The sequence below is a fragment of the Nevskia ramosa DSM 11499 genome (assembly GCF_000420645.1).
GTDB classification, from domain to species: Bacteria; Pseudomonadota; Gammaproteobacteria; order Nevskiales; family Nevskiaceae; genus Nevskia; species Nevskia ramosa.
The window spans coordinates 847578-962920 of sequence record NZ_ATVI01000006.1 but is presented as its reverse complement, the minus strand read 5'-3'; the positions used below and the strand labels follow the sequence as shown (position 1 = coordinate 962920).

The following is a 115343-nucleotide window of genomic DNA, read 5'->3' as shown; positions in this document are numbered from 1 at the left end:
CAGCGACATCTGCTGCGTCTTGGCCGGCGTCTCACCACTATCGTGCGCCAATCGTCCGTTAATGGCGGCGCCCGGTTCCATCTGCAAGACCTTGTAATAAACGTTTCCGGTCACTCGAGCCCTGGCAGTCAACACCAGCTTCTCACTCGCTCGGACATCACCGACGATCGAACCGTTCAGCATGACCGTCGGAACGCGCACATTGCCTTCGACGACGCCTGACTCGCTGATCGACAGTATGGCCGCTTCGTCGCCTGATGCCTGAACCGCGCCCTTGACCCGGCCATCAATGTGGATGCCACCCACGAAGCGCACGTCGCCGATGATTTCGGTTTGTCGTCCGATCAGGGTTTCGACGGTGGCAGCCTTGCTGCCAGAGCTTGATCCAGCGCCGAGAAATCCCTTCATGGTTCAGCGTTCTCCTGAACAATCTTCGCCCACTCGTACTCGTCTTCGATCGCCGCCTGCCCACCACCCGGCTGCAGCGACACCGTTACCCGTAGCGGCCGAAAATCCTCTGGAAGCTTCAGCTGGCCGCTGAACTCCTCGAAATACTTGAATGAAAATAACAGATTTCGGGCGCCGTCCACGGCGACATCATCGAGCTTCAAGGTTCGTTTCTTGCCGCTCTTCAAACCTTCGATCGACAACTCAACCTGACCGCCAACCCGCTTGTCGCTGCGAACGGGCTGGATCAGCACCAGATCGTAGCGATACTGGTTCGGCGAAGTCTTCATCGTACTGACGCGGAACTCGTATACCCGAACGCCGGCCTGTGATTCCTGCGGCGAAACGATACCGCGATAGAACGCGAGCTGTTCGCGCAAGTCCGACGACTCCGCCTGCAACTGACCCAGCGACTGCTTCACGTCCTGACAGGCGCCGGTGTCGATCTCCTGGGAACGGCTCAGATAGGCAACCTGATCGCGCAGAGTTTCGGCTTCGGTCTTGGCAACCCGCAGCTCGCGCGTCAGCTGCCGCCGTTCATCAAGAAGGCGATCGCGCTCGCTGGTCGCGGCGGCGAAATCAGAAACGGCACTGGCGCGAGTCAGGCGATACAGCGCAAATGCCGAAAGCAGCACCACGACCACCACCAGCATCACAACCCACCGCCGGCGCGTCGGTCGGTCGGTGGTGATGACAACACGGGGCCGCCAATCAGCCATTCGATCAGGGCGCGAGCGGCGCGGCGTCGAGCGCCATGCGTTCGTCGAAACCGAACATCAGGTTGAAGCACTGCACGGCCTGGCCAGCTGCGCCCTTGACCAGATTGTCGATCGCAGACAGCACCACCACCGTATCGCCATCACCCGGCCGATGCACGGCAATCCGGCACAGATTCGAGCCGCGCACCGAGCGCGTTTCGGGATGCGAGCCCTTCGGCATCACATCGACGAACGGCTCATCGCGATAACGGGCTTCATACAAGGCTTGCAGGTCGGTGTCGGTCTTCAGCAGGGTCGCGTAGAGCGTTGCGTGGATGCCCCGGATCATCGGCGTGAGATGCGGCACGAAGGTCAGCTTGACCGGGCCATTCGCAGCGCGCGTCAGTCCCTGCTCGATTTCCGGCAGATGACGATGACCGGCGACGCCGTAAGCCATCATCGAATCGGCTGCTTCGGCGAACAGCGAACCGACTTTCGCTTCCCGGCCGGCGCCACTGACGCCGGACTTGCAGTCGGCGATCAGCCGGCTGGCATCGACCAGCCCCGCTTCGATCAACGGCAGAAAGCCGAGCTGGGTCGCCGTCGGATAGCAGCCGGCAGCCGCAACCAACCGCGCGCCGCGGATCGCCTCACGATTGACTTCCGGCAGGCCGTAGACGGCTTCGGCCAGCAGTTCCGGGCTGGCGTGGTCGTGCGCGTACCAGCGCTTGAACACATGGGCATCGCGAATGCGGTAGTCGGCCGACAGATCAACGACACGAACACCGCGCTTGATCAGCGCCGGCGCCAGCTTCATCGAAGTCGCATGCGGCGTTGCGAAGAACACAGCCTGGCAAGCGGCGAGCGCGTCGTCATCGGGCGCAGTGAAGCTCAGATCGCAACGGCCGCGCAGATGCGGGAACCAGACGTCGGCGCGCTTGCCAGCCTCGGCACGGGAGGTCAGCACGCGCACGCGCACGCCCGGGTGCGCCGACAACAGCCTGAGCAATTCGGCGCCGGTGTATCCGGTGCCGCCGACAATTCCGACTTCGATCACGTCCTTCCAGCCTCATGCCCATCCAGGGGGCGACGATGATACCTTGCGCACCTGCCCGCGTTACTGGATGCCCGATGCTCTGGATCAAGGCGTTTCATGTGATTTTCATGGTGTCCTGGTTTGCCGGGCTGTTCTATCTGCCGCGGCTGTTCGTCTATCACTGCGACGTCAGCGACGAAGCCGGCCACGCACGCTTCCTGATCATGGAACGAAAGCTGTACGGAATCACGACGATCGGCATGATCGGCACCTGGGTCTTCGCGCTGACCCTGCTGGTGATGAATCCGGCCTACCTGCATTCCGGCGGCTGGCTGCATCTGAAGATCGCGCTGGCGGTGGTCTTGTCCGGCTATCACGGCTGGCTGAAAACGGTGATCCGGAAGTTTGCCGCCAACGCCAACACGCGCAGCCACAAGTTCTACCGGCTGATCAACGAAGTGCCGGCCGTCCTGCTGATCGCGATCGTGATCCTGGTCGTCGTCAAGCCGTTCTGATCGGCATGCAGCCAACAAAAAGCCCGCATCGAGTGCGGGCTTTTTGTTGGGCGCTACCGCAAGCGGATCAGCTTTCGCCGATCTCGCCCATCGCCGACTGCATGTAGTTCTGGACGCCGATCTTCTCGATCAGGCCAAGTTGTTCCTCGATCCAGTCGATGTGGTGCTCCTCGCTTTCCTGGATCTCGACCAGCAACTCGCGCGTCACGTAATCCTTGACCAGTTCGCACTGGGCAATACCGTCGCGATACAGCGGATGCGCCTCGTATTCCAGCTTGAGATCGCATTCGAGGATTTCCTTCACGTCCTCGCCGATGTACAGCTTGCCGAGGTCCTGCAGGTTCGGCAGGCCATTCAAGAACAGGATGCGCTTGATCAGCTTGTCGGCATGCTTCATCTCGTCGATGGATTCGCCAAACTCGTATTTTTCGAGCTTCTTGAGGCCCCAATTGCCGAAGATGCGGGCATGCAGAAAATACTGATTGACGGCCGTGAGCTCGTTCTTCAGGGCTTGATTCAGGAATTCGAGAACTTTGGCGTCGCCGCGCATGGTGATGATCCGATTGAAGTGCGGGCGGATTATAGCCAGGGACCGCCACTCAAGACAAGTCCAAGCCATTGATTTATTTGTTCTTTTGAACGATTTTGCGTGTGATTCTCAGTTCATGGCTATTGAAGTAGCGCAGATCTGGCTCGCCCAAGGAAGCGAACGGCGCTTACAGGAGCGCCGAGAACAAGCAGAAACGGAGAAAGGTAAAAGGGCTGGAAACTCCGGCAGCTGCCGGAATTCAGCAGGCAGCTTGGGCCGAAAGCTCTTGGCTGCCAAGGACCGATGACGAACGCGGCAGCGCGGACAAAGCCTGCGCAAGCGTCGAACGAGCCGCCGGCACGCATTTGCCGCAGCAAGTGCCAAGGCCGGTTTCGCGGGTCAGATCACGCAACGAGATCGCATCGCCACGCTCCACCGTGCGGCGAATGGTCTTGTCGGAGACGGCTTTGCAGACGCAAATGATCATGTCCGCAGCTTAAAACTTAATGAGAATGATTGTCAATCGATGGGAAATTTAAACCACCGATCCGTCGTTCTCACTGGTTAGCGGCACCGTTAACGTCGCGCTGAAGCAGGCTAAGGGCGCGCCTGATCCGGCTGCGGTTTCGACGCGGATGCTGCCAGCGGCTGGCTTGGCGCTCCGATCAGTGGTGCCAGTTCACGCAGCGCGCCGCTGTAGACCTCACGCTTGAACGACACCACTTCGCTCAAGGGATGCCAGTAATCGACCCAGCGCCAATGGTCGAACTCCGGCCGGTCGCATTTATCGAAGCAGACCATCGATTCGCAGCTGGTCAGCCGGAGCAGAAACCACTTCTGCTTCTGGCCGATGCACACCGGCCGCCGTCCGCGTCGCACCAGCCGTGATGGCAGGCGATAACTGAGCCAGCCGGAGGTCACGCCCAGACATTCGACGTGCTCGGCCTTCAGGCCCAGCTCCTCTTCCAGCTCGCGATAGAGCGCGGCCTCTGGTGTCTCGCCGAACTTGATGCCGCCCTGCGGAAACTGCCAGGCATCCTGGCCAATCCGCTTCGCCCACAGCACGCGGCCGTCGACGTGCGTCAGGATGATCCCGACGTTGGGTCGAAAGCCATCGGCGTCAATCACTTGGGCGCACTTTGCAAGGAAAGATTCACGATCGATTCTTTCATAGCCGCGTCGCCTGCGGCAAACTTCCGCCTGCATGGCGTCCTGCCAAGACCGAGGCTTCCTGCTTCGGCCTATTCAATGAAAATCCAATGAATCTCGCCGTCTTCGATCTTGACCACACGCTCCTCAACGGCGACAGCGACTACCTCTGGGGCCAGTTCCTGGTTGCGAACCGTCTAGTCGATGCCGACTACTACGCTCGCGAGAATCAGCGCTTCTATGACGAATACGCAGCTGGAACGCTCGACATCCACGAGTTCGCGGCGTTTTCGCTGCGGCCGCTGATGGCGCTACCGCTGGCTCAGCTCGAAGGTCTGCGCGAGCGCTTCGTCGCCGAACAGATCGTGCCGGTGATCTCGGCACACGCGCCGGCGCTGCTCGAACGGCACCGTCGGGCCGGCGACGAATTGCTGATCACCACCGCCACCAACCGCTTCATCGTCGAGCCGATCGCCGCCCATCTCGGCGTCGAGCATCTGCTGGCGACCGAGCCGGAGCGCGACGGCGTTGCCTTCACCGGCCGCATCGCCCGCTCGAATTTCCGCAACGCCAAGGTGACCAATCTCAAGGCCTGGCTGGCCGCGCATCCAGTGAAGTTCGAAGCTTTAAGCGGCTATAGCGATTCGCAGAACGATCTGCCGCTGCTCGAATTCGTCGACCACCCGCATGCCGTCGATGCCGATCCAGTGCTGCGCGCCGCCGCCGAGGCGCGCGGCTGGCCGGTGATCTCGCTGCGCTGAGCTAAGGGCGAACGAAGGGGCTCAGCAGCGCCCGATGCTCGGGATGGTCATCAAACAGGCGCTGATCGGCAAAAACGTGATCGGCGTAGTCGAAACCCGGTACCACGGCTTCCGAGACCAGCGCGTGGCTGGCGCCATCGATCAGTTGCGACGCTTTCCAGACGCCGCCCGGCACGTGCAGGAATAGCGCCTGGTCCGGCGCGCTGCCGAGCACCACACGGCGCAATTCGCCTGAGTCTTCGAGCAGCAGGTATTCAACTGGCCCGCCGCCTTGCAGGTAATGGAGGATGTCCGAGCGGTTGCGGTGCAGGCGTCCACGCGGCTCGTCGACCGTCAGCAGGTAGTGGATCGAGGTGACGAGCGCCCGCGAGCCCTGTGCAGTTTCGACGACGGCGTCCGAGGTGTGGATGCGCTTGAACCAGCCGCCTTCCGGATGTCGTTCCAGGCCAAGCCTTGCGATCAGCGCCGTTCCTGATTCTTCGCTCACGGCTCCAGCCGCTCCAGGCGCCAGACGCCGTCTACTTGCCGGTAGACAAGCCGGTCATGCACGCGATTGGCGCGGCCCTGCCAGAACTCGATGGCATCGGGACACAGCCGATAACCGCCCCAATCGCTCGGGAACGGCACGTTGCCGCGACCGTACTTCTGCTCGTTCTCGGCAAATCGTGCATCCAGCGATTCGCGTGACTCGACCATCCGGCTCTGCCGCGAGGTCAGCGCGCCGATCTGCGAACCCAGCGGCCGCGAACGGAAATAGGTTTCGGACTGCACCGGCGTCAGCTTTTCGACCCGGCCTTCCACCCGGACGCTGCGCTCCAGCCGATCCCACCAGAACGTCGCAGCTGCATGGGGATGAGCCGCCAGCGCGCGGGCTTTCCGCGAGTCGTAATGGGTATAAAAGGCGAGGCCGGCGGCATCGAGACCTTTCAGCAGCACCACGCGGGCAGACGGACGGCCATCGGCATCGACCGTCGCCAGGGTCATCGCCGTTGGCTCGATCATGCCGATGGCGACGGCATCATCGAGCCAGCGCTGGAACTGCTGCAGCGGATCGGCGGCGACGTCGGCTTCGAGCAGCGGCGGATTGCGGGTGTACTGATTGGCCATCGGGATCGGTATCGGGGTGGGGCCGGGGCGGGACTCGGGTTCGCCATCGGGTCGGTTAGCGTTCGAAGTCGGGCAAAATAGGAACTCGACCCATTCTGCCGGAATCCCCGATGACCTCCCCCGCCACGGAAGTACCTGCAACCTTCAAGGCGCTGCGCATCCATCAGGTCGACAAGAAGACCGAGGCGCGTCTCGAAGCGATCACGCTCGCAGATCTCAGCGCCGGCCAAGTCGTCATCCGGGTCGCCTATTCGTCGATCAACTACAAGGACGCCCTGGCAGTGACCGGCAAGGGCCGGATCATGCGCGGCTATCCGAAGGTCGCCGGCATCGATCTGTCCGGCATCGTGGTGTCCAGCGAAGTGCCGGACTACAAGCCGGGCGACAAGGTGGTGGTCACCGGCGGCAATGTCGGCGAGCAGTTCGATGGCGGTTTCGCCGAATACGCCCGCGTGCCAGCCGAAGCCGTGGTGCGTCTGCCGGCCGGTTTGAGCCTGCATGAAGCGATGGCGCTCGGCACCGCCGGCTACACGGCCGCACTGGCGCTGCGGCGCATGCTCGAAAACCATCAGCGGCCGGATCTCGGCACGATCGCCATCACCGGCCCCACCGGCGGTGTTGGCTCGATCGCCATCAGCCTGTTCAAGCGCGCCGGCTTCACCGTGGCCGCGATCACCGGCAAGCCAGGCGCGGAGAAGTATCTGCGTGATCTCGGCGCCGATGAAATCGTCGATCGCAACACGCTGGATATGGGCTCCAAGCCGCTGGAAGCTGCGCGCTGGGGCGGTGCCGTCGACAATCTGGGCGGCGACACGCTGGCCTATCTGGCCCGCACCGTGAAGCCCTGGGGTTCGATCGGTGCAGTCGGCCTGGCCCAGGCGCCGACGCTGAACACCACGGTGATCCCGTTCATCCTGCGCGGCGTCAGCCTGCTCGGCATCTTCTCGGTGGAATGCCCGCGCAGTTGGCGTCTGGCGATCTGGGAACGTCTGGCCAGCGACTGGAAGCCGGAAGGCCTGCTCAGCCTGATCGCGCCGAAGACCGTGTCGCTGGAAGAAGTGGCAACGGTCGCCGAGGAACTGGTGGCCGGCAAGGCGCAGGGTCGCACCGTCGTCCGCATCGCCGACGATCTCTGATCGACCGCCTGCAAACTCAGCCAGCGACCATGAGCCAGCGCCACGACCAGCATGACCATGATCATGAGCACGATCATGGCCACGACTCGCACGATCACGGCGCGGCGCACAGTCACAAGCCGGCGAAGGCCAAGAGCCATGACCACGATCATCGGCATGGGCATCACCATCACGGCAGCAGCAACGAAACGCGGCTGACCTGGGCGCTGGTGATCACGGCGCTGTTCATGGTCGTCGAGGTTGCTGGCGGCGTGATTTCCGGCTCGCTGGCGCTGATCGCCGACGCCGTGCACATGCTCACCGACTCTGCCTCGCTGCTGCTGGCGCTGATCGCGCTGCGCATCGCCAAACGGCCGGCTGACGCGCTGTTCTCCTACGGCCGCGCCCGTCACGAGGTGCTGGCGGCGTTCGTCAACGGCCTGGCCTTGCTGGGCTTGAGCGTCTGGATCATCTTCGAATCGGTACAGCGCCTGATCACGCCGCATCCGGTGGTCGGCGAGACGATGCTGATCGTTGCAGCACTGGGTTTCGCCGCCAACCTGCTGTCGTTCCTGATCCTGCGTGATGGCGAGGATTCGCTGAACCTCAGAGGCGCGCTGCTGCACGTGCTCAGCGATCTGCTCGGCTCGGCTGCCGCAATGGCCGCCGCCGTGGTGATCATGCTGACCGGCTGGGTGCCGATCGATCCGATCCTGTCGGCGTTCGTGGCGCTGCTGATCGTCCGCAGCGGCTGGCGGGTGACGAAGGAATCCGCCCACATCCTGCTCGAAGGCGCACCGCGCGATCTCGATCCCGACGCTCTGGCGCATGAACTTGCTGATGCCGTGCCCGGCGTCACCGGCATTCACCATCTGCACGCCTGGTCGCTGACCGACAAGCATCCGGTGATGACCCTGCACGCGGTGCTCGCCGAAGGCACCGATCGCGATGCCGCGCTCGGCGCGATCCTGCAGCAGCTCAAGGCGCGGTTCGGTGATGTGCACGCCACGGTGCAGATCGAGCAGGTGGCCTGCGGCGAGCGTTGCGGTGAACCGGCGCCGCTGAAAGCCTAGCGGCTCAAACCCGCCGCCATTTCACCGGCAGGCGCTTCACGCCGCGCTGGAAATTCGAACGCAGGAAGGCCGGCGCACCATCGGCTTCGATGCAGCCCATCCGCGCCAGCACCTCGGCAAACAGCGCGCGCATCTGCATGCGGGCGAGCTGCGCGCCGAGGCAGAAATGCGGCCCGTAGCCGAATACCAGATGCGGGTTCGGCGTGCGCAGCGGATCGGGCCGCGCGGGATCGGCAAACACGGCTTCATCGTGATTGGCCGACAGGAACGACACCACCACCTTGTCGCCGGCGCGGATCGCAGCACCGCCGAGCACGCAGTCTTCGATCGCGGTACGACGAAAAGTCATCACCGGCGTCCACCAGCGCAGCAGCTCGTCGATCGCTTTCGGCAGCAGCGCCGGTTCGGCGCGCAGCCGCGCCTGCAGCTCGGGATGTTCGATCAGGCCGATGCAGGCGCCGGGAATGCCGTTGCGCAGGGTTTCATTGCCGGCGACCGCGAACAGCCAGAACAGGTTCTCGAATTCTTCGAGGCTGAGCTTTGTACCGTCGTCATCGCGTGCCGCCAGCAGCAGCGACATCAGATCGTCGCCCGGCGTGCGCTGCTTGTGCTCGGCCAGCAGGTGCGCGTAGGCGTAGAGATCGGGCAGGCCTTCGCGGGTGCGCGGATCCGGCAGGCGGCCGTCGGCGTCCGGCAAGGGCCGCAGCCGCAGCGCTTCGCGCGCCATCGCCGAACCGCTGGCGAGATCGAAGGCCGAGGAACTGGCGTAGTCCGGGTCCTGATAACCGATCACCCGGTTCGACCAGTCGAACAGCAGCATCCGGTCTTCCGCCGGCATGCCGAGGATGTCGGCCAGCGCCAGCAAAGGCAGATCGGCGCCGATGTCCTTGGCGAAATCGCAGCGGCCATGGTCGGCAGCGCCGACCACCCGCTCGACCAGCATCCGCGCGTGCTCGCGAATGCGGCTGTCCAGCTGGGTCAGCGCTTTCGAGGTGAACGCCCGCGCCAGCAGACGGCGCAGCCGCGTGTGCTGCGGCGGGTCCATGTTCAGCATCATCTGCTGGACGTAGCGCAGCGCTTCCGGTGTCGCTGGATCGCGGATCTGGGTGCCACCGAGTTGCGATGAAAACCGCTGCGGCTGATTCATCACCGCTTCGACATCGGCATGGCGCAGCACCAGCCAGAAACCCGGCCCGCCGGACCAGCCGTGCAGCGGCTTCTCGTCGACCCAGACCACCGGCCGCTCGCGGCGCAGCCGCGCCAGCGCCTCGAACGGTACGCCGTGGACATAGGTTTCCGGATCGAAGACGCGATCGGCGTCAGCGCTCAGCGCGGCTTCGTGGTCCGTGGACGACATGCTCAGCGCTTGCGGTTGCGAATCTCGTCGAGCACACGACTGACCGCGGCCTTCGCACTCGCTGCCGTGCCGCCCGCGCTGAACTCGCGAACGATCACGTCCTCGACCTTGCGAACCACATCGTCAACCGTGACATCGCCGATGTGCGCGCTGGCCCGGCTCGATGAAGGGCCGGTGGCGTGATAGCCGCCGATCGCGCCGTAGATGTTGATCCGTTCTTCGAGATCGCGGGCGACGTCGAGCACCTCGTAGAACGGCGTGCCCAGGCGACCGCCCTTCCTGGTTAGCAGCGAATAAACGGCGGCGATGATCGACACCGGCAGCAACACCACATTCAGCAGGTTGCCGAGCACCAGCTTCAGCTGGAACACCAGCACATCGCGAACGTAGGGCCAGCGGCTGTTGTCGGGGCTAGGAGTGTTCATGGGACGAGTCTAGTGCAGCGACTGCGGCGAGGCGCTAGCGGCTGGCCAGGCACTGCTTCAACTCATCTCGCGCGGCGTGCCCGGAATGCCACTCGATGCTGCCGATAGCCTTGCCCTCCTGCTCGAGATGGAAGTCCAGCTTGTCGTCCATGCCCTGCAGGGCGGCGTCGATGGTCGGCACGGCGAAGGCCAGGATCGGCGTCTGCCACTGGCCGATGTTGAAGTTGAAGACGCGCACCGTCGCCGCCGGATCGCTGCCCTGCTTGAGCGTGACCGGAATGATCGTTGGCTTCGCGGACTTCGGGAATTCGCTGTCGTCGAGCGCCGAGAAGATCATCAGCGCGCCGCGATAATCGCCGCCGGGGCCGAGCACCGTGACGCTCATGCCTTGCCGGGCGAACATCGCCGCGCAGTATTCGCCGGGCTTGGCGCCCGAGAACGCCTGGAAGTGCTGCCAATAGCCATCCTCGTATTTCTTGCGAGCGTCGCTGGACAGCAATTCCTGCTTGCTGGTCTCCACCGCCTGCTTGGCGTTGATCTCTTTTTTCGTCGTATCCATGATGTTGCCGAGCACGTCGAAAGATCCGGCGGCGCTGCTCGCCGAGGCCTGATCGGCAGTGCAGCTCTTGCCGTCGCTGGCCACCGTCATGCCTTTCGGACAAGCGGTTGCGGCCTGCACGGCGGCGGGTAGCAGTGTCGACGCGGCAGCGATGGCGAGTGCTGCGCGGACCGAATGGGATGTCATCGTCTTGAGCCTTCCATTGCGTGAAGAAGCTGAGCCGATCTAGTTCGGCGCCTTGAGCAAGCTGTCGCACCAGGCCCGGCCATTGCCGAGCGCGTTCTGGTCGATCCAGACCCGGACGTCGGCGACCCGCCAGGCGTCCTGCTTGTCGCGCATGGTGATGAATTCGACGTTGCACTCGGAGTAATTGCCTTCCTCCCAGGTGGCACCGCTCTTCATGTCGACGACCTGCGCGGTGTTGTCGAACACCCGCTGGTACTGGAGGAAGCGCTGGTTGCCGGCTTCGTTGAGGCGCGGATTGCCCATCGCCGACACCACTTCGTCTTCGGGGCGGCCGACCCAGGTCGGAATCAGCTTGTCTTCCAGCTTGTTGCGCGGGCGGTTCTTGCGCAGGCTCGCGGCACGGTCCTGGAACTCGAACTCTGCCTGCATGCGGCTCAGGTTCGCCTCCATGCTCTTGCGCGCTTCGGCCAGTGCCGGCTCGGCCTCCTTGCGCAGCGCTTCGAGCCGCTTGATCGCAGCCTCCTTCTCTTCCGGTGTCGGCGCTGTCGACCACTTGCCGCTCGGATCCGGACGCTTGCCATCGAGCACCACCTTCCACCACAGCGAGGTCCAGGCGAAATCGAGGAAGTCGTTGGCCTGGTTGTAGCCGATCAGCATCAGGTCAGACGGCAGATCAAACTTGGCGATGGCCTTGCCGAAACCGGCCTCGTCGAACGCGGCCGGCGGCTTGCGCATCGACTTGCGGATCGCCTGTTCGAACGCGTCAGCATTGCAGGCAATGCGGCCGGCTTTCATCAGCATCGGCGCGTCCGAGGTCTTCCAGTCGCTGGCGGCCATCGGCTCGGGCTTCAGGTCGATGCGTCGCACCAGATAGCTGTTCTCGCCGATGCGGAACTTGACTGGGTCGCCCGCCTTGAGCGGCGTCGGCTTGTTCTTCGGGTCGAGCGCAAGCTCGGCCGGGCACTCGAACTGCAGGTGCATGGTCACCCATTCGGGCTTCGCGGCGCTTTCGTAGACAGCCGTGACGTCGATCTCCTTGACGGCGATCGGGCCAAAGATCTGGTCCATCGGCGTGCGATTCGAGATCACCCGCACATCGGCGAAGAAAGCCTCGCGATCACCTTCGGCACCCTGCAGGTGAACGATGGCCCCGATGGCCAGCGCGTTTCCCGACGACAGCAGGAGCGCAGCCAGCAGCAGGATCGGCATAGCTCGCATGTTCACTTGCATCCCTGACCGTGACAGGTGGCGATAGTCACCCAGGTTCGTGATCGGCGGCAATTCGAGCCAGTGGCTGCTCTGGCGATGCAACCACCGATCACGCCACGAGCCGGCGTCCGCGCAGCAGCAGATACGCGGCCGGCAGCACGAACAACGACAGCAACGGCGCCGAAATCATGCCGCCGACCATCGGCGCCGCGATCCGCCGCATCACTTCCGAACCGGTGCCGCCACCGATCAGGATCGGCAGCAGGCCGGCGACGATCACTGCGACAGTCATCGCTTTCGGCCGCACACGCAGCACTGCGCCTTCCTCGATGGCTTCGATCAGGCTGGCTCGCGTCAACGAGGCACCGCGTCTGGCGATCGCCTGATCGAGGTAGATCAGCATGATCACGCCGAACTCGGCCGCCACACCGGCCAGCGCGATGAAGCCGACGGCGGAGGCGATCGACAGGTTGTAGCCGAGCGCCAGCAGCAGCCAAAGCCCGCCAACCAGCGCGAACGGCAAGGTCGCCATGATCAGCAACGCCGGCACGAAGCTGCGGAAGGTCAGATACAGCAGGATCAGGATGATGAACAAGGTGAACGGCACCACCAGCTGCAGGCGCTTCTCGGCTCGCTCCAGATATTCGAACTGCCCAGACCAGGCCACCGAATAACCAGCCGGCAGCTTCAGCTTCGCGGCGACCAGCGCCTGGGCGTCGTGGACGTAGCCGCCCAGGTCGCGGCCCCCTATGCCAGTTGCAATGTCGACATAGACCCAGCCGTTGAGTCGCGCGTTCTCGCTCTTCAACTGCGGCGGGCCATCGCTGATGGCGATCTCGGCGACTTCGCCGAGCGTGATCGTCGCTCCCGCCTGGGTGACGATCGGCAGCACACGCAAGGCGGCCACCGAATCGCGCAGTTCGCGCGGATAACGGAGGTTGATCGGGAAACGCTGCCGGCCTTCGATGGTCTCGCCGATATTCTCGCCGCCGATCGCCAGGGTCACGACTTGTTGCACATCGGCGATCGACAGGCCCAGCCGCGCCGCCTTCAACCGATCTGGCCGAACGTCGATGTAGCGCCCACCGCGCACTCGTTCGGCATAGACCGAGCGAGTGCCGGGCACGTCCTTCAACAGGGTTTCGATCTGGGTACCGATCTGCTCGATGACCTTCAGATCAGCGCCGGCGATCTTCACGCCGACCGGGCTCTTGATGCCGGTGGACAGCATGTCGATGCGGTTGCGGATCGGCTGCACCCAGAGATTCGCGAGGCCCGGAATCGCCAGTGCGGCGTTCAACTCGTCGATCAGCACGTCCTGCGATTTACCAGCGTCCGGCCAAGCGCTGCGCGGCTTGAAGCGGATCGTCGTCTCGAACATTTCCAGCCCGGCCGGATCGGTGGCCGACTCGGCACGCCCGGCCTTGCCGAATACGCGCTCCACTTCCGGGAATTGCATGATCAGCCGATCGGTCTGCTGCATCAGCTGCGAGGCCTTGTCCGTCGACAGGCCCGGCAAGGCCGACGGCATGTACAGCAGATCGCCCTCGATCAGCGGCGGCATGAATTCGGTGCCGAGCCGCGTGATCGGGATCAATGCCGACAGCATCAGCAGACCCGATGCGACGAAGGTCGCCACCGGATGACGCAGCACGAAAGCGAGTGCCGGCCGGTACACGGCGATCAGCACCCGATTCAGCGGATTGCGCTGTTCGTCCGGAATCCGGCCGCGGATGAACAGCAGCATCAGCACCGGAATCAAGGTCACCGACAAGCCCGCGGCTGCCGCCATCGCATAGGTCTTGGTCAGCGCCAGCGGGCCGAACAGCTTGCCTTCCTGCGCTTCGAGCGTGAACACCGGCACGAAGCTCAGGGTGATGATCAAGAGACAGAAGAACAGCGCCGGGCCGACTTCCACAGCCGACGCGGTGATGATCTTCACCCGCTCCTCGAAGCTCAGCGTCTCGCTGCGGCCAGCGTGCTCGAGATGTTTGTGGGCGTTCTCGATCATCACCACCGCCGCGTCGACCATCGCGCCGATGGCGATGGCGATGCCGCCGAGCGACATGATGTTGGCGTTGAGGCCCTGCGCCTTCATCACCGCGAACGCGGCGAGAATGCCGAGCGGCAGGCTGACGATCGCGACCAGCGCCGAGCGCAGATGAAACAGGAACAGCGCGCAGACCAGGGCGACGACGATCATCTCCTCGATCAGCCGCGTCTGCAGCGTGCCGACCGAGTTCAGGATCAGCTCGGAACGATCATAGGTCGGCACGATCTCGACCCCTGCCGGCAAGCCCGGTTTCAGGCTTTCGAGCTTGGCGCGCACGGCGCGGATGGTCGCCAGCGCGTTCTTGCCGGAACGCATGACGATGATGCCGCCGACCGCTTCGCCCTGGCCGTCCAGCTCGGAAACACCACGCCGCAGCTCGGGGCCGATCTGCACGCGGGCGACATCGCCGAGCAGCACCGGCACACCGGCGGCGCCGAGGCCAACGGGTATCGCGCGGAAGTCGTCGAGCGTCTTCAGATAGCCGCTGGCGCGCACGGCATATTCGACTTCGCCCAGCTCCAGCACCGAGCCGCCGGCTTCGTTGTTGCTGGCGCGCACGGCGTCGATCACGGTGCTGATGGTGGTACTGGTGGCGCGCAGGCGATCCGGATCGAGGACGATCTGGTACTGCTTGACCAGGCCGCCGACGCTGGCCACTTCGGCGACGTTCTCGACGCTCTTCAGCTCGTACTTCAGGAACCAGTCCTGAATCGCGCGCAGCTGCGAGATGTCCAGGCGATTGCTGCGATCGACCAGTGCGTACTCGTAGATCCAGCCGACGCCGGTGGCATCCGGGCCCAGCGTCGGCCGTGCGGCGGCAGGCAGGCGTCCGCTGACCTGATTGAGATATTCCAGCACTCGCGAACGCGCCCAGTAGAGATCGGTGGCGTCATCGAAGATCACGTAGACGAAGGAATCGCCGAACATCGAATAGCCGCGCACCGTACGCGCGCCGGGCACCGACAGCATCGTCGTGGTCAGCGGATAAGTGACCTGATCCTCGACCACCTGCGGCGCCTGTCCGGGCCAGTTGGTGCGGATGATCACCTGGGTGTCGCTGAGGTCTGGAATTGCGTCGAGCGGCGTGGTCAGCGCGGCGCGCGTGCCCCATAGCGCCAGCAGTGCAGTGACCATCAGCACCAGCACGCGGTTGCTGATCGACCAGCGGATGATCGCGGCGATCATGGCTGATGGCCTTGATGGCCTTCGTGGCCGGAGTGCGGATCAAGCATTGGCTGCGGTGACTCGGCAGCAGGTGCCGACAACCGATCCAGCGCCCCGCGCAGACTCGCTTCCGAATCGATCAGGAACTGTCCGCTGGCCACCACCTGCTGCCCTTCGCTCAAGCCTTCGAGCACTTCGATGCGTTCGCCGACCTCGACGCCGGTACGCACGGCCACTGGCCGGAAGCGCGCCTCGTCTTCGGCGATCAGCACGACGCTGCGCGTGCCGGTGCGGATCACCGCTTCGGTTGGCACAGTCAGCGCTTCGGCACGCGCCGCACCTTCAAGCTGCACGGTCGCGTACATGCCGGGCCGCAGACGCGCGCCGGGATTCTGCAGCGCGATGCGCAGCTTCACGGTGCGGGTTGCGCCGCTCAGTTCCGGGTAGACGTATTCGACCTTGCCGGCGAAGGCTTCGCCCGGAACGGCGGCGACGCTGGCGCTGGCCGCATCTCCGGGCTTGATCGCTGCGCCCTGCGCTTCCGGTAGTTCCGCGGCCAGCCAGACGGTGTCCAGACTGGCGATCTGGAACAGGGTGATGCCCGGGCTGAGCATCGCGCCCTGGCGTGCGCCGAGTTCCATCACGTAGCCGTCATTGCTGGCGACGTACTCGACTCGGCGCTCGGCCTGACCGCGCGCGGCGATCCGGCGAATCTGTGCATCGCCGAGTCCGAACAGCGCGAGTCGGGCGCGGGAAGCGTCCTTCAGGCTGGCGTCGCCGCTGCGCTGCGCGAGCAGGAATTCATCCTGCGCGGCGAGCAATTCCGGCGAATAGACCGACGCCAGCAATTGGCCGCGCCGCACCGGATCACCGACCGCGCGCACCGCCAGCTGCTCGACCCAGCCGGCCGCACGAACCTGCACGGCTTCGATGCGGTGCTCGTCGACGGTGATCACGCCGGCTGCAAGCAGCCGCTGCGTCAGCGCCTGCCGCTCGACCGTCGCCAGCCGCACGCCCAGGTTCTGCACCACTCTCGGATCGATGCGGAAGGCGCCGTCAGCGTCCTGCGCCGAACCGGGTTCCGCTGGCGCATCGACGTACTTCGGCACCAGTTGCATGTCCATGAACGGCGATTTGCCAGGTTTGTCGAAATGGCTCTCCGGCACCATCGGGTCATACCAGTAAAGCGGCTGAGGTTCGGTGGCGGTCTGCTCGGCGGGCTCCACTTGTTTGCTTGGTCGGAACAGGAACGCGGCGAAGACAGCGATGACGGCAAGCGCCGCCAGGCCAAGGAGCAAGGAGCGATTCAGGGAACGGTTCATCAGTGGGCTCCTGCGGCGTAGGTGTCGGCAGTGGCGCCGAGGTAGCGCAGCGCCAGCGCGTGGCGGCTGCGGTCGGTTTCGAGATCGAGACGGCTCAGCCGCATGTCGAGCGCCGCGCGACGAGCTTCGAGCACGGCGGCGAGACTGCCGCTGCCGGCCGCCCAGGCGAGACGCGCCGCTTCGATGCGGGCATCGGCTTCGGGCAGGATGGTTTCGTCGTAACGGCTCAGGCGCTGGCCGAGCAGGGTCCAGTCCCAGTGGTTCAGGCGCAGCTCGGCGGCGTGTTCGCGCCAGCTGTCTTCGCGCAGCGCTTCGGCGCGCGCCAGCTCGGCTTGCCGCGCAGCAAGGCCGCGATCCTGGCGATTGGCAGTGAATACCGGCAGATCGATGCCGACCTGCAGGTTGATGTAATCGCTGAATGCGGGCCGATGGCCGTAGCCGACTTCGACGCTGAAATCCGGCCGGTAGGCCTGCTTCGCCAGTGCCACGTCGGCGGCCGCCACTTCCACTTCGGCGGCAGCGATATCGACATGCGGATGGCGGCGCAGCGCTTCCAGCATCGCGCCGAGTGGCGGCGGTTCCGGGAACACAGGCGTGCCAGCCGGCAGCGGCGCGTAAGCCGCCTCGCCGAGCCAGCGGGACAGCGCACCGCGTGCGTGATAACCGTCCTGTTCGAGCTTGGCGATCTGGTCACGCAGCAGTTCCAGCGCGACGGTGGCGGCACGGACATCAGCCTGCGCGCTGCGGCCATTGCGATAGGCGATGCGCAACGCATCAAGCTGCAATTGCGCTTCGCGCTCACTGGCGCGCGCCAGGGTCAGCGCCTGCAGCGGCTTCCAGACATCGAGCCAGGCAAGGCCGACATCGCGCTCGATGCTCAAGCCGTCCTTGCGCAGCTGGCGCTCGGCCAGCCCGGCTTCGGCGTCGATGCGCTCGCCGCGCAGCCGGCGCTTGTCGGCACGCGGAAAGGCCTGCGCAATGCCGACGGTGAACTGGGTGTCGTTTTGCCGGGTGAGGGTGCCGACGTGATCGCCGGTGATGGTCAGATCGCTGACGCCGCCCTTGAGCTGAGGATCAGGCAGCTGCCGCGCGGCGACTGCCGATTCGCGCGCGGCATCGATCGCCAGCGCCTGTGCTTCGAGCATCGGCTGATGATCGACGGCGATGCGTCGCGCGGCATCGAGCGTCAGCACCTCGGCAGGCGGCGGTTCAGAAACTTCGAGCGCAGCGACAGGCAGCGCAGCCAGCCCGAACAGCAGGGTGGCAAGCGTGCACCAGGCACGCGGCAACAGAGGGTGAGACATGGACGGCTCCGCAATCAGCGCAACGCACGCCGGAAGAAATCCGGCGCGGAATCAGCGTCAGACGGCGGTAGCGATCGGAGGTCGGAACGGGTGAGGCGGCGCTGCGTCGGCGATGACCGAGGTCATCGCGGCAGGCAGTGACGCAGGAGCAGGCAACAGGTTCAGCGCGAGTACCGGCATCGGCAGCGCCGCGCTGCCGCAAGCCGCCGCGCACAGGCAGTGAGCGCCGGCATCGCAGCAGGAAGACTTGGCCGGAGCAGGTGTTTCATCGGCAGTAGCCGAGTCCTGCATGCCGGCCATATCGTGGCAGTGCTTCATCGGCGTGGTCTCGTGAACCGAGACCGGCGCCTTTGACGCCATCGCCAGCATCGCCGGCGCCATCGCAGCCGACACCGCACCCTGCCAGAGCAGGGCGAGGATGGTCAGCAGCGAGATGGCGATTCGGCGGTTCATTGGCTCCGGAAAGACTGTGCAGCGGGCGTTTGGTTCAGACCGTCTTCATCAACAGGCTGACGATCTTGCGCATCCTGTCGGTGTACGGCGGGAAGAACATCTTGGCCAGCATGATGCGCGTGCGGATCACGGCGCGTTCGTGCGAGAAATCCTTGAAGCCGTAATGGCCGTGGGCGCGGCCGATGCCGGAGTTGTTGACGCCGCCGAACGGCAGGTTGCCGTGCAGGAAGTGCACCACCGTGTGGTTGATGCAGGTGCCGCCGGCCGAGGTCTTCTTCAGCACTGCGTTGATGGTCGGCTCGTGCTTGCTCCAGACGTACAGCGCCAGCGGCTTCGGATCGGCGTTGATGCGGTCGATCACGTCGTCGATCTGGTTGAACGGGATGATCGGCAGCAGCGGCCCGAAGATTTCCTCGGACATGATCTTGGCGTCGGCCGGGATGTTGTCGATCAGCGTCGGCGCGATGTAGCAGTCGCTTTCGTCGACCTTGCCGCCGGTGAGCACCGTGGCGCCCTTGGCGGTGGCGTCATCGAGCAGGCCGCGGATACGCGCCGTGTGCCGAGTGTTGACGATGCGGGCGAGGAACGGGCTCTGCTGCTGGCTGGCGGCATCGGCGCCGTAGCTGGTTTCGAGCACTGCCTTGCACTGGCGCACGAACTCGTCCTTGACCGAGGCGTGCACGTAGATGTGATCCGGCGCGATGCAGGTCTGGCCGTTGTTGGTGAACTTGCCCCAGAGGATGTTCTGCGCGGCGAGCTTCAGATCCGCCGTGGCGTCGACGATGGTCGGGCTCTTGCCGCCCAGTTCCAGGGTGACGCTGGTCAGATGCTTGGCGGCGGCGGCCATCACCACCTTGCCGATCGCCGGCGAGCCGGTGAAGAAGATGTGGTCGAAGGGCAGCGCCAGCAGCGCGCTGGAGACAGCGGCATCGCCTTCGAAGATCGCCACTTCGTCCGGGCTGAAGTTTTCCTTGACGATCTTGACCATCACCGCCGATAGATGCGGCGTCATTTCCGACGGCTTCAGGATCGCCGTGTTGCCGGCGGCGAGCGCCGAGATCAGCGGGCAGAAGGTCAGGTTCACCGGGTAGTTCCACGGCGAGATGATCAGGGTGCGGCCCTTCGGCTCGTACTGCACCCAGCCACTGAGGCCGAAGGTCATGCGCGATGGCCAGACCGACATCGGCTTCATCCACTTCTTCAGGCCGCGCATCGCGTCATTGGCTTCGGCGACCACTGGCAGCACTTCGGTCAGATCGACTTCGGCTGGCGGCTTCTTGAAGTCGGCAGCACCGGCGGCAATGATTTCCGCGCTGTGCGCGAGCACCGCGTCCTTGAGCTTCTTGATCTTGGCCAGACGCTCGTCGAGCGTCGAGGTGCGCAGCCGCAAGGCGGTGGCGCGCTGGGCCTCGAACACCTGGCGGATCTCGGTCTCGCTGACCTGGGACTGGAACTGCGAGGCGGACGGCGCGGCGTTCGCGGTCGGAAGATAGGAAACGACAGTGCTCATGGACGGAACTCCTCGCGTGGTGCTGCCTGGAAAGCGGATCGTGGCGGCCCTCATTCCGCGCTAGCGCGATGCTTCGGGGCCCAGCGTCCGGCGCTGCTTGTTATTGAATAACTGTTCAAGCTTAAAAAATAAGCGGCTGACGTACCAGCCGCCATTCGTCACCGTATGGCTGGGCCCGACGAACGCAGTCCGGAATCCTCTGCCGATGTCCGTTTCGCACCTTCCCTGTACCGGCCTGCCTCGGCATCATCGCCCGACCATCCGATGCCGCCGGCCAAGACCGCGGCCACCGTTTTTCGAGGAGAAACGCTTGTCCGACGTCAAAGCCGATACCGCCCAGAAAAGTGATTACCTGCCGTTGAGCCTGCTCGCCCACTGGGCGCAGACCACGCCCGAGGCGATCCACCTGAGCCAGCCACTGGCCAATGGCGAGTGCCGCGACTGGACCTGGGCGCAAGCGCAGGCCGAAGCGCAGCGTATGGCTGCGCACCTGCTTGCACAGGCTTGGGAACCGGGTTCGCGCATCGCCTTGCTGTCGAAGAACAGCGCCTGGTGGTTTCTCGCCGATTACGCGATCTGGATGGCCGGCCATGTGTCCGTGCCGATCTACCCATCGCTGACCGGCAGCTCGGTGCGCTACGTGCTCGACCACTCCGAAGCCAAGGCGCTGTTCCTCGGCAAGCTCGATTCCGATGATCGCGACGCCATGTGCGGCGGCATCCCGGACGGCCTGCCGGTCATCCATCTGCCCAACGCGGCACCGCCGATTGCTGGCGCTCCGGTTACCGAATGGGACGCGATCATCGCTGCCACGCCGCCGTTGACCCAGGTAACGCCGCGCCGCATCGACGAACTGGCGACGATCATCTACACCTCCGGCACCACCGGCACCCCGAAAGGCGTGATGCACAGCTTTGCCAGCCTGGTCGCCTCCGCGAAGCTGCTGACCACGGTGTTCGGTACCAGCCGCGACGATCGGCTGATCTCCTACCTGCCGCTGGCCCATGTCGCCGATCGCGTCGCCTCCGAACTGCATTCGCTGGCCAGCGGTTGCCGGGTCTGGTTCTCGCAGGGGCTGGACACTTTCGCCGCCGATCTGCAGCGCGCCCGGCCGACGTTCTTCTTCTCCGTGCCCCGGCTGTGGACCAAGTTTCGCCAAGGCGTCAACGCGAAGATTCCGCAAGCCACCCTCGCCGCGATGCTGGCCGATCCGGTCAAGGGCCCGGCCGTGCGCCAGCAGATCCTCAGCCAGCTCGGCCTCGACGCCGCGCGAGTCGCAATGTCCGGCGCCGCGCCGATTCCACCGGACATGCACCACTGGTATCGCGATCTCGGGCTGGAACTGCTCGAGGTCTACGGCATGACCGAGAACATGGCGATCTCGCACATCACCCGGCGTGGGCGCGCTCGCATCGGCTATGTCGGCCAGCCCGCGGACGAGGTCGAAGTGCGCATCGATCCCGCCAACCGCGAAGTGCTGGTCAAGAGCCCGGGCATGATGCTCGGCTACTTCCGCGAGCCCGCGAAAACCGCCGAAGCCGTCACACCGGACGGCTACCTCCGCACCGGCGATGTCGGCGACATCGACGCTGATGGCTACTTCCGCATCACCGGCCGCGCCAAGGAAGCATTCAAGACCGCCAAGGGCAAGTACGTGGCCCCGGCCGGCATCGAGAACCGACTCGGCGCGCACCCGCACATCGAAGCCGTCTGCGTCGCCGGCCTCGGCTACCCGCAACCGTTCGCATTGCTGATGCTGTCCCCCGCCGTCGCCGACCAGCGCAACGACGAATCCGGCCGCGCCGCGATCACCGCATCGCTGGCCGCACTGCGCGAACAGGTCAACACCCAACTCGATCCCCACGAGCGCCTCGACTGCCTGATCGTCGTGCCAGACGCCTGGACTGTCGACAACGGCCTGGTGACGCCGACGTTCAAGGTCAAGCGGTCGGCGCTGGAGGCACTTTATGGGGCGTCATTCGAGGCTTGGGTGGGGCGGCGGGAGGGGGTGGTTTGGGCTTAGTGGCAGGACGCTAACTGCGGGTCGTCGACTTGCGGAGATTAGTTGCGGACTTGAACGTTTGTTTGCCGGACGGCCAACCGCTACAGCCGACAATTAGCCGCCATCGGGCACGCTCTCACTTCTTGACTTAGTCGTCAGCCGCCCCCCCTCTCCCAACCCTCTCCCGCGAGGGGAGAGGGCTATGGGTTCCGCGCTGGCTGCAGGTCTCCCCTCTCCCCTTGCGGGAGAGGGCCAGAAGCATGCTTCTGGCGGGGAGAGGGGAAACGGTTACCAGACTTACCGCCCCCACCTTCGGCATGATCGCGGCTTCAGCGCTTTTTCAGTTCGCGATCCTTCGGAGCAAGCATGCAAAACCTCGACAGCCTGCCGGTAATCATCGGTGTCGGCGACATCACCGATCGCCCGGAGAAGGGCCAGTCCGGCCATGAGCCGATGCGCCTGATCGAGCAGGCCGCGCGTCTCGCCGATCAAGACGCAGGGGGCGGCTGGCTTGCGAAGGTCGATCAGCTTTACGTGGTGCCGCAGCTGACCTGGCCCTATGAGGATCTGCCCGGTCTGGTCTCCGAAACCCTGGGCATCAAGCCGATGGTGATTCCGACCGAAGGCATCAGCGGCGATTCGCCAGTGCGTTATCTGATGCAGGCCGCGGTCGCGATCGCAAACGGCGCAACCGGCACGGTGATGATCTGCGGTGCCGAGGCTTTCGGCTCGGTGAAGGCGGCGGCGATGCAGCGCAAGCAGCCGGATGGCTGGACCAAGGTTTTGAAAGCGGCGCCGATGCTCGATGGCTCGGCCTATGTCACCAAGCTCGCCGCCCGCTACGGGCTCAAGGACCCGACCGAGGTCTACACGCTGTACGAGAACGCCACTCGTGCCGCCTGGGGCAAGAGCGCTACTGAAGCGCAGAACGAATCCGCCGAGCTGTGGGCGCGTTACGCCGAGGTCGCCGCCGACAATCCGCTGGCCTGGGATCGCAAGGGCCACAGCGCTGCGGAGATCGCGACGCCGACCTCGAAGAACCGGCCGATCTCGTATCCCTATCCAAAGCGCATGGTCGCCCAGCTGTTCGTCAATCAGGGCGCGGCGCTCATCGTCACCTCGCGCGGCGCGGCACTCGCGGCCGGCGTGCCGGAGGACAAGCTGATCTACGTCTGGTCCGGCGCTGGCGCGACCGACATCGACGATTTCCTGTCCCGACCGGACTTCAGCAGCTGCCTGCCGATGGCGACGGCGCTGCAGCGCACCCTGGCCGTCAATGGCTTGCAGGCCAGCGATCTCGATGCGATGGAGATCTACAGCTGCTTCCCCTGCATTCCGAAGCTGGCGCTGCGCGCGCTCGGCCCGGTGCGCAACGAGGTGGCGCCGAGCGTCACCGGCGGCCTGAGTTTCTTCGGCGGCCCGCTCGGCGATTTCATGAGCCACGCGATCACCGCGATGGTTCGCAAGCTGCGTGCTGGCGACGCGAACACCGGCCTGCTCTACGGCAACGGCGGCTATGTCACCAAGCACCACGCCGCCGTATTGGCGACGCGGCCTCCGGCCAAGCCGCCGCAGGATATCGATCTGCAGGCCGAAGTCGATGCCGCGCGCGGGCTCGCGCCGGCGGTGCTGGACAGCTACGAAGGCCCGGCGACGGTCGAGTCCTATCTGGTCAAGTACGACGGCGGCGGCGATCCGCAACTGGCCACCATCGTGGCCCGCACGCCGGACGGCGCGCGCACCGTCGCCGCCATTCCGGCTGGCGATCTGCGCGCCCAGGCCTTGCTGATCGAAGGCTCGCGCGAACCGATCGGCTTGCCGGGCAGCATTGCCTTGGTCGATGGGCAGATGCGCTGGAGCTTCGAGGCTGCCGATCTGCCGCCGGTCGGCGCGCCCGGCAGCCCGGTGCTGCTCGAACGCCGCGATGGCTACGTCGCCGTGGTCACCCTGAACCGGCCGCTGCGGATGAATGCGGTCAATGCTCGCCTGGCGCGCGCGGTGGCCGAGATCATCAAGGTCACCGAGGCCGATCCGGAGATTCGCGTCGTCGTCTTCGCGTCGTCGCGGCCGGAGGTGTTCTGCGCCGGGCTCGATCTGTCGGCGATGTCGAACCCGCGCGCGCTGCAGGAGCTGATGGCCGTCGAAGGTGGCTTTGCCGGCTTCGTCAACGCCGTGCGCCGCAAGCCCTGGATCGCCGCGGTGCGTGGTCAGGCGCTCGGCGGCGGCTTCGAACTGGCGCTGGCCTGCGAGCTGATCGTGGCGGCCGATGACAGCAAGTTCGGCCTGCCCGAGGTCAAGCGCGGCATCATCGCCGCCGCCGGTGGCGTTGCCCGTCTGCCAAGAGTGCTGCCGCGCAATCTCGCGGCCCAGGCGATCCTGACCGGCGAGCCGATGGCCGCCGAACTGCTGCATCGCCATGGCGTGATCAACGCGCTGGCACCGGCGGATGAGGTCATCGAACGCGCCGTCGAACTGGCGCGCTCGATCGCGGTGAACGCGCCGCTGGCGATCGGCGAAAGCATCAAGCTGCTGAAGTCCTGCATCGACGAGAGTGACGCCGAACTGTCGCGGCTGAGCATGGAGGCCGGCGGCCGGCTGATGATGTCCGCCGATGCGCGCGAAGGCGGGCAGGCGTTCATGGAGAAGCGGGCGCCGGTCTGGAAAGGCAAGTAAGGTCCTTCAGCCGCCAACCGGCAGCAGCCTTTCCGAGCGCCCCGAGATGACGATCCTGCGCAGCCCTGACAGCCGCTTTGCCGACCTGCCGGACTACCCCTACACACCCCACTATCAAGTGATCGGCGACGACGGCCTGCGCATGCATTACGTCGACGAAGGCCCGCGCGATGGACAGGTGGTTCTGCTGCTGCACGGCGAACCCACCTGGTCCTATCTGTATCGCAAGATGATTCCGCCGCTGGTCGCGGCCGGCCATCGAGTGATCGCGCCGGACCTGATCGGCTTCGGCAAGTCCGACAAGTTCAGCTCGATCGACGACTACAGTTACCAGCGCCACGTCGACTGGCTGGTCACGTTCATCAGCAGGCTGGACCTCCGCGGCATCACACTGTTCTGCCAGGACTGGGGCTCGCTGCTCGGCCTGCGGATTGCAGCCGAACATGAGGCGCGCTTCGCGAGGATCGTGGTCGGCAACGGCATTCTGCCGACTGCCGACAGCCCGGCACCGTTCGCGTTCAAGCTCTGGCGCGCTTTCGCGGTGCACTCCCCATGGTTTCCGATCGGCAGGATCGTCGCCACCGGATGCAAGACCCCGCTGACGCCGGCCGAGATCGCCGCCTACGACGCGCCGTTTCCGTCCGATGCCTACAAGGCCGGCACGCGTGCCTTTCCGAGACTAGTGCCAACCGAGCCCTCCGATCCCGCCGTGCCGGCCAACCGCGCGGCCTGGGCACAGCTCGGCCACTGGAACAAACCCTTCCTGTGCCTGTTCGGCGCGGGCGACCCGATCCTCGGCCACGCCGACAAGGTCTTGATCCGGCACATTCCGGGCGCCCAGGGGCAGCCACACCAGCGACTGCGGGGCAGCCATTTCATCCAGGAAGACCAGGGCCCGGCGCTGGCGACCGGCATCAACGAGCTGATCCGTCGCTGTCCGGCCTGAGAAGTGCGGCGAATCGCGGCAATATGCCGCCATGTCCTTCAGTGCCATTCCTGCGCCGACCCTCGATCTGCCCGAACGCTGGCGGCTGCTGTGGACGAAGCTTGGCCTGGAGCCGCCGGCGGATGCCGGTGCGGCGCTGATCCAGGCCTGGCGCGAGCCGCATCGGCGCTATCACACGGTGGAGCATCTCGAGGAATGCCTCAGGGCTGGCGATGACGTCGAAACGCTGGCCGAACGGCCCGGCGAGATCGAACTGGCGATCTGGTATCACGACGCCGTCTACGACACCGGCAGCGACAGCAACGAGTTGCGCAGCGCCTACCTCGCCGAGCGGACGATGACCGCCGCCGGCTGTGATCGCGAGGCGATCGGCCGGGTGCGCAGCATGATCCTGGCGACCCGCCACCACGCCCAGCCGCAGAGCACCGATGAAGCGCTGCTGCTTGATATCGATCTGGCCATTCTCGGTAGCGCGCCAGCGCGCTTCGACCGCTACGACGCTGACATCCGCGAGGAGTACCACGCGGTGCCGTTTTCGAAATACGTGGCCGGGCGGCGCCAGGTGCTGCGCGGCTTTCTGGAGAAACCGCGGCTGTACTTCACCGGCCACTTCCATGATCGGCTCGACCAGCCGGCGCGGATCAATCTCAGCCGCGCGCTGAAGCGGCTGCGGCCCACCCGCTGAGCTGCGGCTGCAGCAGTCTGCATATTCCGGAATGAGATAAGCACCGACGGTTCGTTGCCGCAAAGCGGCAGACGCCTTATCGTGCGCGGCCATTCGTTGACTACTGTCCGCGCCACGCCGATGTTCCGCTCACGCACTGCATTGCACTCCTTCGCGCTGTGGCTGGCGCTGAGTGCGGTCGTGCTGCGCAGCCTGATTCCAGTCGGCTTCATGCCCGGCTGGACCGGCACCGGCGAGGAAGGCGGACGTTGGCTGATCATCTGCCCGGCCAGTCCGCTCAGTGCGGCACTGGTGCCGCCAGCCAAGCAGCACGCGGGCCATCACGATCACGCCGCGATGATGGCGGCGATGGCGGCCGCCGATGCGGCCGATCCGCATGCTGCCCATCGCGGCATGGCACATATGGCGGGCGGCATGGCTGGCATGTCCCACGACATGCACGCTGCCGGCATGCACACCGGCCATGATCCGGCGCAGCACGAGGCGCATCGCATTGCCTCGGAGCACCAGAGCTGTCCGTTCGCCGGCGCCGTGGCCCCGGCGCTGCCGGTCACGCTGGCCAGCTTCGCGCTGGCCATTCCTGCGGCGACCCTCGGCCGTCCTGCCTCGGCCGTCAGCACGGCTTCGACCAGCCAGCGCCGGCTGCCGCCGGCCCGCGCACCACCCGCCGTCATCGACACGCACACGGCCTGATCCGGCGCGCCCCAGGGACCAACCCTCCGGGCGCGTTGCAGGGCTGTCGTTTCGTTCGTCGATGCCGGGAAGCGTTCCCGCTGCGCCGTTCCATTCCTTGCTGCTGCCGGCCCTGAACAAGGGCTGCGCGGGCCACTGGCTGGAACCGTCCGCCGCGCAAGCGCCCACCTGCATCTCCTGTCCGCCCTGACCGGGCGAGTTCCGCTGGCGCGCGCCATTCGCGCAGCCGGCTCCTGCGCTGTGGCGCAGGCACTGGAGTGTTTGCATGTTCCGTTTCAAGTACCGCACCGCGGCGCTGTTTGCTGTTCCGTTCCTGGCCTCACCGTTGGCCGTGTCAGCCCAGCAGGACGCCCCCGCCGGCGTCGAAATCGCCGCCAACGACGGCACACCGATCACCGTGCTCGGCGAGGTCAAGGTCCAGGGCGACAGCGTCGGCACCTTGACCGTGCCGTCGATCGCCGAAGCCACAGCCCGCACCAACCAGGTCGCCGGCGGTGCCGCGGTGATCGATGCCGAGAGCTACAAGAACGGCCGCGCCAGCAGCGTGCAGGATGCGCTGGGCTTCGCACCCGGCGTGTTCGTGCAGCCGCGGTTCGGCGCCGAGGAATCGCGCCTGTCGGTGCGCGGCTCGGGCATTCAGCGCACCTTCCACGGCCGCGGCCTGACCCTGCTGCAGGACGGCTCGCCGGTGAATCTGGCCGACGGTGGTTTCGACTTCCAGGCCGTCGAACCCTTGTCGGCGAACTACATCGAGGTCTACCGCGGTGCCAACGCGCTGGAGTTCGGCTCGACCACACTCGGCGGCGCGATCAATTTCATCTCGCCGACCGGCTACAGCGCGCGCGCCGCCTCGGCGCGTCTGGAGATCGGCAGCTTCGAGTACCGCCGCGCCCAGGCCGCGCTGGCCGGCCATACCGGCAATGTCGATGGCTATGTCAGCCTCAGCGCCGTGCATTCGGACGGCTACCGCGACCACGCCGAGCAGAACAACTACCGGCTGTTCTCCAACCTCGGCATCCGGCTGGCGCCGAATCTGGAAAGCCGCCTGTACTTCACCTTCGTCAATACCGAATCGGAACTGCCGGGCAGCCTGACCAAGGCCGAGGCCGAATCGACGCCGAGCCAGGCCAATGCGGCGAACATCAACAGCGACCAGAAGCGCGATTTCCGCCTGATCCGCATCGCCGACAAGACCAGCTGGCAGCTCGACGACACGCAGCGCATCGAAGCCTCCGGTTTCTACGCCGACAAGCGCCTGTTCCACCCGATCTTCCAGGTCATCAACCAGGACAACAACGACCTGGGCCTGAACCTGAAGTACGAGAACACGCGCGAGTTGTTCGGCCATCGCAACCGCGTCGTGATCGGCACGCGCTACGTGTACGGCCAGACCCAGGAAACCGATTTCGCCAACGTCGGTGGCCAGAATGGCGCGCAGACCGATGCCTCGGACCAGAGCGCCCGCTCGGTGCAGCTGTACGCCGAGAACCAGTTCTACGTGCTGCCACAGCTGGCGCTGGCCATCGGTGCCCAGGGCTCGCGGGACCGCCGGGTGCGCGAGGACAATTTCGTGCCGACCGGCAGCACCGACAACAGCTTCAAGAACAGCTATGGCGCGTTCAGCCCGAAGGCCGGCCTGCGCTACGACCTCGACACCGGCAGCCAGGTGTTCGCCAATGTCAGCCGCTCCTACGAACCGCCCAGCCTGTCGGAGTTGACTGGCGGTCAGATCACCACGGTCAATGCCGCACAGCGCGGCACCACGGTGGAAGTGGGCAGCCGCATCGAACGCGAGTGGCTGGCGCTGGACGTGGCGCTGTACCGTGCCTGGCTGCGTGACGAACTGCTCGGCCTCAACGATCCGAACGGCCAGCCGCTGGGCACCATCAATGCGCCGAAGACCCTCCATCAAGGCGTCGAACTGGCCGCGGCGATCAAGCTGCCGTACCAGCTGACCCTGCGTCAGGCCTACCTGCTCAACGACTTCAAGTTCGACAACGATCCCACCTACGGCAACAACCGCCTCGCCGGCCTGCCGCTGAACAGCTATCGCGCCGATCTGAGCTGGAAGGGCGCCTGGTTCAGCGCCGGGCCGAATGTCGAATGGATTCCGCAGGGCACCTGGATCGACCACGCCAACACGTTCTCGTCGGATGGCTACGCGCTGCTCGGCTTCAAGATCGGCGGCGCGATCCAGGACGGCCGCTGGAGCTGGTACGTCGACGGCCGCAACCTGACCGGCACCAGGCACGTCACCACGACCGGCGTCATCGCCAATGCCAACAGCACCGACCAGCGCCAGTTCCTGACCGGCGACGGCCGCGCCGTCTACGCCGGCGTCACCTGGACCGCCGGCAAATGAGCACAACGCGACGCAGCCACCGCGCGCTGGCCTGGATCGCCGCCATCACGGCGGTGGTCTGGGCCAGCAGCGGCGCGATCCATCCACTGATCGTCGCCATCGGCCCGAAGCCGGTGACGTTCCAGCCGCCGCAGGCGAGCTTCGAAGCGGCTGCATTCAAGGCACCGAGTGCGGTGCTTGAAGCCGCCGGCATCAGCGAGGCCAGCCAGCTGCGCTATGTCGCAGTCGATGGTCATGCAGCCTTGCAGGTGCAGCCAGCGGGCAAGGCGGAACGCGTCTACTTCGATGCCGAAACCGGCAGCCCGATCGCCAACGCCGACCGCGCGCGGGCGATCGCACTGGCGCGCCATTACAGCGGCGAGCAGACAGCGGCGGTTCGCGATGCCTGGTTGGTCGAGCACTTCGAGCGCGACTATCCCTGGATCAACCGCCTGCTGCCGGTCTGGGCCGTGGCCTTCGAGGACGACATCGGCACGGTGGTCTATGTCGACACCGGCGGCGATCGCCTCGGCACTTTGAGCGGCAGCAGCAAGCGCTACTGGCAGGGCCTGTTCCAGACCTTGCACACGCTGAGCTTCATCGAAGTGCCTTACCTGCGGCCAGCGGCGATCGGCCTGATGGTCGGCCTGTTCTTCGCCACCACGGTGTTCGGTGCCGCGATGCTGCTGCGTCGTGGTGGAGCGCAGACCAGCCGCCGTTTTCATCGCCGGCTGGCCTGGATCGCGCTGCTGCCGGCGCTGCTGTTTCCAGCCACCGGTTTGTTCAAGCTGCTGACTGATGAGCTGCCGGGACAAGCCGCACCGCTGCCGCCAACGATCAGCACGGCGCAGCTGTCGGCATTGCCGTTCAAGGCTGGCGACGGTGCGCTGAGCGAAGCGATCGCCGTGCCGGTGTTCGGCGGCGCGCCCGTCTGGAAAGTGGTTGCCTTGCGTGACGCCAAGCCGGAAGTTCGGCTGAGCGCTGCCGATGGCAGCGCGATCGATGGTGGTGACGAAGCCCTCGCCCGGCGCCTCGCCAGCGGCGCATTCGGCGCGGAGATCAGCGAAGCACCGGTGTTGGTCAGCAGCTTCGATCGCGACTACGGCTTCGCCAACAAGCGCCTGCCGGTCTGGCGTGCAACAGGGCCTTCCAACCAGACCTGGTACTTCGAGACGCGCAGCGGCCTGGTCGCGGCGCAGCTTGGCGGCCCGTACGGAGAGCTGAAGCAGGCGCAGGCACTGCTGTTCAACCTGCTGCACAAGGGCCATTTCCTCGATCCGCTCGGCCTGACGCCGAACCAGCGCAACCTGCTGATGAGCGGGCTGGCCGCGACCATCGTGCTGATGGCGCTGTTCGGCGTCGCGATCCGGCTGCGTGGCCGGCGCGCAGGCTCGCCGCTGATCACAGCGCAGGCTGCGCCAAGCAGCGCAGGCCAGACCGCCTGAGTTCATGAACGCCCAGCTTCGTCATCGTCTGCATCGCCTCGTCGCCAGCCTGCTGCTGGTGACTGTGGCGTTGCATGCGCTGGTGCCGGCCGGGTTCATGCCGGGCATCGGTGGTGGGCTGGCGATCTGCCCGGCCAGCGCCTTGGCGGAAGCGCTGGCGCGGCATGGCGATGCCGATGCGCCGCCCACCGGGCCGATCTGCCACGGCGGCCGCATCGTCGATGGCGAATCGGCGCTGCTGCCGATCGGCGCACCGGCCGACGACGACAAGACTCACAACCACGACTGCCCGTTCGCGGCCGGCGGCGCTGCGGCGCTGCCCTGTGCGTCAGCCACGGCGACGTTCGCCTTCGATCGCCAGGTAGAAACCGGCGATCGCGTTCGCACCGGCGCAAGCAGCGTCCAGAACCTTCTTTCACTGCCTCGTGGTCCACCCCGCGCTCGAGTCGTCCCGCCGCTGCAAGGCTGATCCGACCCAAGCCGCCGCAGGCACCGCTCAGGTACTGCGAGCGGGTTTCGAGCAAGGGAGTTCCGATGTCCATCTGCGCGCTTTGCGCCTCGGCGCTCCCGACTATTTCCGGAGTGACCCGCATGACCCGTTTTTCGTCCTTCACCCCCGCGGCGTTGTCGCTGCTGCTGGCGTTGAGCACCGCTGTCAACGCGGCTGAAGAAGCCGCACCAGAAATCGCCGACCAGACTGCCGAAGCAGCTGCGGTGAAACTCGACAGCGTCGAAGTCAGCGGCGTGCGCAGCCTGAAGCCGCCGACGGTCAAAGTCGGCAACAAGAGCGGTCTTGCGCTGGAGCGGGTGCCGCAGAGCGTGCAAGTGCTCGATGCCAGCGATCTCGAAGAGCGCGGCGTGCGTTCGATCGGCGATGCGTTGCGTGCCGTGCCTTCGGCCAACGTCGGCAATCCGCGCACCGCGCGCTACCAGAGCTTCAGCCTGAAGATCCGCGGCTTTCTCGCCGATCAGCAGCGCAACGGCTTGCGCCAGCGCTATTTCGAGGATGTCGATCCGTCGGCGCTCTCCAACATCGAGCGCATCGAAGTGCTCAAGGGACCGGGCGGCGTGCTCTACGGCCAGTCTGCAGTCGGTGGCCTGCTGAACATCGTCACCAAGGCGCCGCAGGAAAACTTCGGCGCATCGGCCGACGCCAGTTTCGGCAGCTTCGATCAGAAGACCTTGGCCGTCGACGTCACCGGTCCGATCAGCCGCGAGCATCGGTTGTACGCGAGAGTCACCGGCGAGATCGAGCGCAGCGACACCTATACCGATTTCCAGAAGCTCGATCGCGAAAATGTCGCCCTGAGCCTGTCCTGGCAGCCGCTCGATGCGGTAACCGCGCATCTGAACTCCGAGTGGCATCAGCGCAACACGGCGAACAACCCCGGCCTGCCGGTCACCGGCACCCTGGTCAGCAATGGCGTCACCGAACTGCGTCGCGGCCTGTTTCTGGGCGAGCCGAAGTTCACCACGCTCAACGCCTACGCGCCGCTGGTGCAGGCCTGGGTCGACGTCAAGCTGTCGGACAACTGGACGCTGACGCCGCGCGCCCAGTACTCCGGCTTCAACACCGATCTGCAGCAGATCCGCGTGCTGGCCCCAGTGGCCGACACGCCAACCGTCATCAATCGCAATGGCCGCAACGGCCAGGAGAACGATGGCTACTCGGTGTTCCAGATCGACCTGATCGGCAAGCAGGACACCTTCGGCTACACGCACAACCTGCTGATCGGTGTCGAGCAGAACCTTGAACGCAGCTTGTTCACGCAGTTCAACCTGAACAACGTCGGCAGCATCGACGTGCTGAATCCGGTCTACACCTACGACAGCGTGGCACCCACCGGCACGTTCGCATTCCACTCGGTGCAGAACATCGACACCCTGGCGTTCTACTTCCAGGACGTGCTGGCACTGACCGATCAGTGGGACCTGACCGGTGCCGTGCGCCAGACCCGCCTCCTCGCCACCGGCATCTTCAACGGCGCGACGGACGCTACCGCACAGGCGGCCACCACCTACCAGATCGGCAGCACCTGGCGCTTCAACGACATCTGGTCGGTGTACGCCGGCTACAACACCGGCTTCGATCTGGAAGCCAACGCCGGTTCGCGCACACCGAACGGCGACGTCGCCCAGCCGGAGGAATCGGACCAGGTCGAAGCCGGCGTCCGCTATGCGACCGATACCCTGCGGGCCAGTGCGGCGATCTTCCGCACCCGGCGTACCAACTTCGTGGTGCAGGACCCGGTGGACCCGAACGTGTTCACGCAGGCCGGTGAAGTGCGTGTCGATGGTGTGGAGGTCGAAGGCGCCTGGCAGGCCACGCGCCTCCTCCAGATCAGCGGCGGCTACGCCTATCTCGGCTCGAAGGTGGTCAAGGGTGATGCCGGCGACGATGGCCGCCGGCTCGGCGACACGCCGCTGCATACGGCCAATGCCAGCGTCGAGGCGCGCGCACCCTCGGCCTGGCTCGATCCGAAGTTCGGCACCGTTTCGCTGCGGGCCACCGGCGCCTTCGTCGGCAGCCGCAATCTGACCAACACCAGCGCCGTCGAACTGCCGGACTACGGAACGTTGGACCTCGGCCTGAGCTGGGCCCTGCGCGGCCTGAGCACCGAGCTGTTCCTGCTCAACGCCACCGACAACCGTTATTTCACGGCCACCGGCAACGCCAACTTCGTCTACGCCGGCGATCCGCGCACCGTGTATGCGCGCATCGGCTGGCGCTACTGAGGCGCCCGCAATGACTGTGCAAGATGATTCCGATACCGCCCTGCGCGGCAGCCTCTACGCCCAGGTCTGGCGCTGGCATTTCTACGCCGGCCTGTTTGCCGCACCGTTCCTGCTGATCCTGGCGATCACCGGGGCGATCTATCTGTTCAACGATGAGCTGAACGATCTGATCTACCCGGAGCTGCGTTTCGCCGCCAGTCCAGCGGCCTCGCTGCCGCCGAGCCGACTGGTTGCAGCCGGCAATGCGGCGTTTGTCGGTGGCGAAGTCACGCGCATCGATCTGCCCACCGAACCGGGCCGCACCGCGCAGCTGTTCGTCCGCCTGCCCGTTGGTCAGCCGGCGCGCCGGGTGTTCGTTGATCCGGCTACTGCGCAGGTGCTGGGCAGCTACGTCTACACCGACACCCTGGTCGGCTTCGCCGATGTCGCACATGGCTCGCTGCTGCTGGGTGATGTCGGCGATGCGATCGTCGAACTCGCCTCGTGCTGGGCGGTGGTGCTGATCGGCACCGGTCTGTACCTGTGGTGGCCACGCGGCCGCGAACGCATCGACGGCGTGCTCGTGCCGCGCCTGCGCACCACGGGCCGGCGCTTCTGGCGCGATCTGCACAAGGTCAGCGGCCTGTATGCCTCGGCCCTGATCCTGTTCCTGCTGATCACCGGCCTGCCCTGGGCAACGATCTGGGGCGACCGGTTCCTGCGCCCGATCAGCGATGCGCTGGCGATCGGCTATCCGCGCGGGGATCGCCATAACGGCGGCGCGCGCAGCCACTTGCCTGCGGCGACGATGGGCGCCGTGGCCGGCGAGGTGCCGTGGACCTTGCAGAAGCTGCCGCTGCCAGCGTCACAGGCGCCACACACCGCCGCCGGACACGAGGAGCACATGGCGGCCGCGATCGAGCAGCCAGCCGAAGCCTTGCCGCCGGGCATCGATCTTGATACCGCCGTCGCCATCCTTGCCACGCACGGCTTCGTCGAGGCCTATCGCCTGTCCCTGCCGCAGGGGTTGACCGGCACCTACACGGCTTACACCTATCCCGCCCAGCCCGAAGGCCAGCGCAACCTTCATCTCGATCGCTACAGCGGCGCCGTGCTCGCGGAGGCCGGCTTCGGCGACTACGGGCCGCTGGCGCGGCTCATCGAATGGGGCGTGGCAATCCACCTCGGCAACTACTTCGGCCTGGCCAACCAGCTGCTGATGCTGCTGACCTGCGTGTTCATCGTGCTGCTGGTAGCGACCGGCCTGGTCATGTGGTGGCGACGCCGCCCAGCCGGCGGCCTCGGCGCGCCGCGCGCGCTGGCGCCCCTGCAATTGCGCAATGCGGCGCTGATCACCCTGGGCCTGTCGCTGCTGTTCCCGCTCGCAGGGGCCAGCCTGCTGGGGGTGCTGCTGATCGATGCGCTGCTGCGGCGGATCGCCGCGACGACGACCATATCGGAGGCACTGCCATGAGCCGCAGCCTCTACGAGTTCCAGCTACCGGGGCTGGTCGACGAAAGCGCGCTGCTGCGCCTGCGCGGCGGGCTCGACATGCGCTCGACGATGTCGATCCGCCACTACGACCTGTCGCTGCGAACCGTCCGGGTCAGCGCCCGCGCCGGTCGCCATCAGGAACTGCGCGCCCTGTTCGCAATGCTTGGCTTTCCGCCGGCGGCGGAAGATCCGGCGATCGAACGCCGGCGTCGCCTGAGTCGTCCACGCCGCTGGCGCGAGGGTCTGCGGCAGGCCGCGCGGGTCACGCAGACCACGCTGGATCAGTCGTAAGCTGCGGACATGAGGCCGATGTTCCATCCCCGTTCTCGTCTGCATCTGCTGGCGCTGTGGCTGGCGCTGGCCAGCGTGCTGCTGCGCGGCTTGGTGCCTGTCGGTTTCATGCCGGGCTGGGCGCAGGCGGGCGCAGACGGTCAGCGCAGCTGTCTGACCCTCTGCCCGGCGGGCGATCTGCGAGCGTTGCTGCCGCAGGCCGGCGCGGGCCATCACCATCACGCCGGCATGGTGATGACGGCAGCGGGCGATGCCGAGGAGCATCTCGCGCATCGTCTGGACGAGGCCGATCTGAGCTGTCCGTTCGCGGCGGCCGATGTGCCGGCATTGCCGCCTTCGCTGGCTGCACTGAGCCTGGTAGAAGGGCCGCCGGTCGCCAGCGCCGCGGTACTGCCGCTGCGGCCGAGCGCAGGCTCGATCCAGCGGCTGCCGCCGGTACGCGGTCCCCCATCGCAGGCAGGCATCTAGCCTCGCCGTCATGGATGGCCGCGCAGCTGCGCGGCCACTGCTCGGCAGGGGTGCATTCGCGCCCTTGCCGAATTCCTGCTGATGGCTCGCCGTCGTGCCTGGTCGCAGCTGCTTAAGCAGCGTCGCCAGACGCCGGTGGTGCCTGGAGACTTTCCGATGAACCTTCGTCTTTCCGCCGGCCTCGCCGGCACTTTCACTTTGCTCGCCGCTGCCGCCATTCCCACCGCAGCGATCGCCTGTTCCAGCTGCGGCTGCTCGGTGGCCACCGACTGGACCGGCGCTGGCTATGCCAACAGCAGCGGCCTGCGAATTGATGCCCGCTTCGATTTCATCGACCAGAACCAACTCAGGCTCGGTTCCCACACGTTCGACAAGAACCCGGAGGAACTGCCCACCGAGCACGAATATCAGCAGGGCTCTCTCAGCCGCTTCTACACGCTGGGACTGGACTACAGCATCAACCGCGACTGGGGCATCAACGTTCAGGTGCCTTATCTGGTTCGCGAACATCAGACCATCGGCGAAGAGCAGGACACCGCCGACATCTCACGCTCGGAAACCCAGGGCATCGGCGATGTCCGTTTGATCGCTCGCTGGCAGGGCCTGTTCGAGGACCGCAGCTGGGGCCTGCAGTTCGGCCTGAAGCTGCCGACCGGTTCGCATCAGAAAACCTTCACCGACGGTCCGCTCGCTACCGATGCCGAGATCATCGATCGCGGCCTGCAGAACGGCACCGGCACCACCGACCTGATCCTCGGCGTCTACAACTACGCGGCGATCAGCCGTGACTGGGATCGCTTCGAGCAAGTGCAGCTCAAGCAGGCGCTGGACAAGGCCGATGGCTTTCGCCCGAGCAGCCAGTTCACCGCCAGCGCCGGGCTGCGCTATGTCGGTTTCGGCCGGGTGACGCCGCAGCTGCAGCTCAATGCCCGGGTCGAAGGAAAGGAAGTCGGCAGCAATGCCGATTACGACAACAGCGGCAGCCAGGCGGTCTACGTATCACCGGGCTTGTCCGGCACCCTGGCCGGCACCCTGAACGCCTACGGCTTCGTGCAGTTGCCTGTTTACCAGCACTACACCGGCTACCAGCTGGCACCGCATTACCTGGCGACGGTGGGCCTCAGCTACGGTTTCTAGCGCGGGGCATCGGGCCGCGGCTCGCGGAGCAGCGGCCCGATTTCGTCCAGCAGCGTATGCAGGTCATAGGCCTTGCGTGCGCCGATGCCGCCGTCGACACGGAGCAGGCCCTCGCGATCGATCACGAAGCTGATCGGCAGGCGCCAGATGCGGCCATAGCCGGCGGCTTTCGTATCGCCGGCCATGGCCATCGGGTAGCTGAAGCCTTGCGCAAGCTTCAGCACCCGTTCGCGCAGCTCGGGGTCATCCATGCTGACCGCGACGATCGACAGGCCCTGACCGCGATAAGCCTGCTGCAAGGCTTCGAAGGCCGGCATTTCTTCGCGGCAGGGGGCGCACCAGGTCGCCCAGAAATTGACGATGACCACCTCGCCACGATGCGCGGCGAGATCGAAGCGCGTGCCGTCCAGCAAGGTCGCCGTGAAGCCGGGTGCCGGATGGCCGACCTCGATCGCCTGCACATCGAGCGTGCTCAGCAACAGGCCGGCGAACAGCAGGCTGCTGCGCCATCGGTGGAATCGCCCGGTCATTGCTTGGTCATTGCCTGGTGTTGCCAATCAGATGGACTGGGCCGCCTTGATCGCGCTTTCGCAGGCATCGAAGCAAGCCTTGCAGATGGCGTGATGCTCGATGTGCGGACGGCAGGTATCGAGGCAGGCTTTCATCACCGGCACGGTATCGCGGGCCAGGGCCGGCGCGAAATCCGAGTTCAGGCGCGCGAGTTGGGCGACGGCGGTGCAGGTGGTCTGGCAGGCCAGCGCGGTCTTCAGGCAGTCGCCGAGGCTCTTGTCGCCGGTGGCCAGCACGCTCTGGCAATGGGTGATGCATTCGGTGGCGCGGGCGGCGCAGTCGGCATACACCGTGGCAAGTGCGGCATAGCGACCCGGCGCGGCAGCAGCGGCTGCATGGCCTTGATGGGCGCTGTGGTCGACGGCTGCCGCGGGCTTGGCCTTGGCAGCCGCCACATCGTTGCGCGCGTTGCGGGGATCATCGGCAGCGGCGGTGCCGGCGAATGCGGTGAAGCCGGCCAGGCCGGCAAAGGCTCGTGTGAAATCGCGTCGGTTCATGGTGTTGCTCCTCGGTCTGATGATGGGGCAATGCTGGGGAATGTCTTCGCCCGCCATTGTCCGGGCACCGAGCCGGCCAGGCCAGTACCAAAAGCAACGCCATCGCTCTGACGCTCATGGCATTCCGGAAGCAGGGGCTGCGGCCACTTGAGCGGTGCAGCTGCGCGTCACCGGCCGGCGCGCGACCGGCGATAATCGTCGTCCCTTGCGATCCGTGACGGCCACCAGAGACCACCGTGCAAACCCCTGCTGACACCCGCATCCCGATGGTGCTGCTGACCGGCTTCCTCGGCGCCGGAAAGACCACCTTGCTGAATTTCCTGCTGCGTCATCCGTCGATGACCGGCACAGCGGTGGTGATCAACGAGTACGGCGATGTCGGCCTCGATCATCATCTGGTCGAGCAGGCCGAGCCGGATGAAGTGGAGCTGATCGAAGGCGGCTGCATGTGCTGCACCTCGCGCGGCCGGCTCGCCGAAGCGCTGATGACCCTGTTCACCAAGGCGCAGCGCAAGCAGATTCCGAGCTTGAAGCGCGTCATCATCGAAACCACCGGCCTTGCCGAACCGGGGCCGATCCTCAGCCAGATCCTGCGGGCACCGCAGCTGGCCGAGCGCTTCGTGCTCGACAGCGTGGTGACCCTGGTCGATGCCGCGAATGCCGGTACCACGGTCGAGGAAATCGACATCGCCCAGAAGCAGATCGCCAGCGCCGATACGCTGCTGATCACCAAGAGCGATCTGGTCGACGACGCCGCGCTCACCGCCTTGCGCGAGCAGCTCAAGGGCCTGAATCCGGATGCCGAGGTCTATGTGCCGAAGAAAGGCGCAGCACTTCCGGACTGGCTGTTCACCAACGGCCGGCGGCGGCCGCAGTCCGCCGACTTCGCCTTGAGCCCGCTGATCCTGAAGGCCGACTCGATCCGCCTGCTGCCGGTGACGCCGGGCGCGCCGGACAGCGTCGATCCCTGGGGCGATGGCCCGGACTGGAATGACATCCAGACCTTCAGCCTGATCCTCGACGAGCCGGTGCCAGCCTGGAAGCTGTTCGGCTGGCTGGATTTCCTGCGCTCGCTAACCGGTGCCGATCTGCTGCGCTTCAAGGGCATCGTCAACATCCAGGGCCAGGACAAGCCGACGGTGCTGCACGGCGTGCAGAACCTGCTGCATCCGGCCGAGGAACTGCCGGACTGGCCGAGCGACGATCACCGCACGCGGCTGGTGTTCATCACCCGCGGCTGGGGCCAGGAAACGGTGCGCAACACCCTGGCCTATCTGCAGGACACGCCGAACGAAGATCCCTTGCTGAAGCCGGCCACGCCATGACCATCACCATGAACTTTCGACTGAGCTGCATCGTCACGCTGTCCGCCTTCGCCTTGCTGGTCGCCTGCAAACCGGCCCCGCCGCAGGCTGCCGCTGCCGTCCCCGAAGCAGCGGCAGCCAGTGAAACGAAAATCGGCGATCTGCTGATCCGCTCGGCGCGTTCGCGGGAAACGCCGACGGCGGGCGGCACCGGTGTCGGCTTCATGAGTATCGTCAACAGCGGCAGCCAGGACGATCGCCTGATCGCGATCAGCAGCGAAGCCGCCACCAGCGTCGAGATCCACCAGATGTCGATGGCCGATGGCCAGATGCAGATGCGTGCCGTCAGCGACGGGCTGGCGATTCCGGCCGGCCAGACCGTGGAGCTGGCGCCCGGCGGCTATCACCTGATGCTGATCGGCCTCAGCCAGGCGCTGGTCGCCGGCCAGACGGTGAAGCTGGAACTGCAGTTCGAGAAGGCCGGCAAGGCCAGTGTCGAACTGGCGATCGCAGCGCTCGGCCCCTGAAGCAGTCTCAGTTGTAATCCTCGTTCAGCGCGCGCAGGAACGCCGCGAGATCGCTCTGGTCCTGGGCGTTGATCGCGATGTTGGCGATTCTCGGATCAGCGTTGCGCAGGCTGCCGGCGCGCGCCATCGCCGCTGTCTGCGCGTAGAAGCTGACCGTCGCTTCCAAAGTGTCGAACTGGCCGTCGTGCATGTACGGCTGGGAGTCGCCGAGATCGCGCAGGCTCGGCGTCTTGAAGGTGGCGACCGAGCGCGCGAGCAGCGCTTCGTCCGTGCTCGCGGCACAAGTCTCGCCGCTGACCGCGATGCCGCACAGCAGATTGCGCAGCGCGTGCTGGCTGTTCGGGAAGTCCGTGTTCGCGAACACGTTCCAGGAACCCAGATCGATGCGGCCGGGATCGCTGGCGACCGGAATCGCCCGCATCCGGCCCTGATAGTCGGGATGCACCGTCGTGTGCGGCAGGCTGGCGCGGGCGACGGCCGGGTCTGCGCGTTCGCTCAAGCTCGGCACTGCGAGGCTGGCGAAAGCGCCGCTGCCGTGGATGCCGTCGTACTCCATCTGCGTCACGCCAGTGTTGTGCAAGCCGAAGTCGCTGAACTGCGGCGGTGCGTGGCAGGCCACACAGTTGCCGACGCCGCCGGCCGAGCGCTCCGCTTCGCTGAGACCGGCCGCATCGGCCGGCTCGCGCAGGAACACGCGCAGGCCTCGCAGTTCGGCCTCGTTGAACGCAAACGGCTGCAGATGAAACTGGAAGCGTCGCAGCTGATCGGCGGCGACGAACTGCGGCGCCGCCAGCGCATCGATCTGGGCGCGCAGGCGGCGGCCGTAGTCGAGATCGCTTTCGCCGAACGCCGGCGAGGCAGGCAGATTGTTACGGGCCAGGAACAGATCGAACGGCGAGGACACATTGACGCCATTGGCGTTCTGCACGAACAGCAGGCTTTCGACATAAGCGGCGATCAGACGCGCCACGTCGTCGAGAATCTGCTCGTCACTGGCGGTGCTGACATTGAGCTGGAATTCGGCCGGCAGTTTCAGGCTGGGACTGGTGCCGGACAGCGCCGCGCGATAGCTGCCTCCGCCATCGGCGGCCAGTGCGCCGAGGCCGTCGTCCTCGCGGATCACCCGCGCGATGTGGGCAATGGCCAGTGCGGTCTCGTTCGGCAGCCAGCCGCCCATGCGGCCGGTCAGGGTGGCGCGGGCGAGTTCGGTGGCGCTGGTGAATTCGCCGTCGGAATGGAGGATGAAATCGTTGGCGCGCGGCACCGTCGAATTGACCAGCGCCGGCGAGTTGCGAACGGTCATCGCCGGGCCGTCACCGCGGTCGGTGATCACCGAACGGCGGGCGAAATCCGAATAGGTGCGGTTGCCGCCACCGGCGATGCCGGATTTCTCGTCGACCAGATGGCATTGCCGGCAGTTCATCGCCTGGCCGGCGAACGGGCCGGGCAGGCTGCCGGTGGTGGTCACCAGCGTGGCGACAGCCGGATCGCCGGTGGACAAGGTCTGGTTGACGCTGGCCGGCGAATTGACCGCGTAGAACTGCGAGAAGCGAGTTTCCAGGAACAGGCGTTCGCCGAGCGCGACCTGCGGCGGATCCTCGAACAGTGGCGCCGAGCTGGGCTCCGGTCCTCCGCCACCACAGGCGGACAAGACCAGTGCGGTCAGCAGCAGCAACGGCCGCCACTGTGCAGCGATCGCCGCCGCCATCCCCGCCAAATTCCCTTGCCGCATGGTGCTCGTACTTTCCGGATTTGTTTGCCGCGACGTTAATGTAAACAAATCGCATTTACAAACATTTCACTAATTATTCCGGTCCTGCTGAGATTTTCGGCCCCGGACAGCCGTCAGCGACTGAGATGCGCCAGCGATTCGCCGTGCTGCTCCCAGTTCTGGCCATCGAAGGCGTCGATCTCCACCGACTCGATGCTGCCCGCGTCCAGGCAATTCAGATTCACCGAAAAGCCGTCCGGGTTCGAACGCGGCACATAGAACGATTTGATGCCGCAGACCTTGCAGAACAGGTGCTTGGCGATACCGGTGTTGAAGGTGTACGCGCTGAGCTGGTCCGTACCCTGCAGCAGCCGGAAAGCGCTCGCTGGCACGATCAGATGCAGGTAGCCGCTGGGCCGGCACATCGAGCAGTTGCAGGACTGCACCCGCACCCGCGCTGGGGCATCGACTTCGAACCGGACGGCGCCGCAATGGCAGCCGCCACGATGGATCACCGTTGTGCTCATGCTTCCAGACCTGCGTTTGACGCGGACGCGAAGCTTACGGCGGCAGCTTCAGTCTGCGCAGCGCTGGATCAATAACTGGGCATCGTGCCGTTCGAGCAGCGCTTCGAGCAGCGCCGGCGACGCGAACAGCGCGACCTTGGTCAGCGCATCGGCGGCCAGGCAAGTCGGCGCGATGACGCTGATGCTGTCGGCTCCGGCATACGGGCTGCCGCTGCGCGGATCGATCAGCGCGCTGGGTGACGAGCCGGCCGCGTAGTACGGCGCGCTGGTCGCCAGGGCCTGATCGTCAAGCTCGACGATCTGCGACCACTGCGATGGCGCACGTGGATCACGCAGCGCGATCCGCTGCGAGGCAGGGCCGAACACGCGCAGATCGCCTCCGGCGTTCACCTGCGCTTCGGCGATGCCGGCAGCGCGCAGTTGCTCGATCGCCAGATCGACCGCGTAACCCTTGGCGATGCCGCCGAAATCGAGGCGCAGCGGCTGACGGAAGCGCAGCTGATCGCCGTCGATCAGCACGTCACGCCAGGTGGACTGTGGTGCGGCAGTCACCTCGCAGGCCGGCAGCAGGCCGAGCGCAGTCAGGCGGCCGCCGACCACCGGATCGAAGGCGCCATCGCTGTCTTCGGCGAATGACAGCGCCGCTCGCAGCACCGTCAGCACATCAGCGCTGACCGGCACCGCCGCCAGATGAGCACTGCGATTCAGCCGCGACAGCTCGCTGGCCGGCTCGTGCACGCTCATTGCGACGTGCACGCGAGCGATCGCGGCATAGGCAGCTTCGACGGCCGCCAGCAGCGCCGGCGTATCGAAGTCTGCCGCGAGCGAAATCTCGACCAAGGTCCCGAGCCAGGGCCGTGCGCGGCGAAGCCGATTCATTCGCTGCGCTGGCGGCGGCCGAGGACGATATGGACGACCAGCAACGCCGCCAGCAGCAAGCCCGGCAGCCAGTGCAGCAGGCTGATCGCGGCGCGCAGCTGGTCGCCACCGGCGTAGTACAGGCCGTAACCGCTGAGGGCGAGCAGGCAGTTCACTGCGAGGAGCGCGTAGCCGGTCAGCCGGTTGCGGTGCAGGGTCAGGCCGCGCATCACGTGGACCGGCAGCAGGCTGCCGAGCAGGAACAGGAAGCCCATCGACGCCGCGCCGTGCACGGCAAGCGCCGGGTGCTCCCAATGGCTGGGCGACGGGCCGAATTCGCCCTCGATGGCGCCGTAGTAATGGAGCAGCAACCAGGCTGCGCCGCTGAGCAGCAGCAGTGTGGTCGCCCCATAGACGGCGCGGCGCTGCCAGTCCGGCATCCGGGCCGAGGCGATCGACGCCAGGCGCCGGGCGCGCAGCAGGAACGCCGGCACTGGCGCATCGGAATCGTGGGTGCCTGGTGGATGCCGGTGTTTGGAAGTCATCGCCGCAAGTTTACCGGCGCCGGAACGACAGGCTTCAGGCCAGTGGCTTCAGCACCAGCGCATAAGTCGCCAGCAGACGACGGATGCCATCGGTGACGTGTTCGCAGGACAAGGTTGCGCCGCTGATGCCCTGGATGTCGTCGCCGACGCGCAGTTCGTCGCCCGCCTTCTTGTTGACGAACTGCTTGCGCCAGCCCGGATAGCGGATTTCGCCGCCGTGCGATTCGCGGTATTCGAGCACTTCCACCTGCTTGACCCGGCCGGTGGCATCGAGGCCGATCGCGTAGGTAATCAGCTCGCTCTTGCCGATTACGGCGTCGACCAGAAACCAGCCGCCATCGGCCGCGCGCCAGGCTCGCACCAGGCTGCCGCGCACCGGCACGCCGCTGGCTTTCTCGATCGCGGCCATCTGCGTCGTGTCGAGCGTCAGCGGCTGCGCGGTCATCGCCGAGGCACCGAACATCGCCTGCTGCGCGTCCTCGATCGACAGATAGACCGTCGCCCGCGCCGGCGCGCTGGCCACCAGGGCCACGAGGGGCAACAACACGATCCGCGACGACATGCTCACGTCTGGCCTCAGTCTCGGCTCAATAGAACTGCAGACCGACGCCGAGGTTGAAGCGGTTGTCTTCCTTGGCGCGACGGTACTGCTGGTAATCCGCTTTCAGCACCAGGTTGGGCGTGATGAAGAAGCTGGTGCCGTAGGTGTACGCGGTTTCGGTCGGCCGATCGACGGCGCCGAAGCCGGGCGGCTGGCCGGCGTAGTCGGAACCGGTGTTGAAGCGCTCGTAACGCACGAACGGCGTCAGCGCGTAATCGCCTGCGCGCCAGACCCGATAGGCACCCTGCACCAGCCAGCCGAAATAGGCTTTCGGAATCGGCGTCAGCGCGCCGGCATTGGCCAGGTTCAGCGCGGCGGTGTCGCTGAAACCGCCGTGGGCGTACAGCGTCTGCAACTGCAACGGGCCTTGGGTATAGCGGGCATGGGTTTCCCACAGCGTGAACCGCGGGCTGGCCGTGACGCCGACATTCTGGTTCTGGCCGACTTCGCCGGTGAACACGCTGCCGCCGAAATTGACGCCGGTGATGCCGTCGTAGTTCAGCGACACGTACTGGGCAAGATCGGAGGCGCGGCTATTGGCGAGTTCGCCGTGGATCGAGCCGAGCGGTGAATAGGCGCCTTCCGGCGAGGCGTAATCCCAGTTCGACAGATTGAAGCTGGTGGTCAGGCCGACGTCGTAGCTGAGCCCGAACGGCGTGCGGCCGTACAGCGAGATGCCGCCTTCACGTTCCGTCGACGGGATGATCCGCGTCTCGACATTGTTGCGCTCTACGCCGAAGTAGCGGGTCGGCTCGTGCGCGGTGTTCAGGTAGCCGATCGGGATCAGGATCAGGCCGACTTTGGTGCTGAGGTAATCGTTGAAGCGGTGGTCGATGTAGAACTGCTCGACCTCGAATTCGCCGCCATCCTCGGCCGACACCACGGTGTTCTCGGTCTCGAACTCGGAGACGAAGCTGGTGCTGTCGTTGAAGCGGTAGCCGATGCCGAACACGGCGCGGCGCACGGTGGCTTCGGTGCGGCTGGCGTCATGGTCGTAACGGCTGAAGTTGACCTCGCCATAGCCGGACAGGAAGGCTTCCTTGTGCTCGGCGACAGCGCGGGCGTCCTGACGGGTGGGCTGGGCCGAAGGATCTGATGCTGCGGTCGCGGCTGGGGAGGCAGCGGCCGGCGCAGCTGCCGCTTCAGCTTTCTCGGCCTTCAGCGCTTTCAGTTCCGCTTGCAGCGCTTCCAGCTGCTTGGCCAGCGCATCGACCTTCTGCTCCAGCAGCTCCTGCTGAGTCGCGGCCATCGCTGGCAGGGACAGCGCCGCCAGCATGGCCGCAGAGAAAGCGAGCGTGAATTTCCCGGGCAGTTTCCGGGAAGGCAGCGTCAGCAGGTTCAGCGGCATCGGGAGCAGGGTCCTGAGTGGTTCGGATGCTGGTCACGTTGCCGTGTGGAGGGCGCAGTGAAGTTTTAGTAAATCTGAAGTCAATATTAGATGATAAGAATTCTTGTTATCAAACGACAGTCATTCCGTTCGCCGTCCATCAGGCGGAGCGGCGGCCATAGGTAGAGCTCGACGACGCGCAGCAGAACCGACGTTGTGCACGCTGCGCCATGACAGGGTCGGCCTAAGCCGCTACGCTGGCTGGATGGATTTCGCCCCCGCCCTCCCGCCAGCTACCCCAGGCGCCGTCACCTTCACGAAGATGCATGGCCTGGGGAACGATTTCGTGGTCATCGACGCCACGATCCAGCCGTTCCAGCCGGATGCCGCGCTGCTGCACCGCCTGACCGATCGCCGTTTCGGCATCGGTTGCGATCAGGTGCTAGTGGTCGATCCCGCGCCGTCCGCCGAGGTCGATTTCGGCTATCGCATCTACAACGCCGATGGCTCGCAGGTCGGCCAATGCGGCAACGGCGCGCGCTGCCTGGCCCGCTTCGTCGCCGATCACGGCCTGAGCCAGAAGCACGCGCTGCGCGTGCAGACCACCAGCGCCAGCCTGGAATTGCGCCTGCTCGACAACGGCGAAGTGACCGTCGACATGGGCGCGCCGCGCTTTACACCGTCCGCGATTCCGCTGGCGGCCGATGCCCGCGCCGCGCATTACGAGGCCACGCTCGCCGACGGCAGCCGCGTTCGTTTCGGCGCCGTCGGCATGGGCAATCCGCATGCGGTGATCCGGGTCGATGACGTCGACAGCGCCGAAGTCGAACGGATCGGCCCCTTGCTGCAGGCGCATGCGCTGTTTCCGGAATCGGTCAACGTCGGCTTCCTGCAGGTCATCGATGCGACTCACGCCAGGCTCCGCGTCTACGAACGAGGCTCCGGCGAAACCCTGGCCTGCGGCAGCGGCGCCTGCGCAGCCTTCGCCGTCGCCAGAAGCTGGGGTCTGCTCGACAGCCGCGCCGAACTGTCGCTGCGAGGCGGTCTGCTGAACCTGGAATGGGATGGCCTCGATGCGTCGCCGGTGCTGATGACCGGCCCCGCCGCCACGGTTTTTGAAGGGAGATTCGAGTGGTCGATCTGACCGAAACCAGCGCGCCGACCCCGGGCGAAACCACGGTGACACTGCCGGACGAGGCGCAGGTGATCGCCTATCTGAACCGCGATCCGCTGCTGCTGACCCGCCATCCGCAACTGCTGGAGCAGATCGAGATCACCCACGCGGCCGGTTCGGCGGTGTCGCTGATCGAGCGTCAGGTCGATCTGCTGCGTGGCCGCAACCAGCGGCTGGAAGCGCGGCTGGAGAAGCTGCTGGACAGCGCCAAGGCCAACGAGGCGCGAGCCGACAAGGTGTTGAAGCTCAGTCTGAGCCTGATCCGCGCACCCTCGCTGGCCGCGATCGCCGCGGCGCTGAAGACCTCGATGAAGGACGATTTCGACATCGATGACGTCTTCCTCGGCCTGCATGCGCCGGCCTATCGGCGCCACGACATCGACGGCATCGTGCCGATCGAAGCCAATGGCGCGATCGCTCGCGCCTACGACAACTTCCTGCGTACGCGGCTGATCGACTGCGGGCCGATCGAGCCGGACAAGACCAAGCTGCTGTTCCCGAAAGCCGACGTACTGATCGCCTCGGCGGCCGTGGTGCCGCTGGAGAAGGACAAGCATCTCGGCTTCATCGCACTCGGCTCGCGTGATCTCGAACGCTTCCAGCCGCGGCAGGGCAAGCTGTTCCTGGAAATGACCGCAGAGCTGGTATCCGCCGCCGTCCGCGCACGGATGAATTAGGGCATCGACCTGTCAGCTGCCAGTTCCGAATCGACGGGCGATGCGCTGAGCGACGCGCTCGCCCGTTACCTGCGGCACCTGACCGTGGAGCGGCAATCGCCGAAGACCACCACCAGCGCCGTCGCCCGAGAATGCGGTTTCTTTCTGGCTTATTGCCGCGAATGCGGCATCAGCGAGCCGGCGAAAGTCGATATCCACACGGTGCGCGGCTTTCTGACCCGCAGCCATCGCAAGGGCCTGCAGCCGCCGACCCTGCGCCGCTACCTGTCCTGCGTCCGCGGCCTGTTCCGTTTCCTGATTCGCAGCGGTGAGTTGAGCCACAACCCGGCCACCGGCGTGCGCGGCCCGAAAGGCGCGCGGGTACTGCCGAAAGTGATCCACGCCGAAGACCTCAGCGCTGCACTCGGTGCACCCGCGAGCACGGCGTTCGAGCGCCGCGACCGAGCGATGGTCGAGCTGTTCTACAGCGCCGGTCTGCGCCTCGCCGAACTGCATCAGCTCGATGTGCCGCCGGATGCCGCGAACGGCTTTCCTGACGAACTCCGGGTGATCGGCAAGGGCAATCGCGAACGGATCACGCCGGTCGGCAGCCATGCCCGCGCGGCACTCGATGCCTGGCTGCGCGATCGCGCGACGATCGCTTCCGTCGGCGAACGCGCGCTGTTCACCGGCCCGCGAGGCGGCCGCCTCGGCCGCACCCAGATCGGCACCGCGCTGCATGCCTGGGCACAGCGCACCGGGCTGCCGGCGCATCTGCATCCACACAAGCTGCGTCATTCGTTCGCGACGCATCTGCTCGAAGGCAGCGGTGATCTCAGAGCCGTGCAGGAGCTGCTCGGCCACGCCCGCCTGGCCACCACGCAGATCTACACCCAGCTCGACTGGAAGCGCTTGGCCACCGTTTATGACCAAGCCCATCCGCGCGCGCGCCGGAAACCGGAAGGCGATTAGCACGCCGATCCGACCATCCCGGCGCAAAGCTTGCTGCGCATAGTCGCTTGCCAATACCCTCCCGCCTCCCAGAGTCCGCCATGACCATCGCCCGCATTCCCGCCACACTGATTCCCGGAGACGGCATCGGCCCTGAAATCGTCGATGCCACGCTCGCCGTGCTCGACGCACTGGAAGCGCCGTTCGACTGGGATACCCAGATCGCCGGCCTGGCCGGCGTCACCCTGGAAGGCGATCCGCTGCCGAAGGCCACGCTGGATTCGATCCGCCGCACGCGCCTGGCGCTGAAGGGCCCGCTGGAAACTCCGAGCGGCGGCGGCTATCGCTCATCGAACGTGCGCCTGCGCGAGGAATTCCAGCTCTACGCGAACCTGCGGCCGGCGCTGACGCTGATTCCCGGCAAACGCTACGAGAACATCAATCTGGTGGTGGTGCGCGAGAACATCGAAGGCCTGTACATGGGCTACGAGCACTTCATCCCGATCGGCGGTGATCCGCATGCGGTCGGCATGTCGACCGGCATCAACACCCGCCAGGGCTGCCGGCGCATCCTCGAATACGCCTTCGATTTCGCCATCGCCACCGGCCGCAAGAAGGTCACCGTGGTGCACAAGGCCAACATCATGAAAGCGCTGACCGGCATCTTCCTGGAGACCGCCCGCGATCTGTACATCGAGAAGGGCTATCACGGCAAAGTGCAGATGAGCGAGATCATCGTCGATGCCTGCGCGATGAAGCTGGTGCTCGATCCCTGGCAGTTCGACGTGCTGGTGACCACCAACCTGTTCGGCGACATCCTGAGCGATCTGGTCGCCGGCCTGATCGGCGGCTTAGGGATGGCGCCGGGTGCGAACATCGGTACCGATGCCGCGATCTTCGAAGCCGTGCATGGTTCGGCACCGGACATCGCCGGTCAGCAGAAGGCCAATCCCACGGCACTGCTGCTGGCGGCCGCGATGATGCTCGACCACGTCAAGCTCACCGACAAGGCAACGCGGCTGCGCAAGGCAGTCAACGACACGCTGAACGTCGACAACATCCGTACCGGCGATCTCGGTGGATCGGCGAGCACTTCGGCTTATGCGGCGGCGCTGGTGTCGCGGGTCAAGAACGGCTGAGCGGCACGTCATTCCCGCGCAGGCGGGAATGACGAGTTTTTGCAGACGCTCTAGTAGTTCCACTGCAGCTGCATGCGCAGCAGGCTGCCGTCGACGACGCTGTACGGCGCGGCGGTGACGTTGGTGCGCTCCATGTGCGCATAGGCCATGGTCAGTTCCAGTTCCGGCCAGAACTGCCATTCCAGGCCGGCTTCGATTTCCTCGACATCGAAATGCGGCGCATTGGTGTCGAATTTGGCGCCGCCGTCATACGTCTGGTACTTCACGTACGGCGTCAGCATGCCGATCGGGCCCGGCGTGCGGTACATCGCCTGCAGGTAGCCGCCGCTCAGTGACTGCACGTCGACCCGCTTCTGGCCGAGATCCAGCTCGGGGCCCTTGCCAACGGTCCACTCGCCCTGCAGACCGAACGGCTGTGGATAGATGATGAAATGCGCGGCGATGCGCTGATCCTTGAAACCGCGCGGCCGGGTATTGGTGGTCGGCGTGAAGGTTTCGCCGTTGACGCTGATCGAGCCGGAACTGGTCCGGTAGTAGCCGTTGTAGCCATCGAGGCCGAGTTCGACGATCTGGCCTGAGTCGAACTTGAACGGGTAGCTGATGTGGGCAACGGTATGCAGGCTGTTGTTGGCTTCAAGGCGGTTGGCGCCCTGGCCGTTGTAGACGCCGAGGCCGAACAGGCCGTAGTCGCCCGAGCCCTTGAGCCCGTCCCGGACCAGCATGCGGAAGCGCTCGGCGATTTCCGCAGGTGCGTAGTAGAAGATCAGCCCGAGATCGCGCTCGTCACGGACGGCGCTATTGAGCGCATCCGTGCGGTCCAGAGTCAGACGGTTCTGGCTGGACTGCAGGTTTTCCCAACCATAGGGAATCTTCGACTGGCCGGCGCGAATTCGGTACTCGTGCTTCTTGTCGAAAAAGATGTCGGCATAGAGATCGCGCAGCTGGGCGAAGTTGCCGGTGGTCGATCCGGTCGGCGTGCTGGCGAAATCCGGCTGCAGGTAGAGCGACAGATGCTCGCTGATGTCACCACTAAGGATGACGCGCGCGCGACGAATGCCGAGGCTCTGGTTGTCGCCGATGAAGCGATCGCCGGGCGAGCGCAGATCCTTGGCCGTGGCGTCCAGACCCTGGTCGAAACGCAGCTGGGTGTAGCCGCGCAGCGCCAGCCGGTCGTACCACTTCTTGTCGGCCGGCTTGGCGGCGGCCGGTGCAGGGGCGGCGGCGACAACCGCCGGAGGCGGCGCAACAGGCGCAGCAGCAACCGGTGCGGCTGGTGTTGCGACCGGAGCAGCGTCCTTGGTCTCGTCCACCTGGACGAAGGTCCCGAGTTTGGATCGGCCAGGGCCCGGCTCGGCGAATATTTGCCCGCTCTTCTGATCGACGAACAGATCAAGCGTCGCGGCAAAGCTGGGGAGAACCGCAGATAACGAGAGCACAGCAGCGAGCGACGCTTTTTTCATGGTCTTGTAACAATCGGAAAGTATATTTAATGTGAATGTTTTGCTGATATTCTCCGAATTGACAGCTCTGCTCAGACAGAACAGCCGATCGGCAATGAAAACCCTAAGATTTTATTGGCCGATAAATACAGTTTGATGACACTCTCTGAACCTGTCTGATACGGGTTGGAGTTTCATCGGAACGGGCCGAAGGCCCTCCTTCAGATCACGTGTACAGGTGCGCGCTAGCTACCCCGCACCCACTCCGGCGGCTTGACCAGCACCTTGAGCCGCTCGATCACCGCGCCAGGCCTGATCACCTCGCGCCACATGTCGCGGAACTCGTGAAAGTTCAGGACCAGCAGGTTGTGGCTTTCCGGCTGGCGCACGGCGATGCCGTAATCGACCTTCTCGACTTCCGGTTCGAAGCTGCCGAACCAGCGATCGAACAGGATCAGCACGCCACCGTAGTTCCTGTCGATGTACTGCGCGTTGCGGCCGTGATGCACGCGATGATGCGACGGCGTGTTGAACACGTACTCGATCCAGGGGTGCAGCTTGCCGACGCTTTCCGTATGCACGAAGTACTGGTAGCTCAGGTTCACGCCGTACAGGAAGAACACCACCGCCGGCGACACGCCGAGCAGCACCAGCGGCATGAAGAACAGCCACCAGCCGGTGATCGAATAAAGCAGGCTCTGGCGCATCGCCGTGGTCATGTTCATGACCTTGCCGGTGTGGTGGACGACATGCGCCGACCAGAACCAGCGGATGCGATGGCTGCCGCGATGAAAGCCGTAGTAGCAGAGCTCGACGGCGAAGAAGATCGGCAGGATCGTCCAGCCGTTGACCGGCAGCTCGTCGATCAGGCGGTGCTGCCAGAACCAGGCCACTGCTGCTGCCGTGATCAGCGCATGGGCGATCACTTCGAAGATCTGGTACGCGCCGCCGAGCATCAGGTTGGCAACGATCTCCTTGCCGTTGAACGGCGCACGCTGGCCACGGCCGCGCATCACCTGCCATTCGATCGCGAAGGCGATCAGGAACAGCGGCGTCATCGCCGTCAGCACCACTTGTTTCCAGTCGATATGCGGGCCGAACATCGAGTTGATCAGGTCCATCATCGCGGTCTCCTCCAGCGTCTTGTTTGAGCAGATTGTCCGCTGGTCCGGCTTGCGCCGATTGACCGCTCGCCGCCATTCTTTTGATCTTTCACGCCAAGGCGGCTGCGCGACGATGACGACCCTGCATGGCCATGTGTCCGCGACTTACGTGCGTCTGCTGCACGAGTACTTGGCGGCGCGCGGTCGTGATGCCGTGGCCGTGCTCGGCGAATCTGCGCCAGCAGCTGATGCCGGTGGGCTGCTCCGGGTGCCGGTCACGCATTGGGCGGCATTGCTGGAAAAAGCCGATGCCGCGCTGGGTGAACCGGCGCTAGGGCTGGCCGTGGGTGCGCACATCCAGCCCGCGCATTTCGGCCTGCTCGGCTATCTGACCTTGTGCTGCGCAACCCTGGCCGAAGCGCTGAGCAGAGTCGCCGAGTACGAACGTCTGGTCTACGACGTCAATCCGGGCACGGTGCGGCTCGATGCCGAAGGCGTGACCCTGGAATGGGGCGAGGCGCGTGGCCGACCAGGCCAGTTGGTCGACGAATGCGCGATCGCCGCCCTGGTTGCCTACGCCCGCAACATCACTGCGCTGCCGCTGGCGGCGCCGCTGGCGGTATCGTTCATCAATGCGGTGCCGGCCGATCTCGCGCCGTATCAGGCGTTCTTCGGCTGCGAAGTGCGCTTCAACGCGCCGACCACCGTCATCCGCCTGCCTGCCGCGATGCTCGCTGCGCCGTTGCGCCAACCCGACGAAGCCCTGCGCGCAATGCTCGATGTCCAGGCGCGGACGCTACTGGCGCGACTGCCGCCGGTCGATGATTTCGAGCGCCGCCTGCGGGAAACGATTGCCGCCGCACTGCGCGAGGGCGATGCCAGCCTCGCCGCCTGCGCGCGGCGGCTGCATTGCTCGTCACGCACTCTGCAGCGCCGGCTCGATGCCGCCGGCACCGGTTTCCAGACCGCGCTCGATGACACCCGGCGTGGCCTCGCTGAAGCCTGGCTCGGCGATCCGCGACTGAAGCTGGCTGAAGTTGCGCAGCTGCTCGGCTACACCGATCAGGCCGCGTTCACGCGAGCGTTCCAGCGCTGGACGGGCCTAGCGCCGGGCCAGTGGCGCCGGCAGCAACGGGATTCGAACGGCTAGGGAACGAGCGCCGGGACTGCTTCCGGGTAATCGCGCTTGCGGTGCCAGTCCGGCCCCGGCGTGCCGCGCAGCATCTGCTCCCAGTACAGATAGGGCAGATAGTGTTTCTTCAGCCACCAGTAGCGGCGGCGCGGAATGCGCGGATCGCCAGCGAAGCTCGGCGTGACCACGCCGTCGTAGACGAACTCGGCGAGCATGATCTTGCCGCGCGAGGTGGTCAGCGGGCAGGACGCATAACCGTCGTAACGCGCTTCTTCGCCAGCACCGCCGAGCGCACGCAGCAGATTGGCAACCAGCACCGGCGCCTGGGCGCGGACGGCGGCGGCAGTCTTCGAGTTCGGCGTGGTCGTGCAATCGCCGAGGCCCCAGACGTTGGCATGCTGCGTGTGCCGCAAGGTCTGCTTGTCGACCGCCACCCAGCCAGAGGCATCGGCGAGCGGGCTGCTCTTGATGAAGTCGGGTGCGGACTGAGGCGGCACCACGTGCAGGAAATCGAAACCGAACTCGACCTTCGTGCGCGCCTCGGCCGGGCCGGTCTCGAACACGGCGCGCTTGCCCGGACCATCGACGGCGACCAAATTATGGTTGTAGCGCGGCGTGATGCCGTACTGGGCGACCACCTCGCTGAGCGCCTTGGCGTAGAACGGCACGCCGAACATCGACGGCCCCGGCGTGTGGAAGCTGACGTCGACCTTCAGACTGTTGCGGCGGAAGTGATCGGCCGCCAGATACATCGCTTTCTGCGGCGCGCCGGCGCATTTGATCGGCATCGCCGGCTGGGTGAACAGCGCCGCGCCGCCACGCACCGCCTGGATGCTTTGCCAGGTGTAGGTCGCCAGATCGAAACGGTAATTGCTCGAGACGCCGTTCTGTCCCAAGGTGACGTTCAGACCATCGATCTTCTGCCAGTCGAGCTGCAGGCCGGCGGCGACGACCAGATGGTCGTAGCCAAGCTTGCGACCATCGTCGAGCGATACTTCGCTGGCGGCCGGATCGAAGCCGGCGGCGCGGGCGCGGACCCATTCGACGCCGGACGGAATCAGCTCGGCCGTCAGCCGGCGGGTCTTGTCGATGTCGTAGGCGCCGCCGCCGACGAGCGTCCAGGCTGGCTGGTAGTAGTGATGTTCGGAGGGCTCGACGATCGTCACTTTCAAGGCCGGACGCGCCTTGCGCAGCATCGCCGCAACGGTGATGCCGGCGGCACCGCCGCCGACGATCAGTACGGTGCCGCTGTTGGAGGTTTGCGTCATGAACGGCTCCGCCCGGAACGGGCTTGAGAGAAACAAGAGCCCAATCCTATAATCAGCTTATGGAATAACGTTATAACTTATACATCTAAATAAATAGCCCGAGATCATCATGCTTTTTCGCCAGTTCTTCGATCCCGTATCGAGCACCTATACCTATCTGCTGGCTTCCGGGCAGGGTCGCGAAGCGCTGATCATCGATCCGGTTAAGGAGCAGACGCAGCACTATCTCACTGCCCTCAATGACCTGGACCTGAAGCTGATCCGCGCCATCGATACCCACACCCACGCCGACCACATTACCGCGCTCGGCGATCTGCGTGATGCCACCGGCTGCGTGACCATCATGGGCGAATTCACCAAGGCGAGTTGCGTATCCGAGCAGATTCGCGAAGGCGAGACGATCCGCATCGACGGCATTCGCCTGCAGGCGCTGTACACGCCCGGCCACACCGACGAGTCATTCAGCTTCGTGCTCGATCCCGCCAAGCCGCGCGCCGTGTTCACCGGCGATGTGCTGCTGATCCGCGGCAGCGGCCGCACCGATTTCCAGGGCGGCAACCCGCACAAGAGCTGGGATTCGATCGTCAACAAGCTGTTCCGGCTGCCGGACGAAGTGACCGTCTACCCGGCCCATGACTACAAGGGCTGGAACGCTTCGTCGATCGGTGAGGAAAAGCGCCACAACCCGCGCCTGGCCGGCAAGACAGAAGGCGAGTACGTGGTGATCATGAACGGCCTGAATCTGCCCAACCCGAAGATGATGGACATCGCCGTGCCGGCCAATCTCGCCTGCGGAAACGCTTGAGCCGGTGAGCACCACGACGCGGCGCAAGCCAGGGCGAGGACTGCTGCCGCTACTCGATGACCTGCGCAGCGGTGACCGCGCACAGTTCACCCAGGACGGCATCGCCGGCACCATTACCGCGATCCTGCTGATTCCTCAGGCGCTGGCCTATGCCCTGCTGGCCGGCCTGCCGCCGGAAGTCGGCCTGTACGCGAGCGTGCTGCCGGTGCTGGTCTACGCGTTGCTCGGCTCCAGCCGCACGCTCGCGGTGGGCCCGGTCGCGGTCGCGGCAGTGATGGTCGCGGCGGCGCTGACGCCCTATGCCGGCGGCGATCCGACGAAGTACTTGAGCGGCGCCCTGATCCTGTCGGCACTGTCCGGCGCGATCCTGCTGGCGATGGCCGCACTCCGTCTGGGTTGGCTGACCCATTTCATCAGCCATCCGGTGCTGGCCGGCTTCACCACTGGTGCGGCGCTGTTCATCATTGGCACCCAGCTGTCCGGCCTGAGCGGCATCCCGGTGCCGCGCGACGTGCATCTCGACGGCATCCTGATGGCGCTGTTCAAGCAGCGCGGCGCACTCGATGGCGAAACCCTGGCCTTCGGGCTCGGCGCCATCGTGCTGCTGCTCGCTGCGCGCGGGCCGCTGGTCGGCGCGCTGAGCAAGGTGGGTATCCAGCGCGAGCACGCGGTGATCATCGGCCGCACCGCGCCGCTGCTGCTGGTGATTGCCGCCACCTTGATCGCCGCCGCCTTCGATGCCCACGGGCGCTGGGGCGTCGCCGTGGTCGGCAATATCCCGCAAGGCATTCCGGCGCTGTCGCTGGATTTCCTGACGCAGGACGGCTGGCGGGTGCTGCTGGCGCCAGCGGCGATGATCGCGGTGATCGGCTACGTCGAAAGCATCTCGGTGGCCAAGGCGCTGGCGTTCCGGCGCAACGAGAAGATCGACCCGGACCAAGAACTGATGGCGCTCGGCGCCACCAATCTGATCGCCGCCTGCGCCGGCGCGATGCCGGTGGCCGGTGGCTTCGCGCGCTCCATGGTCAACTTCGATGCCGGCGCGCGCACCCAGCTCGCCGCCGTCATCACCGCGCTGTGGGTGGCGCTGGCCGCCGCGCTGTTCACTGGCCTGCTGGCCAGCCTGCCGAAATCAGTGCTCGCCGCCATCATCGTCGTCGCCGTCTGGCAGCTGGTCGACTTCAAGCATCTGCGCCACACCTGGCGTTATGACCGCGGCGATGGCGCGGCCCAGGCGGCGACCATTGCCGGCGTGCTGCTGGCCGGCGTGGAGACCGGCCTGATGATCGGCGCCGGTCTGTCGCTGCTGCTGTTCCTGTATCGCACCAGCCGGCCGCACATCGCGGTGGTCGGCCAGCTCGGCACCACCGAGCACTTCCGCAACGTACGCCGCCATGAAGTGCGCACCTGGCCCGGCGTGGTGATGCTGCGGATCGACGAAACCCTGTATTTCGCCAACGCCCCCAGAGTGGAATCCGAGCTGCAGGCGCACATCGTCGAGGCCGATCGGCCGCACGACGTGGTGCTGATCATGTCGGGCGTTGCCTATGTCGATACCAGCGGGCTGGAAGTGCTGGAGACGCTGGAACAGGCACTGAAGCAGGCTGGCGGCCGGCTGCATCTCGCCGAGGTCAAGGGCCCGGTGATGGATCGCCTCACCGGCACCGATCTGCTCGCGCAGCTCGGCACAGAACGCGTGCATCTGTCAGCCCACGATGCCGCGCAGGCCATCGAAAACCCTATTCTTTCCCAACTCGTTCCGGAGCTGATTCGATGAATGTGCTTGTTGATACCGATGCCTGGCTGCGCGCCATCGGCGGTGGCCTGCTGATCGGTTCCGCGGCTGGCCTGATGATCATCTTCAACGGCCGCATCGCGGGTGTCAGCGGCGTGCTCGGCGGCCTGGTGCTCGATCGCAGCACCGGCGAACGCCGCTGGCGGACGATGTTCCTCGGCGGCATGGTCATCGGTGCTGCGGCGCTGACCGCGTTCGCGACCTCGCTGCCGGTGCCGCAACTGCAGACCGGCTGGCTCGGCATGGCCGCGGCCGGCCTGATCGTCGGCTACGGCACCCGCATGAGTTCGGGCTGCACCTCGGGACATGGCGTCTGCGGCATTGCGCGCCTGTCGATGCGTTCGATCCTGGCGACGATCACCTTCATGGCCTTCGGCGTGCTCACCGTCTATCTGATCCGCCATCTGATCGGAGGCCCGGCATGAAAACCGCGCTGATCGCTCTGCTCTCGGGCCTGCTGTTCGGCGCCGGCCTGGCCTTGGGCGGCATGACCGACCCGGCCAAGGTCGCGTCGTTTCTCGATGTCGCCGGCCAATGGGATCCATCGCTTGGTTTCGTGATGGGCTCGGCGCTGCTGATCACCTTTCCGGTGTTCTGGTGGGTGCGCCGCAGTCAGCGGCCGCTGTTCGCCGAGCGCTTTCAGCTGCCGACCAAACGCGACATCGACCGTCCGCTGCTGATCGGTGCGGTGCTGTTCGGCATCGGCTGGGGCATCTCCGGCCTGTGCCCGGGCCCGGCGATCGCCAATCTCGCTTCCGGCTCGCCACAAGTGCTGCTGTTCGTGGTGACGATGATCGCCGGCATGTGGCTGCGGGATCGGACTTCAACGCGGCTGAGTTAAAGCGAACTCGCGGCGCTGCGGGCAAGGGCCGCCAAACGGTGTGACACACAAAAAAATGCCGCGCGCGAAGACCGGCATTTTTTGTCCATCGCCCGGCTTACGCGGCCTTGCGCGCTGCTTCCGGCACCGCCATGCGGATCAGGTGATCGAAGGCGCTCAGCGCCGCTTTCGAGCCTTCGCCCATCGCGATGATGATCTGCTTGTACGGCGTGGTGGTGACGTCGCCAGCGGCGAACACGCCCGCCATCGACGTTGCACCGCGCGCGTCGACGATCACTTCACCGCGCGGGCTCAAGTCCACCGAGCCCTTCAGGAAGTCGCTGTTCGGCAGCAGGCCGATCTGCACGAAGACGCCTTCCAGTTCGACCGTGTGGATGTCGCCGGTACCGCGATCCTTGTAGTTCAATCCGTTGACCTTGGCTCCGTCGCCAAGCACTTCGGTGGTCTGCGCCGAGGTGATCACGCGGACGTTCGTCAGGCTGTTGAGCTTGCGCTGCAGCACCGCGTCGGCCCGCAATTGGCCATCGAACTCGATCAGGGTGACGTGGCTGACGATGCCGGCGAGATCGATCGCCGCTTCGACGCCGGAGTTGCCGCCGCCGATCACCGCCACCCGCTTGCCCTTGAACAGCGGCCCGTCGCAATGCGGGCAATAGGCCACGCCCTTGTTGCGATACTGGTCTTCGCCGGGCACGTTCATCTGCCGCCAGCGCGCGCCGGTGGCGAGGATCACGGTCTTGGACTTCAAGGTGGCACCGCTGGCCAGCACGACGTTGACCATGTCGCCATCACTCGTGAGCTGGTCGGCGCGCTGCAGCTTCATGATGTCGACTTCGTAGTGGCCGACATGATTCTCCATCGCCGCGACCAGCTTCGGACCTTCGGTTTCCGGGATCGAGATCAGGTTTTCGATGCCCATGGTGTCGACCACCTGGCCACCGAAACGCTCGGCGACAACACCGGTACGAATGCCCTTGCGCGCCGCATAGATCGCCGCCGCCGCGCCGGCCGGGCCGCCGCCGACGATCAGCACGTCATAAGGCGCCTTCTCTTTCAGCTTCTCGGCTTCGCGAGCAGCCGCGCCGGTATCGAGCTTGGCGAGGATTTCATCGACGCCCATGCGGCCCGCAGCGAACACTTCGCCATTGAGGAAGATGCAGGGCACCGACATCACCTGGCGTGCATCGACTTCGGCCTGGAAGGCACTGCCTTCGATCGCGACATGCTCGATGTTCGGGTTCAGCACCGCCATCAGGTTCAGCGCCTGGACGACGTCCGGGCAGTTCTGGCAGGACAGCGAGAAGAAGCTCTCGAACTTCAGCGGCCCGCCATCCGAACCGCGGAGCGACTTGATCGCGTCGATGGTGTCGGCACTGACCTTTGGCGGGTAGCCGCCGGCCTGCAGCAGCGCCAGCACCAGCGAGGTGAACTCATGGCCGAGCGGCAGGCCGGCGAAGCGCAGGGAAATCTGCTCGCCGGGGCTGCCGATCGCGAACGAAGGCGCGCGGATCGCGGCGTCCTGGGTTTCGCGGACGGTGATCTGGTTCGACACGTCGGTGATGTCGGCGAGCAACGCGAGCATGTCGCGCGAGCCCTCCGAGCCATCGGTATTGGCAACGATCTCGAGCGGGCGGGTGAGGCGCTCGAGGTAGCCCTTCAATTGTTCCTTCAGGTCTTGGTCAAGCATCGGAATACTCCGTTCGAAATCGATACTGGAAATTGGTAAAACGGGGCGCCGCAGGAAACAAAACGCCCTACCGCCACGAGTGGCAGCGGCAGGGCGCCGGTTGCACAGCCAGTGCCGGGCCAACGTCGCCGTCGGCCCGGAGCAGGATCGTTTAGATCTTGCCGACGAGGTCGAGCGACGGCTTCAGCGTCTTCTCGCCTTCCTTCCACTTGGCCGGGCAGACCTGCCCCGGGTTGGCAGCGGTGAATTGCGCGGCCTTCAGCTTGCGCAGCGTTTCCGACACGTCACGAGCGATCTCGTTCGAGTGGATTTCCAGCGTCTTGATGACGCCTTCCGGATTGATGATGAAGGTGCCGCGCAGGGCCAGACCTTCTTCGTCGATGTGCACGTCGAAGGCGCGGGTCAGCTGGTGGGTCGGATCGCCGACCAGCGGGAACTTGGCCTTGCCGACCGCCGGCGAGGTCTCGTGCCAGACCTTGTGCGAGAACTGGGTATCGGTGGTGACGATGTAGACCTCGGTGTTCGCCTTCTGGAATTCGGCGTAGCTGTTGGCGGCGTCCTCGACTTCGGTCGGGCAATTGAAGGTGAACGCGGCCGGCATGAAGATCACCACGGACCACTTGCCCTTCAGCGAAGCTTCGGTGACTTCAATGAACTTGCCGTTGTGGAAGGCATTGGCCTTAAACGGCTTGACGGCGGTGTTGATCAGCGACATGGGCAATTCCTGTTTCGGGAGGGATGAGTACTCTGCGGGAGCATATTGAACATTCAACGGACTTTAGCCAAATTGATTGTTAAAACCTAATGAATAGATTTTCTCTATCGCTGAGCCAGAGGTTGCGCGGGCACGGACGCCTCGCGACTACAAGTCTCGCACGCTGTCGAACTGCCTTGGCATGCCGCTGATCGGGTCCGTGAACGCCAGCCTGCGAGCCAGCAGCTTCAGCGGCAGCGCGTAGTTGTCCTCGGCATCAGCCGCCACTCGCAGGTTCGGATACCAATCGTCATTGACGATCGGAATACCAAGCCCCGCCATCTGTACCCTGAGCTGATGCTTGCGGCCCGTTACCGGCTGCAGGCGATAAAGGCTCAGATCGCCACGCCGCTCGATGACTTCGATCAGCGTTTCCGCATTCGGTTCGCCATCGACTTCCTGCTGCCGGAAGAATGGCTCCCCAGCAACGATGCGGCTGCAATGACGCAACGGGAACTGAAGGGCAAGCTGCGTCGGCGCCAGCGCTTCGTAGGTCTTGGTGATCTGGCGGTCCGCGAACAGCGCGCTGTAGACGCCGCGAGTCCGCGGATTGACCGAGAACAGCACCAGCCCGGCAGTGCCGCGATCAAGCCGGTGCAGCGGCACCAGCTGCTCGATGCCGGTATCGCGCCTGAGCCGGCTGAGCAGCGTTTCCTGTACGAAACGGCCGGAGGGGATGGTGGGCAGGAAGTGCGGTTTGTCGGCGACCAGCAGCTGCTCGTCCTGATGAACGATCGATGCCTCGAATGGGATCGGCGTTTCCGGCGGCAGTTCGCGGTAGTAGTGAATGAGCCGACCGGCAGCGAAAGCGGCGTCCGGAACGAGCTTTCCGTACTCGGCATCACTGACTTTGCCTTCAGCCAGCCGTGCCCGCCAGACCGTGCGGCCGACATCTGGGAAGCGCTGGTCGAGGAAATCGAGCAGAAGCACCCAGGAGCCGCGCGGCAGGCGGACGCTGCTGGCACCGACGCCGGCAATCAAAAGAGGGCGCAGCGGGGCGTCCGAAGCAGTCATGAGCGGGACGCGCGGCTCGGTCGAGCAGAGTCGAAGCAAACAGACAGCGACATTCCGATTTTAGACTGCCTCCGTCATTCAAACCAGCTCCCAAGGCCGAGGTGCGCCGTGACGCTTGATTTCCTCCACACCGCGCCAGTGCAACAGATCGAGAAGCACCGCATCAGCACCAAACTCGTCTGAGTGCTTGATATCGAGCGCATAAACCGTAGCGCCCGGGTCATGTGCTCGATCGCGGCGATGACGCTGAAGCGGAACACGGGCGACGCTTCATCGCGACCTGGCCCCACAGCTCACGAACTTGTCGCAGGGTAAGTTCTCGACCGGCCAGACCTTCTGGCACGTATCGCTCCCAGTCTCGATGCCCGGCCGGCGGCCTTGAATTACGGCTATTAAAACTGGAAATAAAGGAAAGCCGAATAACCTTGAGCAGACAGTTTCATGATCGACAAGAAAAACAATGGCAACAGGAATACCAATATCGCCGCTGTTTGAACTCGTTGAGAAGGCGCTTTAAGTCGTGGCCCAAATTCGCGAAGTCCTTCGACCAACACCACCAGGATAGCCAGCAACAACATTCCAACCTGAAGACCAGAAATCTTTGTCAGCATGGGATCGGTAAAACCCCCAATGTTCTTCATAAAGAACATAGCTTGATACATACGCCACGCATCGTTAATGCTTGCTGCGCGAAACACCGTCCAGCTCACCATTACAAGAACGAAGGTGATCGTCCAGCGAACCAGTCGAAACTGCTTGGGTGCACCGCTGATCCCAAGGACGCGCTCGATGAAGATCATGAATCCCTGCATCGCTCCCCAAACCAAGAACGTCCAGTTGGCACCATGCCAGACGCCGCCAAGGAAGAACGTAATAATCACGTTCCGGTGCGTCGCCATATTGCCGTTACGGTTGCCGCCAAGCGGTATATACAGGTAGTCACGCAACCAGCTCGAAAGACTGATGTGCCACCGGCGCCAGAATTCAGTAATGCTTTGCGAAATGTATGGCGCTTTGAAATTTTCCATGAATCGGAAGCCAATCATCAGGCCCAAGCCGATGGCCATATCGCTGTAACCGGAGAAATCAAAGTACAACTGCACGGTGTAAGCGAACGTGCCCAGCCAAGCGTCAGCCGTAGAGGGATTGGTCAACGAAAAACAATAGTCCGCAAGCGGCGCAACCGTGTCCGCAACAATAACTTTCTTGACAAATCCCTGCATGAATCTCGTCGCACCACGGCCGAATAGATCGGCTGAGTGCTCGCGCTGTTCGAACTGATCAGCAAGATCCTTGTAACGAAAGATCGGTCCCGCAATAAGATGAGGGAACAGAGAGACAAAAGTAGCGAAATCGACAGGATGCTTGGTTGCCTTGGCATCCCCGCGATAGACATCAACAATGTAACTGATCGATTCAAAAATATAGAACGATATGCCAATCGGCAGCAGCACCGACGTCATTGAAAACGGCTCAAAACCAAAGCTCGCGACCAGATCATTGAAGCTGGACACACCAAAATTCGCGTACTTGAAATAACCAAGTACACCGAGATTTATGACAACGCCAATCTTCGTCCAGCGCAACGCTCGCGGCTGCCCGACGCCGGCGTTACCAATAGCCGCACCAATGAAATAATTGAAAACAGTGACGGCAGCAAACAATGCCAGAAAATCAAGGCGCCACCAGCCATAGAAAAAGTAACTTCCGGCGAGGATCGCGTAGTTGCGCATCCTCCGCTTGTTCGGTGTCAGGTAATAAACCGACAAAAACAAGGGAAGAAACAACAACAAGAACACATTTGACGAAAAAACCATTGATCTGAATACCCGTTAGTTGCTTCTCGTCAGCGGAGATTAGATGTTCGCGCTTCAGAACTGGAAGTACAGGAATGCCGAGTATCCCTGTGCGGATAACTTCGTAATTGCCAAAAAGAACAGCGGTGTCAACAAAAACAGTGACGAAACAATCCGAACACGCTCACTCCCGAGCTGAATCTTGGGGCCGTACTCGCGAAGGCCCTCAAATACCACAAGCGAATAAGCGAGTATCAGAGTCACAATCTGCATTGTTGTGATCGCGCCAACAAACGGCTCACTGATCCAACCGACATCCTTCATGAACAACATTGGTTGATACATCTCCCACGCCCGCGACACCGTCTCAGAGCGGAACAGCACCATGCTGAGAGTTACCGCAACCAGGAACGTTGGAATCCAATGGCGGAACTTGAATCCCGTTGGATTACCGCTGATTCCCATGACGCGTTCGGCCAACAGGAGGCCGCCCTGCAGTGCCCCCCAAAGCACGAAGGTCCAGCTCGCGCCATGCCATATTCCACCAATAAGGAAGGTTCCAAACGTCATCATATGCAGTCGCCTTCTAGTCTTTCGACCAGAACCACCGAGCGAATAGAAGACATAGTCACGCAACCAATTGCTGAGACTGATATGCCATCTACGCCAGAACTCAGTGACACTCTGGCTAATAAATGGTTTGTTGAAGTTCTCAACAAACTTAAATCCCATCATGAGACCAAGGCCAATGGCCATGTCACTGTAACCGGAGAAATCGAAGTAAAGCTGAACCCCATAAGCCAAAACACCAATCCAAACGTCTGCCGTGCTTGGCTCAGGCATGGCAAAACAGTAATTAACCAGCGGCGCCAACGTATCCGCAATAATGATTTTCTTGATGAAACCCTGCATGAAACGAACTGAACCGCGTCCGAACATGTCAAATGAATGGACACGGTACTCAAACTGCGGCGCCAATTCCTTGTAGCGGAACAGAGGGCCCACGATCAAATGTGGAAAAAGCGTGATAAATGTAGCGAAATCTACGGGATGGCGAGTTGCTTTAACACTGCCACGATAAACGTCGATGACGTAGCTAATAGACTCGAATATATAAAAAGAAATACCGATCGGCAATAACAGTTCAGATAAGCTGAAAGGCTCTAATCCCGTCGCAGAAATAATCGAATTAAAACTCTCGATTCCAAAATCGCGATACTTGAAATATCCCAAAACGGCAACGTCGACTGTGACGCCGAACCGCATCCACCGACGCGCCTTATCCGTTCTCGCCCCAGCGGCGCCTATCTTCTTTCCTACGAAATAATTGAAGAATGTGACGAACACCAAAAGCGATAAAAAATCAATCCGCCACCAACCGTAAAAAATATAACTCGCTGCGAGAATTACATAGTTACGAAGACGACGGGTGTTCGGTGTCAGGTAGTAGGCTGAAAGAAACAGCGGCAAGAATAAAAACAAAAACGCGTTCGAAGAAAAAACCACGGGTTATCTCTGGTTCAGCTTCTTCAGCCTGGACAACAGGTCCTCCGGCAAGGGAATTCCTTCGAGAGCTGCTTTACCGAGCAATGATCGTTCAGGAATCTCCCAAATCACCAGTCTCGGCTTGTGCGAGGCATAATCTGTGCCGGTAAGATACTGGGCCATTGGAGGAAATGGCCCGATGCCTTCTTTCGAATAGTCGGCAAGCGACTCGTTCAGAAACTCGCTTAAATAACCTTCAAAGTTCCAATGCTCGTTAGCTGTATAGCTGGTACCAACCAACGATACCTCTGGCAAAGAGTCGTCTCCGAGCAGATCGGCCGAGTCAACGGGCTTGCTGACCGCTTTCGTGACTACGGGCGTGTAGACGTCAAGTTTCGGCATCAGCTTAGGGAACATGGGCTCCAGGGGAAGAAAAGATAGCAAATCGCCCTTTAACGAAGTCTGTGGAAGTGTCTCCGTATAAAACGCTTTTTCATCTTTTGCTTTCGGCGCAAGTCCCTTGGCTGAAAGCGCAGCGACTATCGCCCGCGCCGCCACCTGAGTTCCTAGTGGGGTCCAATGAGTATCCGTACGGAAGTATACTTCTCCAGCAGATTTTTCTTGTTTGAGAAGCTCTTCTATTCGTACGAGGGTCGTCTCATTTTCATCAATAACCTCAGAAATCTGCTTGGCCACTACTGCATGAGCAGTCGCCTGCCTTCTGCCGCCAGTAAACTCGGGATAGATGTGCGCTTTTTCTGGAACTACGACAATCGCCAAAGGAATAGAATCAGCGGCAAGTTTTGCTTGAGTCCAACGAATAAATTCCAGATTTGAATCGAGAATTCCCTGCCAGCGCGGCAAAACATGAAACTCCTCATTGGTGTAAAGCCAACCATCTGTTCCAAGAAGAACTCCGAATTTACCTTCATTGAAAAGAACCAACTGTGCTGCAGTCCATAAGTTGATGCTGGCCGTACGCAATGGAAATTCTTTATCGAAATGGTCCTCGAAGTTCCGCACTAGCGCGCCGTTGAGTATCGGAACCGGAGGCGCTCTGTAAGACAGCACAGATGGAATACTGAACATCGATAGCGTAGCTACCATCAGGGCAAACACGATGCCGACTATCGCGTAACCATAGCTGGCTTTGGTCCCTTCTGCTTGCACTGATGTGTTACTGGAACTCATTGATATTCCCTGATTACGCAAACAATTTTTTAATTTGACACACTGGGCTTGGCAATTTTCGTGCCATCTGTTTCTATCCTAGCTAACGACGCTCTAATCTCTGTTGCTTCGGCGACATCTGACGGATCACTTTCGACGAGCCCAAGAAGACGCAGATAAAACTCATGGGCATCATCAAAGTTGCCAATAATCTCCGAAACCCATCCCATCCGGCGAAGCGAAATCTTCACGTGCTCCAAACTCTCTGGCTCGGCCGAAGCGGTATCCAGCAGTCGACGATATGAAGCCATCGCTCCTACATATCTATTCTGTCTCTCAAAAAATTCCGCGTAGTGCAGTTGCGTTCGCAGCAAAACAGAACGATGAGCGACTTTGGTCGGATCAAGCTTCTCGAGCGCAGAGAGGTAACCTTGCATTGCTGCCCTTGGTTGGCCAAGGGCAGCAAGAATGTCCGCGTGTTTCGACAGCAGATCAGCTTCCTGAAATGAATCCCTCGGAACCAATGCCTGCTGCCTTTTTAACGCGTCTCGCATCAGTATTTCGGCATCAACAGACTTTCCGCGGAACATGTCAGCTTCGGCCTGGCGCACGCGTAATTCCTTAACTTTGACTTGATCATGGAGACTTTCAGCGACGTCAGCGGCTTCGGTATACAAGTAGAATGCATCAGGATACTTACCCTGGACCCATTCGAGATCGGCCTCATTAATAATGCTATGAAGATATAGTTGTGAAAGTCCCAAGAGATTCTTGACGTTTTGCCTTACACGTCTGCAGACCTTTCCTGCCTGTTCGTAGTCCTTGGTAACGTTAATTTCGTGTTCACAGTAGGAGATGAATTGCTGAGCCTGCTGTTCGTTGGGCAAGGCTAATGAGGAATAAGCAGCCAGAACAGAACCCAGCAATAGTTTTAGCATTCTCATCTAGTCAACCCTTTGGAGAACATTACAGTCAGATCGCCTCCCATCCGAGTTGATTGCAAAGGCCTGCGTTTATCTCGCTGCGACAGCATGTCTGTAGAACAAGCGACGACGGCACAATATGGTTCAAGCCAAGCATAGTTTGTTGCTGAATTGGAACTGATCTCTTGCTTCGCTCCAGTGAGAGCTTCAAAGCTCTCCGGATTACTCAGTCCCCGAAAAACAGATTCAGCCAATTTGGTCAAGGGTGCATCTTTACTTGTTGGGACAGATACGTCGTTGTAGTGTGCAAAAGCGGCAATCATCACCAGCGGAGATAGCGCATAGGCGTGATAACTTAAAGCTCTCGAACGACGAAGTAATTCGTTTGGCAATAAACCATCCGTTGTCACCTGCTTTTCAAAAAGTCGATAGATAGACAAACCATAATCAAAATATTTCTTATCATCGATGGCAAGACCGGAAGCCACCAACGACCACGCCGCCCAGTAATAATGATTATTGATTTTCTTATCCGCGACATCAAGCGGCCATTCTCGCATTACAAGATCGGCCATCTTCCGAATCCAAGACTCAATTACCCTTTGATCAGACTCGCGGCCAGAGAATAGATCCGGTGATTCATGTTTGACTCTGAAATAAGATGAGCTAATTGACGCAAGTACCCACTTCCTTACCGACTTCCCGGTATGTGTCGTTGACTGCCCAAGCAGCGCGCCGTCGTTTGCCCATTTACTCAACCAAGTAAGAAAACATTTTCCGCTACCACTAGACCGAGATCTAACGTAACGATTAGCGATAGATACAAGCCCTTTTTCGTACTCCGTTATGTTGCCGGTGGCATCTTTATAACGCTCTTCTGCATCGCTATTTAATTCATCTCGAGAAGAACCAGAACCCTCATACTTACTCGGAAAATCTAACGCTGAAACAAATGCAGTCGGAACCGAAGCGCAGTCGCCATCAACGCCTGCTTCAGCTTTGACTACTGTGCCATACGGATTTTCTGATTTTTCTGGTACCGGAGCGGCAGTAGCACATCCACACGCAAAAACAAAAAAGGACAACTCGAATATCTTGCCGACGTTACAGAAAACACGACGCATATACCTATTCATGAGAGCAAACCGTCGTAGCTACTTCTGTGTTCGGTGGCGTTGGAGTATTACTTTTAATTCTTATAGAAACTATCGACTGATTCTCGGTATCTGGCAGATAATTTGTCTCGAGAACAAATCTACCATTCATGTTCGTATATGCGTTGTATTGACTATTAATAGTCTGAAATCTTCCATCTGCATACCAAACTTCCGCCTGTATCTCTCGAATATTCGGATCAGAAAACTGAAAATCAAACCACAAATTCTTCGCCGGAACGGTAATAAATGCACCACTTCCGTTAACAACAGCTTCAACGGGCTCAGTTTTCTGCTCAAGCTTGGCAGTTCCTTTCAAAAGGGCTTTCTTGCCCGCACAGCCATTACTAACCAAAGGAATTAGCCGACGCATCACCGTTGTCGTGGTTCTCTGCAATTGCTGATACGGGAATTCCCAAACAATAAATTTGGGGGGGGTCTGCTGATAAAGATCGGAGACAAGATACTCAGACATAGCTCCGTCAAAGCCGCCACCCGATTTTGCAGCTTGGTAAATGTCGGTCTTTAGTGCACTTCTCAAGAAGCCGTGAAAATTGTAAGCGGGGGTTGCACTGAAACTTGTTCCAACTAAGGCAACCTCAGGCGCAGACGCATCACCGAATAAATCGTCCGTTGCCGGAGTTTTTGTCTGATAAGCCGGCCCATACTCTACTGGATATCGAACACCACAGAGAGTATCCACGACCTGAGTCATCGTTCCCTTTGATCCAGTCAGACCCGTTTGAAACGTAGTGAACTCTTTAGGCGTAAATGTGAACCCAGCACCATGAATCTGATTGGCAATCATCTGCGCGGCCCGCTCCGAACCGGCTGCCTTCCAATGACCATCGCGCTTATAAAAGTATTGTGTTCCCTGATTATTGCTAAAGACACTGCCGTCAGCGACGATAGCACCGGCATCTCTTAACTTGCTAACGAGCTCACTGTATCTTCGTTGTAGTTCTATAAGATCATATTTTGCACGGGCTTCTGGCGGAATCATCGCCGACTCAACCAATCCTCGCGGAGGCTGAGGAAACATCAGCACTGTTGATCCTTTGGCCTTCAACGCATCAATCAAGCGCTTGAGTGATGGCCAGAGATCCGGATCATTAGGCTCAAACCATTGAAGCTCCGCATCTGTCCGAAAGAGCCAACCGTCTTTCCCTTCTACAACGACGCGATAGCCCCGCATATACTCACTTACGTAGGCGGCTCGATCTTCAACTCGCGGACAAACTGAGCAACAAACTTCCGCACCGTACTCCGGAACGCCACCCACGGATGGTTCATCCGAAACGTCTGCCATTGCGGTCCGAGCAATTGCCAAGAAAACGCATAGGATAAGTGCTGGAAATTTGTTGCTCATACGAAGACCTATTTAAATAGACGGTGTTATTTCTGCTCGTCCCAAGTGAGAACTGGAACTGCGGAAGTGCCTCCTACAATCAAACTGGAAGCCTTGCCACGTTCGAATGTCACTGACGGAACATCCATGATTTTCTTATCGCCTTCAAAAAGACCAAGCGAAACAGATAGCGGGTTGATTTCTCGCTGTCCCGCTTTGAACGGCTCGACGGCGTCGAGAACCGTCACTTTTCCATCCGCCGTTTTCAGAGACAACACTTTATCGGGAAATAAGTTCATCATTACTACCATTGCTTTCAACTGGCTCTTGAAGCCTTCGAGCACAAAGCTCTTCATCGAGTCAGGAAGATAAGCGATGCTGTAGAAGCGATCACCTTCAAGCTTGAAAGATTCTTTTCTAGAACCTAGCTGCACCGGATACTCGCCGGGCGGCAGAAAAGAAAACCGCCCTGCAGTGAACGCCGGCAACGGTGCTTGAGCAACTTCACCAATAAACCCTGCTGGACTTTGTGCTGGCGTCGCATTGAGAATTCTTACGAATGCGGAACCAGGAGGAGCGCCTTTAGCGTAAAGCTGAGCATACGCGTGGGTCGGAACGACAAATACAAGGACAGCAACGAATAGCTGGAACAATTTTCTGATACTAAACATTAGATTCTCCTGTTTCACGCGAATTAGATTGGCAAGGTTAAAGTTACTTTGATTCAAGTATCACAACTTTTTTCTTGTTTAAAACAATATCAAGAAATTCAACTTGAAATGTATGCAACATGCCGCCCAATCTGAATCCCAAATCCCGCTGCGGCGTTCGAAGGTCAACGTTGTAATAAATCACTTTTGTTGGAAGATCAATTCCAAAAGGACCACTTCCATTAGACGTATACTGCCCACCTATCACAGTTAATCCCAATTTCTTTTGAAATGGATCTTTCACAAAGTCTCTAACGGTACCAGACAGATCTACCGCTGCCCCGTATATTCCGGTCAAGCCATTAGCTAAAGCAACATTGTCTCTGACCTGTACGTCAGTGCTATTTCTTATTCGAATTCCGTGGTTTATATTTCCGGAAACCACGTTGTCCCATACCAAGTTCTTCGAACTTTCGGAGATAACGATCCCATCAGAACCGTTCTTTGTTGCAATGTTGTTAGCGATAACATTTCCGCTGCACTGACGATCCAGAACAATTCCGGCCTTGTGATTATCGTGAGTTCTATTTCCGAATATCCAGCTGTTGCTTACTTCGCGGGAAATGATAATTCCGTGCTTGATCTTTGTTCCATACACGTCATTGTTTGCAATAATCAATCTACGCGAACGATCGTGAGGATCAAATCCGTACAGAATGTTGTTCCGCATTATGTTGGAGTGCATGACAACGTCATCGGCCTCCCATGTATAAAGGCCGTACCACAGATCTTCGATCGTGCTCTCAATAATCCAGCCAGTTGGGCGCGGCCAGACTCTGGACTGCATTAAGGTTTTGCTGTAATTCGACAACGACAAGCCGTAAGCTTTAGGGACTGCGTATCCGAGATGCGCAATCCTTGCTCTGGCTACATATAGTTGAGACCCCCCCCAACTGACGATGAAAGGGCGATATTGCTTCGGATCCTTTAACTCGGCGGGAGCACGCTTCGCTTCGCTCCAGCCAACGATCCCCGAATCCAATAGAACTAACTGTCCTTCTACGGCTAGCAAAGCACCCTTCTCGGTACCTAAGCGAAGCTCTTTTGTAGTTTTATCAATTAGAAAAGTTGAGCCGTGCCGAACCAGTATCGGCAGTCGTGATATGTATGTTCCCGTGGAGACCTCTTCAAAAAACTCACGAGGAATCGATTGGGCAATTTCGCCGGGTGTCACCAAACCATCTCGAATGATAATTGCCTTAAGCGCGCCGCCCTGAAGCTTGGCAAATGTTTCCAGTCCAACAGAAAAATTATTTGTCAGCGCCTTAAAACCCGGTTCTCCTACCAAAGTGCCGAGAAATGCAACTCCTTTCTTGGAGCGGTTTGTCTTCTTTAAAATTGCCGGATAGTTATAGACACTCAGATCCGGGAGCTTCGGTGCTTCGAAGGCTAGCAATGTCTTCGGATCTGATTCCTTTAACGTATACGCCGCGCGAATCTCAGTTTCCGTCAACTTGCTTGTCTTGCTGGTGTTTGTGCTGTCGTCAGCACCGTCCTCGCCGTAGGACTCATCATTCAGCTGAAGATCTGCATCAGGCGCTTCGTCTTCGAGAACAGCAGTCTGCGCGTAGACGCAAGATCCCATCAACGAGCAAAAGATGAGAAATATTGGCGGAAAACGTTTCAACGCAATCAGAACCACCATAGCGTGGCCTCAATGATCACGCGATAGTTGACGTCAGATCCTGGCGCGTACGCTCGGCCTGGGTTGAACAAAGATGCCCTGAGCCGAATCGCCGATCGCGGATCTTCTGTGACGTCGCCTCCGTCATCTTCTTGGCTTGTCAGCAGAGTGCCCTTTGTCAAAAAATGACTTGCGATGAAATCAACACCGTAGCCTACGTCTCCAGAAGTGTTGTTAGTTGGCGCCGAGATATTGTTGGTAACAATCGGAGCCCGCTTATCGTCCTTATCAAATTTCTGGGCTACAACAGCAAATTCATCCGAAGGCATTGTGAATGATGCATACACACTCGCAACTCGGAGATTGCCTAGCTGGGCACGCAAGGCTTCGTTGTATCGATAAACGCTAGTAGTAATACCCGTGAACTGAACTGCGTTTCCTTGTAGGCCACTCTGCCTGTATTGACTTTTCCCGCCACCTCCGCTGTAGGCATACTCTGCCCCGAAAGCTACAGGTGCAATAAACGGGCGCCAACGAATAGCCGCGGTACTTGCTACAGCAGCTATTTCCTGCTTGCTGAAGCCTGAAACAAACTTATTCGGACTCAGACCAGCGTTAATAGTGTTTCCAACGAGATAAGTAACATCACCCCAGTACTGCAGTGGCGTCGGACTTTTAGGATTCAAATATCCATTGCTTAAATACAGACCAAGCCACGTAAGATTGACTTCTTCAAGCTTTGGATCAGACCCAACTGCTTCTCGGGTAGAGGGAAATCCATTAATGTCTCGTGCGTGCATAGCGCGAAAACCGATTTGATGTTCCGGCCTCCAATCGGTAGCTATGTTTGCATGACCATAAATGCGATCCCTTAATTCAGACTGCAGTTCAATTCCATCGGAACGATAAGCCGAGAATTGATGGGAAACACCTGCACTAGATGTCAGCTGTGTGGTGTTAAACACCCAGTAAACAGCATCAAGATCCCGGCCGAGCCAAGACCGGTCATTCTCTCTGATGATCTGATGGCCGAGACGCACGGACTCGCCCGGATAACTTGTGAAGCCGCCATATCTTAGCCAAGCTTCATCCAGCTTCACAAAGCTCTTTGTCTCTCGCTGGAGAGTAGTCTGCGTTTCATCGCTATCAAGCACGTCTCCCGTCGGCAGGAAAGCTCGCCCACGGAAATAGAACGTCCATTCCTTGTTCAACTCCACAGAGACACGCGGAGAAATATTGAGATAAAGCACTTCATTACTCGAGAGATTTCCCTGTCCGAGATCTCGCGCGCCGTCCGCCTGCCCGCCGATAGCGGTCCGCAGCGCGGTACTAATCTCTATTGCTTCTGCGTTCCCACTGGCGATGAGCGCGCCGTTAACAATCAATGCCGCCCAAAGAGGTTTTTTTTTCACTGTGGACGTCCTCGCGAGTAAATGTCCGCAGGAAGCGGTTGTTTCAATTTTGGCTGAATGGCTCTTTCGAGCTTGTAAAGGTTTTCCGCTTGAGCGATTTCAGCAGTTGTCATGTCAGTCGTGATTTGATCGATCAACTTAATTTGCACGATGTCGAACATATCAGCGGGCGGTAGATTGAGTTGTATCGTTTTGAATTGTTTTAATTTTCTGATTCTCTGAACCAGCGGCTTTCCACCGTCAGCGGATCTCTTCGCAAATACGTAAGCATTGACGCGATTGATATGGATTCCTGGCATACCAACAAACATCCTCGCCAGACTGGCATAAGCTTGTGTCGATCCAGCTCGGGCTGACTTGAGGTAGTACTTCATGGCAATCTGCGGATCAGGATTGCCTAGCATCCCAAGTGCGTAAATACGCCCTAGCTTCGAACTAGCCCTTAGTTCGGTTGCCGTATAACCGAGGCATTTCCGATATAACTCGATAGCCTCAAGTGGCCTACGCTGCTCTATTCGTGTACTGCTGAAAAGAAGATCCGCCAGCGCCGATACTGCTGCAGGTACACCAGCGTTCGCAGCTGGCTTCAGCGCCGCCTCAAGGTCAAGCTCCGGCAGAAGGAATGGATATCGCGTCGCCGTGATAGCCGCTTCCGTTACAAAATCAGGCCCTTGCTTAAGCATCCAGCGAAGAATCTTGTCTGCCAGATCGACGACCTGCAGAGCTTGTGTTTCGGCTGCCACATCTGCTGGCGCCTTACCCTGCTGCTGGGCTGCTTTATCGTCGACTACGACGTCGTTCGCCCCGGTTCCAGGCGGAACGTCTCCCTCAAAATCATCGTCTTCAAAATCCAGGTCTGCTGGATTTGCGTTAGCAGTCTGCTGACTCTCGTCGTCGAGCTCCTCATTAATCTGATCGACCATCGCAGCAGCCAGACCACCAGAGAGCGTTACATACTGAACCGGAGGCGCATAGAGCCTCGCGCTATCTGCAGGTCGAACGGACGCTGACCCGGCAGCAAAGGCTACCAAAGCCTCATCAATCAATTTATCGAGGCTTTCACGTTCTTTTCGATAGCGGTAGAAATGGGCAAGATCTATGAAGCAGCTGGGATCTTCCTTCACCAACTTCCTACAATTTGATTCAAGTAGAGCGACGTTACTGCCCACGGCAATATTGTTTCTAAACCAACTAAGCGCTTGGATATGCAATGATGGGAGATTGGACTTGAGAGCACGTTGCGCAATCCGATCGCCGTCATTGTTCTGGTCGAGATCTGGGAATTGCAGATATCGCTGAATTCGAACGGAATCTATTTCTTCGTCACCACGGCTATCAGCAACAGAAATGAGCGCGTCGATTTCTGGCAACAAATCTCGCTTGCCGTAACCGATCAATAGCTTGGCTAGAGACAGTCCTACCTCAGGGCGCGTCTTGAGGGCGAGACGATACCAGCGCTCAGCCTCCAAACGTCCGGATACCAAGCCTCCGTCAAGGTAAGTCGAAGCGAGCAGTATCATCGCTTCTGGATAGCCCCTCTCGGCAAGCGGCTTCAGATCCTTCAGGGCTTGTTCTGGATTGCCGGAAATACGCGCCTGCCGCCCGCGCTCAAGGTCAGGCAGGCCTTCGGTTTCGCTGATCAGCAGGCCATCTCCGCCCTTGGTCAATACAGGGAGACCCGCATTGAAGCCTACGGAGGAGCAACCCACCAACAAGGCAGTCGCTGATGCGGCCACAACACTGACGACGAACCGTTTCACTCAGTCACCGAAAGTACTTATGGAGCGGATCTACAAAGATCTCTACCGGCTGATCGATACGGGCAGTCTCGAGTTCTACATCAGGAGTAATAACCACGATGATGTCGGTGATTGCTGCGCTGGTGTCGAGGCCGTTGAGGTCATTCAGACCGTTGCTGTCGATCGTTGGTGCTGGCAATACCCGCAGACTGGTGACCTTTCCGGTCATCGTTTCTGGCGATCCGTTGACTCTCAGCACAACTTCGCGTCCGATAGGCAGATTCTTCATCTGGTCGTAGTGGAAGCGCGCAAGAATGTACGGCTTTGTTCCCTCTGGCACCAGCTCAAGAAGCGGCTGGTTACGGAGAACGTACTGTCCAGCGACAACAAACGATTTCTGAACAATGCAATCGCAAGGACTGGCAATCGAGCCTCTCAACTGCTCGCCGACCAGTTCGCTCAGTTGTTGAGCAGTCAGTTTGAACGATCCTGAAATGCCTTCGACCACCTGCAGCAACGCGGTTTCAAACTGGCCGGCAGCCTGGCCCTTCTTGATCGAACCATCCTGAGCAACCAGCGGAAAGAACGTGCCGTCTCGGGGCATGGTGATAGTGAAGGTGGTCGCTGCAACCTTGGCGGCTGTAGCGTGAGTCACAAACACGAGATCGTACAATTTGAACGTTGCGTAGCTGAATGCAACGAGGCCGACCAAAAGAGCAATGACGGTTCCCAGCAGCGCGCGCGCCTTACCGCCACCACTTAGACCGCTGCCAGCGCCGCGCGCGCGAACAAAGTTTTCTCGCGACAGCGTCGAAAGCATTTCACCCGTGGTCACAAGCTCGCCACCGATGAATGACGTCAATATCTGACGAAGGGCTGCCACTTCCTTGGTGCCCAACTCTTGAAAGACGCAACCTAGACGACTCGTCTGTTCGTCAATCGTGCGAACTTCAAAAGTTACAGGGATCGTGAATCCAACTGAGTCGACATTCAGAAGCACATGTCCGGAAAAGCTCGATCCCAATTTGAACTTCTCTGGTCCAGGATCGAAGCTAAATCCTCCGGCTGAGATATCGTGCAATTGAAACTGCTTTCTCACTCCTTCTGCCGAAAATTGTATCGTCGCCGGCAGTTTTACTCTGACGAACTGGCGTTGCGCTTCGGATTCGTGAACGATCCGGTTGGGGCTGGATTGAGCCATGCAAGTGTTTCCGTAGCGGAGAGAGGAGAGACAGCGATCAACCGAAAGTGGATTTGAAGGTAACGATAGTCAGAACCACAGCAGCGAAAACACTACACGCCGAGAACAGCATGATTTTGGAAGACAGGCTGTTAAAGCGTGAATGAAAGGGATCCAGATGCTTGGTCAACGTGGTTTTCTGACGAGTCCATGACTGCCGATCTGGGAAGAAGAAGACGACAATCTTAATCAAAGATCCCATGATCTGGTTGTAATACATCAAAGGCGGATACCAAGGACCAACTCGATGCCCAGCAGCCATCAGCATCACGCACATCAGACAGCGGGTGATTCCGATCCAGACGAAAAATAGGATCAGATAGTTGAAGTTGAATTGGATGCTGGCGAGGATAGCCGCCGACAAACCGAGCAAACCGGTCCACATCTGTACGCGCTGATCCTGCAAAACGTAATAGGTGAACCACCCTAAACGCCACGGGCCCAGTTCGCGCGCACGACCGTTCTGTCGGAGGGAATTTCCATACCAGCGGAACATGAGTGTCCTGCTGCTACGTAGCAGACTTGGATCGGGTGGATGCTCGATAGTTTGGATGGCGGCGTCAGGAAGATAGAACGTCCTCCAGCCATGACGAACAACACTAAACCAAGATGACTTGTCATCACCCGTCAGAAACTTCACACGGCCCAGTCGCCAATGCAGAATCGAATCGTTCTCGACGTCGGCGATAAATGAAGGCTGCGTAACGATCTGAGCGCGAAACACCGACATGCGGCCGGTAAGCGTCAATACCCTGCGGCTTAGTGCCATTGAGCACATGTTCAAATGCCGTTCGGCAAACCGCAACTTGTGCCATTCGTCCATCAAGGGCGAGCCAAGCACCGTACAGAATTCGTTGGTCGTCAACGCCCCGACGTCTGGTAGCTGATGGAATACTTGGGCGCATTTACGCATGACATTCGGCATCAGCACCGAATCACCGTCGATCACGGCCACTAGCGCGGTTTGATTCGGACAGTCTCTAGCAATGGCACGAAAGCCGAATGCCAGTCCGTCACGTTTTCCAGTACCCGCAATTCGAACGATCTTCAGTCTCACTCGTTCAGGCGGCTGATAGTTTTCCCATAGTGCCTTCAAGAGCAACTCGTCGCCATATTCCACAATCGAAGCAACAATAGTGCTCTCGTAGCCGCAATCTATTGCTTGCTCGATGATCGCCTTGTAGACCCGGGCTGTCGTCTCGGCATCAATGCGGAAGCTAGTCACCATGAAATAGGCATGAGACGGATCAGAAGCTGCACCAGCCTTCTCAGCCCGCTCCCGCAAGCGCGGATAAGCGACGTATAAAAACCACATTGCGCGAACGAAATGAACGCCTCGCAAGGCATAACGCCAAAGACCAATAACGCCAACGGCGACCAAGAAATGCGGCCCCACAGCATTGAGAGTGAATGCTGGAAGCAGCAATATCATGCCCCCGATCGCCGCGAGCAGCAGCAACCAACCGCTTAACTCCTTCCACGGTGCCAGCACGGATCCTTCGACCCGACTGTTGATCGTCTGACGATGCTTTGCCATTGAGAATATTCGCCCGTCTGGCTTTAAAGAAATTTACCAGCAGATACCCTGCGCATCCTCAGTCGACGTGGAGCTCATGAATCCGACGAGATCGACGAGCTTGACACCCGGCTTGAGCTTCGCAACGACATCAGCGAACTCGGAATCCTTGTTGCCCAGGACGATGACGTCGGAACTGTTGACCACTTCTTCTAGTGTCGAATGCAGCAACTTCGAGACGTGAGGGATTTTCGAGTCGATGTAATCCTTGTTGGTACCCATGACTCGGGCATGGTCGACATTACGGTCGAAAATCTTCAGCGAGTAGCCCTTGCCGATCAGCAGTTCCGCCAAGTCGACCAGCGGGCTTTCGCGCAAGTCATCGGTACCGGATTTGAACGCCAGACCGAGCAGGCCGATGTTCTTCTTGCCGAACGCAGAAATCAGATTGAACGCACGATCGACCTGGGCGACGTTGCTGCGCATGATCGCGGCGAGCATCGGGTTGTCCGATTCCACCTGCGATGAACGATAGTTCAGCGCACGCAGATCCTTCGGCAGGCAGGAACCGCCGAAGGCGAAGCCCGGCTTCATGTAATAGGCCGACAGATTGAGCTTGTCGTCTTCACAGATCAGCTTCATGACTTCGCGACCATCGACGCCGCAAGCCTTGGCAATGTTGCCGATCTCGTTGGCGAACGTGACCTTGGTGGCATGCCAGACGTTGCAGGTGTACTTGACCATTTCGGCCGTTTCGATCGGGCGGCGGAAAACCGCGGCCGGCAGCACCGAATAGATGGAAGCCAGACCTTCACCCGAGGCGGCATCCAGCTCGCCGATGATGGTCATCGGCGGCTCGCGATAATCGTCGATCGCCGTGCTCTCACGGAGGAATTCCGGATTGACCGCAACGCCGAAATCGGTGCCCGCCTTCTTGCCGGACGACTGCTCCAGCGCCGGAATCACCACGTTCTTGACCGTACCCGGCAGTACCGTGCTGCGCACGACGACGGTATGACGCGCCGTCTTGTTCTTCAGGATCGCACCGATCTCGCGACAAACTTGATCGACATAACGCAGATCGAGGTCGCCGTTGCGCTTGCTTGGGGTGCCGACGCAGATCATCGTCAGTTCCGAGCCGAGAATAGCTTCTTCGGTGTCGGTGGTCGCCCGCAGCTTGCCAGAAGCAACACCCTTGGCAAGCAGTTCACCAAGACCCGGCTCGACGATCGGAGATTGGCCGGAGTTGATCAGCTTGACTTTCAGTGCGGAAACATCGACGCCAATCACTTCGTGCCCGTAATCACTGAGGCAAGCTGCACAAACGGCACCCACGTAACCCATCCCGAAAATACTGATTTGCACGGTTTGCTCCCTAAATTCTGATCGCGGGCTCAGTAGCAAGAGCGCGCAAGAAATGATCGAAGTACAACGAGTTCATAAATCCCGAACTAGCGTCCCACGCCGCGCGTGTACCGCCAGAACCTGTGCTTGGCTTTCAGCACGTTTCGCGCCACCCGCGCGTTTCATGCTCGCAACCCGTTGGTCTGACAGCGTAATTTTTTGCTGCCTGCAGAACACCGAACGCAGACCTACCGCCGCGCGAACCCGATGCCTGTAACGCTGCACCGCAGCAAGTATACGGCGTCGACATCGCCTGTCACAGGAACAAAAGTGCACTATCGGGAGGCAATCTAGGCCCGTGTCACAAAACTGCAGCGGAGACAAGTTTTCTGTCTCCAAACTACAGTTCAGCGCAGTTACAACCAGCCGACAATTCAACAGTTAAGAAAAACTTAAGAACAGACGGGGTATCGGCCCGCTTCCTGAAATCTGTTGCCTAACTTTCTGCAGGCAGGAAGGAAGCCGGCCTTGCGGCGTCGTCGGGGTCAAGATCATCGGCAGCACCGCTCTCGCCCGCGAACTGTGTGGCCAGCATGGATGCCTCGATCCCGCGTTCACGCAGGTGGGCGATCAGCGCATCGCCGTGACCGTGAGTGACCAGCACGCGCTTCGCGCCGGTGTCGTCGATGGTGCGCAACAACGAATCCCAATCGGCGTGGTCGCTCATCACGAAGCCGCGGTCGTAGGCCAGACGGCGTTTGCCGCCACGCACTCGCATCCAGCCGCTGGCGAAGCCGGTGGAACTGGGATGCAGACGCTTCATCCAGGGCGTGCCGCTGGCGCCGGGCGGTGCCAGCACCAGCTTGCCGACAAACGACGTGCCCTTGGGCTGATTGCCGACGGCATCGGTCGGCAACATGTGAATGCCGGCTTGCCGATAGGCCTTGATCAGGCCGGGCATCGCGCCGTGCACGTAGACGGTTTCGTCGGTGAAGCGAGTCAGCTCGGCCAGCACTCGCTGCGCCTTGCCGAGTGAGTAGCAGAACAGCACGGCGGCCTGGCCATCCTGCTTGCAAGCCTGCCACCAGGCGAAGATCTCGGCGGCAACCTCGGCGGTCTCGGTCCAGCGGTAGATCGGCAGCGCGAAGGTTGCTTCGGTGATCCAGGTATCGCAGCGGAACGGTTCGAAGGGGTCGCAGCTCAAGTCGGCATCACGCTTGAAATCACCAGACACCCCCCAGACGCGGCCATCATCATGTTCGATGCGGACCTGCGCGGAGCCGAGCACGTGACCGGCCGAGTGCAGCGAGATCGTCACCTCGTTGAAGCGCAGCTTCTGGCCGTAATCGAGCGGCGTGATCGGCGACTGCTTGCCCAGCCGCTCTCGCATCAGACCCAAACCGCGCGTCGCACCCCAGTAGTGCTGGCTGCCGGTGCGCGCATGGTCGCCGTGGGCGTGGGTGATCACGGCGCGTGGCACGCCACGCCAAGGATCGATGTGGAAATCGCCTTGCGGGCAGTAGAGGCCCTCTGACCTCACGATGACGAGATCTTCTTCCTTCATGGCGATGCGGGCGTCTGCGCTTCGATGATCGCCATCAGTCGCTTCAGCGCCCCGCGATTGCCGGCGACGGCGGCTTCGCCATTGGCACCCATGGCGCGGCAGCGTTCGGGGCTGGCGAGCAGAACGGCCAGTTCTTCGGCGAGACGGGCGGCATCCTCGATCTCGATCGCCGCGTCGCGCTCCAGCAGCAGCGCGCGGGCCGCTTCGAAGTTGTGCATGTGCGGGCCGAACAGTACCGGCAGGCCGAGTGCCGCAGGCTCCAGCACATTGTGTCCGCCGATCGCCACCAGGCTGCCGCCGACAAAGGCAACGTCGGCCATCGCCAGATACAGGAACATTTCGCCCATGCTATCGCCGAGAAAGACCTGCGCGCTTTCCAGCTCCGGCGAATGGCTGGAACGATCAAGCGCGGTCAAACGCGCGCGACGTTCGGCGACCAAGCCGGCTTCCTCGATCAGCGACCACACAGCATCGAAACGCTGCGGATGACGCGGCACCAGCACCAGCAAGGCGTCTGGCTGCAACTCGACGAGCGCGGCATGGGCAGCAAGCGCCGCGGCTTCCTCGCCGTCGTGCGTCGAGGCTGCAACCCAGACCGGGCGCTCACCGAAGCGCGCACGCAGGGCCACCCCTTCGGCGATCCGGACATCAGGCAGCGCGAGATCGAACTTCAGGTTGCCGATGACTCGCACTCGTTCGCGCGGCGCGCCCAGCGTACGGAAACGGGCGGCGTCGGATTTCGACTGCGCGGCGACGCAATCGACATTGCGCAAGGTGTTCCGAGCAAAGCCATGCACCCGGCCATAGCCGCGGAAGCTGCGCGGCGACAGGCGGGCGTTGGCGATGGTCAGCGGAATGCCGCGAACCCGGCAGGCGCGGAACAGGTTCGGCCAGAGCTCGGTTTCCATCACCACCAGCTTGCCGGGACGCACCTGACTCAGGAACCGGGCGACCGCATCCGGCAAGTCATAAGGCGCATAGGAATGATGGACGCGGTCCCCGAACGCGGCCATGACCCGCGCCGAGCCGGTCGGCGTCGTCGACGTCACCCAGATGCGGCGTTCGCCGTGGCTGGCAATCAGCGCTTCGATCAGCGGCTGCGCAGCCAAGGCCTCGCCGACGGAGACTGCATGCACCCAGACGGCGATCTCCTCGCCTGGCCGCGGCACCCGCCCGAAGCGCTCACCGATGCGACTGCGATATTCAGGCAGCTCACGGCTTTTCCACAGCAGGCGCAGCAACACCAGCGGCGTCGCGAGATAGAGCAGGAGGGTGTAGAGCAGTCGCACGGGCGCCAAGAATGCGGGGCGATCGACGGGCTTGCAACGCTAAACTCCCTCGATGACTGCCCAAGCCAATCCCCCCTCGCTGCCGCGCGCGCTACTGCATCCCCGCTGGTGGCTGGCCTGGCTGCTGCTCGGCATCGGCCGGGCCTTGTGCTGGCTGCCGGTTTCCTGGCTGCTGGGGATCGGCTCGTCCCTCGGCTGGATGGTCTGGCGGCTGCTGCCGAGCCGGCGCCGGGTGACTCGTATCAATCTGCGGCTGTGCTTTCCGGAGTTCGATGAAGCACGGATCGTCGCGCTGGTCGAAGCGCATTTCCGGGCGCTGGGCATGGGCCTGTTCGAGACCTTGCTGGCCTGGCTGGCACCGGATGCGAAGCTGAAAGGCCGGCTGGAACTGCGCGGGGTCGAGCATCTCGATGCCGCGACGGCCGACGGTTCCGGCGTGCTGCTGCTGACCGGCCATTTCACCACCCTGGAAATCGCCGCCCGTTCGATCTGCCTCGCCGATCGGCCGTTCCACGCGATGTATCGGCCGGCCGACAACGTCTTCGTCGACTGGTGGATGCACCGCTGGCGCGAGCAGCGCTCGGGCCGGCCGGCGCTGCCGAAGGACGATCTGAAGAACCTGCTGCGCGCGCTGCGCAACGGCGGCGCGGTCTGGTACGCGCCGGACCAGACCCTGGAAGTGCCGGGCGCGATCTTCGTGCCGTTCTTCGGCGTGCCGGCGCTGACCCTGACCGCCACCTCGCGCCTCGCCCAGCTCGGTCGCGCCAAGGTCGTACCGTTCTTTCCGACCCGCACTGCAGATGGCCGCTACGTGGTGACCATGGGTCCGGCGCTGGACAATTTCCCGAGCGGCGATGACGCAGCCGACACCCGCCGCATCAACGCGCTGATCGAGGACGCGATCCGCATCTGCCCCGAGCAGTATTTCTGGACCCACCGGCGCTTCAAGTTCCAGCCGCCGGGTGCGCCGGACGTCTACGCCCGCGGATGAGGCTCGACGTCGTCAATCCCTGGGGTCGCGATGCGCCGGTCGACTGGCGCGACGGGCTGACGCCGCCGGGTGCGCCGGGCCACGCGCCGATCAACTACTGGGCCTGGGCCGCCGCCACGGGCGGGCGATTTCACCAGACACCGGACACCGTCGACGGCTCGGCCGACGCCGTAGTCGTGCTGCTGCGCCGGCGTGGTCTTGCCAATCTGCGCGCAGTGCGCCAGTTGAAGGCGCGCGGCTTGACGGTGTTCGTCAGCTGGAAGGAAAGCGGCAGTGCCCAGATCGAGCACCAGCTCCGCTATCCGTGGCGGCGCTGGCTGCATCGCCAGGTGCTGGCGGCCTGCGACGGCGCCTTCGCGGCCACCGAACCCGGCTTCACTCACTACCAGGAGTACGGCCTGCCTTCCGAACGCGTGCGCTTCGTCGCCACGCCGTATCCGTTCGACGAGCCGGGCTGGGATTTCGCGCAAGCCATCGACGCGCGCAGCGGCATCGTCGTCGGCACCCGGCAGTTCGATCAGCCGTCGCGACGCCACACCGAGGCGCTGCAGCTGGCGGGTCGTATCGCCCGAGCCGCCGGCACGCCGCTGACCGTATTCAATCTGGATGGCGAAGCCGGCCGTGCCCGCGTGCTGGCGGCGACGGGCGCCGTGCCGACGCTCCGCTGGGTCGAGCAACGGTTGCCGTATCCCGCGTTCCTGCAGGAACTGGCGCGGCACCGGCTGGTGATCCAGCGCGATGCCGGCTGGGTGCCGGGCCAGATCGCCGGTGATGCGCTGCTCTGCGGCATCGTCAACATCGGCGGCAACGGCGCGGTGCAGCGGCTGGCGTTCCCGGCGCTGGCCGAGCCGGAAGCCGACGAGGCGCTGCTCGAAGCGGCGGCAATCCATCTGCTGAGCGATGACGACGCCTATCGACTCGAAATCGAACAGGCGCGACAGCGTGCGGAAAGAGTGGGTTTGAGCTACGGCGGCTTCCGGGCCGAGCTTGCCGAGCTGCTCGCAGCAATGACTACAGGGGCAATGACCGCAAGGCCTCGATCACCCGCTCGCGGCTGACCGTCAGCGCCCGCTGGCGATCGATGGTCGCCGGCTGGTCCTCGTTGCAGAGCCAGTGCTGATTGCGGCCGAAGGCGCCAGTCATCTGCGGCAAGGTTGGTCCATACAAGGAGATGCCCGGCGTCGCGAGTGCGGCCGCCAGATGCATCAGCCCGGTATCGACACCGACCACGACCCTGGCATGGGCAATCCAGCCAGCGACGGCGGTCAGCCCCAGCTTCGGCAGCACCCGGCAACCCGGCGTGGCGGTGGCAATTCGTTCGGCGTCGGCGCGTTCGGCGTCGCTGCCCCAGGGCAGCATCACCGCCAGACCCTGCTGAGTCAGCCAGCGGGCCAGCGCCTGCCAGTCCGCCAGCGGCCAGCGCTTGCTCGGCCAGGTGGTGCCGTGGAGGAACACCGCATAAGGCTGACCGACGACGGGTTGCTGGAAGCGATCACGATCGAGGCCGCTGTCCGGCGGTGCATCGAGCGCCGGCGGCAATGGATAGCCGAGTGCGGCAGCGAACAGACGCCGGATCCGGGTGATCGCATGTTCCTGGCCGTGCGCCGGCACGGCATAGCGATGGCGATAAAACAGCGAGGCCAGCGGTTCGCGGGCCGACGCCCAGCTGGGCCCGGCACTCGGACCATCGGCACGACTGGCCAGCCAGGCACTCTTGACCAGCCCCTGGGCGTCGAGCACCAGGTCGTATCGGGTCTGACACAGCTCGTCACGGAAGCGTGCCCAGTCACCGTCGCGCAATGTCGCCAACGGAACCTTGCGCCAGCGCCGCAGGTCGGATGCGATGACCCGCTGGACGGCCGGATGCCAGCGCGGAATCTCGGCAAATGGCCGCTCGGCGAGCCAGTCCACCGCCAGATTCGGCACCGCGCGTATTGCGTCGGTCAGGGCCGGCAGCGCGTGAATCAGGTCACCCAGCGAGGTGGTCTTGACGATCAGCAGCTTCATTGGAACAGGGCAGGAATATGGTCGGGAGTGGCGCTTGCAGGGCGGTTTCAGTCACGGGTCAGCCCGAAACTTGCTGGTATATTCCGGGCCATCGGAAAGGCAGGGTCGCATGCCGAATGGTCTACCGGTAAATCAACCGGAAGTGCCGGCCGCCGCAAAGACCCAACCCTTGTCTTCATGGAATCGAACCAATTCAGAGGTAACGCGTGAATCGCTCAGTACGCCGTAGTGCTGCATTTCTTTTGATGATGGGCCTGACAGCATCGACGCTGCCAGCAATCGCAGCAACGCCAGTAGAAGAAGCCCAGTCCCTGATCAGCCAGGGTGATCTCGATGGCGCGCTGAAGCGCATCGATCGTTACCTCGCCGCGAGCCCGCAGGATGCCGAAGGCCGCTTCACGCGGGCGCTGATCCTGGTCAAGCAGAACAACAACGCCGAAGCGATCAAGGCTTTCACCGAGCTGACCCGCGACTATCCGCAGCTGCCCGAGCCCTACAACAACCTCGCCGTGCTGTACGCCCAGACCGGCAACTACGAGAAGGCCCGCGACGCACTCGAAGCCGCGCTCGCCACCAACCCGAGCTACGCCACCGCGCACGAGAATCTCGGCGACATCTATGCCGCGCTGGCCGGTGCCGCCTACAACCGGGCGCTGGCGCTGGACGCCAACAATGCATCGACCCGCTACAAGCTGTCGCTGCTCAGCGGCTTGACCAATGGCGGAGCGGGTCGCGCTGCGCCTGTGGCCGCTCCCGCTCCGGTCGCAGCAGCAGCGACGCCGACTGCAGCAGCGCCTGCGCCAGTCGCCGCAGCACCGGCTGCCGTTGAACCGACGGCTCCCGCTTCCAGCGATGCCGTGCTGAGAGCACTGGAAGTCTGGGCCAGAGCCTGGTCGGCCCGCGATGTCGACGCCTACCTCGCCGCCTACTCGCCGGAGTTCAGGCCCGATGGCGGCCTCGCGATCGACGAGTGGCAGCTTCAGCGCCGCGCGCGCATCGGCAAGGCCAAGATGATCAATGTCGAGCTGGTGGCGCCCGAGGTGCAGGCGATCGACGCCCAGCACGTGCGCGTGCTGTTCACCCAGGACTACTCGTCCGACACGATCTCCGACAAGGTCGGCAAGATCATCGAGCTGGCTGAAGTCGGCGGCAGCTGGAAGATCGTCCGGGAAACCACCCGCTGAGTCTGCGGTTGGGGCGGAGGCTGGCGACAGCGCTGCTGGCAACAAGCCTCCTGCTGGCAGCAGCTTCAAGCAGTGCCGACAGCACTGCCGCCGACGAGCCGCTGGTCAGGGCGGAAATTCATCCCGAAGACCGCCTTTCCGAAGCGCTGGCGGCGATGCGCGATGGCCATTACGCCGTCGCCACCCAGCAGCTAGAACAACTGCTGGGCATCGAGCCGAACTTCCGGCTCGCGCAGCTGCTGTATGCGCAGGCGCTGGCGCTGCGTTCCGGCGGCCGTGTCGATTCGCCACCGGCCAACGAGGACGATCCGCGCATCAGCGCCCTGCTTGCCGAGTATCGGAATCGCAGCGACGAGCTGCGCGCCCTGCCGGCGCCCGGTCTGGTGCCGAGCCTGCTGCTGAAGCTGGCGGACGAGATCGGCAACGTGCTGGTCGTCGATCTCGGCAAGGGCCGCGCGTATCTGATCGACAACAATGGCTCGGGCCAGTACGTGGTCCGCAACCTGTACGCCGGCATCGGCCGCAACGGCTTCGGCAAGCGCAGCGCGGGCGATCTGCGCACGCCCGTCGGCATCTATCGCGTCACCGGCTGGATGGGTGATGACCAGTTGCCGACGCTCTACGGCGCCGGCGCCCTGCCGCTGAGTTATCCGAATTCCTGGGACCGTTCGCTGGGCCGCACTGGTTCCGGCATCTGGCTGCACGGTGTGCCGACCGATACCTATGTCCGCGCGCCGCGTTCCAGCGAAGGCTGCGTGACCTTTTCGAACAACGATCTGCTCAGCCTGCGCGCGCAGCTGAGGGTCGACAGCACGCCGGTGATCCTTGCCGAGCAGCTCGACTGGGTACCGGCCGCGCAGCTCGATGCCGAGCGCGAGCCTTTGCTGAAGGCGATCGAGGGCTGGCGCAGCCAGGGCGAGATCACGCTCAGCGATCTGAGTCTGTTCGCCTATCCCGGCGAAGACGGCCTGGTTCTGGCCCAGTTCGTCCAGAATCAGGCCGGCGACAACCCGGCGTCCAACGTCCGCAGAGATCAGTACTGGCGCCTTCAGGCCGACGGCGCCTGGAAGATCGTCCGCGAGATGAATCGCTGAGCCCTCGAATCGAAGGACCTGCACCCGGAGCACCGCGATGAACATGGACCCGATCGAGTACCGCATCCACGGCAGCGATCTGCAGTACGTCGAAGTGCGTCTGGCGCCGGGCCGCTGCGCGGTTTCCGAGCCGGGCGCGATGATGTACGTCGATGACGACGTACAGGTCTCCACCGAGATCGGCGACGGCAGCGGCCGCGAAACCCATTTCCTCAGCCGCCTGTGGCGCGGCGTGCGCCGCAAGTTCAGCGGCGAATCGCTGTTCACGTCGATCTACCGCAACGACGCCGCGACGGATCGCCGCGTTGCCTTCGCAGCACCCGGCCCGGGCCAGATCGTGCCGATCGATCTCGCCGTATCCGGTGGCACCTTGATCGTGCAGCGCGGTGCCTTTCTGGCCGGCGCGCGCGGCGTCGAAGTCGGTCTGGCTTGGCAGAAGCGCATTCGCGTCGGCCTGTTCGGCGGCGAGGGATTCATCATGCAGAAGCTCACCGGCAATGGTGTGGCTTTCGTCCATGCCAGTGGCGCGCTGACCGAGATGCAGCTGGCGCCCGGCCAGAGCCTGAGAGTCGATACCGGCTGCCTGGTCGCGCTGCAAAGCTCGGTGCGCTACGACATCAAGTACGCCGGCAAGATCAAGACCGCACTGTTCGGCGGCGAAGGCCTGTTCTTCGCCCAGCTGTCCGGCCCCGGCACCATCTGGCTGCAATCGATGCCGCTGAAGCGCCTGAGCCGCACCTTGCTCGGCATGGCGGCCACGGCGAATCCGACGGGCCGCATCGGCTGGTTCCTGGTGATCATCGCGGTGGCGGTGATCAACATTCTGACCATGGACATACCGGTCTGAGATGAGCCAGTCCTTCGCCGCGCTGCTCTATGGACGCGATCTGCCGCCGGCCGGGCTGAAGGTGAGCGCGCAGTTCGTCGGCGATCGCCTGCAGGTTGGCGGCGATCTGCGCCTGGAAGCGGCGGCCGATGCGATCACCATCGAAACCGGCGGCTTCGATCACGACACGCTCTACCTCGGCTGGACCGATGCCACGCGCGGCCGGCTATCGCTGGCGCCCCTCGATGCGGTGGCACGCGCCACCCTGATCGCCAGCGCACCGGCCTCGCTCGAAGCAGCACTGCGCCGGTACGTGCGCAGTGGCCGGAACGATCGTGGCAAATGGCTGCTGCTCGGCGGGCTGGCTGGCACCCTGGCGCTGCTGGTGATCAGCGTGGTGCTCGGCTACGGGCTGATCGTCGACTGGGCCGTGCGCATGGTGCCGCCCGAGGTCGAGGAGAAGCTCGGCAAATCGACGATGACCGAACTGCGGCAGTCCGGAAAACTGCTCGAGAACGGGCCTGCCGTCGAGGCCGTCAGCAGCGTCGGCAACAAGCTCACCGCCGGCTCGCGCTACCACTATCACTGGGCGGTGCTCGAAGACCCGAGCATCAACGCCTTCGCCGCACCCGGCGGTTACGTCGTCGTTCATCGCGGTCTTATCCTGGCGGCGAAGACGCCCGAGGAACTGGCCGGCGTACTCGCTCACGAGGTGCAGCACGTCGAGAATCGCCACACGCTGAAGGCGATGGTTAACGGCCTCGGCTGGGCGACGATGGCCACCGTGCTGCTCGGCGACGTCAGCGCCATGGCCGGCATGCTCGCCTACCAGGTCGGCACCACCCACTACAGCCGCGATCTCGAAACCGAAGCCGATACCCAGGGGCTGGCGGCGCTGGCTCGCGCCGACATCGCCCCCGAAGGGATGGCGACCTTCTTCCGGACATTGGCCAAGGAAGCGCCGCAGATGCCGATCGCGCTGCTGTCCAGCCATCCGGCCACCGAGGAGCGCATCGCCGCGATCGAAGCCGGCATCCAGGCGCTGCCGAAGAAAGACTATCCACCGCTGGCGATCGACTGGCCGGCGGTGAAAGCCAGCCTCGAAGCGAACGACAAGGCGCCCTAGGAACAACCCGAAATCGCCTGCGGCTTGAACCGGCCGCGTTCAGCGCAACATACCGCTGCCTACCCCTCCGGATTGCACTGCCTTGTCCCGTCCCGGCCACCGCCGTACTCCCGATACCGGCGACGCTGCCGAAGACGCGATCGTCGAGCCCTCGCTGGGCAAGGCGCTGATCGCGCTGAAGCCCTATCTCGCCGAATTTCCGGGCCGCCTCGCGCTGGCGCTGAGCCTGCTGTTCATCGCCAAGATCGCCGGCGTCTGGCTGCCGCAGCTGATGAAGCAGCTGGTCGATGACCTCGGCCCGCGCGAAGGTCTGGTGCTGGTGGTGCCGGCGGCCTTGCTGCTCGCCTACGGCGCATTCCGTTTCCTGAACGTGCTGCTCGGTGAACTGCGCGATCTGGTTTTCGGCCGGGTGGCCGAACGCGCCCAGCGCCGCGCCGCGCTGAAAGTGTTCGAGCATCTGCACCGGCTCGATCTGGAATTCCATCTGTCGCGGCGCACCGGCGCCTTGAGCCGAGACATCGAGCGCGGTGTCGACGGCATCAATTTCCTGCTGCGCTTCCTGACCTTCAACATCGTGCCGACCCTGTTCGAAATCGCCCTGGTCGCCGGCATCCTGTGGAAGCAGTACGACGGCCGTTTCGCGGCGATCGCCGGCGTCTCGGTGGTGCTCTACGTCGCGTTTTCGGTCTGGGTGACCGAGTGGCGCACCAAATTCGTGCGCGCGGCGAACACCATGGATTCGAAAGCCAACACTCGCGCGATCGATTCCCTGCTCAACTACGAAACGGTCAAATACTTCGGCAACGAACGCTGGGAAGCCGAGCGCTACGACGACAGCATGGCCGCCTGGGAACGCGCGACCTCGCAGAACCGGATGTCCCTGTCGGCGCTGAACACCGGCCAGGCGCTGATCGTCGCCGGCTCGATCACGGCGATGATGTGGCTGGCAGCGGCGGAAGTGGTCGGCGGCGCGATGACTGTCGGCGGCTTCGTCGCCGTCAACGCCTACATGATCCAGCTGTTCGTGCCGCTGAACTTCCTCGGCTTCGTCTACCGCGAAATCCGCCGCGCGCTGACCGACATGCAGAAGATGTTCGGCCTGATCGAGCAGCCGGCGAAGATCGTCGACGCGCCCGACGCGATGCCGTTGCTGCGCACCACCGGCGGCAGTCCGGCGATTCGCTTCGATGATGTGCGCTTCGGCTACAGCGCGAGCCGCAACATCCTGAGCGGCGTCAGCTTCGTGATCGCACCAGGCAAGAAACTCGCGGTGGTCGGCGCCAGCGGCGCCGGCAAATCGACCCTGGCACGGTTGCTGTTCCGCTTCTACGATCCCGATCATGGCTCGATCAGCATCGACGGCGTCGATCTCCGCGCCATGCCACAGGACAGCCTGCGCCGGCTGATCGGCGTGGTGCCGCAGGACACCGTGCTGTTCAACGACACCATCGAATACAACATCGCCTACGGCAGGCCGGGCGCGAGCCGTGCCGAAGTCGAACGCGCCGCCAAGCTCGCTCATCTCGATGGCTTCATCGCTCGGCTGCCGCAGGGCTACGAGACGCACGTCGGCGAGCGCGGCCTGAAAGTCTCCGGTGGCGAGAAGCAGCGCATCGCCATCGCCCGCGCCCTGCTCAAGGACCCGCCGATCCTGATCCTGGACGAAGCAACCTCGTCGCTGGACTCGCGCGCCGAGGCAGCGATTCTCGACGCGCTCCAGGCAGCAACCGAACGACGCACGACGCTGGTCATCGCCCATCGGCTGTCGACGATCACCGATGCCGACACCATCGTCGTGCTCGATCAGGGCGTAGTCGTCGAACACGGTTCGCATGCCGGCCTGCTCGCCGCGAATGGCGCTTATGCTCGCCTGTGGAATCTGCAACTGGGCGAGCAGATTGGCATTCCTGCGGGATGACTGAATGGGTACTTTTGTCAGTTGTGTAAAGACGCTGGTCATCGCTATAGCGCCCTGCGATGATCCGGCTGAACGCGATTCATCCGCCTGCGAAAAATTCACGCAAGTGCTTTGATCCGTGGACAAAATCGTTTAGCAGCTCCGGCATCGTGCACGATGCCCCATAAAGTGGCAGCCATGACCCGGGACCCTTTCAGCAAGCACGGCTGTGTCTGGCGCGCGCGCTTCGCGCAGCCAGGCTGTGCCATGGCTGAAGGACGATGGAAATGGTGAACGGCAACCCGAAAGTGGTGAGTCTGCTGCGCGGCAAGAGCAAGCCTGCCGAAGGCACGGCGCAACTGGTCGAGACCCTGCGTCTGCAGGTGGTCGAAGCTTTGCGCGAGCGGCTCAACATCATGTTCGATGGTGCCGATGATCTGCTCTTCGAGTTTGCCGAACGCGCTACCAACAACCAGGATCGTCGCCTGTTCTTCGACACCATGCGGGCCGTGCGTCTCGACCGCAAGAACATGACCACGCGGTTCTGCGACAACTACAGCAAGGGCTTCGATGCGGCGTTCCCAGCCACTGGCAGCCGGGAAGCTGACGGCGAGCTGAGCCTGCAGAAGAACGAGGCCGTCGAGCTCGATATCGCCGTCTCGAACATGGCAGCCAAGGCCGATGGCCTCTACAAGACCACGCTCTGGGACATCGGCGGCCGGGTCAAGACGCTGGTCGAGAATCATCACGCGCCGATGTCGATCGACGCGCTGGCGCCGCTGACCATCTGCCGCGCGTTCCGATCGGCCGCCGAGACCCTGAACGTCGGCTCGGATGTCGAACTGGTGGTGTTCAAGCTGTTCGATCGCCTGGTGATCAGCGAGCTTGCCGATCTCTACTTCAAGGCGCTGAACTTCCTGAAGCAGCAGGGCGTGCAGTCCGCCCATCTCGGCCATGCGCCGAACGCACGCCCGGGCGGAACCTTGCGCGGCGACATGCCGACCGGCGAGGCCACCGCCACTCACGCACCGCGCGGCTTCTCCGATTCCCCGCAATTCGGCCAGACCGCGGCCCAGCCGGATTTCCGCGCGCCGGCGGGTCTTGCGGCGTCGATGATGACGTCGCCAACCTTGGACCCGCAGTCGCTGGCCAGCCTGCAGCGCCTCGGCGCGACGACGCCCGACGCCGCCGCGTACTCGAACGCCAGCCTTGCCGCCGATCTCGCCGCCGCCTCGCAGGGCCTGACCATCCTCGGCTGGACGCCGCGCCAGACCGCTGCCTACGTGCAGCGCGCCAGCCTGGTCGGCCACATGTTCAACGACATCCTCGCCGACCCCAACCTGCCGAACCCGCTGCGCGTGCAGTTCGACGGCCTGCGCCTGTCGACGATGAAAGTGGCGCTGAAGGACGTCGCCTTCATCAGCGATCCGGATCATCCGGTCAGAGGCCTGATCAACGAGCTGGCGACCATGGCCTCGACGGCCAGAACCGGCGGCCCGGAGCATCAGTCCCGCATTGCCGAGCTGGTGTCGCAGATCCAGCGGCAGTTCGATATCGCCGCCGAGTCGCTGCGCAAGCCGCCGCCGGAGATCGAGCTGATCGCCACCGATCAGGCCGAACGCTTCATCGAGGAGCAGATGGCGCAGACGGCCACCCGCCGCCAGGCGATCGTCGCCAAGGTGCGCCGGATCATCGCCGGTGAGCTGCATTTGCGAACTTCCGGCACCACGATCAGCGACGAGGTGCGGCCACTGCTGAACTCGCTGTGGGCGCCGATGATGGCGATGCACCTGCTGCATCACGGGCCCGAAAGCGCCGAGTGGAAACAGGGCTTCGCCGAGCTCGATCAGATCGTCGCGATGCTCGATCCGGCCCGCGACGATCAGCGCAGCGAGGCGCTGCGGCGCGAGCTGCGTGCCGAACTGGCCACGGCGTTCAAGGCCGTCGGCCTCGCCGAAGGCCGCATCAACGATGCGCTGAACGGCTTCGAGGCTGCGCTCGGCAAGTTGATCCATCCGGGCCAGCGGAACCAGCCGCCCGCCGATCCGACAACGGACGCAGCTCCTCCACCGGTGCTGCATGCCGCGACCGCTGCCGACGCAACCGAAAACGTCACCGAGCTGCTCGAACAACTGGTACAGCCCGGCGCCTGGTTCCTGGTCCACGATCACGATCGCAACGAAGGCCGCTGGATGAAGGCGGTGGCCTATTACGCCGGCCTCGACTGCGCCGCCTTCGCCGAATTCGATGGCAGCAATACCCTGCTGCTGAAGTCGCGGATGCTGCTCGACGATCTGCTGGTCCGGCGCACCGTGCCGATCGATCTCGACCCCGCCGCCCGCGCCGCGCTCGATCGCTACCTGGCGCGCGCCGCCTGATCGTCGTCTGCGCAGCACTCGTGAAGCAGTCCTCGCAATAAAGCCGCCGCAGCATCTTCCCGGCACCAGGCTTTTGCACTAAGTTGATGCGAGGCGACCGCTCAAGGTCTGAAGAGTCCGGATCGAAGCTTGATCAGGTCTTCGAACAGGCCAGCAGGTCGACCGTCCAGAAAAATTCAACCACACATCATGCTCAGTCTCGGCTCGCTCGACGTGAAGCAGCGCATCGCCGCCAAGCTGGTCACTGCCGACATCGAAGCGTTGGTAGCCAGCATTCCGAAGCCCGTCGGCAGCTTCGGCTATGACCCCTGGGGCTACAACGAAGACACCTTCAAGCTCGCCCTCGGCGCTGCGAAGCGGCTCTACGATCATTACTTCCGGGTCACCGCCCACGGCCTGGAAAACATCCCGAGCGCGGGCCGGGTGCTGATCGTCGGCAATCACAGCGGCCAGTTGCCGATGGATGGCGTGCTGGTGGGTGTGGCCGCCGCGACCAATCCGCACGGCCCGCGTCTGGCCCGGGCGATGATCGAGCGCTTCTTCCCCACCGTGCCCTGGCTCGGCAACTTCCTGAACGCGCTCGGCGGCGTCATCGGCGATCCGGTGAACTGCTCGAAGATGCTCGACATGGATGAAGCGATCATCGTCTACCCGGAAGGCATTCGCGGCTCCGGCAAGCTGTATCGCAAGCGCTACCAGCTGCAGCGCTTCGGCAACGGCTTCATGCATCTGGCGATGAACCACCACGCGCCGATCGTGCCGGTGGGCATCGTCGGCTGCGAGGAAACCATGCCCGCGGTCATCAATCTGGCGCCGATCGCGAAGCTGCTGGGTCTGCCCTATCTGCCGATCGTGCCCAGCCTGCTGCCGCTGCCGGCGCGGGTGTATCTGAACTTCGGCAAGCCGATGCATTTCTCGCCGGCGGCCAGCGAGGCCGAGGTGACCGAACAGGTGGAAACGGTGAAAACCGAACTGCGCCGGCTGATGCAGCTCGGCCTCGAAGAACGCACGAGCCTTTACTGATGGCAACGAAAACCGGCAGCCGCGCTGCCCCGAAGAAGACCGTGCTGGTGACCGGCGCCGCCGGCTCGCTGGCCAAGCGGGTGATTGCCCGCCTGCATGGCCAATACAACGTCATCGCCGTCGATTTCCGCCGCAAGGTGGAAACCGATGCCGGCATCCCGAGTTATCTGGTCGAGCTGCACAAGCGCGGCTTCGAGGACATCTTCGCCAGTCACAAGGTCGATGCGGTGATCCACATCGGCCGCATCTTCGCGCATGAGAAAACCCGCCAGCAGCGCTACAACGCCAATGTGCTCGGCTGCAAGCGGCTGCTGGACCTGTGCCGCAAGTACAAGGTCGGCCAGGTGATCATCCACTCGACGTACTACGTCTACGGCGCCAGCGCCTACAACCCGGCGCTGATCGACGAGGACGCGCCGCTGAAGGCCAGCGAGGTGACTCAGGATCTGGTCGACTCGGTGGAACTGGAAAGCCTCGCCAACATCTATCTGTGGAAGCATCCGGAGCTGAACATCACCATCCTGCGGCCCTGCAACGTGCTCGGCCCGGGGGTGCGCAACACCATGTCGATCCTGCTGTCGCGCAGTCTGGTGCCGGTGCTGATCGGCTTCTCGCCGCTGATGCAGTTCCTGCATGTCGACGACATGACCGACGCGATGATCGCCGCTTTCGAGCAGAACAAGCCGGGCATCTACAACGTTGCGCCGGATGATTACGTGCCGTATCAGGAAGCGGTGGCCCAGTGCGGCTGCCGCAAGCTGCCGGTGCTGTCGATCCCGCCGTCGTTGCCGAAATTTGTCGCCTCGGTGCTGAACTGGAACGCGTTCTTCCCGCCCTATCTGGTCAACTACTTCAAGTATCCGGTGATCCTCGACGGCCGCCTGTTCCGCGAAACCTTCTCCTGGCGCCCGCGGCGCAACCTCAACGACATCTTCACCTACTACCGCAAGCAGAAACTCAGCGCGAGCTAGTCTCCATAGCCAGCCGAACCGGGATCACCGGCAGCGGTCTGACCGGTACCTTTCCAACCCGCCCACCTCCTGACAGGAAACCCCATGAGCAAGGAAAAGACCAAACCGAAGGCGCCGAAGCTGGCTCCGGCCACCAGCGAAGCGACGATCGACATCGGCATCAGCAAGGCCGACCGTGCCGCGATCGCCCACGGCCTGTCGCGCCTGCTGGCCGACGAATACACGCTGTATCTGAAGACCCACAACTTCCACTGGAACGTCACCGGGCCGATGTTCAACACGCTGCACCTGATGTTCATGGGTCAGTACACCGAGTCATCGCTGGCGGTGGATCTGGTCGCCGAGCGCATTCGCGCGCTGGGCTTCCCGGCGCCGGGCACCTATAGCCAGTACGCCAAGCTGTCGAGCATCGACGAGGACGAAGGCGTGCCGGCGGCGATGGACATGGTCAAGAAACTGGTCAAGGGCCACGAGGCCTGCGCGAAAACGGCGCGTTCGGTATTCCCGCTCGCCGAAAAGGCCAGCGACGAGCCGACCGCGGACCTGCTGACCCAGCGCCTGCAGCTGCACGAAAAGACCGCCTGGATGCTGCGCTCGCTGCTCGAATGATCGAGCCGCATAAGCCGTAAAATGAAAGGGCCGACAACAGTCGGCCTTTTTCTTGCGCATCGTTTCTCATGGCCACCGCTCCGCTCCTGTCCGTCCGCCGCCTGCGCGTGCTTTATGCCAGGCGCGGCCTGCTGCCCGGGTTCATGTCCGGGGGTCGCCCCGCCGACATCCGCGCCATCGACGATCTGCACTTCGACCTGCAGGCCGGCGAGACGCTCGGCATCGTCGGCGAATCCGGCTGCGGCAAGTCGACCCTGGCTCGCACCCTGGTCGGCCTGCAGGAAGCCACCTCGGGCTCGATCCGCTACAACGGCACCGAACTGATCGGCCTGAGCCCCAAGGAATGGCGGCCGCTGCGCCGCGAAGTGCAGCTGGTCTTCCAGGATCCGCTGGCTTCGTTGAGCCCGAAGATGAAGATCGTCGACATCGTCGCCGAGCCGCTCAAGGCACTGCGGCCCGAGTTCGATGCCGCCACTCGTCGCAGCCGCGCGCTGGCGCTGCTGGAGCGGGTCGGCCTCGGCCCGGAACTGGCGGACCGCAAGCCGCGCGAGCTGTCCGGTGGCCAGGGCCAGCGCGTCGGCATCGCCCGGGCGCTGATCGTCGAACCGAAGCTGCTGATCTGCGATGAGCCGGTATCGGCACTCGATGTCTCGATCCAGGCGCAGATCATCAACCTGCTCACCGAACTGGCCCGCGAACGCAATCTGGCGATGATCTTCATCGCCCACGATCTCGCCGTGGTCCGCCAGCTATCGGACCGCGTGCTGGTGATGTACCTCGGCAAGGTCATGGAACAGGGCCGCGCTGACAACGTCTACGCAAGGCCACGCCACCCATACACGCGGGCACTGCTCGAAGCCGCGCCGGTGATCGAAGCGGATGGCAGCAAACCGAAGAAGCGCCGGCTGCTCGGCGGCGACACCCCGAACCCGGCCCAGCCACCGATGGGCTGCGTGTTCCACCCGCGCTGCCCGCTCGCCGAACATGCCTGCGTGCAGAGTGTGCCGCTGCTGCGGCGGGTTGATGGCGAGCAGTACGCGGCTTGTCATTTTGTGGCGGCTGGCGGCTGATTTTCGAACATTTTCGAGTCAACCGAACTCAGAACCTCTCGTCATTCCCGCGAAGGCGGGAATGACGGGTTTTTGGCGTGAGCCCTAATTGCAATCAGACTATTTTCTGATGTCAGCGATCTCCAGCGCACGAGCAATCGTCAGTGGTCCATTGATGCCAGGGTCAGTGCACTCAGCGAGATTGCTGGCGACTTCTGGGTCATTGCACTCAACACGCTCAGACAATTGGGCGACGTCAGCGACATACGCCAGCTCATCTGCAGTCAAATCGCCGGCAGCGAAGAGCCTGCATAGAACGGCAAGAGCCGGCCCATCCAACAGAAGATCGATGTCTTCTGTGACCTGAATTTGGACCGTGGCCCCTGGCTTTTGCAGGCTAAGCACGTAAACAGCCAATTCGCCGGCAATCTCCGCAGAGAATGTGCGCGACGAAAGCTTTCCAGAAAGCAGGTTGGCAAGCGAGCTAAGTCTCACGTGGTGTGATGCCGCCTAGACTCGGAACACGGCTCCTCAAACGTAGGCTTAGACATCGCCTCCAAGCGCCATTGATGGGTTAGCCGCACTTCGGCTTTTTCCCCGCCGCCTGCGCCGATTGATACACCGGCAAATCCTGCGGCAAGCGCGCAGCGATCTGGCGGATGCGGGTGTCGTCGGACGGATGGCTCGATGCGAATTCCGGTGGCTTCTGGCCGCCGGCCTGGGCCATGTTCTGCCAGAGCTGCACGGCCTGGCGCGGGTCGAAACCAGCCTTGGCCATGTAGTCGAGGCCGAGCAGATCGGCCTCGCTTTCATGGGCACGCGAGAACGGCAGCAGCACGCCGTACTGGGCGCCGGCGCCGAGTGCTGACATCAGCGCACCACCACCGGCACCACCGCCGACGATCAGCTGCGCGACGTTGAGGCCGAGGCCGGTGACCTGCTGCTGCGACACGCGCTCGTTCGAGTGGCCGGCGATCACGTGGGCGACTTCGTGGCCGATGACAGCGGCCAGTTGGTCCTGCCCCTTGGCCACCTGCAGAAGCCCGGTGTAGACGCCGATCTTGCCGCCGGGCAGCGCGAAGGCGTTGACGTCCTTGGACTCGAACACCTTCACTTCCCAGACGCCGCCGACCTCGCGGGTGATCGCGTTGGCCACGCAGTTCACGTAGGTAGTGGCCTGGCCGTTGGTGGTCACCGGCGTTTCCTTGGCGGTCTGCGCAAAGGCGGTGACGCCCATCTCGTCGAGATCGGAATCCGAATACAGCTTCAGCTGGTTGCGGCCGAGCGGCGAGGTCGCGCAGGCGACGACGGCGGTGGCGGTCAACAGACTCAGCAACAATTTCTGACGGCGTTTCTGATGGCTTGGGCGGCGATTCATGATCTTTCGGAGTTCTCGGTTCGGGCCACGCTATATTCGGCGCATTCCGTGGATTCAGTTTACGAGGTTGCAGATGGCTTTGAGACCGATGCTGCTGCGCATGATTCCTGGCTTGCTCGCACTGCTGGCCTTGCTGCCCGGCAGCATGGCCGCGGCCGATGAAAAGAAGCTGGGGATCGGCCCGGACCCGGCACTGTCGCCGGCCGCCGTCGTGCAACTGCAATTGGCCGCGCTGGCCAATGTCGACAAGCCGGTGCGTGATGCCGGTTTCGCGATCGTGTTTGCCTTGGCCTCGCCCGGCAACCGCAGCCAGACCGGCCCGCTGGCGCACTTCGCGGCGCTGATCCGGGAAACCTATCCGGCCATGCTCAACCACCGCGCCTCGACGCTGGCGCCGCTGATCAGCGAAGGCCGGCAGGCGATCCAGGGTGTGGAGCTGATCGACCGTACCGGCGTCGTCCATCGCTACGTGTTCACGCTCAGCAAGCAGCCCGACGGCCCGTACAAGGACTGCTGGCTGACCGATGGCGTCGTCCAGGCTCCCGAGGAAGGCGAGCCGGAAATCGCGATCTGAGCGCGGGCGTCTGCGGCTAGCTAGCCGCCCATCGCTTTCTTGATGCCCGAACCCATCGCGGTGACGCCGCCCAGCGACCAGCCGCCATCGACCGGCAAGACCACGCCGGTGACATAGCGAGCCAGCGGGCTCGACAACCACATCGCCGCCTGGGCGATGTCGTCGGTGCTGCCGAAGCAGCCCATCGGCACGCTGTCCCTGACCAGTTCGGTGGCCCGCTCGTTCGGCGCCAGGCGACGCATGCCTTCGGTGCCTTCGATCGGCCCCGGCGAGATCGAATTGACTCTCACACCGAGCGGGCCCCATTCGATCGCCGCGACCCGGGTGACCATGTCGACGCCGGCCTTGGCGGCGCAGACGTGCATCTGGAACTCCAGCGCGATCCAGGCCTGCGGGGCGCTGATGTTGATCACCGAAGCGCCCGGCTTGGTCAGGTACGGAAACGCCGCGCGGACGACGTGGAAGGTGCCGAGCAGATCGATATCGACCACCGACTTGAAGCCGTTCGGCGAGATGCCCATCGCCGGCGACGGGAAGTTGCCGGCGGCGCCCGAGATCAGCACGTCGATGTTGCCGAGGCGCTGCGAGGTTTCCTTGAACGCGGCATCGACGGCCGCGTAATCGCGCACGTCAGCCGCGAAGCCGATCACTTCGCCACCGTGGGCTTTCAGTTCGGCGATCGCTGCGTCGACCTTGTCCTGGCTGCGCGACATCACCGCCAGCTTGGCGCCGGCTTTCGCGAAGCCGTGGGCGATGCCGAGGTTGATGCCGCTGGTGCCGCCGGAAACGAATACCGTCTTGCCGCTGTAGTCGTAGCTCATGGTGATGTCCAGGTGAGAAAGAGGGGATCAGGCCGGCGGCGTCCAGCGCAGGGTGTCGAGCAACTGCTGGTGCAGGCCAGGGGTGGCGGCGCAGACGCTGGTGGTATCGAGACCGAGCGGCTGGCCTTCGAGATCGGTGAACACGCCGCCGGCTTCATGAACGATGACGCTGAGCGCGGCGATATCGAGAATGTTGACATCGGACTCGACGATCGCGTCGATCTTGCCGCCGGCCAGCAGATGGTAGTGCAGGAAATCGCCGTAGCCGCGAATGCGATGGACCTGCCCGATCAACTCGCCGAGCCGCGCCCAGGCCGGGCTTCTGGCCAGCCGCGCGAGATTGCCGGTGGACAAGGTGGTCTGCGCCAGCGTGTCGGCCGACGACACCTGCAGGCGCTGGTTGTCGCACCAGGCCCCCTGGCCCTTCTCGGCAAAGATCACTTCGCCGAGCGCGCCATCCCAGCACGGCGCCGAGGACACGCCGAGCACCAGTTCGCCCCGGTGCATCAGCGCGATCTGGGTCGAGAACATCGGATAGCCGCGAACGAAACTCTTGGTGCCATCGATCGGGTCGATCAGCCACAAGTGCTCGTTGTCGCCCGCTTCTCGTCCCAGTTCTTCGCCGTAGAAACCGTGGTCCGGGAAGTGGCTCTTGAGCACTGCCTTGATTGTCGCTTCGGCAGCGATATCGACCTCGGTCACCGGGCTCGCATCGGCCTTGTAATCCACCGAGAACTGGCCGCGATAGGCCATGCGGATCACCGCTGCAGCGGCTTCGGCGGCTTCCAGCGCCGCGGCGAGATAAGGACTGGTCACACAGCACTCCGGCAGGCCGCAGATACGCGGGGCGGCGAATGATAAACCGCCGCCGGCTCGCAGCAGCTCAGGACGGCCGGGTTCGATGGCCCGATCGTATGTGTTGCTATCATTTCGCCCATCGCTGCACATCCACCACTGGACACCGCTTCATGGGCAACAGACTGTCGAAGATCGTCACCCGCACCGGCGACAAGGGCACTACCGGCCTGTCCAGCGGCGAGCGGGTGCCGAAAACCCACCTGCGCGTGCAGGCGATGGGCGATGTCGATGAACTGAACTGCTGCGTCGGCCTGATGCTGGTGCAGACCCTGCCGGACGGCATCCGCACCCCGCTGGCGCGCACCCAGCACGAGTTGTTCGACCTCGGCGGCGAGCTGTCGATGCCGGGCTTCGAGCTGGTCAAGGAAAGCTATCTGGAGCGCATCGACAGCGAGCTGGAAACGCTGAACGAAACCCTGCCGCCGCTGAAGGAATTCGTGCTGCCGGGTGGCAATCCGGCCGCCGCGGCGGCGCATCTGGCCCGAGCCGTCGCGCGCCGCGCAGAGCGCGCGGTATGGGCACTGAATGCCGTTGAGGCGATCAGCCCGCTGGTACCGCAGTACCTCAATCGCCTGTCGGACTATCTGTTCGTCTGCTGCCGGGTGCTGGCCCGCCAGGACGGCGGCCAGGAAGTCAGCTGGAAGCGCAGCGAGTAGCCGTTAGACGCTGATCTCAGGGCTTGTTGCCGATCGGGTCCTTGTAATCCGCCGGATTGCGGCGCGGCACGCTGTTCGGCGAACCGGGACGGGTCACGCCCTTGGCGTCGTTGTTCTCGACGGCGGTTTCCAGGAAACGCTGTGAATCGTCGTTGAGATTGTTCGGGTCTTTCGGCAGATCGCCGTACCACTCCTGCAATTTTTCCAGGCGATCGAGCTTGCGTTCTTCCTCGGTACCGAGACCCGGCAGCCGCTTGGCCTGATTGCGGCGCTTGCGATCGCCCTTGGTCAGTTCGTCGACTTCGCCTTCAACCTTCACTTCCGGCAGCTCAGTGACCGGCGAGGTGTCGTCCTTGCCTTTCTCCGGCACCGCCTTGGGTGCTCCGGCCAAGCCCTGACCGTCCTTCAGCAGCAGTTGCGCGGTGGCGGCAGGCAGCACGGCCATCAGCGCCGCCGCCAGCAGCGGAGCGAGTACGGCGTGGCGCAGCTTGGGCTTCAGTGACATGAACGGCTCCATCGGAACTGCGAAAAGGGGGTGGGTTGGTCGAGACTGTAGCTCATGTCTCAATGACCGCCGGTGGCAGCTTCCGTGCCCGAACCATTCCCTGGCTGGGGTCGCGGCGTGCGGATCAGCGGCAGGATCAGCAGCACCGAAGCCATCATCATCGAGATCAGCGCGAACATGTCGCCGTAGGTCATCACCGCCACCTGCTGCTGCATCTGCCGCATCAGCAGCGACATCGCGCCGGCTTCGCTGCCGGTGATGGCCTGGCCGGTGGCCAGCATCTCGCGGACCGGCGGACGGCTGGCGCGCACCGATTCGCCGAGCATCTGCCAGTGCAGCCAGCTGCGTTCGTTGATCAGCGTGTTGATCAGCGCCAGGCCGATCGCACCGCCGATGTTGCGCATCACGTTGAACAGGCCGCTGGCGTTCTTGACCTCGGACATCGGCAGCGTGCCGAGCGCGATGTTGGTCATCGAGAACATGCAGAACAGGAAGCCGTTGCCGCGGAAAATCTGCGGCACGATGAATTCGACGACGCTCCAGTCGGCAGTCAGCCGGCTGTTCAGCCAGGCGCCGATGCTGACATTGCAGATGCCGATCGCCAGCATGGTTTTCGGCCGGATCAGCTTCGCCAGCCGTCCGGCCAGCGGCGCGCTGAGGAACATCGCCACGCCCTGGGCGATCATCACGTGGCCGATCTGCAGGCTGTTGTAGCCGCGCACCTGGCCGAGGAACAGCGGCGTCAGATAGATCAGCGTGTAGAGGCTGATGCCAACGGACATCGCCAGCACGGTGCCGAGCGCGAAATTACGATCAGCGAAGGCGCGCAGATTCACCACCGGATGCTCGGCCGTGAACATGCGATGGAAGAACAGCATGCCGGCCAGCACCGCGAGCACTGCACAGACCGCTACCGAATCCTGCGAGAACCAGTCGTTGCGCGGGCCTTCATCGAGCGTGTATTCGAAGCAGCCGAGGAACACGGCCATGAACAGCAGGCCGCGCAGATCGATGACCTTCAGCAGTTCCGGCTGTGGCTGGTCGATCTTCACCAGATGCCACACGGCGTAAGCGACTGCGAAGCCCGGCAGCACGTTGATCAGGAACAGCCAGTGCCAAGACGCCGACTCGGTCAGCCAGCCGCCGACCGTCGGCCCGATCGACGGCGCCAGGGTCGCGATCAGGCCGAACAGCACCTGCGGCAGCACACGTTTGGCCGGCGGAAACATCAGGTACATCGACGCCGAGGTGGTCGGGATCATCCCGCCACCGAGAAACCCCTGGATGACCCGAAACACGATCATCGATTCCAGATTCCAGGCCGTCGCACAGGCGAGGCTGGCGAGGGTGAAACCGAGTGCCGAGATGACGAAGTAGATGCGGGTCGACAGCAGCCGTGACAGATAGCCGGACAGCGGAATGGCGATCACTTCGGCGATCAAGTACGAGGTCTGCACCCACTGGATTTCGTCGGCGCTGGCCGACAGCCCGGCCTGCAGCTGATTGATCGACGAAGCGACGATCTGGATATCCAGGATCGCCATGAAGTTGCCGAACAGCATGGCGATGAAGCCGAACCAGGCCAGCCGGGCAAGCGCCCGTTCATCGACGGCCGGCGCGACAGCAGTGGGCGATATCGCGGCCACGTTGCGGATGCTTAGTGCTTCGCCGCGCCGGCTTCAGGCTCGGCGCGCGTATCGACGCTGGCCTCGACCGACAGCCCCGGCCGCAGCCGGCCGGCAAGCGCGGTCTTGTCATCGAGCGCGATGCGCACCGGCACCCGCTGGACGATCTTGGTGAAGTTGCCGGTGGCGTTCTGCGCCGGCAGCAGCGCCCATTCCGCGCCCGAAGCCGGCGAGAAGCTGTCGACATGGCCACGCAGCGCGGTGTTCGGAAACGCGTCGATCTCGATCTCGACCGGCTGGCCGATGCGGATCTGGGTCAGCTGGGTTTCCTTGAAATTGGCTTCGATATACAGCTGATCGAGCGGCACCAGCGACAGCAGTCGCTGACCGGGCTGAACCCTTTCGCCAAGCCGCGCCGACAGATCGCCGACGGTGCCGGCCACCGGGGCCATGATCGAAGTGGAAGCGAGATCGATCTCGGCCAGCTTGAGCTGTGCTTCGGACGCCGCCAGCGCCGCTTCGAGCCGGGCACGGCTGCTGTCGCTGAGCGTGGTCAGCGCCCGTTCGGCAGCCTGTACGCCAGCAGTAGCGCGAGCCACCGAAGCGACGGCGTTCAGATGCGCGGCTTCGGCGTTGTCGAGCCGCTGGCGGGTGGCGACGCCATCCTTCAGCAGGCTGCGGGCACGATCGAGTTCGCCACGGGTCTGCACTTCGCTGGCACGGGCGGCCGTCACCTGGGCACGTGCTTCGGCGATCGCGGCATCCTGCTGGCCGCGTTGCTGGCCGTTGCCGGCCAGTGCCGCCTGCGCTTCGGCAACGCTGGCGCGGGCGCTGTCGACACGGGCCGCGTAATCGCGGCGATCGATCTCCAGCAACAGATCGCCGGCGGCGACGGCCTGGTTGTCACGCACCTTCAAGGTGACGATTTCGCCGCCGACTCTCGGCGTCAGCACGCTGATGTCGGCCCGCAGGTAGGCGTTGTCGGTGGACACGAAGAAGCGCCCGACCGTCCACCAATGCCAACCGAAAACGCCGGCAGCGATCAGCACGACGAGCGGGATCGCCAGGCGCAGGAACCGACGCGGCGTGCTGGCAGCCTTGGTGTCGGCAATGGGGCCGGAAGCGGGCCCGGAAACGGGAGGATCGATCGTGGTGGCCATTGTCAGTGCTTCCGGGGTGCTTCCTGCAGAGCGGGTTGTCGAGCTGCTTGCAGCAGCGGAAACCGGCTGATAGTGTAATGAACGTTACATTTCATTTTGTGCTCCCGACGTGGCGAAAGTCAAACCTCCCGCAAAGCCTGAAGCCGCGACACCCGTGCTGGCCCAAGACAGGCCTAACGGCATGCGGCTGCCCGCACGCAAGGCGCCGGGCAAGCCCTCACCGGCAGCCGCCAATGTGGAACCGGAAGCACTTGGTGCCCGCGGCACGGCGCGGCGTGATGCGATGCTTGCCGCGGCGCTCGACGTGTTCCTGGAATACGGCTACGAAGGCGCCAGCATCGAGGAAGTGATGCGCCGGGTCGGCGGCTCGAAGGCCAGCCTGTACCGGTATTTCGGCAGCAAGGAAGGTTTGTTCGGGGACATCATCGTCGCTCGCTGCGACGAGTTCATGCAGGGCTTCAAGGTGCCGGCGCAGGCCGACGACGACATCGAAGCCACGCTCACCGCGCTGGCCAGGTTTCTTGTCACCATGTTCCTCGACCGCAAGCGGCTCGAGCTGTTCCGCATCATGATCGCCGAGATGCCGCGCTTCCCGGCGCTCGCTCAGCGCTTCTACGAGTACGGCCCGGCGCGCGGGCGCAAGCTGCTCGGCGATTACTTCCGCCGCCAGCACGAGGCCGGCCGTCTGATCTGCCCGGACCCGGAATTCACCGCCGTGCAGTTCATCGAGATGGTCAAGGCCAACCCGCAGCACCGCGCGCTGCTCGGCTTCGAACCGTTCCTGCCTGGCCGCAACGCCGCTCAGCACATTGCCGGTGTCGTCAGCCTGTTCCTGCATGGCTGCGCACGACGCCCTGATTCCCGTTGATTTGAAGATCCGAAAGATGAACCGCAGCCCCCAAGTCAACCGCGTCCTGAACCGCGTCGCGGTCGCCGCTTTCCTGTCGTTGACGGCCGTGCAAGCCGGTGCCACCAGCCTGCACGAAGCCGCCGAACGCGCGCTCCAGCAGGATCCTCGCCTTGCTGCCGCCCACCTTTCCGCAACCGGCAGCGCGGCGGAAGTTGAGGCCGCACGTGCCGGCTACCTGCCGAGCGTCAATGCCAGCGTCATCGGCGGCCGCTCGCGGCTCTACAGCGATGCCCAGTTCCCGCAGGCCGGTGCCCGTCAGCCGCTGAGCTGGGGCCTGGTCGCCAGCCAGCCGCTGTATAGCGGTGGACTGGTCAGCGCCCAGGTCGACGCCGCGCGCTCGAAGCATGAAGGTGCCGAGCAGAACGAAGCCGCGACCGCGCAGCAACTGCTGTTCGCCGCCGCCAGCGCCTGGCTCGACGTGAAACGCGACCGCGCCGTGATCGGCCTCAACGAAACCAATGTCCAGCGCCTTCAGCAAGCGCTGGACGACAGCCGGAAGCGCCTCGATGCCGGCGAAGCGACCAAGGCAGACGTCGCCCAGGCCGAAGCGCGGCTGGCCGAAGCCGGCGCCACCTTGTATCGAGCGCGTGCCACCGAATCGGTGAGCGCTGCGTCCTATGAGCGCGTGGTCGGCGTGCCGCCGGATCAGCTGCCCGGCGACTGGCCGAAGCCGCTGGTACCGGCGACGCTCGCCGAAGCGCTCGCGGTATCGGCCGATACGCCGGCCGTGCGTGCCGCCGATGCCGAAGACCGCGCCGCCAAGTCGCGAATCAGCGCCGAGCAGGCCGGCCATCTGCCGCGCCTGTCGATCGAAGCGGAAGCCAATGACGCCGACGATTCCACGTTCACCTACGACCGTCAGACCTACTGGTCCGTGCAGCTGAAAGCGACCCTGCCGATCTACGCCGGTGGCGCCGTCGCTTCGCGCGTCTCGGCAGCAAAGGCAGAAGCCTCGGCCGCCGCGGCCCGAGCCGCCGACAGCCGGCGCGCCTCGAGCGAATCAATCGCCCAGGCCTGGGCGATGTACCAATCTTCGGCGCAGGTGATCGCCGCCTACGAGGCCTCCGTCAAGGCCAGCGAACTGGCGCTGGACAGCGTGCAGCGCGAGCAGGCGGTCGGCACCCGTACCACGCTCGATCTGCTCGACGCCCAGCGCGAACTGCTGACCGCCACCGTCAATCTCGCCGCCAGCCAGCACGATCGCTCGCTGGCCGCGCTGCAATTGCTCGGAGCCACCGGCCGGCTGACGCTCGCCGCCATTCCCTGAATTTCCCCTAGCGCGGGATCGACAGCCGCCGGATGGCCCGGTCGTGCCAACGGGCGAGCAGCAGCATCGCCAGGGTCGAGCCGATCAGCGCCATCAGCATGTCGGACTGGGTATCCCACTGATCGCCTTGGGTGCCGAGGAAATCGTCGGCGTTCTGGCCGAGCGCCACTGCCGCCGCCCATTCGATCAATTCGTAGATGGCGCTGATCGCCATCGCCACGCAGACCGACAGCAGGCCGACGATGAACGGGTGGCCGACGACGATGCGATGGCGGATCAGCAGCTCGCGCGTCGCCAGTGCCGGCACGAAGCCCTGCAGCAGGTGACCGAGCTTGTCGTAGGGATTGCGGGACAGCGCGAACGCCTCCTGCACCCAGTTGCCGATCGGCACGCGAGCGTAGGTGTAAGCGCCACCGCCGATCAGCACCAGCGCATGCACGGCGATCAGCACATAGAGCAGTGTGGTCAGCGGAAAGCGCCGGCGGCTGAACCACAGCAGCGGTGCGACCAGCACCACCGGCAGCACTTCCATGACCCAGGTCATGCGATCGAAAGGCTTGATTGCCGACGCGATCAGCGCCACGGCCACCAGCAGGACCAGCGCCCAGTGCAGGCGGGAGTTGTCGTTCTTCACGGGGCTGTTTCCGGGTTGGCGCCGCGCCGCGCGGCTTTCAGACGATAGGCGAGCTGCGGCCGGGTGATGCCGAGCAGCCGCGCCGCCGCCGACAGATTGCCGCCGGCCTGCGCGACGGCGCGCTCGATCATCAGCGCTTCGATGCGATCGATCGACAGGCCTTCGGCCGCGCCGTTGCCGACGGCATCAAGCAGATCGGCGATGGCCTGGCTGGTGCGCGCTTCCGGCGGTACTTGCTGCGCAGCTGGCGCGGCTTCGGCCGCCGCCTTCTGCTGATCGCTGCGCAGGCTGCCACCGCGATCGAGGCTGAGCGTACCGCTGGCCAGTTGCTCGCCGCCGGAGAACAGGTGGAAAGCGTCGATCGCGCCGCCTTCGGGCGCCAGGATCATGCCGCGCTCGACGATGTTTTCCAGCTCGCGGATGTTGCCCGGCCAGTCGTAACCGAGCATCGCGTCGATCGCCCGTCCGGTGAAGCCGGTGACCTTGCGGGCATTGCGCAGATTGAACTTGCGCAGGAAGTGATTCATGAAGATCGGGATGTCTTCGCGGCGCTCGCGCAGCGGCGGCACGGTGATCGGGAAGACATTGAGGCGGAAGAACAGATCCTCGCGGAAGCGCCGGGCGCGAACCTCCTCGCGGAGATCGAGATTGGTCGCCGCGACCAGCCGCACGTCGACCTTGTGCGTGCGCGTGCCGCCGACTCGTTCGATCTCCCGCTCCTGCAGCGCGCGCAGCAGCTTGCCCTGCGCAGTCCAGCTGAGGATGCCGATTTCGTCCAGGAACAGCGTTCCGCCGTGAGCACGCTCGAAGCGGCCCGGCCGCGCCGTGGTGGCGCCGGTGAACGCGCCGCGTTCGACGCCGAACAGTTCGGATTCGATCAGGGTTTCCGGAATCGCCGCGCAGTTGATGGTGATGAACGGCCCAGCGCCGCGCGGGCTGACCCGGTGCAGGCTGCGCGCCAGCACTTCCTTGCCGACGCCGCTTTCGCCGAGAAAAAGCACTGTGGCCTGGGTATCGGCGACCCGGCGGACCATGTGGCATGCCGCGTTGAAGCCGGCCGAGGCGCCGACCACGTCGGTATCGCCGAGCAGGTCCTGCGCGGCGCTGCCGATCGGCGAAGCCACGCCGAGATCGGTGGGTGCCGACGTGGCAAGGCCGGCGGTCAGCGCGTCGGCGCGCAGGAAGGCGAGATCGTGGCTGGCGTCGTCCCATTCCTCGACCGGCTTGCCGACGATCCGGCAATGGCTGGCGCCCTGCGCGCAGCACTGCACTTCGCGGAACAGTACCGGCCGACCCATGAAGCGGCTGATGAAGCCGGAGGCGTAGCCGATCTGCTGCCAGCAGGCCGGTTCGCTGCCGATGCCGTACAGGCGGATGTGTTCCTCGGCTTCGGATGAACCGTGCCACAGGAACTCGCCGTGGAAGTGCCCCTTCTCCTCGTCGACCTCCATCATCACCGGCTCGACCCGCACCGTGCCTTCGAGCATGTGCAACTGCGGGCCGCCGTAGATCGCGTTGGCGGCGCCGCCACTGCCACGCAGTTTTCGCGACAGCTCGGCGTCGTGCGAGCCGGAGTTGTAGCCGATGCGGGTCAGCAGGCCGCGCGCGCGATCGGCACCGAGGCTTTCGATCAGCTCGCGGCGCAGCACCCCCAGCGCCGAGCTGTGCAGCAACAGCATGCGTTGGTCATCGAGCCAGATGCGGCCCTGTTCCGGCTGGAAGCGGATGCGGGCCAGCAGATCGGCGACGTCCGGATAGGTCAGCGCCGCCGGCAGCGCGCCCGGACTCTGGCCCGGCGGATTTTTCGCAGCGGCGGCGGGAGGCGATGCAGACATGGCCGTGGTCTCGAAGAGCGGCGGATTTGATCATCAGATTAAACCATTGGGTCAAGCTCGCTGATCTGCGCAATCGTCGAATTGACCAAATAATCAAAATCTGTCTAAAACCTCAGACGGGTCGTCGAGGCGCCAGGCGCGTCAAAAAGCCATCAAATGCTTTCTGATCAATGACCTGGGAGCCTGCCCGCGCCGCTTCAGCAGCGTTCGCGGCTACTGGCACGCTCGGTGCAATCTTACAGTCATGACGTCAGGCCAAGACCTGATCACCGGCACCGCTGAAAGCGGGCCGTCGCGAGACTGGAGAGAGAGAGATGACCGTCGTTTCCCCCATTGCCGAGCAACCCGCGGAGCGGGCCGCAGAGCCCACTGATCCCAGCGCCCAGCAGCGTTACGTCCGTCTGCGCGAGCACCGGCCGGATGGCTTCGTGATCTTCGATTTCGCGATCGGCGATCCCTCGCTGGCCTGCGAACTGATCATGCCGATGGCCGCGTATCGCGAGTTCTGCGCCAGCAACCACGTCGTCCACCTGAACGATGCCCAGGCCGCGCAGATCGATGCCGATGCACTCAAATGGCGCTACGGCCAGCCCGGCATCAGCGAATAACCAACAAGAAATAGCGAGGAGCCATCATGACTGTCGAGATCAGGACCAAGAGCGTCAAACCGCTCAGCAACAGCTTCGGCCATCTGCAGCGCCGCTTTGGCGACAAGCCGGCGACCCGCTATCAGGAGGCGACCTACGACATCCAGTCGTCGGCCAACTTCCATTACAAGCCGCTCTGGGATCCGGAGCGCGAGATGTTCGATGTCCGCCGCACGGCGATCACGATGAAGGACTGGTACGCGCTGAAAGATCCGCGCCAGTTCTATTACGGCAACTACACGACCACCCGCGCCAAGCAGCAGGACGCGCTCGATCGCACGCTGGATTTCGTCGAGAAGCGCGACCTGCTGCGGGCGATGCCGGCCGATACCCGCGCGCTGATCGAACACGCGATCGTGCCGCTGCGCCATTACGAGTGGGGCGCGAACACCAACAGCGCCCATGTCGCCGCCTACGCCTACGGCACCGCGGTCACTTCGCCGGCGATGATGAACACGATGGATCGCCTGGGCATGGCGCAGCACATCTCGCGCATCGGTCTGCTGATCGATGGCAACAGCGGCGAATCGCTGCTCGCCTCGAAGACCACCTGGACCGATCACGCCGACTGGCAGCCGCTGCGTCGCGAAGTGGAGCGCATGTTCGTCACCCGCGACTGGTTCGAGGTGTTCATCGCCCAGATCCTGGTGGCCGATGCGCTGGTCTATCCGCTGTTCTTCCAGCATCTGGATTCGGCGATCGCCGCCGGCAACGGCTCGGCACTGTCATCGCTGACCGACTACCTGATGCGCTGGTACGAAGAGACCGGCAAGTGGGTTGACGCCGTGATCAAGACCGCCGCTGCCGAGAACCCGGAGAACAAGGCGCTGCTGACCGGCTGGACCGTGACCTGGCGCGATCGCCTGGTCGCAGCCCTGGCGCCGATCGCGCAGAGCACGCTCGGCAACCAGTCCGAGGACGCAGTGGCAGCGGTCGTCGCGGCGTTCAATACCCGCGCTGTGAAGTTGGGCCTGAGCGTCTGATATGGCCACTACCAGCACTCAACCGGTCTTCATCGCGCTGCAGGCCAACAACGACACCATGCCGATCATCGAAGCGATCCGGCAGGACAACCCGAACGCCGTCGTCCACGAGTACCCGGCGATGGTCAAGATCGATTGCCCGGGACGCCTGGTGATCAAGCGCACCTCGGTCGAGGAACATCTGGGCCGCGACTTCGACCTGCGCGAAATCCAGATCAACATGATTTCGATCGCCGGCAATGTCGACGAATCCGAAGACGAATTCACGCTCGAGTGGAAAACGGCCTGAGGCCGTCATCGACCACTCCATTCCGAATCCACCAATCTGTCTGCTGAAGGAGAACATCCATGGCCGCTGAAGGCAATGCAAAGCCCGCGAAGAAACTGAGTCTCAAGGAAAACTACGCGCTGCTGACGCGCGGACTCGGCTGGGAACCCAGCTACGAGAAGCACGAGGAAATCTTCCGCAACATCAGCTTCGAAGGTATCAAGATCCACGACTGGGAAAAATGGGAAGACCCGTTCCGTCTGACTATGGACGCCTACTGGAAATATCAGGGCGAAAAGGAGCGGAAGCTCTACGCGATCGTCGATGCCTTCCAGCAGAACAACGGCCAGTTCAACGTCACCGACGCCCGCTACGTGCAGGCGCTGAAGATTTTCATCAACGGCATCACCGAACTCGAGTACGACTCGCATCGCGGCTTCAACATGCTGGCGCGCGAGTTTCCGGGCGTGGGCCCGCGCATCGCCGCGCAGATGCAGTCGCTCGACGAACTGCGCCACGCGACGACGCAGATCCACACGATCAGCCAGTACGCGAAGTACTTCACCGGCATGAACGAGTTTCCGTACCAGTTCGATCGCGCCTGGTATCTGTCGATTCCGAAATCGTTCTTCGAGGACGCCGTCACCTCCGGTCCGTTCGAGTTCATCGTCGCGATCAGCTTCGCGTTCGAATACGTGCTGACCAATCTCGCGTTCATGCCGTGGATGTCCGGCGCGGCCTTCAACGGCGACATGGCCACGGTCAGCTTCGGCTTCTCGGCGCAGAGCGACGAAGCGCGGCACATGACGCTCGGCATCGAGGTCATCAAGTTTCTGCTCGAACAGGATCCGGCCAATGTGCCGCTGGTCCAGAAATGGATCGACAAGTGGTTCTGGCGCGGCTATCGCCTGCTGTCGCTGCTGGCGACGATGATGGATTACATGCTGCCGAAGCGGGTCATGGCCTGGAACGAGGCCTGGGAAATCTATTACGAGCAGAACGGTGGCGCGCTGTTCGCCGATCTCGCCCGCTACGGCATCAAGCCGCCGAAGCGCGCGCCGGAAACCATCGCCGAGAAGGGCCACGTGGCCCACCAGATGTGGAGCGTGTTCTACGCCAACCGCGATGCCGTAGGCTTCCAGATGTGGCTGCCGTCCGACGAGGAAATGGACTGGATGTCCGAGAAATACCCGGACACCTTCGACAAGTACTACCGGCCGCGCTACGAGTACTGGCGAGAAATGGAGAAGGCCGGCACGCCGTTCAGGAACACCACACTGCCGCAACTCTGCCAGGTCTGCCAATGGCCTTGCCTGTTCACCGAGCCGGACGATCCGACCACGCTCAGCCTTCGCGAAACCGAATACAAGGGCGAGACCTTCCACATGTGCTCGGACGGCTGCAAGGACATCTTCGACGACACGCCGGAGAAGTTCGTGCACGCCTGGCTGCCGGTGCACCAGATCTATCAGGGCAACTGCTTCCTGCCCGATGTCGATCCGACCGCGCCCGACTTCAATCCGATGTACGAAGCGCTGCGTTACATGGGCATCAAGCCCGGCGTCGACGGCGGTGATTTCAAGGGCAGTGCCGATGCGACCAACTGGGAGAAGTGGACTTCACGCCCGGCGAACATCCACGAAGGTGCCTACACGGACGCAGTCCGTGCTACCAACAAAATCCCCGATGCCGTTCGTGACACCGGCAGCCAGTCCGACGCCGCCCGCAAAGCCAGCTGAGAGCCACCCATGCCCGTCTGCAATGTCATCGTCCTGAAAGGCCATCCGCAAGCCACCTTGAAGCAGCTGGTGGTCGAGTGCTCGGACACCCTGGCGCGGATCATCGGCGCACCGAAGGATCGGCTCGAAGTCTGGGTCACCGAAGTGGAGCCGGCGCTGTGGGGACTCAATGGCCAGCCCGGTGATGAAGTGCTGCAGACCATCTCGCGCAGCGAGATCGAGATGCCGTTCATCCGCATGGTGCTGCTGCAGGGCCGGCCGGTCGAGCAGCATCATCAGCTGATCGCCGAGATGACCGCGGTCGTCGCCAGAGTGCTCGGCGCCAATGCCGAGCGCATCCGCCTGCAGATCGACGAAGTGCACCCGGATCGCTGGGGCATCGGTGGTGTGCCGGCCAGTGTGCGACGGGCGGCGGAGATCGCGGCGCGGGCTGCGACGGCCTGAACCGACTACACCATAACGAGGAAACAACCATGCCCATCAAGGCCATCACGCCGGACTACCACGGCGATTTCAAGGACAGCCTCGACAAGTTTCGCGGCAACCAGATCGTCAACATCCATTGGGAAAAGCACCTGATGTTCGCCTGGCCGATGTGCGTGCCGCTGCCGCCGACGATGCCGTTCGGCGCGATGATCGAAGGCGTGCTGCCGGGCATCTTCGGCGCTCATCCGAACTTCAAGCAGATCGACTGGAGCCAGGTCGAGTGGAAGACCTCGAAAGGCCCATTCAAGCCGGACCCGGCGAAGTCGCTGGTCGATAACGGCATCGGCCACAAGGCCACGATCAGTTTCAGCACGCCAGGTCTTACCGGCGTCAATGGCAATGCCGTCTGCTGACGCTTAACTCCATTCGCAACATTCAACACCAGACAAGATGAGTTACGAACTCACCATAGAACCGCTCGGCCAGACCAGAACGGTGGCAACGCGAGTCACCCGGCGAGGGTTCCGTGCGAGCTGTTTGCACGGGATCGACGGCAAGACGAGCGGGGCCTGACCGAAATGGCTTACGAACTAACCATAGAGCCGCTCGGCCAGACCATTTCGGTCGAGGACGAGCAAACCATCCTCGACGCCTGCCTGCGCGCCGGTATCTGGCTGCCGCATGCCTGCTGTCATGGCCTGTGCGCGACCTGCAAGGTGCAGGTGGTCGAGGGCGACGTCGAGCACGGCGATGCCTCGCCGTTCGCCTTGATGGATTTCGAGCGCGACGAGAAGAAGACGCTGGCTTGCTGCGCCACTTTGCAGTCGGATGTCACCATCGAAGCCGATATCGACGAAGAGCCGGATGCCGAGATCATTCCGGTGCGTGACTTCGAGGGCAGCATCAGCCGCATCGAAGACCTGACGCCGACGATCAAGGGCATCTGGGTGCAGCTCGATGAAGCGATGCATTTCCAAGCCGGCCAGTACGTCAACGTGACGATCGGCGAGCTCGGTTTTTCGCGGCCGTTCTCGCTGGCCAATCCGCCGGCCACCGGCAACGAGATCGAGCTGAACGTGCGCATCGTGCCCGGTGGTGTCGGCACCGCCTGGCTGCATCAGCAATTGCATGTCGGCGATCGCGTGAAGATCGCCGGGCCGTACGGCCGCTTCTTCGTTCGCAAATCGGCGAGCAGCCCCAGCCTGTTCATGGCCGGCGGCTCGGGCCTGTCGAGCCCGCGCAGCATGATTCTCGATCTGCTCGAAGCCGGAAGCTCTGAGCCGATCACCCTGGTCTACGGCCAGCGGTCGATGGCCGAGCTGTACTACCACGACGAGTTCACCGCGCTCAGCCAGAAGTATCCGAACTTCACCTATGTGCCGGCGCTGTCGAACGAGCCGGACAGCAGCGACTGGTCCGGCTTCCGTGGCTTCGTCCACGATGCCGCGAAGGCCCATTTCGACAACGACTTCCGCGGCCACAAGGCTTATCTCTGTGGCCCGCCGCTGATGATCGATGCCTGCATCACCACCCTGATGCAGGGCCGCCTGTTCGAGCGCGACATCTATCAGGAGAGGTTCCTGTCGGCGGCCGATGCCCAGCAGGTGCGCAGTCCCTTGTTCAAGAAGATCTGAAAAGCGGGCTGACCCGGGCTTAACGCGGCCCGGTGCGCTCTGCACACTCGATGAAGAACGACGAAGCCGCTAGAGCTTCGCGAACGAACGGTTCGAGGAGACCTGATGACTGTGCAAACCACCGCTGCCGGCGCCACCGTTGCGCCGGCCGTCACTCGCCTGACGGCTGACGACGACGCGTTGCGTCACCACTGCAGCGCCGGCGAATTCCCGGTGCTGGTGATGACCGCCGCGCATCTGTCCGGCGATGCCTCGCTGCTGAAACCGGAGTGGACGCCGACTTATCAACTGTCGACCTACGCCAGCCAGCTTTCCGCCGAAGAAGAAGCCGCCGGCCGCACGCAGTGTTTCGAGGTGCTACGCGCCTTCCGCGACAGTGGCAAGCCGGTGCCGGGCCGTCCGGGCTACGACTTCATGCAGGCGATGCTGGTCTGGATCTGCGGCCGTGACGCCGAGCCGCTGCAGCGCCTGCTCAACGAGCAGATCGTGTTCGGCGACGACGATCCTCAGCGGCCGGCGTGGACAAAAGCTCAGCTCGCGCCCGATCGCGCGTTCCACGTGGTCATCGTCGGCGCTGGCGAAAGCGGCCTGCTGACCGCACATCGCCTGAAACAGGCCGGCGTGCCGTTCACCATCTACGAGAAGAACGGCGAGGTCGGCGGCACCTGGCTGGAGAACAGCTATCCCGGCTGCCGGGTCGACATCAACAGCTTCATCTACAGCTACACCTTCGCACAGCGCATCTGGCCGGAATACTTCGGCGCCCGCGACGAGGTGCTGGCTTATCTGAAGGACTGCGCAAGCCTGCTCGGCCTGCGCGAGCACATCCGCCTGAACAGCGAAGTGCTGGCGACGACCTGGGACGAG

Annotated in this window: 108 protein-coding genes (2 of these 108 cut by a window edge); 52 read left to right on the top strand and 56 right to left on the bottom strand. The window is 63.1% G+C overall.

Annotated elements, in window-relative coordinates; genetic code table 11:
- The 3 genes from G513_RS22625 to argC form a co-directional block, all read right to left on the bottom strand.
- A protein-coding gene (locus G513_RS22625) for a bactofilin family protein (RefSeq protein ID WP_022976959.1) crosses the window boundary here: on the bottom strand, positions 1-408 show its 5' portion. 78 nt of this gene lie to the left of the window's left edge; the window shows 408 of its 486 coding nt (coding positions 1-408); the start codon lies at positions 406-408; its stop codon lies off the left edge, out of view.
- Positions 405-1100, bottom strand: a complete 696-nt coding sequence (locus G513_RS0111305; RefSeq protein WP_156891554.1) for a DUF6776 family protein — start codon at positions 1098-1100, stop codon at positions 405-407. Before G513_RS0111305 ends, G513_RS22625 begins: the two co-directional genes overlap by 4 nt.
- Positions 1101-1170: 70 nt before the next feature.
- The gene (argC, locus tag G513_RS0111300; protein ID WP_022976957.1) at positions 1171-2202 is read right to left on the bottom strand and encodes an N-acetyl-gamma-glutamyl-phosphate reductase; all 1032 of its coding nucleotides are present in this window, start codon (positions 2200-2202) and stop codon (positions 1171-1173) included.
- A gap of 74 nt (positions 2203-2276) precedes the next feature.
- Between argC and hemJ the strand changes: the two genes are divergently transcribed.
- Entirely contained in the window at positions 2277-2696 is a 420-nt protein-coding gene (gene hemJ / locus G513_RS0111295; protein WP_022976956.1) for a protoporphyrinogen oxidase HemJ, read from the top strand.
- Between the two features lie 67 nt (positions 2697-2763).
- Here hemJ and bfr read toward each other — a convergent pair whose 3' ends face one another.
- From bfr to G513_RS0111280, 3 genes are all read right to left on the bottom strand, one after another.
- Positions 2764-3246, bottom strand: coding sequence for a bacterioferritin (gene bfr / locus G513_RS0111290; RefSeq protein ID WP_022976955.1), 483 nt, complete (start codon positions 3244-3246; stop codon positions 2764-2766).
- A gap of 238 nt (positions 3247-3484) precedes the next feature.
- Positions 3485-3712, bottom strand: a complete 228-nt coding sequence (locus G513_RS0111285; RefSeq protein ID WP_022976954.1) for a (2Fe-2S)-binding protein — start codon at positions 3710-3712, stop codon at positions 3485-3487.
- Between the two features lie 110 nt (positions 3713-3822).
- Positions 3823-4353 carry an RNA pyrophosphohydrolase gene (locus tag G513_RS0111280; protein WP_022976953.1) on the bottom strand — a complete coding sequence of 177 codons (531 nt, stop codon included), beginning with the start codon at positions 4351-4353 and terminating at the stop codon, positions 3823-3825.
- A 131-nt stretch (positions 4354-4484) separates the two neighbouring features.
- Here G513_RS0111280 and G513_RS0111275 point away from each other — a divergent pair, with 131 nt between their 5' ends.
- Positions 4485-5135: an HAD family hydrolase gene (locus G513_RS0111275; RefSeq protein ID WP_022976952.1), complete on the top strand. Its 651-nt coding sequence runs from the start codon at positions 4485-4487 to the stop codon at positions 5133-5135.
- Position 5136: 1 nt separating this feature from the next.
- Here G513_RS0111275 and G513_RS0111270 read toward each other — a convergent pair whose 3' ends face one another.
- Positions 5137-5622, bottom strand: coding sequence for a cupin domain-containing protein (locus G513_RS0111270; RefSeq protein ID WP_022976951.1), 486 nt, complete (start codon positions 5620-5622; stop codon positions 5137-5139).
- On the bottom strand, positions 5619-6242 hold the full coding sequence (pdxH, locus tag G513_RS0111265; RefSeq protein ID WP_022976950.1) for a pyridoxamine 5'-phosphate oxidase: 624 nt from the start codon (positions 6240-6242) through the stop codon (positions 5619-5621). Before pdxH ends, G513_RS0111270 begins: the two co-directional genes overlap by 4 nt.
- 110 nt (positions 6243-6352) lie before the next feature.
- Between pdxH and G513_RS0111260 the strand changes: the two genes are divergently transcribed.
- Both G513_RS0111260 and G513_RS22620 read left to right on the top strand, forming a co-directional pair.
- Positions 6353-7378: a YhdH/YhfP family quinone oxidoreductase gene (locus G513_RS0111260; protein ID WP_022976949.1), complete on the top strand. Its 1026-nt coding sequence runs from the start codon at positions 6353-6355 to the stop codon at positions 7376-7378.
- 29 nt (positions 7379-7407) lie between these two features.
- Entirely contained in the window at positions 7408-8430 is a 1023-nt protein-coding gene (locus G513_RS22620) for a cation diffusion facilitator family transporter (RefSeq protein WP_022976948.1), read from the top strand.
- Between the two features lie 4 nt (positions 8431-8434).
- Here G513_RS22620 and G513_RS0111250 read toward each other — a convergent pair whose 3' ends face one another.
- The 9 genes from G513_RS0111250 to G513_RS0111210 all read right to left on the bottom strand — a co-directional run bounded on the left by G513_RS0111250 (position 8435) and on the right by G513_RS0111210 (position 19972).
- Positions 8435-9787 carry a cytochrome P450 gene (locus G513_RS0111250; RefSeq protein WP_022976947.1) on the bottom strand — a complete coding sequence of 451 codons (1353 nt, stop codon included), beginning with the start codon at positions 9785-9787 and terminating at the stop codon, positions 8435-8437.
- A gap of 2 nt (positions 9788-9789) precedes the next feature.
- Positions 9790-10212: a hypothetical protein gene (locus G513_RS0111245; protein WP_022976946.1), complete on the bottom strand. Its 423-nt coding sequence runs from the start codon at positions 10210-10212 to the stop codon at positions 9790-9792.
- A gap of 34 nt (positions 10213-10246) precedes the next feature.
- On the bottom strand, positions 10247-10957 hold the full coding sequence (locus G513_RS24905; protein ID WP_022976945.1) for a hypothetical protein: 711 nt from the start codon (positions 10955-10957) through the stop codon (positions 10247-10249).
- A gap of 39 nt (positions 10958-10996) precedes the next feature.
- Positions 10997-12181, bottom strand: coding sequence for a hypothetical protein (locus tag G513_RS0111235; protein WP_156891552.1), 1185 nt, complete (start codon positions 12179-12181; stop codon positions 10997-10999).
- 94 nt (positions 12182-12275) lie between these two features.
- The gene (locus G513_RS22610; RefSeq protein WP_022976943.1) at positions 12276-15404 is read right to left on the bottom strand and encodes an efflux RND transporter permease subunit; all 3129 of its coding nucleotides are present in this window, start codon (positions 15402-15404) and stop codon (positions 12276-12278) included.
- Positions 15401-16705, bottom strand: coding sequence for an efflux RND transporter periplasmic adaptor subunit (locus G513_RS22605; protein ID WP_022976942.1), 1305 nt, complete (start codon positions 16703-16705; stop codon positions 15401-15403). The genes G513_RS22610 and G513_RS22605 overlap by 4 nt, the downstream gene beginning before the upstream one ends.
- Positions 16705-18009 carry a TolC family protein gene (locus G513_RS0111220; protein ID WP_084711461.1) on the bottom strand — a complete coding sequence of 435 codons (1305 nt, stop codon included), beginning with the start codon at positions 18007-18009 and terminating at the stop codon, positions 16705-16707. The genes G513_RS22605 and G513_RS0111220 overlap by 1 nt, the downstream gene beginning before the upstream one ends.
- Before the next feature lie 57 nt (positions 18010-18066).
- Entirely contained in the window at positions 18067-18462 is a 396-nt protein-coding gene (locus G513_RS0111215) for a CopL family metal-binding regulatory protein (RefSeq protein WP_022976940.1), read from the bottom strand.
- Positions 18463-18496: 34 nt separating this feature from the next.
- Positions 18497-19972 carry an aldehyde dehydrogenase family protein gene (locus tag G513_RS0111210; RefSeq protein ID WP_022976939.1) on the bottom strand — a complete coding sequence of 492 codons (1476 nt, stop codon included), beginning with the start codon at positions 19970-19972 and terminating at the stop codon, positions 18497-18499.
- 310 nt (positions 19973-20282) lie between these two features.
- On the opposite strand from G513_RS0111210, the gene G513_RS0111205 reads away from it, so the two are divergent.
- From G513_RS0111205 to G513_RS0111145, 13 genes are all read left to right on the top strand, one after another.
- Positions 20283-21995, top strand: a complete 1713-nt coding sequence (locus tag G513_RS0111205; protein WP_022976938.1) for an AMP-binding protein — start codon at positions 20283-20285, stop codon at positions 21993-21995.
- Between the two features lie 345 nt (positions 21996-22340).
- On the top strand, positions 22341-24647 hold the full coding sequence (locus tag G513_RS0111200) for an enoyl-CoA hydratase-related protein (RefSeq protein ID WP_022976937.1): 2307 nt from the start codon (positions 22341-22343) through the stop codon (positions 24645-24647).
- A gap of 46 nt (positions 24648-24693) precedes the next feature.
- Positions 24694-25593: a haloalkane dehalogenase gene (locus G513_RS0111195; RefSeq protein ID WP_022976936.1), complete on the top strand. Its 900-nt coding sequence runs from the start codon at positions 24694-24696 to the stop codon at positions 25591-25593.
- 31 nt (positions 25594-25624) lie between these two features.
- Positions 25625-26278 carry an HD domain-containing protein gene (locus G513_RS0111190; protein ID WP_022976935.1) on the top strand — a complete coding sequence of 218 codons (654 nt, stop codon included), beginning with the start codon at positions 25625-25627 and terminating at the stop codon, positions 26276-26278.
- 120 nt (positions 26279-26398) lie between these two features.
- Positions 26399-26971: a hypothetical protein gene (locus G513_RS0111185; RefSeq protein WP_022976934.1), complete on the top strand. Its 573-nt coding sequence runs from the start codon at positions 26399-26401 to the stop codon at positions 26969-26971.
- 265 nt (positions 26972-27236) lie between these two features.
- Entirely contained in the window at positions 27237-29333 is a 2097-nt protein-coding gene (locus G513_RS0111180) for a TonB-dependent receptor family protein (protein ID WP_022976933.1), read from the top strand.
- Positions 29330-30757, top strand: a complete 1428-nt coding sequence (locus tag G513_RS0111175) for a hypothetical protein (protein ID WP_022976932.1) — start codon at positions 29330-29332, stop codon at positions 30755-30757. The genes G513_RS0111180 and G513_RS0111175 overlap by 4 nt, the downstream gene beginning before the upstream one ends.
- A 4-nt stretch (positions 30758-30761) precedes the next feature.
- Positions 30762-31226, top strand: a complete 465-nt coding sequence (locus tag G513_RS0111170) for a hypothetical protein (protein ID WP_022976931.1) — start codon at positions 30762-30764, stop codon at positions 31224-31226.
- Positions 31227-31348: 122 nt separating this feature from the next.
- Positions 31349-33493: a TonB-dependent siderophore receptor gene (locus G513_RS0111165; RefSeq protein ID WP_022976930.1), complete on the top strand. Its 2145-nt coding sequence runs from the start codon at positions 31349-31351 to the stop codon at positions 33491-33493.
- A 10-nt stretch (positions 33494-33503) separates the two neighbouring features.
- Complete coding sequence (locus G513_RS0111160) at positions 33504-34946, top strand: PepSY-associated TM helix domain-containing protein (protein ID WP_022976929.1); 1443 nt, start codon at positions 33504-33506, stop codon at positions 34944-34946.
- Complete coding sequence (locus G513_RS0111155) at positions 34943-35257, top strand: hypothetical protein (RefSeq protein WP_022976928.1); 315 nt, start codon at positions 34943-34945, stop codon at positions 35255-35257. Before G513_RS0111160 ends, G513_RS0111155 begins: the two co-directional genes overlap by 4 nt.
- An 18-nt stretch (positions 35258-35275) precedes the next feature.
- Complete coding sequence (locus G513_RS0111150; RefSeq protein ID WP_022976927.1) at positions 35276-35725, top strand: hypothetical protein; 450 nt, start codon at positions 35276-35278, stop codon at positions 35723-35725.
- 156 nt (positions 35726-35881) lie between these two features.
- Positions 35882-36862, top strand: a complete 981-nt coding sequence (locus G513_RS0111145; RefSeq protein ID WP_028475431.1) for a hypothetical protein — start codon at positions 35882-35884, stop codon at positions 36860-36862.
- Here G513_RS0111145 and G513_RS0111140 read toward each other — a convergent pair.
- Positions 36859-37392 carry a TlpA disulfide reductase family protein gene (locus tag G513_RS0111140; protein ID WP_022976925.1) on the bottom strand — a complete coding sequence of 178 codons (534 nt, stop codon included), beginning with the start codon at positions 37390-37392 and terminating at the stop codon, positions 36859-36861. The two genes, G513_RS0111145 and G513_RS0111140, sit on opposite strands and share 4 nt — an antisense overlap.
- Positions 37393-37419: 27 nt before the next feature.
- Positions 37420-37929 (bottom strand): four-helix bundle copper-binding protein, encoded by a 510-nt coding sequence (locus tag G513_RS22600; RefSeq protein ID WP_022976924.1) that lies wholly within the window; start codon positions 37927-37929, stop codon positions 37420-37422.
- 236 nt (positions 37930-38165) lie between these two features.
- On the opposite strand from G513_RS22600, the gene G513_RS0111130 reads away from it, so the two are divergent.
- Positions 38166-39254: a CobW family GTP-binding protein gene (locus tag G513_RS0111130; protein ID WP_022976923.1), complete on the top strand. Its 1089-nt coding sequence runs from the start codon at positions 38166-38168 to the stop codon at positions 39252-39254.
- A gap of 8 nt (positions 39255-39262) precedes the next feature.
- Positions 39263-39760: a copper chaperone PCu(A)C gene (locus tag G513_RS22595; protein ID WP_084711488.1), complete on the top strand. Its 498-nt coding sequence runs from the start codon at positions 39263-39265 to the stop codon at positions 39758-39760.
- A gap of 7 nt (positions 39761-39767) precedes the next feature.
- Here G513_RS22595 and G513_RS24900 read toward each other — a convergent pair whose 3' ends face one another.
- From G513_RS24900 to G513_RS0111095, 6 genes are all read right to left on the bottom strand, one after another.
- Positions 39768-41492 (bottom strand): cytochrome c peroxidase, encoded by a 1725-nt coding sequence (locus tag G513_RS24900; RefSeq protein WP_084711458.1) that lies wholly within the window; start codon positions 41490-41492, stop codon positions 39768-39770.
- 113 nt (positions 41493-41605) lie between these two features.
- Positions 41606-41998 (bottom strand): GFA family protein, encoded by a 393-nt coding sequence (locus G513_RS0111115; protein WP_022976920.1) that lies wholly within the window; start codon positions 41996-41998, stop codon positions 41606-41608.
- Positions 41999-42046: 48 nt separating this feature from the next.
- Positions 42047-42877 (bottom strand): FAD:protein FMN transferase, encoded by an 831-nt coding sequence (locus tag G513_RS22585; RefSeq protein ID WP_022976919.1) that lies wholly within the window; start codon positions 42875-42877, stop codon positions 42047-42049.
- A complete protein-coding gene (locus tag G513_RS0111105; protein WP_156891550.1) occupies positions 42874-43401 on the bottom strand; it encodes a DUF4405 domain-containing protein in 528 nt (175 codons plus the stop codon). Before G513_RS0111105 ends, G513_RS22585 begins: the two co-directional genes overlap by 4 nt.
- Positions 43402-43435: 34 nt before the next feature.
- Positions 43436-43963, bottom strand: coding sequence for an FMN-binding protein (locus G513_RS0111100; protein ID WP_022976917.1), 528 nt, complete (start codon positions 43961-43963; stop codon positions 43436-43438).
- A gap of 25 nt (positions 43964-43988) precedes the next feature.
- A complete protein-coding gene (locus G513_RS0111095) occupies positions 43989-45350 on the bottom strand; it encodes a porin family protein (RefSeq protein ID WP_022976916.1) in 1362 nt (453 codons plus the stop codon).
- A gap of 301 nt (positions 45351-45651) precedes the next feature.
- On the opposite strand from G513_RS0111095, the gene dapF reads away from it, so the two are divergent.
- From dapF to G513_RS0111075, 4 genes are all read left to right on the top strand, one after another.
- Positions 45652-46473 (top strand): diaminopimelate epimerase, encoded by an 822-nt coding sequence (gene dapF, locus G513_RS0111090; RefSeq protein WP_028475426.1) that lies wholly within the window; start codon positions 45652-45654, stop codon positions 46471-46473.
- Positions 46461-47180, top strand: a complete 720-nt coding sequence (locus G513_RS0111085; protein ID WP_022976914.1) for a DUF484 family protein — start codon at positions 46461-46463, stop codon at positions 47178-47180. Before dapF ends, G513_RS0111085 begins: the two co-directional genes overlap by 13 nt.
- A gap of 3 nt (positions 47181-47183) precedes the next feature.
- Positions 47184-48131, top strand: coding sequence for a tyrosine recombinase XerC (locus G513_RS0111080; RefSeq protein ID WP_156891547.1), 948 nt, complete (start codon positions 47184-47186; stop codon positions 48129-48131).
- Between the two features lie 80 nt (positions 48132-48211).
- The gene (locus G513_RS0111075) at positions 48212-49249 is read left to right on the top strand and encodes an isocitrate/isopropylmalate dehydrogenase family protein (protein ID WP_022976912.1); all 1038 of its coding nucleotides are present in this window, start codon (positions 48212-48214) and stop codon (positions 49247-49249) included.
- Between the two features lie 50 nt (positions 49250-49299).
- Here the strand turns inward: G513_RS0111075 and G513_RS0111070 are convergent, their stop codons facing one another.
- Both G513_RS0111070 and G513_RS0111065 read right to left on the bottom strand, forming a co-directional pair.
- Positions 49300-50709 (bottom strand): porin, encoded by a 1410-nt coding sequence (locus G513_RS0111070; protein WP_022976911.1) that lies wholly within the window; start codon positions 50707-50709, stop codon positions 49300-49302.
- 224 nt (positions 50710-50933) lie between these two features.
- On the bottom strand, positions 50934-51812 hold the full coding sequence (locus tag G513_RS0111065) for a sterol desaturase family protein (RefSeq protein ID WP_022976910.1): 879 nt from the start codon (positions 51810-51812) through the stop codon (positions 50934-50936).
- Positions 51813-51924: 112 nt separating this feature from the next.
- Here G513_RS0111065 and G513_RS0111060 point away from each other — a divergent pair, with 112 nt between their 5' ends.
- The gene (locus G513_RS0111060) at positions 51925-52941 is read left to right on the top strand and encodes an AraC family transcriptional regulator (RefSeq protein ID WP_022976909.1); all 1017 of its coding nucleotides are present in this window, start codon (positions 51925-51927) and stop codon (positions 52939-52941) included.
- On the opposite strand, the gene G513_RS0111055 is transcribed toward G513_RS0111060, so the two are convergent.
- Entirely contained in the window at positions 52938-54191 is a 1254-nt protein-coding gene (locus G513_RS0111055) for an NAD(P)/FAD-dependent oxidoreductase (RefSeq protein ID WP_022976908.1), read from the bottom strand. The genes G513_RS0111060 and G513_RS0111055 overlap by 4 nt on opposite strands.
- Positions 54192-54300: 109 nt before the next feature.
- Between G513_RS0111055 and G513_RS0111050 the strand changes: the two genes are divergently transcribed.
- From G513_RS0111050 to G513_RS0111035, 4 genes are read left to right on the top strand one after another with little or no spacing between them, the layout of a single operon-like run.
- On the top strand, positions 54301-54996 hold the full coding sequence (locus G513_RS0111050) for an MBL fold metallo-hydrolase (protein ID WP_022976907.1): 696 nt from the start codon (positions 54301-54303) through the stop codon (positions 54994-54996).
- Positions 54997-55000: 4 nt separating this feature from the next.
- Positions 55001-56773 (top strand): SulP family inorganic anion transporter, encoded by a 1773-nt coding sequence (locus G513_RS0111045; RefSeq protein ID WP_022976906.1) that lies wholly within the window; start codon positions 55001-55003, stop codon positions 56771-56773.
- The gene (locus tag G513_RS0111040) at positions 56770-57216 is read left to right on the top strand and encodes a YeeE/YedE family protein (RefSeq protein ID WP_022976905.1); all 447 of its coding nucleotides are present in this window, start codon (positions 56770-56772) and stop codon (positions 57214-57216) included. The genes G513_RS0111045 and G513_RS0111040 overlap by 4 nt, the downstream gene beginning before the upstream one ends.
- A complete protein-coding gene (locus G513_RS0111035; protein ID WP_022976904.1) occupies positions 57213-57632 on the top strand; it encodes a YeeE/YedE family protein in 420 nt (139 codons plus the stop codon). The genes G513_RS0111040 and G513_RS0111035 overlap by 4 nt, the downstream gene beginning before the upstream one ends.
- A 97-nt stretch (positions 57633-57729) precedes the next feature.
- Here the strand turns inward: G513_RS0111035 and ahpF are convergent, their stop codons facing one another.
- From ahpF to waaA, 18 genes are all read right to left on the bottom strand, one after another.
- Positions 57730-59319, bottom strand: coding sequence for an alkyl hydroperoxide reductase subunit F (gene ahpF, locus G513_RS0111030; RefSeq protein WP_022976903.1), 1590 nt, complete (start codon positions 59317-59319; stop codon positions 57730-57732).
- Positions 59320-59470: 151 nt separating this feature from the next.
- Positions 59471-60034: an alkyl hydroperoxide reductase subunit C gene (gene ahpC, locus G513_RS0111025; protein WP_022976902.1), complete on the bottom strand. Its 564-nt coding sequence runs from the start codon at positions 60032-60034 to the stop codon at positions 59471-59473.
- Positions 60035-60181: 147 nt separating this feature from the next.
- The gene (locus tag G513_RS0111020) at positions 60182-61087 is read right to left on the bottom strand and encodes a pseudouridine synthase (RefSeq protein ID WP_022976901.1); all 906 of its coding nucleotides are present in this window, start codon (positions 61085-61087) and stop codon (positions 60182-60184) included.
- 392 nt (positions 61088-61479) lie between these two features.
- The gene (locus G513_RS0111015; RefSeq protein ID WP_022976900.1) at positions 61480-62904 is read right to left on the bottom strand and encodes an MBOAT family O-acyltransferase; all 1425 of its coding nucleotides are present in this window, start codon (positions 62902-62904) and stop codon (positions 61480-61482) included.
- Positions 62905-62958: 54 nt separating this feature from the next.
- Positions 62959-64389 carry an MBOAT family O-acyltransferase gene (locus G513_RS0111010; RefSeq protein ID WP_022976899.1) on the bottom strand — a complete coding sequence of 477 codons (1431 nt, stop codon included), beginning with the start codon at positions 64387-64389 and terminating at the stop codon, positions 62959-62961.
- Positions 64390-64392: 3 nt separating this feature from the next.
- Positions 64393-65559, bottom strand: a complete 1167-nt coding sequence (locus G513_RS25485; RefSeq protein WP_084711457.1) for an alginate O-acetyltransferase AlgX-related protein — start codon at positions 65557-65559, stop codon at positions 64393-64395.
- Between the two features lie 29 nt (positions 65560-65588).
- Positions 65589-66482, bottom strand: a complete 894-nt coding sequence (locus G513_RS0110995) for a tetratricopeptide repeat protein (protein ID WP_156891545.1) — start codon at positions 66480-66482, stop codon at positions 65589-65591.
- On the bottom strand, positions 66479-67585 hold the full coding sequence (locus G513_RS25480; protein ID WP_169560609.1) for a mannuronate-specific alginate lyase: 1107 nt from the start codon (positions 67583-67585) through the stop codon (positions 66479-66481). Before G513_RS25480 ends, G513_RS0110995 begins: the two co-directional genes overlap by 4 nt.
- 4 nt (positions 67586-67589) lie before the next feature.
- Positions 67590-68984, bottom strand: coding sequence for an alginate O-acetyltransferase (locus G513_RS25475; RefSeq protein ID WP_084711455.1), 1395 nt, complete (start codon positions 68982-68984; stop codon positions 67590-67592).
- Positions 68985-69010: 26 nt separating this feature from the next.
- Complete coding sequence (locus G513_RS25470) at positions 69011-69634, bottom strand: alginate O-acetyltransferase AlgF (protein ID WP_156891543.1); 624 nt, start codon at positions 69632-69634, stop codon at positions 69011-69013.
- A gap of 43 nt (positions 69635-69677) precedes the next feature.
- Positions 69678-71318, bottom strand: coding sequence for a right-handed parallel beta-helix repeat-containing protein (locus tag G513_RS25465; RefSeq protein ID WP_084711454.1), 1641 nt, complete (start codon positions 71316-71318; stop codon positions 69678-69680).
- The gene (locus tag G513_RS25460; RefSeq protein ID WP_169560607.1) at positions 71306-72709 is read right to left on the bottom strand and encodes an alginate export family protein; all 1404 of its coding nucleotides are present in this window, start codon (positions 72707-72709) and stop codon (positions 71306-71308) included. The genes G513_RS25465 and G513_RS25460 overlap by 13 nt, the downstream gene beginning before the upstream one ends.
- Positions 72706-74469 carry a tetratricopeptide repeat protein gene (locus tag G513_RS25785; RefSeq protein ID WP_156891541.1) on the bottom strand — a complete coding sequence of 588 codons (1764 nt, stop codon included), beginning with the start codon at positions 74467-74469 and terminating at the stop codon, positions 72706-72708. Before G513_RS25785 ends, G513_RS25460 begins: the two co-directional genes overlap by 4 nt.
- Positions 74470-74473: 4 nt before the next feature.
- On the bottom strand, positions 74474-75649 hold the full coding sequence (locus tag G513_RS0110970; protein WP_084711452.1) for a PilZ domain-containing protein: 1176 nt from the start codon (positions 75647-75649) through the stop codon (positions 74474-74476).
- A 37-nt stretch (positions 75650-75686) separates the two neighbouring features.
- On the bottom strand, positions 75687-77225 hold the full coding sequence (locus tag G513_RS0110965; protein ID WP_022976891.1) for a glycosyltransferase family 2 protein: 1539 nt from the start codon (positions 77223-77225) through the stop codon (positions 75687-75689).
- Between the two features lie 33 nt (positions 77226-77258).
- On the bottom strand, positions 77259-78569 hold the full coding sequence (locus G513_RS0110960; protein WP_022976890.1) for a nucleotide sugar dehydrogenase: 1311 nt from the start codon (positions 78567-78569) through the stop codon (positions 77259-77261).
- 475 nt (positions 78570-79044) lie between these two features.
- Positions 79045-80112, bottom strand: a complete 1068-nt coding sequence (locus G513_RS22575) for a ligase-associated DNA damage response exonuclease (protein WP_022976889.1) — start codon at positions 80110-80112, stop codon at positions 79045-79047.
- Positions 80109-81401, bottom strand: coding sequence for a lipid IV(A) 3-deoxy-D-manno-octulosonic acid transferase (gene waaA, locus G513_RS0110950; protein WP_022976888.1), 1293 nt, complete (start codon positions 81399-81401; stop codon positions 80109-80111). The genes G513_RS22575 and waaA overlap by 4 nt, the downstream gene beginning before the upstream one ends.
- A 52-nt stretch (positions 81402-81453) precedes the next feature.
- Here waaA and lpxL point away from each other — a divergent pair, with 52 nt between their 5' ends.
- Positions 81454-82392, top strand: a complete 939-nt coding sequence (gene lpxL, locus G513_RS0110945) for an LpxL/LpxP family Kdo(2)-lipid IV(A) lauroyl/palmitoleoyl acyltransferase (protein WP_022976887.1) — start codon at positions 81454-81456, stop codon at positions 82390-82392.
- On the top strand, positions 82389-83450 hold the full coding sequence (locus G513_RS0110940; RefSeq protein WP_022976886.1) for a hypothetical protein: 1062 nt from the start codon (positions 82389-82391) through the stop codon (positions 83448-83450). Before lpxL ends, G513_RS0110940 begins: the two co-directional genes overlap by 4 nt.
- On the opposite strand, the gene waaC is transcribed toward G513_RS0110940, so the two are convergent.
- The gene (gene waaC / locus G513_RS0110935; RefSeq protein WP_022976885.1) at positions 83404-84399 is read right to left on the bottom strand and encodes a lipopolysaccharide heptosyltransferase I; all 996 of its coding nucleotides are present in this window, start codon (positions 84397-84399) and stop codon (positions 83404-83406) included. The two genes, G513_RS0110940 and waaC, sit on opposite strands and share 47 nt — an antisense overlap.
- 248 nt (positions 84400-84647) lie before the next feature.
- On the opposite strand from waaC, the gene G513_RS0110930 reads away from it, so the two are divergent.
- The 10 genes from G513_RS0110930 (at position 84648) to G513_RS0110885 (ending at position 96577) form a co-directional block, all read left to right on the top strand.
- Positions 84648-85583 carry a nuclear transport factor 2 family protein gene (locus G513_RS0110930; RefSeq protein WP_022976884.1) on the top strand — a complete coding sequence of 312 codons (936 nt, stop codon included), beginning with the start codon at positions 84648-84650 and terminating at the stop codon, positions 85581-85583.
- 8 nt (positions 85584-85591) lie between these two features.
- On the top strand, positions 85592-86677 hold the full coding sequence (locus G513_RS0110925; RefSeq protein ID WP_022976883.1) for a L,D-transpeptidase family protein: 1086 nt from the start codon (positions 85592-85594) through the stop codon (positions 86675-86677).
- A 37-nt stretch (positions 86678-86714) separates the two neighbouring features.
- Entirely contained in the window at positions 86715-87524 is an 810-nt protein-coding gene (locus G513_RS0110920) for a TIGR00266 family protein (protein WP_022976882.1), read from the top strand.
- Position 87525: 1 nt separating this feature from the next.
- The gene (locus G513_RS0110915) at positions 87526-88629 is read left to right on the top strand and encodes a M48 family metallopeptidase (RefSeq protein ID WP_022976881.1); all 1104 of its coding nucleotides are present in this window, start codon (positions 87526-87528) and stop codon (positions 88627-88629) included.
- A 139-nt stretch (positions 88630-88768) separates the two neighbouring features.
- Positions 88769-90547 carry an ABCB family ABC transporter ATP-binding protein/permease gene (locus tag G513_RS0110910; RefSeq protein WP_028475414.1) on the top strand — a complete coding sequence of 593 codons (1779 nt, stop codon included), beginning with the start codon at positions 88769-88771 and terminating at the stop codon, positions 90545-90547.
- 260 nt (positions 90548-90807) lie between these two features.
- A complete protein-coding gene (locus G513_RS0110905) occupies positions 90808-92904 on the top strand; it encodes a DUF1631 family protein (RefSeq protein WP_022976879.1) in 2097 nt (698 codons plus the stop codon).
- Between the two features lie 189 nt (positions 92905-93093).
- Positions 93094-93927 carry a lysophospholipid acyltransferase family protein gene (locus tag G513_RS0110900; RefSeq protein WP_022976878.1) on the top strand — a complete coding sequence of 278 codons (834 nt, stop codon included), beginning with the start codon at positions 93094-93096 and terminating at the stop codon, positions 93925-93927.
- Positions 93927-94898, top strand: a complete 972-nt coding sequence (locus tag G513_RS0110895) for an SDR family oxidoreductase (RefSeq protein ID WP_022976877.1) — start codon at positions 93927-93929, stop codon at positions 94896-94898. The genes G513_RS0110900 and G513_RS0110895 overlap by 1 nt, the downstream gene beginning before the upstream one ends.
- A gap of 84 nt (positions 94899-94982) precedes the next feature.
- Positions 94983-95507 carry a Dps family protein gene (locus tag G513_RS0110890; protein ID WP_022976876.1) on the top strand — a complete coding sequence of 175 codons (525 nt, stop codon included), beginning with the start codon at positions 94983-94985 and terminating at the stop codon, positions 95505-95507.
- 68 nt (positions 95508-95575) lie between these two features.
- On the top strand, positions 95576-96577 hold the full coding sequence (locus G513_RS0110885) for an ABC transporter ATP-binding protein (RefSeq protein WP_022976875.1): 1002 nt from the start codon (positions 95576-95578) through the stop codon (positions 96575-96577).
- A 99-nt stretch (positions 96578-96676) separates the two neighbouring features.
- Here G513_RS0110885 and G513_RS22570 read toward each other — a convergent pair whose 3' ends face one another.
- Together G513_RS22570 and G513_RS0110875 are read right to left on the bottom strand one after the other, a co-directional pair.
- Complete coding sequence (locus G513_RS22570; protein WP_028475410.1) at positions 96677-97051, bottom strand: hypothetical protein; 375 nt, start codon at positions 97049-97051, stop codon at positions 96677-96679.
- Between the two features lie 79 nt (positions 97052-97130).
- Positions 97131-97934 carry a M48 family metallopeptidase gene (locus G513_RS0110875; protein WP_022976873.1) on the bottom strand — a complete coding sequence of 268 codons (804 nt, stop codon included), beginning with the start codon at positions 97932-97934 and terminating at the stop codon, positions 97131-97133.
- Between the two features lie 73 nt (positions 97935-98007).
- Here G513_RS0110875 and G513_RS22565 point away from each other — a divergent pair, with 73 nt between their 5' ends.
- On the top strand, positions 98008-98508 hold the full coding sequence (locus tag G513_RS22565; protein WP_169560605.1) for a DUF4864 domain-containing protein: 501 nt from the start codon (positions 98008-98010) through the stop codon (positions 98506-98508).
- 20 nt (positions 98509-98528) lie between these two features.
- Here the strand turns inward: G513_RS22565 and G513_RS0110865 are convergent, their stop codons facing one another.
- Positions 98529-99335, bottom strand: coding sequence for an SDR family oxidoreductase (locus tag G513_RS0110865; RefSeq protein WP_028475408.1), 807 nt, complete (start codon positions 99333-99335; stop codon positions 98529-98531).
- Positions 99336-99356: 21 nt separating this feature from the next.
- Complete coding sequence (locus G513_RS0110860) at positions 99357-100145, bottom strand: inositol monophosphatase family protein (protein WP_022976870.1); 789 nt, start codon at positions 100143-100145, stop codon at positions 99357-99359.
- A gap of 152 nt (positions 100146-100297) precedes the next feature.
- Between G513_RS0110860 and G513_RS0110855 the strand changes: the two genes are divergently transcribed.
- The gene (locus G513_RS0110855) at positions 100298-100843 is read left to right on the top strand and encodes a cob(I)yrinic acid a,c-diamide adenosyltransferase (RefSeq protein WP_022976869.1); all 546 of its coding nucleotides are present in this window, start codon (positions 100298-100300) and stop codon (positions 100841-100843) included.
- A 16-nt stretch (positions 100844-100859) separates the two neighbouring features.
- Here G513_RS0110855 and G513_RS0110850 read toward each other — a convergent pair whose 3' ends face one another.
- Genes G513_RS0110850 through G513_RS0110840 form a run of 3 tightly spaced genes read right to left on the bottom strand, consistent with a single transcriptional unit; the run spans position 100860 to position 104133 of the window.
- Positions 100860-101348 carry a hypothetical protein gene (locus G513_RS0110850; protein ID WP_156891539.1) on the bottom strand — a complete coding sequence of 163 codons (489 nt, stop codon included), beginning with the start codon at positions 101346-101348 and terminating at the stop codon, positions 100860-100862.
- 59 nt (positions 101349-101407) lie between these two features.
- Positions 101408-102994 carry a DHA2 family efflux MFS transporter permease subunit gene (locus tag G513_RS22560; RefSeq protein ID WP_022976867.1) on the bottom strand — a complete coding sequence of 529 codons (1587 nt, stop codon included), beginning with the start codon at positions 102992-102994 and terminating at the stop codon, positions 101408-101410.
- A gap of 11 nt (positions 102995-103005) precedes the next feature.
- Positions 103006-104133 carry an HlyD family secretion protein gene (locus G513_RS0110840; RefSeq protein ID WP_022976866.1) on the bottom strand — a complete coding sequence of 376 codons (1128 nt, stop codon included), beginning with the start codon at positions 104131-104133 and terminating at the stop codon, positions 103006-103008.
- 181 nt (positions 104134-104314) lie between these two features.
- Between G513_RS0110840 and G513_RS0110835 the strand changes: the two genes are divergently transcribed.
- Positions 104315-105001 (top strand): TetR/AcrR family transcriptional regulator, encoded by a 687-nt coding sequence (locus tag G513_RS0110835; RefSeq protein ID WP_022976865.1) that lies wholly within the window; start codon positions 104315-104317, stop codon positions 104999-105001.
- Between the two features lie 16 nt (positions 105002-105017).
- Complete coding sequence (locus G513_RS0110830; protein WP_169560603.1) at positions 105018-106310, top strand: TolC family outer membrane protein; 1293 nt, start codon at positions 105018-105020, stop codon at positions 106308-106310.
- Positions 106311-106317: 7 nt separating this feature from the next.
- Here G513_RS0110830 and G513_RS0110825 read toward each other — a convergent pair whose 3' ends face one another.
- Both G513_RS0110825 and G513_RS0110820 read right to left on the bottom strand, forming a co-directional pair.
- Positions 106318-106944, bottom strand: coding sequence for a DUF2238 domain-containing protein (locus G513_RS0110825; RefSeq protein ID WP_022976863.1), 627 nt, complete (start codon positions 106942-106944; stop codon positions 106318-106320).
- Positions 106941-108779, bottom strand: coding sequence for a sigma-54-dependent Fis family transcriptional regulator (locus G513_RS0110820; protein WP_022976862.1), 1839 nt, complete (start codon positions 108777-108779; stop codon positions 106941-106943). Before G513_RS0110820 ends, G513_RS0110825 begins: the two co-directional genes overlap by 4 nt.
- A 314-nt stretch (positions 108780-109093) precedes the next feature.
- Here G513_RS0110820 and G513_RS0110815 point away from each other — a divergent pair, with 314 nt between their 5' ends.
- From G513_RS0110815 to G513_RS0110780, 8 genes are all read left to right on the top strand, one after another.
- Complete coding sequence (locus tag G513_RS0110815) at positions 109094-109387, top strand: phenol hydroxylase subunit (RefSeq protein WP_022976861.1); 294 nt, start codon at positions 109094-109096, stop codon at positions 109385-109387.
- Between the two features lie 26 nt (positions 109388-109413).
- A complete protein-coding gene (locus tag G513_RS0110810; RefSeq protein WP_022976860.1) occupies positions 109414-110409 on the top strand; it encodes an aromatic/alkene monooxygenase hydroxylase subunit beta in 996 nt (331 codons plus the stop codon).
- Between the two features lies 1 nt (position 110410).
- A complete protein-coding gene (locus G513_RS0110805; RefSeq protein ID WP_022976859.1) occupies positions 110411-110698 on the top strand; it encodes an MmoB/DmpM family protein in 288 nt (95 codons plus the stop codon).
- Positions 110699-110757: 59 nt separating this feature from the next.
- Positions 110758-112416, top strand: coding sequence for a YHS domain-containing protein (locus tag G513_RS22555; RefSeq protein WP_022976858.1), 1659 nt, complete (start codon positions 110758-110760; stop codon positions 112414-112416).
- A 9-nt stretch (positions 112417-112425) separates the two neighbouring features.
- Positions 112426-112860 carry a tautomerase family protein gene (locus tag G513_RS0110795; RefSeq protein WP_022976857.1) on the top strand — a complete coding sequence of 145 codons (435 nt, stop codon included), beginning with the start codon at positions 112426-112428 and terminating at the stop codon, positions 112858-112860.
- A 29-nt stretch (positions 112861-112889) separates the two neighbouring features.
- Positions 112890-113255 (top strand): phenol hydroxylase subunit P4, encoded by a 366-nt coding sequence (locus tag G513_RS0110790; RefSeq protein ID WP_022976856.1) that lies wholly within the window; start codon positions 112890-112892, stop codon positions 113253-113255.
- A gap of 165 nt (positions 113256-113420) precedes the next feature.
- Complete coding sequence (locus G513_RS0110785; RefSeq protein WP_022976855.1) at positions 113421-114476, top strand: NADH:ubiquinone reductase (Na(+)-transporting) subunit F; 1056 nt, start codon at positions 113421-113423, stop codon at positions 114474-114476.
- Between the two features lie 105 nt (positions 114477-114581).
- A protein-coding gene (locus tag G513_RS0110780) for a flavin-containing monooxygenase (protein ID WP_022976854.1) crosses the window boundary here: on the top strand, positions 114582-115343 show its 5' end (the start). It continues 1185 nt past the right edge of the window; 762 of the gene's 1947 nt are visible here — the first part of the coding sequence; it begins with the start codon at positions 114582-114584; the stop codon falls past the right edge of the window.

Excerpts from the sequence above, each read along its gene's own strand:
- G513_RS0111050 (WP_022976907.1), top strand. The coding sequence starts at position 54,301 with ATGCTTTTTCGCCAGTTCTTCGATCCCGTATCGAGCACCTATACCTAT.
- G513_RS0111060 (WP_022976909.1), top strand. The coding sequence starts at position 51,925 with ATGACGACCCTGCATGGCCATGTGTCCGCGACTTACGTGCGTCTGCTG.
- pdxH (WP_022976950.1), bottom strand. The coding sequence starts at position 6,242 with ATGGCCAATCAGTACACCCGCAATCCGCCGCTGCTCGAAGCCGACGTC.
- G513_RS0110785 (WP_022976855.1), top strand. The coding sequence starts at position 113,421 with ATGGCTTACGAACTAACCATAGAGCCGCTCGGCCAGACCATTTCGGTC.
- G513_RS0111070 (WP_022976911.1), bottom strand. The coding sequence starts at position 50,709 with ATGAAAAAAGCGTCGCTCGCTGCTGTGCTCTCGTTATCTGCGGTTCTC.
- G513_RS22595 (WP_084711488.1), top strand. The coding sequence starts at position 39,263 with ATGAACTTTCGACTGAGCTGCATCGTCACGCTGTCCGCCTTCGCCTTG.
- G513_RS0110790 (WP_022976856.1), top strand. The coding sequence starts at position 112,890 with ATGCCCATCAAGGCCATCACGCCGGACTACCACGGCGATTTCAAGGAC.
- G513_RS0110815 (WP_022976861.1), top strand. The coding sequence starts at position 109,094 with ATGACCGTCGTTTCCCCCATTGCCGAGCAACCCGCGGAGCGGGCCGCA.
- G513_RS22585 (WP_022976919.1), bottom strand. The coding sequence starts at position 42,877 with ATGAATCGGCTTCGCCGCGCACGGCCCTGGCTCGGGACCTTGGTCGAG.
- lpxL (WP_022976887.1), top strand. The coding sequence starts at position 81,454 with ATGACTGCCCAAGCCAATCCCCCCTCGCTGCCGCGCGCGCTACTGCAT.
- G513_RS0110940 (WP_022976886.1), top strand. The coding sequence starts at position 82,389 with ATGAGGCTCGACGTCGTCAATCCCTGGGGTCGCGATGCGCCGGTCGAC.
- G513_RS0111285 (WP_022976954.1), bottom strand. The coding sequence starts at position 3,712 with ATGATCATTTGCGTCTGCAAAGCCGTCTCCGACAAGACCATTCGCCGC.
- G513_RS24900 (WP_084711458.1), bottom strand. The coding sequence starts at position 41,492 with ATGCGGCAAGGGAATTTGGCGGGGATGGCGGCGGCGATCGCTGCACAG.
- G513_RS22565 (WP_169560605.1), top strand. The coding sequence starts at position 98,008 with ATGGCTTTGAGACCGATGCTGCTGCGCATGATTCCTGGCTTGCTCGCA.
- G513_RS0111180 (WP_022976933.1), top strand. The coding sequence starts at position 27,237 with ATGTTCCGTTTCAAGTACCGCACCGCGGCGCTGTTTGCTGTTCCGTTC.
- G513_RS22605 (WP_022976942.1), bottom strand. The coding sequence starts at position 16,705 with ATGAACCGTTCCCTGAATCGCTCCTTGCTCCTTGGCCTGGCGGCGCTT.
- G513_RS0111220 (WP_084711461.1), bottom strand. The coding sequence starts at position 18,009 with ATGTCTCACCCTCTGTTGCCGCGTGCCTGGTGCACGCTTGCCACCCTG.
- G513_RS0110965 (WP_022976891.1), bottom strand. The coding sequence starts at position 77,225 with ATGGCAAAGCATCGTCAGACGATCAACAGTCGGGTCGAAGGATCCGTG.
- G513_RS0111040 (WP_022976905.1), top strand. The coding sequence starts at position 56,770 with ATGAATGTGCTTGTTGATACCGATGCCTGGCTGCGCGCCATCGGCGGT.
- ahpC (WP_022976902.1), bottom strand. The coding sequence starts at position 60,034 with ATGTCGCTGATCAACACCGCCGTCAAGCCGTTTAAGGCCAATGCCTTC.
- G513_RS22610 (WP_022976943.1), bottom strand. The coding sequence starts at position 15,404 with ATGATCGCCGCGATCATCCGCTGGTCGATCAGCAACCGCGTGCTGGTG.
- G513_RS0110850 (WP_156891539.1), bottom strand. The coding sequence starts at position 101,348 with ATGTCACTGAAGCCCAAGCTGCGCCACGCCGTACTCGCTCCGCTGCTG.
- G513_RS0110920 (WP_022976882.1), top strand. The coding sequence starts at position 86,715 with ATGAACATGGACCCGATCGAGTACCGCATCCACGGCAGCGATCTGCAG.
- G513_RS0111155 (WP_022976928.1), top strand. The coding sequence starts at position 34,943 with ATGAGCCGCAGCCTCTACGAGTTCCAGCTACCGGGGCTGGTCGACGAA.
- G513_RS0110900 (WP_022976878.1), top strand. The coding sequence starts at position 93,094 with ATGCTCAGTCTCGGCTCGCTCGACGTGAAGCAGCGCATCGCCGCCAAG.
- G513_RS0111105 (WP_156891550.1), bottom strand. The coding sequence starts at position 43,401 with ATGACTTCCAAACACCGGCATCCACCAGGCACCCACGATTCCGATGCG.
- G513_RS0111015 (WP_022976900.1), bottom strand. The coding sequence starts at position 62,904 with ATGGTTTTTTCGTCAAATGTGTTCTTGTTGTTGTTTCTTCCCTTGTTT.
- G513_RS0111170 (WP_022976931.1), top strand. The coding sequence starts at position 30,762 with ATGAACGCCCAGCTTCGTCATCGTCTGCATCGCCTCGTCGCCAGCCTG.
- G513_RS0111195 (WP_022976936.1), top strand. The coding sequence starts at position 24,694 with ATGACGATCCTGCGCAGCCCTGACAGCCGCTTTGCCGACCTGCCGGAC.
- G513_RS25470 (WP_156891543.1), bottom strand. The coding sequence starts at position 69,634 with ATGTTTAGTATCAGAAAATTGTTCCAGCTATTCGTTGCTGTCCTTGTA.
- G513_RS22575 (WP_022976889.1), bottom strand. The coding sequence starts at position 80,112 with ATGAAGGAAGAAGATCTCGTCATCGTGAGGTCAGAGGGCCTCTACTGC.
- G513_RS0110840 (WP_022976866.1), bottom strand. The coding sequence starts at position 104,133 with ATGGCCACCACGATCGATCCTCCCGTTTCCGGGCCCGCTTCCGGCCCC.
- G513_RS0110895 (WP_022976877.1), top strand. The coding sequence starts at position 93,927 with ATGGCAACGAAAACCGGCAGCCGCGCTGCCCCGAAGAAGACCGTGCTG.
- G513_RS0111035 (WP_022976904.1), top strand. The coding sequence starts at position 57,213 with ATGAAAACCGCGCTGATCGCTCTGCTCTCGGGCCTGCTGTTCGGCGCC.
- G513_RS0110875 (WP_022976873.1), bottom strand. The coding sequence starts at position 97,934 with ATGAATCGCCGCCCAAGCCATCAGAAACGCCGTCAGAAATTGTTGCTG.
- G513_RS0111190 (WP_022976935.1), top strand. The coding sequence starts at position 25,625 with ATGTCCTTCAGTGCCATTCCTGCGCCGACCCTCGATCTGCCCGAACGC.
- G513_RS25485 (WP_084711457.1), bottom strand. The coding sequence starts at position 65,559 with ATGAGTTCCAGTAACACATCAGTGCAAGCAGAAGGGACCAAAGCCAGC.
- G513_RS22600 (WP_022976924.1), bottom strand. The coding sequence starts at position 37,929 with ATGAACCGACGCGATTTCACACGAGCCTTTGCCGGCCTGGCCGGCTTC.
- G513_RS0110890 (WP_022976876.1), top strand. The coding sequence starts at position 94,983 with ATGAGCAAGGAAAAGACCAAACCGAAGGCGCCGAAGCTGGCTCCGGCC.
- G513_RS0110795 (WP_022976857.1), top strand. The coding sequence starts at position 112,426 with ATGCCCGTCTGCAATGTCATCGTCCTGAAAGGCCATCCGCAAGCCACC.
- G513_RS0111140 (WP_022976925.1), bottom strand. The coding sequence starts at position 37,392 with ATGACCGGGCGATTCCACCGATGGCGCAGCAGCCTGCTGTTCGCCGGC.
- G513_RS0111055 (WP_022976908.1), bottom strand. The coding sequence starts at position 54,191 with ATGACGCAAACCTCCAACAGCGGCACCGTACTGATCGTCGGCGGCGGT.
- G513_RS0110835 (WP_022976865.1), top strand. The coding sequence starts at position 104,315 with ATGCGGCTGCCCGCACGCAAGGCGCCGGGCAAGCCCTCACCGGCAGCC.
- G513_RS0110970 (WP_084711452.1), bottom strand. The coding sequence starts at position 75,649 with ATGGCTCAATCCAGCCCCAACCGGATCGTTCACGAATCCGAAGCGCAA.
- G513_RS22620 (WP_022976948.1), top strand. The coding sequence starts at position 7,408 with ATGAGCCAGCGCCACGACCAGCATGACCATGATCATGAGCACGATCAT.
- G513_RS0111245 (WP_022976946.1), bottom strand. The coding sequence starts at position 10,212 with ATGAACACTCCTAGCCCCGACAACAGCCGCTGGCCCTACGTTCGCGAT.
- G513_RS0110885 (WP_022976875.1), top strand. The coding sequence starts at position 95,576 with ATGGCCACCGCTCCGCTCCTGTCCGTCCGCCGCCTGCGCGTGCTTTAT.
- G513_RS0111115 (WP_022976920.1), bottom strand. The coding sequence starts at position 41,998 with ATGAGCACAACGGTGATCCATCGTGGCGGCTGCCATTGCGGCGCCGTC.
- G513_RS0110995 (WP_156891545.1), bottom strand. The coding sequence starts at position 66,482 with ATGAGAATGCTAAAACTATTGCTGGGTTCTGTTCTGGCTGCTTATTCC.
- G513_RS0111150 (WP_022976927.1), top strand. The coding sequence starts at position 35,276 with ATGTTCCATCCCCGTTCTCGTCTGCATCTGCTGGCGCTGTGGCTGGCG.
- G513_RS0111160 (WP_022976929.1), top strand. The coding sequence starts at position 33,504 with ATGACTGTGCAAGATGATTCCGATACCGCCCTGCGCGGCAGCCTCTAC.
- ahpF (WP_022976903.1), bottom strand. The coding sequence starts at position 59,319 with ATGCTTGACCAAGACCTGAAGGAACAATTGAAGGGCTACCTCGAGCGC.
- G513_RS24905 (WP_022976945.1), bottom strand. The coding sequence starts at position 10,957 with ATGACATCCCATTCGGTCCGCGCAGCACTCGCCATCGCTGCCGCGTCG.
- G513_RS0111210 (WP_022976939.1), bottom strand. The coding sequence starts at position 19,972 with ATGAGCACTGTCGTTTCCTATCTTCCGACCGCGAACGCCGCGCCGTCC.
- G513_RS0111020 (WP_022976901.1), bottom strand. The coding sequence starts at position 61,087 with ATGACTGCTTCGGACGCCCCGCTGCGCCCTCTTTTGATTGCCGGCGTC.
- G513_RS0110905 (WP_022976879.1), top strand. The coding sequence starts at position 90,808 with ATGGAAATGGTGAACGGCAACCCGAAAGTGGTGAGTCTGCTGCGCGGC.
- G513_RS0110830 (WP_169560603.1), top strand. The coding sequence starts at position 105,018 with ATGAACCGCAGCCCCCAAGTCAACCGCGTCCTGAACCGCGTCGCGGTC.
- G513_RS22555 (WP_022976858.1), top strand. The coding sequence starts at position 110,758 with ATGGCCGCTGAAGGCAATGCAAAGCCCGCGAAGAAACTGAGTCTCAAG.
- dapF (WP_028475426.1), top strand. The coding sequence starts at position 45,652 with ATGCATGGCCTGGGGAACGATTTCGTGGTCATCGACGCCACGATCCAG.
- G513_RS0110930 (WP_022976884.1), top strand. The coding sequence starts at position 84,648 with ATGGGCCTGACAGCATCGACGCTGCCAGCAATCGCAGCAACGCCAGTA.
- G513_RS0111175 (WP_022976932.1), top strand. The coding sequence starts at position 29,330 with ATGAGCACAACGCGACGCAGCCACCGCGCGCTGGCCTGGATCGCCGCC.
- G513_RS25475 (WP_084711455.1), bottom strand. The coding sequence starts at position 68,984 with ATGAGCAACAAATTTCCAGCACTTATCCTATGCGTTTTCTTGGCAATT.
- G513_RS0111250 (WP_022976947.1), bottom strand. The coding sequence starts at position 9,787 with ATGTCGTCCACGGACCACGAAGCCGCGCTGAGCGCTGACGCCGATCGC.
- G513_RS0111275 (WP_022976952.1), top strand. The coding sequence starts at position 4,485 with ATGAATCTCGCCGTCTTCGATCTTGACCACACGCTCCTCAACGGCGAC.
- G513_RS0111185 (WP_022976934.1), top strand. The coding sequence starts at position 26,399 with ATGTTCCGCTCACGCACTGCATTGCACTCCTTCGCGCTGTGGCTGGCG.
- G513_RS0110820 (WP_022976862.1), bottom strand. The coding sequence starts at position 108,779 with ATGTCTGCATCGCCTCCCGCCGCCGCTGCGAAAAATCCGCCGGGCCAG.
- G513_RS0111100 (WP_022976917.1), bottom strand. The coding sequence starts at position 43,963 with ATGTCGTCGCGGATCGTGTTGTTGCCCCTCGTGGCCCTGGTGGCCAGC.
- G513_RS25480 (WP_169560609.1), bottom strand. The coding sequence starts at position 67,585 with ATGCGTCGTGTTTTCTGTAACGTCGGCAAGATATTCGAGTTGTCCTTT.
- G513_RS0111200 (WP_022976937.1), top strand. The coding sequence starts at position 22,341 with ATGCAAAACCTCGACAGCCTGCCGGTAATCATCGGTGTCGGCGACATC.
- bfr (WP_022976955.1), bottom strand. The coding sequence starts at position 3,246 with ATGCGCGGCGACGCCAAAGTTCTCGAATTCCTGAATCAAGCCCTGAAG.
- G513_RS0110805 (WP_022976859.1), top strand. The coding sequence starts at position 110,411 with ATGGCCACTACCAGCACTCAACCGGTCTTCATCGCGCTGCAGGCCAAC.
- G513_RS0111165 (WP_022976930.1), top strand. The coding sequence starts at position 31,349 with ATGACCCGTTTTTCGTCCTTCACCCCCGCGGCGTTGTCGCTGCTGCTG.
- G513_RS0111215 (WP_022976940.1), bottom strand. The coding sequence starts at position 18,462 with ATGAACCGCCGAATCGCCATCTCGCTGCTGACCATCCTCGCCCTGCTC.
- G513_RS0111095 (WP_022976916.1), bottom strand. The coding sequence starts at position 45,350 with ATGCCGCTGAACCTGCTGACGCTGCCTTCCCGGAAACTGCCCGGGAAA.
- G513_RS0111065 (WP_022976910.1), bottom strand. The coding sequence starts at position 51,812 with ATGATGGACCTGATCAACTCGATGTTCGGCCCGCATATCGACTGGAAA.
- G513_RS25465 (WP_084711454.1), bottom strand. The coding sequence starts at position 71,318 with ATGGTGGTTCTGATTGCGTTGAAACGTTTTCCGCCAATATTTCTCATC.
- G513_RS0111075 (WP_022976912.1), top strand. The coding sequence starts at position 48,212 with ATGACCATCGCCCGCATTCCCGCCACACTGATTCCCGGAGACGGCATC.
- hemJ (WP_022976956.1), top strand. The coding sequence starts at position 2,277 with ATGCTCTGGATCAAGGCGTTTCATGTGATTTTCATGGTGTCCTGGTTT.
- G513_RS0110855 (WP_022976869.1), top strand. The coding sequence starts at position 100,298 with ATGGGCAACAGACTGTCGAAGATCGTCACCCGCACCGGCGACAAGGGC.
- G513_RS0111145 (WP_028475431.1), top strand. The coding sequence starts at position 35,882 with ATGAACCTTCGTCTTTCCGCCGGCCTCGCCGGCACTTTCACTTTGCTC.
- G513_RS0111260 (WP_022976949.1), top strand. The coding sequence starts at position 6,353 with ATGACCTCCCCCGCCACGGAAGTACCTGCAACCTTCAAGGCGCTGCGC.
- G513_RS0110915 (WP_022976881.1), top strand. The coding sequence starts at position 87,526 with ATGAGCCAGTCCTTCGCCGCGCTGCTCTATGGACGCGATCTGCCGCCG.
- waaC (WP_022976885.1), bottom strand. The coding sequence starts at position 84,399 with ATGAAGCTGCTGATCGTCAAGACCACCTCGCTGGGTGACCTGATTCAC.
- G513_RS0110810 (WP_022976860.1), top strand. The coding sequence starts at position 109,414 with ATGACTGTCGAGATCAGGACCAAGAGCGTCAAACCGCTCAGCAACAGC.
- G513_RS0111305 (WP_156891554.1), bottom strand. The coding sequence starts at position 1,100 with ATGCTGGTGGTGGTCGTGGTGCTGCTTTCGGCATTTGCGCTGTATCGC.